We start from the raw sequence: 110,729 nt of genomic DNA, 5'->3' as shown, positions 1-110,729 counted from the left end.
CTGGGTTACCAGCAGCACGCGGGTCTTGTCGCCGGGGAGTATCTCGGCGCTGTTGATCGCGTTTTCCCAGGTGGTTCGGCTACGTGCCTCCTGCCAGCGCACCTCAAGCCCGTAATCGCGCGCCAATACATCAGCCATCAGCGCGGCCTCGCTCGGTGGTTCGCCGTAGTGCAGGCCGCCAGCGGTCATCAGCGGCAAGCCAGAGGCCTTGGCCAGGCGCGCCGCGTAGCGTAGCCGTTCCAGCGCCTGCAAGCTCGGTTGATCGCCACCCCAGCCTGGGTCGCCCTGTTCGCGGCCACCGCCAAGCACCACGATCACGTCCGCCTGCCTGGCCAGATCGGCCCATTGCGCCGGACTGAGTGCGGGCTCGGTTTCCAGCCAGCGCGCCGCCGTTTCCACGCTGATTGGCAGGCTGGTCAGCCACAAGCCACCCAGGCCCAACGCGAAGCAGCTCGCCGCCAGCCGGGGAAAGCGCCGACGCAGCCACCACGCGAGCAGCAGCAGAATCAGCAAAATGCCAGGCGGCAGCAGCAGTTGTTTGAGCATGTAACGGATAGGCATCGGGCGCACCTCCAAAGGTGCGCGAAGCCTAACGGGGATTGGCCGCCCGGAAAAGCTGCGAGCCGCACGCCTTGCATGCGTGCACGCCGCGGCCTGGTTGCCAGTCGGCCAGGGTGTTGCAGAGCGCGCAGCACAATTGCAGACGTCGCCGCAGCAGCGGTTTGCTTTTACCCGCTGGGAGATCGCCATGTTTGACCGGCGCCCGCCCAGCCTTGAAGCCGCGGCCGGGTCGCTGCTCAAGCAACGCCAGCTCCTGGGCAGCGGCATGCCAGCCGCGCAGCCAGTTCAGGTCTCGATCCAGGTAGGCGCGGATCAATTCGACTTCCGCGGGAGAGAGGTCGCGCAACTCCAGTTCGCGAGGGACATCGGCGGACAAACGATTCAGGCTGTCAGCCTCATCCAGCGCTTGCGCGAGACGCTGCAACAACCGCTCATAGAGCCCGCCTGTCCCGTCTTTCTGCCGCGAACCGCCCATGCAGCCACCTCGCAACGGAGCAGATGGATCCGCCCCGTAAATCAAGCTTAGCGCCAGCCCTTCAACCAGCGGCCCCTGGCGACAGACGGCGATTTCACAGGGCCCGCGCCGCTTCGTCGGCGCAACAGGGTTTCCCTCAATAAGGGGGGGTCATGTATGCTACGGCGTTTCCTCGACCGGCCGTGTGCAACAGCTTTAACACGGTTGATGTGAACCCTCATCCCCCAGCGCAAGTAGCCATGCACGAACAGTATCAGCCACGCGAAATCGAAGCCGCCGCGCAGTCCCACTGGGACGCGCAGAAATCCTTTGTTGTGAGCGAGCAGCCCGGCAAGGACACCTTCTATTGCCTGTCGATGTTCCCCTACCCGAGCGGCAAGTTGCACATGGGTCACGTGCGCAACTACACCATCGGTGACGTGATCGCCCGCTACCAGCGCATGCAGGGCAAGAACGTACTGCAGCCGATGGGCTGGGATGCGTTCGGCATGCCGGCGGAAAACGCCGCGATGAAGAACAAGGTCGCACCCGCGAAGTGGACCTACGAAAACATCGACTACATGAAGAACCAGCTGAAAAGCCTGGGCCTGGCGGTCGACTGGTCGCGCGAAGTCACCACGTGCAAGCCGGACTACTACCGCTGGGAACAATGGCTGTTCACTCGCCTGTTCCAGAAAGGCGTGATCTACCGCAAGAACGGCACCGTCAATTGGGACCCGGTCGATCAGACCGTGCTGGCCAACGAGCAGGTCATCGACGGCCGCGGCTGGCGCTCTGGCGCAGTGATCGAAAAGCGCGAAATCCCGATGTACTACTTCAAGATCACCGCCTACGCGGAAGAGCTCTTGAGCAGCCTGGACGATCTGGATGGCTGGCCGGAACAGGTCAAGACCATGCAGCGCAACTGGATCGGCAAATCCCGCGGCATGGAAGTCAGCTTCCCTTATGACGTCGCCAGCATCGGCGAGGCCGGTGCGCTGAAAGTTTTCACTACTCGCCCGGATACCCTGATGGGTGCGACCTACGTCGCGGTCGCCGCCGAACACCCGTTGGCCACGCTTGCCGCGCAAGGCAACGCCGAGCTGCAGGCGTTCATCGACGAATGCAAGAGCGGCAGCGTCGCCGAAGCCGACGTCGCCACCCAGGAAAAGAAAGGCCTGCCGACCTCGATGCTGGTCGAGCACCCGCTGACCGGTGAAAAGCTGCCGGTATGGGTCGCCAACTACGTGCTGATGCATTATGGCGACGGCGCGGTCATGGCCGTACCGGCCCACGACGAGCGCGATTTCGAGTTCGCCAACAAATACCAGCTGCCGATCAAGCCTGTCGTGCGCACCAGCGCCGGCGACGAAACCCCGGCGCCCTGGCAGGACGCTTACGGCGAGCATGGCCAACTGATCAACTCCGGCAAGTTCGACGGCCTGGATTTCGCAGGCGCGTTCGACGCCATCGAAGTCGCCCTGCTGGACAAAGGCCTGGGCAAGTCGCGCACCCAGTTCCGCCTGCGCGACTGGGGCATCAGCCGCCAGCGCTACTGGGGCTGCCCGATCCCCATCATCCACTGCGATACCTGCGGCGACGTACCGGTGCCGGAAGACCAACTACCGGTAGTACTGCCTGAGGACGTGGTGCCGGACGGCGCCGGCTCGCCTTTGGCGCGCATGCCGGAATTCTACGAATGCAGCTGCCCGACCTGCGGCGCGCCGGCCAAGCGCGAAACCGACACCATGGACACCTTCGTCGAGTCGTCCTGGTACTTCGCCCGCTACGCCTCGCCGCACTACTCCGGCGGCATGGTCGACCCGGCCGCGGCCAACCACTGGCTGTCGGTGGATCAGTACATTGGCGGTATCGAACACGCGATCCTGCACCTGCTGTATGCGCGCTTCTTCCACAAGTTGATGCGCGACGAGGGCCTGTTGTCCTCCGACGAGCCGTTCAAGAACCTGTTGACCCAGGGCATGGTGGTGGCCGACACCTATTACCGCGTGCTGGAAAACGGCGGCAAGGACTGGTTCAACCCGGCGGATGTGGAAATCGAGCGCGACAGCAAGGGCAAGGTGCTCGCTGCCACGCTGAAAAGCGACGGCCTGCCGGTGGAAATCGGCGGCACCGAGAAGATGTCCAAGTCGAAGAACAATGGCGTCGACCCGCAAGCGATGATCGATGCCTATGGCGCGGATACCTGCCGCCTGTTCATGATGTTCGCCTCACCGCCGGACATGAGCCTGGAATGGTCGGACTCCGGCGTCGAAGGCGGCAACCGCTTCCTGCGCCGCGTCTGGCGCCTGGCCCAGAGCCATGTCAGCCAGGGTTTGCCGAGCGCGCTGGACACCAGCAGCCTGAGCGACGAACAGAAAGCCGTACGCCGCGCCATCCACCTGGCGATCAAGCAGGCCAGCGTCGATATAGGCCAGCACCACAAGTTCAACACCGCCATCGCCCAGGTGATGACGCTGATGAACGTGCTGGAAAAGGCCGCGCAAGGCACCGATCAGGATCGCGCCCTGCTGCAGGAAGGCCTGGAAACCGTGGCCCTGCTGCTCGCGCCTATCACTCCGCATATCAGCCACCAACTGTGGCTGGAGCTGGGTCACGAGGGCGCGATCATCGACGCCCAATGGCCTCGTGTGGATGAAACCGCGCTGATACAGGACAGCCTGCAACTGGTGATCCAGGTCAACGGCAAGCTGCGCGGACAGATCGAAGTCGCCGCCAGCGCCAGCCGTGAAGAGATCGAGGCGGCGGCACGGGTCAACGAGAACGTGCTGCGCTTCACCGAAGGCCTGAGCATCCGCAAAGTGATTGTGGTGCCTGGCAAGCTGGTTAATATCGTCGCCAACTGATTAAGCTCGGCGCGCCGGCATAGCGGCGCGCCGCAAGACTCGCCAAGGGGATAACAAGATGATCAAACGGAATCTGCTGGTAATCGGCCTGGCTACGCTGCTCAGCGCCTGCGGCTTTCAGCTGCGCGGCACTGGCGAAACCCAGTTCGCCCTCAAGGAACTCGATGTCAGCGCGCGCAACGCCTACGGCGAAACGGTCAAGAGCGTGCGCCAGGCGCTGGAAAACAACGAGGTGCGGGTTTACACCGGCGCGCCGTACGGCCTGGTGCTGAGCAACGAGCGCGAAGATAGTCGCACGGCCAGCTACACCAGTTCGGGGCGCAGCGTCGAACAGGAATTGACCACCACCCTCGATTACGAAATTCGCGGCGCGAAGAACCTGCTGCTGCTCAGCGATCAGCTGGAAGTGCAGAGCGTTTCCGTGGTAGACGACAACAACCTGATCGGTACGGACCAGGAAACCGCCCAGGTGCGCCAGGAAATGCGCCGCGAGCTGATTCAGCAACTGATGCTGCGCCTCAGCCAGGTCACCCCCGAGCGCCTGGAGCAGCTGCAACAGACGGCAGAAGCCAAGGCACAGGCGGAAGCTGATGCCATCGAAGCAGCCCGTCAACGCGAAGAAGCGCAGCCGCAACAGTCGCCGCTGCAACTGTCCGTTCCCGCCCCGTAACCGCGCTGGGCCGTGCAAGCGGCCCAGTTCTGGCTCTCGATGAAGCTCAACGCCAACCAGCTCGGCAAACACCTGCAGGGCAGCCTTGCGCCCGTGTATGTGGTCAGCGGTGACGAAGCGCTACTCTGCCAGGAAGCCTGCGATGCGATTCGCGCGGCGACCCGCGCCCAGGGCTTCAGCGAACGCCAGGTATTCAATGCCGACACCAGTTTCGACTGGGGCAATCTGCTGCAGGCCGGCGCCAGCATGTCGCTGTTCGCCGACAAGCGCCTGCTTGAGCTGCGTCTGCCATCCGGCAAGCCCGGCGATAAAGGCACTGCGGCCTTGCTCGAATACGTCGCCCGACCTCCGGAAGACACCGTTCTGCTGATCAGCGTACCCAAGCTTGACGGCAGCGCGCAGAAGACCAAATGGGGCAAGGCCCTGGTCGACGGCGCGCAGACTCAGTTCATTCAGATCTGGCCGGTGGACGCCCATCAGTTGCCCCAATGGATCCGCCAGCGCATGGCCCAGGCCGGGCTCAGCGCCAGCCAGGAAGCGGTGGAGATGATCGCGGTGCGCGTCGAGGGCAACCTGCTCGCCGCGGCCCAGGAAATCGAAAAGCTCAAACTGCTGGCTGAAAACGGCAGCGTCGACGCCGATACAGTGCATGCGGCCGTTGCCGATAGCGCCCGCTTCGACGTGTTCGGCCTTATCGATGCCGCGCTTAACGGCGAGGCAGCACACAGCCAGCGCATCCTCGAAGGGCTGCGCGGTGAAGGCGTGGAACCGCCGGTAATCCTCTGGGCACTGGCCCGCGAGGTTCGCCAGCTCGCCAGCATCGCCCAGCAGTACGCGCAGGGTGTCCCGCTGGAAAAGGCTTTCAGCAGCGCTCGGCCGCCGATCTGGGACAAGCGCCGGCCTCTGGTCAGCAAGGCCTTGCAACGCTACCCCGCCGCGCGTTGGGCATTGCTGCTGCAAGACGCGCAACGCATCGATGCACAGATCAAAGGCCAAGCAGCGGGCGACCCCTGGATAGGTCTGAGTCTGCTGACCTTGAGCGTCTGTGGCCAACGCCTGGCCCTCTCCGGCGCATCCGATCTGTAGACCACGCTTGCCAACCAGGCAGCCGCTGGACTTTATCGATGCTGAAGACCATCATTCGCCCGCTCGCAAACCGCAAGCTGCGCATGAGGAAAACACCATGGCGAAAAGCCGCAAGCAAGGCCCCAACAAGGCCAAATCCCTGGTCGCCCAGCCGCTGTTCCGCTGCCGTCAGGAAAAGCCCAGCAAAGGCAAAGGCAGTTACCGCCGCGAAGCCTCCCAGCAAAACTGGGAGGCTTCGGTCGTTATGGCCGCCTAAAAACGTCGCGTAGCCCGCTTAAAGCCTCATCCGTGCTAAGGTGGCGGCCTGCAAAAATGCGTTGAGATCACCATGCCCAGCTTGCTTCTTCGTGGCCTGACCCACTTCGCCACGTCCTGTTTCTGCCTCCTCCTGACTGCCTGCGCCGAAGCGCCCGCGCAATCATTGACCACTCCCCCCGCAGCGCCTGCCCCAGCAGAAATCACGGCGCCACAACCCGCCATGATCGCCCCGGAGGTCAAGCTCAGCTTCGCCGACTGGCGCACCCTGTTGCGCAGCGACGCGATCGCCGCTGGCATTGATGCCGACCTGTTCGACCGCACTTTCGCCGACATCAGCCTGGACCCGAACGTGATCAAGGCGGACAACAGCCAGCCCGAATTCAGCCGCCCGGTGTGGGAATACATCGATGGCGCCGTTTCCGTTTCGCGCATCGCCCAGGGCCGCCTGCTCAAGGCGCAGCATCGGCCGACCCTGAAAGCCATTCGCAGCGCCTACGCCGTAGACCATGAAGTGCTGATCGCCATCTGGGGCATGGAAAGCAATTACGGCAGCAACATTGGCAGTCACAACGTCATCCGCTCCCTGGCCACCCTCGCCTACGACGGCCGCCGCCAGGTGTTCTGGCGCAGCCAGTTGCTGGCTGCACTGCAGATCCTGCAAGCCGGCGACGGCCCGGCACAGGGGCTGATCGGCTCATGGGCGGGCGCCATGGGGCAGACCCAGTTCATGCCGACCACCTTCAATCAGCATGCCGTCGATTTTGATGGCGACGGCCGCCGCGATCTGTGGAGTTCCACACCCGACGCCCTCGCATCTGCCGCTCATTATCTGCAAGCCTCGGGTTGGGAAAATGGCCAACCCTGGGGCTTTGAAGTGAACCTGCCGCAAGGTTTCGATTACGCCCTGGCCGATCCTGAAGTGCGTCGCAGCCTGGCGCAGTGGCGCAGTCTCGGGGTCAATCCGGTCCGAGCCATCGATGCCAGTGAGCAAAGCCTGGCCACGCTGTTTCTACCTGCTGGCCACCGCGGCCCGGCCTTCCTGCTGCTAAACAACTTCCGCAGCATCCTCAAGTACAACAACTCCACCGCCTATGCACTGGCCATCGGCCTGCTCAGCGATGCGCTGGACGGCAACCCAGGCGTACAGGCCGCGTGGCCACGCAACGACCGCCAGCTGGGTCGCAGCGAGCGCATCGAGCTGCAGGAACGGCTCTCCGCCAAAGGCTACGAGCCCGGCCCGGCCGACGGCATCATCGGCGCCAATACGCGCAAGGCGGTTCGCGCCTTCCAGCAAAGCCTGGGGCATCCGGCCGACGGCTATCCCAGCCATGAGCTGCTGAAGCAACTCAGGAACTGACGACGCAGGCGCATCAGGCAAGATGCGCCTGCCCTGGCAGTGCTTGACGGACTGAACGGTCAGGTTCTCTGTGGTAGACTGCGCGGCGGCCACAAGCCGCCTCGTCCACGGAGCCTAGATTGCCGATGTCCGATACCTCCCTGCCTAAAACCGTTGCCAGCGGCGAAAAATTCCGCACCACCCAGGGCATCACCGCGATCAAGGATGGGCAGAAGCGCCGCGCCTCGAGCGAACCCCAGGTGTTCGAACCCAAGCCAAAATGGCTGCGGGTCAAGGCGCCCGGCGGCAGCCGCTTCGAAGCGGTCAAGCGCAACGTCAGCGAACACCGCCTGAGCACCGTGTGCCAGGAATCCCACTGCCCGAACATGGGCGAATGCTGGTCCAACGGCACCGCCACCATCATGCTGATGGGCTCGGTGTGCACCCGTGCCTGCCGCTTCTGCGCCGTGGACACCGGCAACCCCAACGGCTGGCTGGACCTGGAAGAGCCGCAGAACACCGCCAAGTCGGTAGAGCTGATGGCGCTGCGCTATATCGTCCTGACCTCGGTTGACCGCGACGACCTGGACGACGGCGGCGCCGCACACTACGCCGCATGCGTGCGCGCCATTAAGGAAAATACACCGCAGGTGGTGGTGGAAGCCCTGACCCCGGACTTCGACGGCGACCTGCAGGCCATCGAGCGTGTGGTGGACTCCGGCCTTGAGGTGTTCGCGCAGAACGTCGAGACGGTCAAGCGCTTGACCCACGAGGTGCGCGACCCACGTGCCGGCTACGAGAAGACCCTGCGCGCGCTGGAGCACGCCAAGCGCCATCGTCCCGACGTGTTGACCAAGACCAGCCTGATGCTGGGCCTGGGCGAAACCGATGAGGAAGTGCTGCAGACCATGGATGACCTGCGCGCCATCGGCGTGGACATCCTCACCCTCGGTCAGTATCTGCAGCCCACTCGCAACCATCTGGCAGTCAAGCGCTGGGTCAGCCCGGACGAGTTCAATCGCTTCCGCGAGATCGGCCTGGAGAAGGGCTTTATGGAAGTCGCTGCCGGCCCGCTGGTACGTTCCAGCTATCGCGCCGACCGGGTGTTCGAGAAAAACAACCTGGGCCTGGCCGCTCCCGTACCGGTGCCGGGTCAACAGCTCGATAACAACCTGATTCCGACCCTCAATCTGAATTGATCGGGCCGTACGGCGCCTATTCCTGACCTACGCTGAGGTCAGGTCAGGCACTTTTGTTTCTGCCCGCCCGATCTAGCTTGGTAGGGTGCGCCATGCGCACCAACACCAGTTCCAACATCGGTCTCACCATAGGCCTCTGATGCGCGCAGCGCACACTACCGATCACAGTTGACCTAGCAGTTCGTAGGGTGCGCTGTGGGCACCAATACCTACATTGGTGCTGCCGCTGACGTGGTGCGCACGGCGCACCCTACCCACTGCGACCGCAGCAAGCAGTGTCATGCCCATGCCATGCCCGGGCATCGTGCCTAGCAGGCTATTGCGCCTGCCAGAGTTTGTTGCTGCGGATAGTCGAGATGCTTTACCAACTGTTCACGCAGGCGCGCGCTGACCTCGGAAATATCGATCTGACCGCCCACCTGATCGGCCAGTTGGGTCATTGCCATGCCGGCATAACCGCACGGGTTGATGCGCTTGAAGGGCTGCAGGTCCATGTCCACGTTCAGCGCCAGGCCATGGAAAGAACGGCCATTGCGAATACGTAACCCCAGCGAGGCAATTTTCGCCCCATCCACATACACCCCGGGGGCATCCGGCTTGGCATTGGCGCTGACGCCGTAGCTGGCAAGCAAGTCGATCAGGCTGCGCTCGATTCGGCTGACCAGCTCGCGCACGCCGATGCCGCTACGCCGAACATCCAGCAGCAAGTAGGCCACCAACTGGCCGGGACCGTGGTAGGTCACCTGGCCGCCGCGGTCGACCTGCACCACCGGAATGTCACCGGGAAACAACAGGTGTTCGGCTTTGCCGGCCTGGCCCTGGGTAAATACGGGGGAGTGTTCGAGCAGCCAGATCTCGTCAGCGGTCTGCGCATCACGCGTATCGGTAAAGCGCTGCATGGCGTGCCAGGTCGGCTCGTAGTCAACCTGGCCCAGCTCGCGAAAACCGAGCGGCAGGCCCATCAGAGCACCATGTGCACGATGCCCGTGGCGCGCAAGGCGCTGTTGATATCGCGCAACTGGTCTTCACCGGTTGCCTCGATGTGCAACTGCACGGTGGTGTACTTGCCATTGCGGCTCTGCCGCTCGGCCAGCGTGGTGAGATCGACCTTGGCATATTTGCTGAGGATTTCGATCACCGTGTCCCGGTAATTGACACCGCTATCACCGACCACCTTGATCGGGTAGTCGGCGCAGGGAAATTCGATCTTGTGCGAATTGACGTCGGTTTGACTCATGGCAAAACGGCCTCGTAAGCCGTGGCAACAACACGCCCCTGCAGGTCGGCAGAGGCGTGCCTGTCACGAAATCAGTTGAACAAGCCGAAGAAGAACAGGCGGATGCTGTCCCACACCCGGCGGAAGAAACTACCTTCCTCGACGGCTTCCAGGGCGATCAGGTCGGCACTGTGCACCACCTCATCCGCCAGCTTCACTTCAACTTTGCCGATCACATCACCTTGAGCGATCGGAGCTGTGAGCTGCGGGTTGAGAACCATCGTCGCTTGCAGCTTTTCCAGTTGGCCCTTCGGCAGGGTCAGGCTCAGGTCCTTGGCCAGACCGGCCTTGACCTGAGCTACGGTGCCTTTCCACACCTGCGCCTGAGCCAGTTCCTGGCCCTGCTGGTAGAAAGTGCGGGTTTCGAAGAAACGGAAGCCATAGGTCAACAGCTTCTGGGTCTCCGCAGCACGGGCCTGCTCGCTGACGGTACCGAATACAGAAGTGATCATCCGTGCGCCGTCACGTACCGCCGAGGCGACCAGGCAGTAACCCGCCTCTTCGGTATGGCCGGTCTTCAGGCCGTCAACGGTCTTGTCGCGCCACAGCAGCAGGTTGCGGTTGCCCTGCTTGATGTTGTTCCAGAGGAACTCCTTCTGCGCGTAGATCGCATAGTGTTCCTGGTCTTCGTTGATGATCGCACGAGCCAGGATGGCCATATCGTGAGCGCTGGAGTAGTGCTCGGGATGCGGCAAACCGGTGGAGTTCATGAAGTGGCTATTGCTCATGCCCAGACGCGCAGCGGTTTCGTTCATCATGTCGGCGAAGGCATCTTCGCTGCCGGCGATGTACTCGGCCAGGGCGATGCTGGCGTCGTTGCCGGACTGGATGATCACACCGTGCAGCAGGTCGTCCACGGTGGCCTGACTGTTCAGCGGCAGGAACATGGTCGAGCCGCCGGAGGCGGCGCCACCGGTGCGCCAGGCGTGCTCGCTGATCGGCACCAGGTCCTGCTCGCCGATCTTGCCCTTGCGAATTTCCAGGGTGGCGATGTACGCGGTCATCAGCTTGGTCAGGCTGGCCGGCGGCAGGCGCTGGTCACCGTTGTTCTCCACCAGCACCTTGCCGGTAGCGGCATCCAGCAAGACGTATGATTTGGCGGCCAACTGCGGTGCAGAAGGAATCGCTTGCTGATTGGCCAGGACGACCGGTGCGTTGAGCAGGAAAAGCGAAAGGAAAACGCGTTGCGCAAAACTGGTGATATTCATCCGTCTCTCTGAATGGTTGGGTGATCAACAGGCCCCGGAGGGCAAGTCAGGTGCCGAGCAGCGAACCCTACGCCGGCTACGGTTGGTGCTTAGTCATGTGGCACGCCGAGAAGTGCCGGTCAGTCGGCACTTACCACGGTCGATTGGCCGAGGTTGGCCACGCGCAGGCTGTCGCGCAACTGCTCAGCCTCGGTTCGGCTGCCCAGCGGTCCCAGGCGAACCCGGTGCAGGATTTGCTGGTCGCGTATCACTGAGCTGATGAACACCGGCGCAGTTACCGACTCGCTCAGCTTGGCCTTGAGCAGCTCCGCAGCGTCCGGATTGGCGAAGGCTCCCACTTGGAGATACAGGCCAGAGGCTCCGATTGAATCGTTTTTTTTTGCGTCGATCTGCACGGGCACCACCGCGGCGGCATGCTGCTTCGGGGGCGGTGAGTATTGCTCGAACGGCTGGGCCGCGGGTGCCGGCTCGGCTTTCACCTGCGCGACTTGCTGCGGGGCGGCCAGCACCATCGGCACCGGACGGCCCTGCTGTGCCCACCACTCGTGCGGGTCGATGCCTTCTACCTTGACCCGCGCCGTGCCGCTTTCGGCATAGCCGAGTTTCTTCGCTGCGGCGAAGGACAGGTCGATGATCCGGTTGGAATAGAACGGGCCACGGTCGTTGACCCGCAGGATCGCACTCTTGCCATTTTCAAGGTTGGTCACCTTGACGTAGCTCGGCAGCGGCAAGGTCTTGTGTGCCGCCGTCATGCCGTAGAGGTCATAGGTCTCGCCGTTGGCGGTCGCCTGGCCATGGAACTTGGTGCCATACCAGGACGCCGGACCGACCGCCTGGTAACGGCGAGCATCCGGGATCGGGTAATACTGCTTGCCAAACACGGTGTAGGGGCTGGCCTTGACCTTCCCGTAATGCGGCATCGGCACAGCGTCCGGAATACGCGAGACATCGACGTCCCACCAGGGCGCGCCGTCGCGGTGCGGCCGATTGAAATCGCCTGGCCCGGAAATCGCGCCGCCCGCCTGCACGGGTGCGACGGGCTGCGGCGCGCGCGTCGACGAGCAACTGGCAAGCACCAAGGCCAGGGCGCCACAGGCGGCGAGTTTGAACGGCAAACCAGGCATCAAAGAGTACCTCGCGCATCGACCAGCAGCTCGGCCAGTTGGTTGACGGCCATGGCGTACATCACGCTGCGGTTGTAGCGGGTGATGACAAAGAAGTTCGGTAAGCCTAGCCAATGTTCGCGGCCTTCGGCACCTTCGAGACGAAACGCCGTGACGGGCAGGTCTTCACGCAGCGGATCGTTGCTGACCCAGCCCAGGCTGCGCAGCTCACCGACATTCTTGACCGGGTCGAGCCCAACGGTGAGGCCCTGCTCGGCCTGTGCGCCGGTTACGTTGGCGGAGCTGACCACCGGCTCGCCGGGCTGCCAGCCATGACGCTTGAAGTAACTGGCGACACTGCCGATGGCATCCACCGGATTGGTCCAGATGTTGATGTGGCCGTCGCCGTCGAAATCCACGGCGTAGGCGCGAAAGCTGCTCGGCATGAACTGCGGCAAGCCCATGGCGCCGGCATAGGAGCCCTTCAGGGTAAGCGGATCGACCTGCTCTTCGCGGGCCAGCATCAGAAACTCGCGCAGCTCCTTGCGAAAGAATGGCGCGCGTGGCGGGTAATCGAACGCCAGGGTCGACAGGGCATCGACCACCCGGTAGCTGCCGGTATTGCCGCCATAGGAGGTTTCCACGCCGATGATCGCGACTATGACCTGCGGCGGCACACCGTATTCGGCTTCGGCGCGGGCCAATGCGGCCTCATGCTCCTGCCAGAACTTGACCCCACCGGCGACGCGCGCATCGGTGATGAAGATCGGCCGATAGTCCTTCCATTGCTTGACCTTCTCGGCGGGGCGGGAAATCGCGTCGAGGATGGCTTGCTTGCGTTCGGCCTGGGCGAAGACGTCGACCAGCTGTTCACTGGCAAAGCCGTAGTCGCGGGTCATTTCAGCGATAAATTCCGCTACCTGTGGAGCCTGGTCGTAATCGGCCGCGAGCGCCGGTTGGACCGCGGCGAAAACGCTGGCCAGACCTAGCCAAGATGCTTGTCGAGCGGCCCAGCCACGCAATACCTGCATTGAATTCATAACCCAATTAACCCTGTGTCATCCACTTCCGATGCGTGTGGATCGACATCAAAATGCCAAACCCTGCGAGCAGCGTGATCAGCGACGTACCGCCATAGCTGATGAACGGCAGTGGGACTCCCACCACCGGCAACAGCCCACTGACCATGCCGATATTGACGAAGACGTAGACGAAGAACGTCATGGTGAGCGCGCCGGCGAGAAGCTTACCGAACAGCGTCTGCGCTTGCACGGTAATCACCAAACCGCGTGCGATCAACAGCAGGTAAACCAGCAGTAACAAACAGACGCCCACCAGACCGAACTCTTCGGCCAGCACCGCGATGATAAAGTCCGTGTGGCTTTCCGGCAAAAAATCCAGGTGCGACTGGGTGCCGAGCAACCACCCTTTGCCGAACACGCCGCCCGAGCCAATGGCTGCTTTCGATTGGATGATATTCCAGCCGCTGCCGAGCGGATCGCTTTCCGGGTTGAGGAACGTCAGCACGCGCTGCTTCTGATACTGGTGCATGACGAAAAACCACATGCCGACCGCCACGGGCACCACCGCGGCGATCGCCCCGAGAATCCAGCGCCACTGCAGGCCGGCGATGAACAGCACGAAGGCACCGGAGGTGATGATCAGCAGCGAGGTACCCAGGTCAGGCTGCACCAGAATCAGCGCGAACGGCACTATGATCAGCGCCATGCTGACGCACACATGTTTGAAGCGCGGCGGCAGGCTGCGTTTGGACAGGTACCAGGCGATGGTCGCCGGCATGAGGATCTTCATAAATTCTGAAGGCTGGAAGCGAATCACCCCCGGAATGTTGATCCAGCGGGTGGCGCCCATCGCGTTGTGGCCCATGACGTCCACCACGATCAGCAAGGCGACGCCGCCCAGGTAACCCAGCGGCACCCAGCGCGCCATGAAGCGCGGGTCGAACTGGGCAATGACCAGCATGCCGACCATGCCGATGGCGAACGAGCTGGCTTGCTTGGTCAGCAAGTCGATGTTCTTGCCGCTGGCCGAATACAGGATGAACAGGCTACCGGCGGCCAACACCAACAACAGCACCAGCAGAATGCCATCGATATGCACCCGCTGCAGCAGCGTCGAGCGCCGCTTGAGCAAATCGTCGGTCGACAGGTTACGGTCGAAATTACTGTTCACCTAAGCTGACCTCTGTACTGACGGGCGGCGCGAACTCGGCCTTCAACTGGCCATTTTCATCGAGCAGCCAGGCATCCATGACCTGCTTGACCACCGGCGCGGCCACGCCCGAGCCGGATTCGCCGTTTTCCACCATCACCGCGACGGCGATCTGGGGGTTTTCCGCGGGCGCAAAGGCCACGAACAACGCATGGTCGCGATGGCGCTCCTGCACCTTGCTGCGGTCGTACTTTTCGCCCTGCTTGATCGCCACCACCTGCGCCGTGCCGCTTTTACCGGCAATCCGATACGCCGCGGTGTCGCCGACCTTGCGCGCGGTGCCGCGCGCACCGTGCATGACTTCTTCCATGCCGCGACGGGCATGATCCCAGAACGCCGGATCGCGCAACACGATGTCGGCCGGCGGGTCGCTGTCCACCGGCTTGCGGCCTTCGATGCTTTTCGCCAGGTGCGGGCGAATCCACTTGCCTTCGCTGGCCATCAGCGCAGTGGCCTGGGCCAGCTGCAGCGGGGTGGTTTGCATGTAGCCCTGTCCGATGCCAAGGATCACGGTTTCCCCCGGGTACCAGGCCTGGCGATAGCGCGCGCGCTTCCAGTCCCGCGATGGCATGAGCCCTGCGGTTTCCTCGAACATGTCCAGCGATACGCGTTGGCCAAGGCCGAACGCGGTCATGTACTGGTGCATGCGGTCGATGCCGAGCTTGTGCGCAAGGTCGTAGAAATAGGTGTCGTTGGAACGCGCAATCGCCAGCTCCAGGCTGACCCAGCCGTCCCCGCTGCGGTTCCAGTTGCGGTACTTGTGGCTGTGGTTGGCCAGTTGATAGAAGCCCGGGTCAAAGACCCGCGACGTGGGCGTGATCACCCCGGCATCCAACCCCGCCACGGCCATCATCGGTTTGATGGTCGAACCCGGCGGATACAGGCCACGCAGTATGCGGTTGTACAACGGTCGGTCGATGGAGTCGCGCAGCGCTGCGTAGGCCTCAAAGCCGATACCGGTCACGAACGGGTTGGGGTCGAAGCTCGGCTGACTGACCATCGCCAACACTTCGCCGGTGCTCGGCTGAATCGCTACCAGTGCGCCGCGACGGCCGCCCAGCGCTTCCTCGGCGGCCTTTTGCAGGCGCACGTCGAGGGTCAGCACGATGTCCTTGCCCGGCAGCGGGTCGGTGCGCTTGAGCACGCGCAACACCCGGCCGCGGGCATTGGTCTCCACTTCCTCGTAGCCCACTTCGCCGTGCAGCTGGTCTTCGTAGAAACGCTCGATGCCGGTCTTGCCGATATGGTGGGTACCGCTGTAGGCCACGGGGTCGAGCTTGGTCAGTTCCTTCTCGTTGATCCGCCCGACATAGCCCACCGAGTGGGCGAAATGCTCGCCGAGCGGGTAATGCCGCACCAGTTGCGCGACCACCTCGACACCGGGCAGACGGAACTGATTGATGGCGATGCGCGCAATTTGCTCTTCGCTGAGTTCGAACAGCACCGGCACCGGCTCGAATGGCCGCCGTCCCTGACGCACGCGCTTTTCGAACAGGGCACGGTCATCGGCGCTCAGTTCGAGCACCTCGACGATCACATCCAGCACCTCGCGCCACTCACCCGCGCGCTCGCGCGTCAGCGTCAGGCTAAAGCTTGGCCGGTTGTCGGCAATGATCACGCCGTTGCGGTCGAAGATCAGCCCGCGGTTGGGCGGAATCGGCTGAATATGGACGCGGTTGTTTTCCGAAAGCGTCGAGTGATATTCGTACTGCACCACCTGCAGGTAGTACATCCGCGCCACCAGCACGCCGGTCAGCAGCATGAACAGCAACGCGCCGAACACCACGCGCTTGCGAATCAAGCGGGCGTCCTTCTCGTGGTCTTTCAGGCGTATGGGCTGAGGCATCGGCTACTGCTGATTATCTGCTGATTATTTGTGGTACGGGTGACCGGACAACACCGTCCAGGCCCGGTACATCTGTTCGCCGATCACGATCCGCACCAGCGGGTGCGGCAAGGTCAATGGCGACAACGACCAGCGCTGTTCGCTGCGTGCTTGCACCTCCGGCGCCAGACCTTCCGGGCCGCCGACCATGAGGTTGACGGTACGCGCATCCAGGCGCCACTTTTCCAGCTCTGCGGCCAGCTGTTCGGTGCTCCAGGGCCGCCCCTGCACTTCCAGGGTGACGATGCGCTCGCCCGGCTGAACCTTTGCCAGCATGGCTTCGCCTTCCTGACGGATCATCCGCGTCACGTCGGCGTTCTTGCCGCGAGTCGTCAATGGGATTTCCACCAGTTCCAGCGCCAGCTCGGGCGGCATGCGCTTGGCATATTCCTGCCAGCCATCTTCCACCCAACGCGGCATCCGCGAGCCCACGGCGATCAGTCGGATACGCACCGCTGCAGCCCTTAAGCCTGCTCCGGGCCCGGTTCCGAACTGAACTGCGCGCGCGATTGCTCGGCGCCCTGCCACAGCCGCTCAAGGTCATAGAACTGGCGTGCGGTCGGCAGCATCACGTGCACAACGATGTCGCCGAGATCAAGCAGTGCCCACTCGCCGGTGTCCATGCCTTCGGTACCGATCGGGCGCACGCCCTGCTCCTTGACCTTCTCCAGCACGTTGTCGACCAGCGACTTGACGTGACGGCTGGAGGTGCCACTGGCGATCAGCATGAAGTCGGTGATGCTGGTCTTGCCGCGCACATCAATGGTGGTGATGTCCTGCGCCTTGATCTCTTCCAGGGCAGCGGTGGCCAATTTGACCAGGTCTTCGCTGAGCATTTTTGCGTTTGTCATAAGTAACTCGTTTGCCTCGTGTTCAGTTCGACGCACGGTACAGCCCGTGCGCATTGATATAGGCCAGGACCGCGTCGGGCACCAGAAAGCGCACCGACTTTCCGCGCGCCAGCAATGCGCGGATCTGGGTGGCAGAAACCGCCAGGGGCGTCTGCCAGATAAAGGAAATCTGCCCACCTGGCCCTTCCAGCGCCAAGGGGTCACTCACCGTACGTGCCGCTAGCAGGTTGCGCAGCGCCTCCGGCGCTTCGCTGTCCGCATCGGGACGCTGCAGCACCAGGATATGGCTATGGCGCAGCAACTCTTCCCAACGATGCCAGCTCGGCAACCCACAAAAGGCATCCCAACCCAGCAGCAGAAACAGCTGATCGTCATCGGCCAACTCGCCGCGCAGCGACTCCAGGGTGTCGATGCTGTAGGACGGCATGTCGCGCTGCAGTTCGCGGTCATCCAGGCGCAACAACGACACACCGGTGACCGCCTGCTCGACCATCGCCAGGCGATCGGCCGCGCTGACCTGCGGGGCGCTGCGATGGGGCGGGCGCGCGTTGGGAATCAGGCGCACTTCGTCGAGCAGCATGAATTCGGCGACTTCCAGGGCGCTGCGCAAATGACCGATGTGCACCGGGTCGAAGGTCCCGCCCAATATGCCGATGCGCTTAGCCATTCTGCCCGCGCAGTTGACCGTCGCCGATCACCACATATTTCTCGCAGGTCAGCCCTTCCAGGCCAACCGGCCCACGGGCGTGCAGCTTGTCGGTGGAAATGCCGATCTCGGCGCCCAGGCCATACTCGAAACCGTCGGCAAAGCAGGTCGGGGCGTTGAGCATCACCGAGCTGGAATCGACCTCGGCGAGAAAACGCCGGGCCTGCCCCTGGTGCTCGGTGACGATCGAGTCGGTGTGGTGGGAGCCGTAGTGGTTGATGTGTTCGATGGCCTGATCCAGCCCGTCGACTACCCGGATCGACAGAATCGCCGCCAGGTACTCGGTGTGCCAGTCCTCTTCACTCGCCGGCGCCGCGTCGATGATCGCGCGGGTACGCTCGCAACCGCGCAGCTCGACGCCTTTCTCGCGCAGCTGTGCGGCCATGGCGGGCAGAAACTCGGCGGCTATCGCCTGATCGACCAGCAGGGTCTCCATCGCGCCGCAGATGCCGTAGCGGTAGGTCTTGGCGTTGAAGGCGATGCTGCGCGCCTTGTCCAGGTCCGCATGGGCATCGACATAAACGTGGCAGATGCCGTCCAGGTGCTTGATCACCGGCACCCGCGCGTCGCGGCTGATGCGTTCGATCAGACCCTTGCCACCGCGCGGCACTATCACGTCGACGAAGTCCGGCATGCTGATCAAGGCGCCAACGGCCGCGCGGTCGGTGGTCTCCACCACCTGCACGACCGCAGCGGGCAAGCCGGCTTCAGCCAGGCCACGCTGGATACAGGCGGCAATCGCCTGGTTGGAATGAATGGCTTCGGAGCCGCCGCGCAGGATGGTAGCGTTGCCCGACTTCAGGCACAGACTGGCGGCATCAATGGTCACGTTCGGCCGCGACTCGTAGATGATGCCGATGACGCCCAGGGGCACGCGCATCTTGCCGACCTGAATACCCGACGGCCGAAAACTCATGTCGCGCATCGCGCCAACCGGATCGGGCAAGCCCGCAACCTGGCGCAATCCCTCGATCATGCCGTCGATCCGCGCGGGCGTCAGCGCCAGGCGATCAAGCAATGCCGGCTCCAGGCCATTGGCGCGGCCAGCGGCCAGATCCAGTTCGTTGGCCGCGCCCAGCTCGCTGCGGGCAGCATCCAGAGCAGCGGCAGCAGCCAGCAAGGCACGGTTCTTCTGCCCGCTGCTGGCGCGGGCGATCACGCGGGAAGCCTGGCGGGCGGCCTGTCCCAGGCGGGTCATATAGTCGAGCACGGACTCAGTCATGGCAGCGGGGTCTGGCGGCTGGAAAAAGTCGCTGAGTATACCGGTCGCGCGGCCTCACGCCCAGCAGTGCCCGGCGGATGGTAAACAGCCAGATGCATCACCAGCGTGCCGCGCCGTGAGCACCGCTTTAATCCGCCCTTTTTAAGCTGTGCTTAAGAATCTTGTTGCTATGATTCGCGCACTTTCCGGCACAACCTGTGAAGGCGCATGCACGACCCATCTTCCCCCGAGTTGCCCTGGCCGGGCGCCCGACCGCTCAACGACGCCTTTTTCGACCGCGACGCGCAACTGGTCGCCCGCGAGTTGCTGGCCAAGGTGCTGCGTCACCGCCAGGGCGACCTCTGGTTGAGCGCACGGATCATCGAGACCGAAGCCTACTACCGCGACGAGAAAGGCAGCCATGCCTCGCTGGGCTACACCGAAAAGCGCAAGGCCCTGTTTCTCGACGGCGGACACATCTACATGTACTACGCCCGCGGCGGGGACTCGCTCAACTTCAGCGCCCAGGGCCCCGGCAATTCCGTGCTGATCAAAGCGGCCTATCCCTGGCTGGACGCACAATCGGGAGCGGCCAGCCTGGCCCGCATGCACGCAAACAGCCCGGATGCACAAAGCCGCCCGCGCTCCCTGAAAAAACTCTGCGGCGGGCAGACGCTGTTGTGCAAAGCCCTTGGCCTGAAAGTGCCGGAGTGGGACGCCCGACGGTTCGACCCGCAACGTTTCTTTGTCGACGACGTAGGCGTCCAGCCCGAGCAGATCGTGCAAACCCGCCGCCTGGGCATCCCCCTGGGGCGCGATGAACACCTGCCGTATCGTTTTGTCGATGCCGCCTACAGCCGCCACTGCACGCGCAACCCACTGCGCCGTGGGCAGGTCGAAGGCTGCGACTTTCATCTGATAAACCCGCAAGGAGAGCTTCCATGAGCGAGTGGATCGCCAGTTTGACCACCTGGCTCACCGCCAATCCACAATGGCTCGGCATCTCGATTTTCGTGATCGCCTGCATCGAGTGCCTGGCCATTGCCGGGATCATCGTCCCCGGCACCGTTCTGCTGTTCGCCGTTGCCGTGCTGGCCGGCAGCGGCGCGCTGACGCTGTGGGAAACCCTGGCGCTGGCCTACTTCGGCGGGCTGCTGGGCGACGCCTTGTCCTACACCCTGGGGCGCTACTTTCACCAGGACATCCGCCGCCTGCCTGGCCTGCGCCACCACCCGGAGTGGCTGGCCGGCGCGGAGAGTTACTTTCAGCGCTACGGCGTCGCCAGCCTGCTGGTCGGACGCTACATCGGCCCGCTAAGGCCCATGTTGCCGATGGTGGCGGGCATGCTGAACATGCCGCTGGGGCGCTTTATCGTGGTCAGCATGATCGCGGCTGCCGGTTGGGCGATTGCTTACATGCTGCCAGGCTGGGCGACCGGCGCGGCGCTGCGCATGCCGCTGCCGGAAGGTTTCTGGCCTCAGGCGGCGATCCTGGCTGGCGCGATTGCCCTGCTGGTTGGGGTCAGCGTGAACAGCAGCATGCGCCAGCACCGCCACACCAGCCTGCTTGCCGCAGGGCTGAGTCTGGCGCTGCTGATTGGCCTGTTTATCGGCTGGCCTCGGCTGATCCCCCTCGACGAAGGTCTGCTCACGGTTCTGCAAGCCCAGCGCAGCGCCAGTTTCGACACCCTGATGGTACTGACCACGCGCCTCGGCGACTTTCGCACCCAGGTCGTGGTCGGAGTGCTCCTCACGCTCCTGCTGCTGGCCGTGAAACAGTGGCGCGCCGCCTTGTTCGCAGGCACTACATTGCTGGGTACTGCGCTCGCCAACGGCACGCTGAAGGCGTTGTTCGCCCGGAATCGACCCGAGGTCCTGTTAGAGCCGCTTGGCAGTTTCAGCTTTCCCAGCGGCCACAGCTCCGCGGCGTTCGCATTCTTTCTGGTGCTCGGGGTGTTGGCCGGACGCGGTCAGCCATCGCGCCTTCGTCTGACCTGGCTACTGGTGGCCTGCCTGCCTGCGGCGGCAATCGCGTTGTCGCGGGTCTACCTAGGCGTGCACTGGCCGAGCGACATCATCGCGGGCGCGCTGCTGGCCTGCACCCTGTGCGCACTGAGCCTGGCGCTGCTGGAGTGGCGAACACCACTCCAGCCGCTGTCGGCGAGGGTCTGGTGGTTACTGTTGCCCGCCTGCCTGGGCGTGCTTGGTGCGATTGCCACCTGGCAGCTTTCCGAAGGCATGCTGATGTACCGCACCCAGGGTTAGGCGTTCAGTTCGCCCTGTAGCTGATCGAGCAACTGCTGCAATACGCCGAGCCGCTCCTGGGGCGATTCGAGCGCCAGCAGTTGCACCTTCTGCTCTGGCTCCAGCGGCAGCAGGTATGCCAGCTGGTTGGCCAGGGCCGACTGGCCGCTGACCTCATCGTCCATGCCCAGCGCAGCTACCATCGGGTGCGCAGCCAGGGCATGGCGCAGGGCGACGAGGTCCTGATGCTCGGCATCGAGCGGCTGTTCGGCCGGCTCGTCCAGCCAGTGCACATCCGCCATCGTCAGACGATCCGGCAGCACCTGCGCATGCTGCACCCTGAAGCGCCGTCCGCCCTCGACGCGAATGCCGAGCAAACCATTGGGGCGCTGCTGAAAGTCGCAGATGCGCGCCTCACAGCCGATCGCGGCGAATCGCTCGGCTGCTTCGCCGGTTTCCTCGCCCTCGACGATGCACACCACGCCAAACCCTTCGCCCTGCTTCATGCACCGGCCAATCATGTCCAGGTAGCGCGCCTCGAATATCTGCAGATCCAGCGCGCAGCCGGGAAACAGTACGGTGTTGAGTGGGAACAGCGGCAGATTCATCAATCCATCCTCATGCCAGAAAAATAATCGCCAGCGGCAACAACACCGCTGTGACCATGCCCATCAGGCTCATCGCCAGTGCGGCAAACGCGCCGCACTCCTCGCTTTCCTGCATGGCCCGCGAGGTGCCGACGGCGTGCGCGGTCATGCCCAGCGCCATGCCCATCGCTGCGTGATGACGCACGCCGCACAGCTTCAAGAGAGATGGACCGATAATCGCGCCGATAACTCCGGTAATCATCACGAACACCGCCGCGAGGGCGGCGATGCCACCGATCTGGCTGGCCACCAGCATCGCGATCGGCGAGGTAACCGATTTCGGCGCCATGCTCATCAGCATGATGTGCTCGGCACCAAACCACCACGCCAGCGCAACGCCCAGCACCGTGGCCACGCTACCGGCGACCAGCAGCGTCAACACGGTGGGCCAGAACAACTGGCGAATCCGCCGCAGGTTGAGAAACAGCGGCACCGCCAGCGCCACCGTGGTCGGGCCGAGGAATAGCGTCAGGGCTTCGGCGCTGACCTTGTACTCGGCGAAGCTCAGGCCGCACAGCAGCAGCACCGCGATTACCAGCAGCATCGACACCAGCACCGGCTGCAGAAACACCCAGCGGGTTCTCTCGTAAGCGGCGATGGCCAGTTGGTAAGCGCCCAGGGTGACGCCCGCGCCGAACAGCGGATGGTGCGTAACGGCCTGCCAGGCGCCGTACCAGTCCGGACTCATACGTCCTCCCGACGGCGCTGCTGGCGCTCGATCAGTTTCTGCATCATCCAGCCGGCGAACATCACCGAGAGCATCAACGAGAGCACCAATGCGCCAACCACCGCCCAGAAATCCGCGGCTATCGCGCCGGCATACGCCATTACGCCCACGGCCGGCGGGACCAGCAGCAACGGCAGGTACTTGAGCAGGCTGCTCGAGGCCAGGTGCAGCGGCTCGCCGACCTCGCCGCGCAGCAGCAGAAAACAAAACAGCAGCAACATGCCGATGATCGGGCCCGGCAGCATCGGCAACAACAGGACATTCAGCGCGGTGCCGAGCAATTGGCACAGCACCAGCCAGGACAGGCCGCGTAACAGCATGGGGGAAGTCTCCGAATCGGGTGACGCAGGCGTAACGGCACGCCGAAGCGCGCATGGGGTGGGCCAAGCCGGCGGCCGGACCAATCGCCGTCATTATAGGCCGCCAACGCGCTGCGCTATAACCTGCCATTCAGCATCGCGCGAAGCGCTTGACCCGACGCACTCGCCCATGATGATCTAGCGCCAGAGCGGTTTTACCGACAAAAACAACAAAACCCGTCTCCTCAAGGAGTGACTATGCCCTTAGTACCCGCGACAGAACTCAACGATTATGTAGGCAAGGAACTTGGACGTTCCGACTGGTTGACCATCGACCAGGAACGTATCAACCAGTTTGCCGAATGCACCGGCGACCACCAGTTCATCCACGTCGATCCAGAAAAAGCCAAGCTGACCCCTTTCGGTACCACCATCGCCCACGGTTTTTTGTCGTTGTCGCTGGTGCCGATGCTGATGGAAGGCATCATGATCATGCCCAAGGGCATGAAGATGGCCGTCAACTACGGCCTCGACAGCGTGCGTTTCATCCAGCCGGTCAAGGTTGGCTCCAAGGTTCGCCTGGTCGTGACGCTGGTCTCCGCCATCGAGAAAAACCCAGGCCAGTGGCTCCTCAAAGCCCGCGCCGTGCTCGAAATCGAAGGCCAGGAAAAACCGGCCTACATCGCCGAGCCCCTGACGCTCTGCTTCGTATAACCGCCTGACCCGCAAACGGGGCGCTCGATCTCGCGATCGACGCCCCGTTTTGCATTGCTCTGCGTACCCATCGTCTCTGCGTACTGGCGCACCGCGCGGCAGCGCGTTTAGGACATACTCTGCCGACCTCCTTGCCTGGATCTCCGTCATGCGCTGCCTCGCCACCCTGGCACCCCTCAGTCTGGCCTTGCTCCTCGTCGCCTGCGGTGACGCCCCTTCGTTGCTACCCGCCGATGCCACGCTGCCGGATGGCGGCAAATACCGTGGTGAGATCGTCGATGGCCTACTCCAGGGCCAAGGCAGCCTCGATTACCCGGACGGCAGCGGTTACACCGGCGAGTTCAAGGATGGACGCATGCACGGTGTGGGCGAATGGCAGGACCGCCACGGCCGCTATGAAGGCGACTTCCAGAACGGCGAATTCCTTGGCCAGGGCACCCTGGAATACCGCAATGGCGGCCGCTATGAAGGCGGTTTCAAAAATGGCAAATTCGCGGGCGAAGGCGTGTTCACCCACGGCGAGCTGGTTTACCGCGGTCAGTTCAAGAACGACCTATTCCATGGCGCCGGCAAACTGGAGAGGGCCGATGGCAGCAGCCACCAGGGCCAGTTCAGCAAAGGCCAGCCACACGGCCAGGGCGTCAGCCGCGATGCTTATGGCGATCAGATGACCGGCGAATTCAGCAAGGGGCAGTTGAAGGGGCCGGGCAGCTACGTCGGGGCTGACGGCGACCTCTACTCGGGCGACTTTCGGGATGGCCAGTTTCACGGCAAGGGGCGTTACCAGAGCGCAGGCGGCGATGTCTGGAGCGGCACGTTCCGCGAAGGCAGGCTGAGTGGCGAAGGCCTTTTCAAGGGTGCTGACGGCGTTCAGTACAGCGGCCAGTTCGTCGGCTGGGTGTACCACGGCAAGGGCCACCTGAACCTGGCCGACGGCAGCGTCTATGTGGGCGAGTTCGCTGACGGCGAGTATGCCGGTCAGGGCGTGCTGACCCTGGCCGACGGCACCCGGCAGGCCGGCACCTGGCTCGCCGGCCAGCGCATACGCGATGCCGAGCAGCAGGCGCTGCCCGATCCGCTGGAGCACGGCCTGCTGGAACAGGGTCGCCTGCTCGATGACGCACTGGCCGCGATACCCGCCTCGACGCCCGCCATCGAACTCTATGCCCTGACCCTGGCCGGCGACGGCAAGCAGAGCGTGTTCATGCGCGAAGCCGATTACGTCGCCACGCTGCTCGACGAACGCTTCGCCGCCCACGGCAGCCTGACCCTGGTCAACCACCGCGATCACCTGGCGGACCGCCCTCTGGCAACGCGCGAGAGCCTGTCGCGCGCCGTCCAGGCATTGGCCGAGCGCAGCGGGCCGGAGGATCTGATCTTCATCTATCTGACCAGCCACGGGTCGAGCAGCCACGAACTCAATCTCGATCAGCCGCGCCTGCAGTTGAACGACCTACCCGCCAGCGAACTGGCAGCCCTGCTCAAACCGCTGCAGGCGCGGCGCAAAGTGCTGGTGATCTCGGCCTGTTATTCCGGCGGTTTCATCCCGCCTCTGAAAGACGACAACACCCTGATCATGACTGCCGCCCGCGCCGACCGCGTGTCGTTCGGCTGCTCGGAGGAAAACGACTTCACCTACTTTGGCCGCGCGCTGTTCGCGGAAGCCCTCAGCCAGACCGACGACCTGCAACGCGCATTTGAACTGGCCAAGCAAGCCGTGGCCAAACGAGAAGAGGCAGACGGATTTGAAGCCTCGGAGCCGCAACTCTGGGCTCCGCCAGCTGTGCTGAAGCAATGGGACAGGCTGCGCGCTCAACAGGCGGCGACGGCGCAGACCAACCCCGACAAACCGGCGGCCAGCCACTAAGCTGAACACATCAGCGGAGACCCCACACGTATGTATCTAACGCCCCAGCACATCCTTCTCGCAGGTGCCTCCGGTCTGACTGGCGAACACCTGCTGGATCGCCTGCTCAACGAGCCCACGGTTGCCCGCGTGCTCGCACCCAGTCGCCGACCGCTGGCGGAACACCCGCATCTGGAAAATCCGGTCGGCGAACTGCTGGGACTGCTGTCGCAATTGAGCGGCCAGGTCCACACCGCGTTCTGCTGCCTTGGCACCACGATCAAGCAGGCCGGCTCGCAGGAGGCCTTCCGGGCCGTCGACCACGACCTGGTGCTGGCATTCGCCGAACGCGCCCGCGCCCTCGGCGCACGTCACCTGCTGGTGATCAGTGCCCTGGGCGCCGACGCCACGTCCTCGGTGTTCTACAACCGGGTCAAGGGGGAAATGGAAAACGCCCTGAAAGCCATGGACTGGCCGCAACTGACCCTCGTCCGCCCCTCGCTGCTGCTCGGCCCGCGGAGCGAATTCCGCCTTGGTGAACGCCTTGCCGCGCCGCTGATGCGCTGGCTGCCGGGCAAATACCGCGGCATCGAAGCCACCGTGCTCGCCCGCGCACTGTGGCGCCTGGCGCTGGAGGAGGAAGATGGCGTGCGCGTCATCGAGTCCGATCAGTTGCGCCGCCTGGGCCGTTAAAGCCTCCTTTCCTTACGAGACCACCATGAGCACACCTCACAGCAGTCTGATCGAAGCCCTTGAAGCGGCTGACATGCTTGAAATAAACGACCTGCACGCCTGGCAGTTCACACTCGACAAGGAGCTGCTGGCCCAGGTCAGCTCCGGCTCGGCCAGCGCCAGCAGCCAGACCCAGGTACTGCTGAGCATCGAATGCATTGATGGGCGCGACCGGCGTCACTGGCAGTTCTCCTTTGCCACGGTGATGGCGGCGCAGTTCGATGCCGCCAGCGACAGCTGGAGTCTCAGCGAAGCTGGCGAAACCCATCGGCTCAAGTGCTTTGCTGCCATCAGCGCGGATAACAGCGACGACGAAGCCGACGCCGCCCATGACGTTATATGACCGCTATGTCCTGCCACGCCTGATTGATTTCGCCTGCGGCATGGGCGACGTGATGAAGGCCCGCGCCACCATCGTGCCCCGCGCCGAGGGCCGGGTGCTGGAAATCGGCATCGGCAGCGGGCTCAACCTGGCGTTCTACGATGCGGCCAAGGTCAGCGCCATCGTTGGCGTCGACCCCAGCGCCGAGATGCAGAAGCTGGCCAGGTCCCGCGCCGCCCAGATCAGCATTCCAGTGAAAATGATCGCCCTGGAGCTGAATCAGATTCAGGCCAGGGACGCCAGTTTCGACAGCATCGTCTGCACGTTCACCCTGTGTACCATTCCCGACGCCCTGGCCGCGCTCAGGGAAATGCGCCGCGTGCTGAAGCCGGAGGGGCGCCTGTGGTTCTGCGAGCATGGCCTGGCGCCGGACGCCGCAGTGGTGCGTTGGCAGAACCGTCTGACCCCGCTGTGGAAGCCAATGGCCGGTGGCTGCCACCTCAACCGTGACATTCCCCGGGTGCTCGAAGCGGGCGGCTTTGTCCTTGGCGAACTGGATAGCCGCTACCTGCCAGGCCCCAAACCCATGACCTTCGTCTATCGCGGCTGGGCACATTGATCGCGGGGCGTCAGTCCGCCCTCGAACGCGTGCACCGACCCCGACTCAACGTACAGGTGCGAATCTTGTCTACTGCTGCCGGATACAGCTCCACCGCGCCCATCAAGCCACGGTCGCCGGCCTGGTTGCCTACCGCCGTGCTGATGCTGCTGATGTTTTCGGCCGCGGCCATGGGCCAGCACACTGAGGTTCGCGTCGGCGTGTACGACAACGCGCCGAAAATCATGCTCGACGCGGACGGCAAGCTGTCGGGGATCTTCGGCGACCTGCTCGGTGAAATCGCTCGCCAGGAGAACTGGCGCCTGATCATCGTCCCCTGCGCCTGGCAGGACTGCCTGGAGCGCACCGCCCGCGGCGAAATCGACCTGCTGCCTGATGTTGCGCCCAACCCCGCCCGCGACCGCGTGCTGGATTTTCACAAGGTGCCGTCACTGGTCAGCTGGTCGCAGCTGTACCGGCGCAACGATGTCGCCCTGAACTCCGTGCTCGACCTGGAGGGCATGCGCATCGTGGTGCTGGCCGGCTCCATTCAGCAGGACTACATGAAAAGCCTGCTCGAAAGCTTCAGCCTGAAAGCGCAGCTGATCCCCATGCAGCGACTGGAGGAGGGTTTCGAGTGGGTCGCCAGCAATCAGGCCGATGCCGTGGTGACCAACCAGCGCTTTGGCGACTTTCATGCGCCGCGCTTCCAACTGCGCGCCACGCCGATCATGTTTCAACCGACCCAGCTGTTCTACGCGACCCGTGAAGGGCAGAACGCGGCGCTGTTGAGCACCATCGACCGCTACCTGCTGAAGTGGCAGGACGCGCCCTCCTCCTTCTACTACCGCACCCTGCACAACTGGGGCGGCGAACGCCCCCGGGTCTTCATTCCACAGGCCGCCTGGTGGGGCCTGGCAATCCTGTTGTGCCTGCTGCTGGCGTCCATCGGCGGCGCCCTGCTGCTACGCCGTCAGGTGGCCCGGCAGACCCGCCATCTGCTGGCCAGCGAGCAGCGCCTGAACACCATTCTCGACAGCGTCGAAGCCTACATCTACATCAAGGACCCGCAGCTCAATTATCAGTACGCCAACCGCAAGGTCTGCGAGCTGTTCGGTCGCCCACTCGAGAAGGTGGTCGGCTGCAGCGACAAGGATTTCTTCGACGACGCCACCGCCGCCAACCTGAATGACAACGACCTGCGCGTTCTCCGGCTTGGCGAGCGGGTGGAAACCGAAGAGATCAACCGCGCCCAGGAAGACGGCCAGGAGCACACCTTTCTCTCGGTGAAACTGCCGTTGCGCCACGCCGATGGCCGGATCTACGCGTTGTGCGGCATCTCCACAGACATCAGCGAACACAAGCGCAACCTCGAACAGATCCACCAGCTGGCCTTCTATGACCCGCTGACCGGCCTGCCGAACCGCCGTCTGCTGATCGATCGCCTGCAACACGCCCTGGCCCAGCGCACGCGCAGCCGCAAGGAGGGCGCGCTGCTGTTCATCGACCTGGACAACTTCAAGGACCTCAACGATACCCTTGGCCACGACATGGGCGACCGCCTGCTGCAGCAGGTGGCCCAGCGTCTGCGCCAACACGTGCGCGAACAAGACACCCTGGCGCGCCTGGGTGGCGATGAGTTCGTGCTGATGCTGGAAGACCTGAGCCTGAATCACGACACCGCCATTCAGCAGCTGGAAAGCGTCACCCGCAAGATCCTGCAGGCGCTCGCGGTGCCTTACGCCCTTGGCGAGCGTAGCTACAGCAGCACCGCCAGCATCGGCGTCGCGCTGTTCTCCGACGACCACAACACGGTGGATGAGCTGCTCAAGCGCGCCGACCTGGCCATGTACGAGGCCAAATCGAGCGGCCGCAACACGCTGCGCTTCTTCAACCCGGAAATGCAGGCGCAGGTCAGCGCCCGCGCGGACCTTGAAAACGACTTGCGCCAGAGCCTCAGCGAGCGGCATTTCACCCTGCACTACCAGCCGCAGGTCGACGAGCAGGGCCGCTTGTTCGGCGCCGAAGCCCTGGTGCGCTGGCAGCACCCGCGTCGCGGGCTAGTGCCCCCTGCGCAATTCATCCCGCTGGCGGAAAGCAACGGCCTAATCCTGCCTCTTGGGCGCTGGATCCTCTACACCGCCTGCCAGCAGTTGGTGGCCTGGGCGCACGTGGCGGAAATGCGCGAACTGCACCTGGCAATCAATGTCAGCGCCCGCCAGTTCCATCACCCCGACTTTGTGGGCGACGTACTGGCGGCCCTGGATGAAACCGGCGCCAACCCGCAGCGCCTGAAGCTGGAGCTGACTGAAAGCCAACTGATTGAGGACGTGGAGGCGATGATCGCCAAGATGACCCAGCTCAAGGCGCGCGGCGTGTGCTTCTCGCTGGACGATTTCGGCACCGGCTATTCGTCGCTCAGTTACCTCAAGCGTCTGCCGCTGGACTACCTGAAGATCGATCAGTCCTTCGTCCGCGATCTGCTGATCGCGCCCAGCGACGCCGCCATCGTGCGCACCATAGTCGCGCTGGGCAGCAACCTGAACCTGCAGGTGATCGCCGAGGGGGTGGAAACCCGCGAGCAGCACGAGGCGCTGCTGAGCCTGGGTTGCCGCAAATTTCAGGGCTATCTGTATGGCCGGCCGGCGCGGGTCGAACACCTGGAACAATGGCCCAGCCGCAAGGTATGAAGCGCCGGCGCTAGAGACTGCCGCTGATACCGAGTTGCACGCCCAGCGCGGTGGCCAGCGACAACGGCAGCAACAGCGTGTCCAGCAGTGCACTGGCAGGCAGATCGAGGCCCGCGTAGCGCGGGGCTTCGGCGCCGAAGCGATCCAGCGGGCAACAGCCGCCGTTCAGCGCGTACCAGTCAAGCCGAGTGCCGGCGTATACCACCGGCGCCCCTGGTTTTGCCGCGTCCAGGGTGCGCGCCGTGGCGCAGCCGCCGAGCTGCAGGGCCAGCAGCATCAGTAATAGCTTGCCCGGCCGGTCAGTCATCGGGGCTGATCTGATGGTGCTCGCCCCAGCGCGGCAGCATGTCCTGGGGAACGCCCAGGCAGTTGAGGATCCGCGCGACGACGAAGTCGATCAGGTCATCGATGGTCTGCGGCTGGTGATAGAAGCCCGGCGAGGCCGGCAGAATGGTCGCGCCGAGGTTCGAAAGCTTGAGCATGTTCTCCAGATGGATGCTGGAAAACGGCGCCTCGCGCGGTACCAGAATCAGCTGACGACGCTCCTTCAAGGCGACATCAGCAGCGCGTTCGATCAGGTTATTGCAGGCCCCGGTGGCAATTGCCGACAGCGTGCCGGTGCTGCAGGGCACCACCACCATCGCCGAGGGGGCGCCAGAGCCGGAGGCCACCGGGGCCATCCAGTCTTCCTTGCCATATACGCGAATCTGCCCCGGCGCGGCGCCGGTGTACTCGCTCAAGAACGCCTGCATCGCTTGCGGTTTAGCCGGCAGGCTGACATCGGTTTCGGTGGCCATCACCAGCTGCGCGGCCTTGGAAATCAGAAAGTGCACCTCACGCTCTTCCTGCACCAGGCAATCGAGCAGGCGTAGGCCGTACTGAGCTCCCGATGCTCCCGTCATAGCCAAGGTAATACGTTCAGGACCGGACATTTACCCCTCCAGGGCCGCAGCCAGCTTGCCATGCAAGCCACCAAAGCCGCCGTTGCTCATCACCACGATCTGGGTGCCCGGCGCGGCTTCGGCCTTGACCCCGGCAATGATCGCTTCCAGAGAGTCGCAAACCTGGGTCGGCACGGTCGACGTGGCCACGGTGCCGGCCAGGTCCCAGCCGAGATTCGGCGGTGCGTACCAGTACACCGAGTCAGCCTGCACTACGGATTCAGGCAGCCCATCGCGATGCGCGCCGAGCTTCATCGAGTTGGAGCGTGGTTCGACGATGGCGATCAATTTGGCGTCGCCGATGCGCTTGCGCAGGCCATCCAGGGTGGTAGCAATCGCCGTCGGGTGGTGGGCGAAGTCGTCGAAGATGGTCACGCCATTCACTTCGGCGACCTTTTCCATGCGCCGCTTAGCATTGATAAAGCTGCACAGTGCGGCGATACCCAGCTCCGGCACCACGCCGACATGCCGCGCCGCCGCCAGCACCGCCAGGGCGTTGGCCACGTTGTGCTGGCCAGTCAGTTGCCAATCCACGGTGCCGGCAACCTTGCCCTCGAAACTCACCTCGAAGCGCGAGCCGTCGGCGCTAAGCAGACGCGCCTGCCATTGGCCGCCCTCGCCGGTGGTCTGTACCGGGGTCCAGCAGCCCATCTCGATCACCCGCTTAAGCGCAGGCTCGGTGGTCGGATAAATGATCAGGCCGTCGCCCGGAATGGTGCGCACCAGATGGTGGAATTGCCGCTCGATGGCCGCCAGATCCGGGAAGATATCCGCGTGATCGAACTCCAGGTTATTCAGGATCGCGGTGCGCGGGCGGTAGTGGACGAACTTGCTGCGTTTGTCGAAGAAGGCGCTGTCGTACTCATCGGCCTCGACCACAAAGAACGGCGTACCACCGAGACGCGCGGAGATACCGAAGTTCTGCGGCACACCGCCAATCAGAAAGCCCGGGCTCATGCCGGCATGTTCCAGCACCCAGGCCAGCATGCTCGAACTGCTGGTCTTACCGTGGGTGCCGGCCACCGCCATGACCCAACGGCCCTGCAGCACATGGTCGGCCAGCCACTGCGGGCCACTGACATAGGGCAGGCCCTTGTTCAGCACATACTCCACCGCCGGATTGCCGCGCGATAGGGCATTGCCGACCACCACCAGATCCGGCGCCGGGTCGAGTTGGGCGGCGTCATAGCCCTGGGTCAGTTCGATGCCCTGAGCTTGCAGCTGGGTGCTCATGGGCGGGTAAACGTTGGCGTCGGAGCCGGTCACGCGGTGGCCGAGTTCCTTGGCCAGCACGGCCAGCGAGCCCATAAAAGTGCCGCAGATGCCGAGAATATGGATATGCATGATTTACCTTGAAGGCGTCCTGAAAAACCTGGGAATAGGCGCGATAAAAACTGGCCGCAGATTAGCACAGCGCCGCAGCCCCGCAGAGGTCTGGCGGCGCTGCGAGCGCAGGGCTAAAGAAACGGTTTACCAGGCATCGTTCAAGGCATTGAGCGCAGCTTGATCGCGTGTTTGCGGAGCTTGCGGTACAGGGTGTTGCGGCTGATGCCCAGTTGCTCGGCGCTGCGGCTCATCTGCCAATGCTGCGCCTCCAGAACGGCGAGCAGCGCCTGGCGTTCGGCATCGCCCAACTGATCGGCCTTGGCGGCGGGCATCAGGGCCGGTGAAAGGCGCGCATGCCTGATCTCGGCGGGCAGTTCGGTGTGGCTGACCACGCCGTTCTCGCACAGCGCGCAGAGGGTGCGCAGTACGTTGCGCAGCTGGCGCACATTGCCCGGCCAGGAATAAGCCAGCAGCGCCTCGCGGGCCTGATCATCCAGGCGCAAGGCCTGACCGCGAGCTTCTTCGGTCAGCAGAAAATCCAGCAGCGCCAGCTTGTCGCTGCGCTGACGCAGCGGCGGCAGCTCGATCACCAGGCCATTGAGGCGATAGAACAGGTCCTGGCGAAACTCGCCGCTGGCCACCCGCTGAGCGAGATCGCGATGGCTGGCGCTGATCACTCGCACGTCAATGGCCTGGGCTTCGCCGCCGATGGGCTCGATCTGCCGCTCTTCCAGCACCCGCAGCAGACGGGTCTGCAGCGCCAGCGGCATGTCGCCGATCTCGTCGAGAAACAACGTACCGCCGTCGGCCTGCTGCAGCTTGCCGCGCATACCGTCCTTGCGTGCACCGGTAAAGCTTCCGCCGCGATAACCGAACAGTTCGCTCTCGATCAGGCTCTCGGGAATCGCCGCGCAGTTCAGCGCGATAAAGGGTTTGCCACCGCGCGAACTGACCTGGTGCAGGGCCTTGGCAAAGGCCTCCTTGCCGGTGCCGGTCTCGCCGCCGATCAGCAGCGGCACGTCGCGTTCGTAAACCCGCAAGGCACGGCGAAAATCACTCTGCAAACCGGGGTCGGCCAGACACAGCCCAGGCGTGGTCGGTGTGGTGGGGCCCGAGGCCAGGGCGCGGCGTGGCGGCTGGCCGCGCAACATGGCGAACAGCGGCTGGCCCTTTTGCGTGTACAACGGCCAGCTGGCCGCCGGCTGCGGCGAGGCGCGACTGAGCAGGTCGTCCAGACTGCAGTCGAATACCTCGATCAAGGTGCGTCCGAGCAACTGCCGACGCGACAGCCCGAGCAGATTGATCGCACTCTGGTTCACCGCACATATGCGCCCGTCGCCGTCGAAGGCCAGCAGGCCTTCGCTGAACTGGCCAATGTATTCAGCCTGGGCGTGGAAGCGCAGCAGCCACTCGCCTTCATAGCTGCGCAGAAAATGGCAACCCTCGATGAGTTTGGCTGAAAGATTGACCAGGGCCATGGTGTGAAACTGGCTCTGCCGCGACACGTCATGCCGCGCCGAAGACACATCCAGCACCGCCAGCAGCTCGCCGTGGGGGTCGAACACCGGGCTGGCCGAACAGGTCAGGCCGATGTGGCGACTGCGGAAGTGTTCGTTCTGGTGGATGGTCAAGGCCTGGCGTTCGACCAGGCAGGTGCCGATGCCGTTGGTGCCTTCGCACGCCTCGCTCCAGTCGGCACCGAGCCACAGGCCGGCCTGCTCGAAGGTGCGCTTTTCCGCCTGCTCGGTGACGCAGTTGAGGATCACCCCGCGGGCATCGGTCAGCAGCACCGCATGGCCAGAGCCGGCCAGCTGACGGTGTAGGCTGTTCATCTCGTTGCTGGAAATCTCCAGCACCTGCTGCAGCTGCTCGCGACGTTCGAGCATGCGCGCGTGCTCCAGCACCGTGGGCGCGGCCCCCTGCGCCGGGTCCAGATGATATTGCTGCAGGCAACGTAACCAGGAACGCGCCACCGAGGGGTCGGCCGCAGGGCCCGTAGCCGGCGAGCGCCCCTGGGCCACGGTGAGCACCTGATTGGCATGACGACTGGCGTGATTCATGGGCACCTCGACGGTCGGCGGCAGCGCACGGGCAGCCTGTTGGCAAAACAGCATCTGCCAGGCCGACAGACTTTGCAACGGCAAGTGACCGATGAGTCATGGCCTGTATCGGCGACGGTACACACTGTCCCACCGCTGTCCCGCGTGAGTGACAGCGGGCCTTCACAGGCACCTCTGTTTGCCCCTTCAACCGCTCTAGCGTAAGGCTTTTCAGCTACTGGCCTAGCCCTTGCTGTGCTCTGTACCAGCGCCGCAGGGCGCGCTCCCCAATGCCTATAAAAATCAGGAGATCCTCAGCATGCGTTACGCCCATCCCGGTACCGAAGGCGCCATCGTTTCCTTCAAGGCGCGTTACGGCAACTACATCGGCGGCGAGTTCGTCGCGCCGGTCAGCGGCCAGTACTTCACCAATACCTCGCCGGTCAACGGTCTGCCGATTGCCGAATTTCCACGCTCCACAGCCGAGGATATCGACAAGGCTCTCGACGCCGCCCACGCCGCCGCCGATGCCTGGGGCAAGACCTCGGTGCAGGAGCGCTCGCTGATTCTGCTGAAGATCGCCGACCGCATTGAAGCCAACCTGGAAATGCTCGCCATCACCGAAACCTGGGACAACGGCAAGGCGGTGCGGGAAACCCTGAATGCCGATATCCCTCTGGCCGCCGACCACTTTCGCTACTTCGCCGGCTGCCTGCGCGCCCAGGAGGGTTCGGCTGCCGAGATCGACGGCAACACCGTGGCCTATCACATCCATGAGCCGCTCGGTGTGGTCGGGCAGATCATTCCGTGGAATTTCCCGCTGCTGATGGCCGCCTGGAAGCTGGCTCCGGCTCTGGCCGCCGGCAACTGCGTGGTATTGAAACCCGCCGAGCAGACGCCGCTGGGCATCAGCGTGCTGCTGGAACTGATTGGCGACCTGCTGCCGCCGGGCGTGCTCAACGTGGTCCAAGGCTATGGCAAGGAGGCGGGTCAGGCCCTGGCAACCAGCAAACGCATCGCCAAGATCGCCTTTACCGGCTCCACCCCGGTCGGCTCGCATATTCTCAAGTGCGCGGCTGAGAACATCATTCCGTCGACCGTGGAGCTGGGCGGCAAATCGCCGAACATCTTCTTCGAAGACATCATGCAGGCCGAGCCGAGCTTTATCGAAAAGGCCGCCGAAGGTCTGGTGCTGGCCTTCTTCAACCAGGGCGAGGTGTGCACCTGCCCGTCGCGAGCGCTGGTGCAGGAATCGATCTACCCGGCATTCATGAAGGAAGTGATGAAGAAGGTCGAGCAGATCAAACGCGGCGACCCGCTGGACACCGACACCATGGTCGGCGCCCAGGCCTCCGAGCAGCAGTTCGACAAGATTCTTTCCTATCTGGAAATTGCCAAGCAGGAAGGCGCCGAACTGCTGACCGGCGGCGCGGTGGAGAAACTTAGCGGCAGTCTGACCGGCGGTTATTACATCCAGCCGACCTTGCTCAAGGGTCACAACAAGATGCGCGTGTTCCAGGAAGAGATCTTCGGCCCGGTGGTCAGCGTCACCACCTTCAAGGATGAAGCCGAAGCCCTGGCGATCGCCAACGACACCGAGTTCGGCCTCGGCGCCGGCCTGTGGACCCGCGACATCAACCGCGCCTACCGCATGGGCCGGGCGATCAAGGCCGGCCGCGTATGGACCAACTGCTACCACCTATACCCGGCCCATGCAGCGTTTGGTGGCTACAAGAAGTCCGGCGTCGGTCGCGAAACCCACAAGGTGGCGCTCGAGCATTACCAGCAAACGAAGAACCTGCTGGTGAGCTATGACATCAACCCGCTGGGCTTTTTCTAATCGCGGCCTGGCGACCACTTGCATGTAACCCCCTGCCGGCACACGCCGGCAGGACCAGCCTCGCCTCGCTCACGCCCCAGGAAGCCAGCACGGCCAAACGCTTGTTCGGATTGCGCTTTGGAAAAGCATAAGGCAGCATCGGCTCGTCTACCGGCAGAGCCTAGGCATTGCCGCAGCACCTTATTTCAGTCAAGCCGAGGCCTCACATGCGCATCGTCCAAGCCACCCTGGAGCACCTGGACCAGTTGACCCCGCTGTTCGTCAAATACCGCGAACTGTTCGGCCAGCTGCCTTACCCCGAGTCTTCGCGCAAATTTCTGGCAACCCGGATCAGCCGCAAGGAATCCGTCATTTACCTGGCCATGGCCGACGATGACGACAAGATCCTCGGCTTCTGTCAGCTGTACTCCAGTTATTCCTCGCTGTCGCTCAAGCGCGTGTGGATTCTCAACGACATCTACGTCAGCGAAGACGCTCGCCGGCAACTGGTGGCTGACCGCCTGATCCAGACCTCCAAGCAGATGGCCAAGGAAACCAACGCAGTACGCCTGCGCGTGGCGTCGAGCGTCGACAACGTGGTGGCGCACAAGCTGTACGAGTCCATCGGCTTTGTCGAAGACACCGAGTTCAAGAACTTCCTGCTGCCCATCGACAGCAATTGATTCACTGAGACGACCTGCGACGCGCACCGGCGTCGCGTCCTCACCTGAGCGGCTGCGCAGCGGCCGCCTGATCCGGTTAACCCCATGTGGTCATTTCGCGCCTGGCGCCGCCAGCGCATCCTTGCGCAAAACCCGCTCGACCCCGCGCTCTGGGCCGAGGTGCAGCAACGACTGCCGATCATCGATGGGCTGAGCGACGCCGAGCTGCAGCGCCTCGGCGAGCGCGCGGTGCTGTTCCTCCACGCCAAGCACCTCACCGCCTTGCCCGGGGTGACCCTGAGCGACGAAGCGCGACTGATGCTCGCCGTGCAAGCCGAGCTGCCGCTCTTGAACCTGGCCGACCTCAACTGGTATCAGGGTTTTCACGAAATCGTGCTCTACCCGGATGATTTCGTCAGTCCGCAGCGCCACCGCGATGCCAGCGGCGTGGTGCACGAATGGGATGGCGAGCACAGCGGCGAAGCCTGGCAACAAGGCCCGGTGATCCTCGCCTGGCCCGGCGTGCAGGCCAGCGGCCAATGGGATGGCTACAACCTGGTGATCCACGAGCTCGCGCACAAGCTGGACATGCTCAATGGCGACGCCAACGGCCTGCCGCCGCTGCACCGCGACATGCGCATCGGCGACTGGGCCAGCGCCATGCAGAGCGCGTACGACCAGCTGAATGCCGAACTGGATGCCAACCCGGACGCCCCGGGCGCCATCGACCCCTATGCCGCGGAAGACCCTGCGGAATTCTTCGCCGTCACCAGCGAATACTTCTTCAGCGCCCCCGATCTGCTGGCCGAGGCATTTCCCCAGGTTTATGCCCAGCTCAAGCTGTTCTACCGGCAAGACCCGCTGGCTCGCCTGCAGGCGTTGCAGGAAGCCCACCCGGACTACCGCACCACGGCAGTGGCGATCCCAGACGCGACCAATGGCTAAGCAAGCCGACATGGCAACGGCAGGGGAATATGCCTATAATCGCGCCACTTTTTTGGCCCACCCTGGGAGTCACCCATGAGCTACAGCAAGATTCCGGCAGGCAAAGACCTGCCGAACGACATCTACGTTGCCATCGAGATCCCGGCCAACCACGCGCCGATCAAATATGAAATCGACCATGAAACCGACTGCCTGATGGTCGACCGCTTCATGGCCACGCCGATGTTCTACCCGGCCAACTACGGCTTCATCCCGCACACCCTGGCCGACGACGGTGACCCGCTCGACGTGCTGGTGGTAACGCCTTACCCGGTAGCGCCAGGCTCGGTGATCCGCGCCCGCCCGATCGGTGTACTGCACATGACCGACGAAGCCGGCGGCGACGCCAAGCTGATCGCCGTGCCGCACGACAAGCTCAGCCAGCTGTACGTGGACGTCAAGGAATACACCGACCTGCCAGGCCTGCTGCTCGAGCAGATCAAGCACTTCTTCGAGAACTACAAGGATCTCGAAAAGGGCAAGTGGGTCAAAGTCGAAGGCTGGGGCAACGCCGATGCGGCCCGCGCCGAAATCATGAAGGCGGTAGCGGCTTACCAAAAATAAGCCGAAACCACCCCCTAAAAACCGGCCACAAGCCGGTTTTTTTATGCCTGCCGTTTGGCCAAAAAAATGCCCGTATCAATCGAGACGGGCATTTTTACTCAGCCTTATTTGTTCACTCGGCCTTGGTAGCTAGGCCGCCGCCCCTTCTCAGGACGACAGGTACGACGAGCGCGTCAGCCCCAGACGCAGCGCGTCGAGGAACTGGGTGCGCTCGCGCGGGCTGATCTTGGCGCTGGCGACCTTGTCGCGGTAGTGGTTCATCAACTCCTCGGGCGACAGGTGCACGTAACGCAGCATGTCTTCAATGGTGTCGTGGGTTTCGATACCGGCGTGGTACACACTGCCGTCGGCGTTCTGGTAGATGTTCACCGAGTCGGTATCACCGAACAGGTTGTGCATGTCGCCGAGAATTTCCTGGTAGGCGCCAACCAGGAAGATCCCCAGCAGGTAATCCTCGCCTTCGCGCACTTCATGCACCGGTAGGCTGGTCTCGATGCTCTGCTCATCGACGTACTGACGGATCTTGCCGTCGGAGTCGCAGGTCAGGTCCTGCAGCACGGCGCGGCGCAGCGGTTCTTCGTCAAGGCGGTTGAGCGGTAGGATCGGCAGCACCTGACCGATGGCCCAGGTATCTGGCAGGCTCTGGAACACCGAGAAGTTGCAGATGTATTTGTCGGCGAGCTTGTCGTTGAGCTCGTCCAACACCTGGCGATGGGAGCGCTGACGGGCCTTGAGCGAGTCATGCAGGCGCCGGCAGACCGCGAAATAGCACTGCTCGGCCAGGGCCTTTTCGGTCAGGCTGAGCTTGCCGTCGGCGTACTGGCTGGCCACGTCGCTCATGTAGTGGGTGGCGCGCCAGTAGGTTTCGGTGACCATCTCGATGTCGGTCGGGCCGAGCAGTTCGACCAGGTAGCGCACGGTCTCCGGCAGGCTGGTGACATCCTCTACATGAGGGATTTCGTCGTTGTGCTTTTCCACGTCGGTGACCTGCACCACCAGCAGCGCGTGGTGCGCGGTGAGCGAGCGACCGCTTTCCGAGAAGATGTGCGGATGCGGCAGCTCCTGGGCGTCGCAAAACTCCTTGAGCATGCCCACCACCACGCCGGCGTAATCGTCCATGTCGTAGTTGATCGAACTGGCGTTGCGCGAATGAGTGCCGTCGTAATCGACCCCCAGACCGCCGCCGACGTCGATATGGTCGACCGGCAGATCCAGCCCACGCAGCTCGCCGTAATAGCGGATGGCTTCCTTGAAGCCCTGCTGGTAGTCACCCAGGTTGGCGATCTGCGAACCCATGTGGAAATGCAGCAGGCGGATGCCCTGGTCCAGGCCCGCGGCGCGGAAGCGCTCGACCACCGACAGCAGTTGCGCCGCCGACAGGCCGAACTTGGACTTCTCACCACCGGTGTCGGCCCACTTGCTCGAGGCGAGCGACGACAGGCGCACGCGCAGGCCGATCTGCGGGGCGACCTTGAGTTCGGCCGCCTCCTCGATCACCAGCTGCACCTCGGACTCCTTCTCGATGACGATGAACACGTTGTGCCCGAGTTTCTGCCCCATCAGCGCCAACTTGATGAATTCGCGGTCCTTGTAACCGTTGCAGACGATGGTGCCGCCCTTCGGCGCCAGCGCCAGCACGGCCATCAGCTCCGGCTTGGAGCCGGCTTCGAGGCCGATGGCAACGTTCTGCGTGGCGATGATATTTTCCACCACCGCTTCCTGCTGGTTGACCTTGATCGGGTACAGCGCGGTGTACTGACTCTGGTAGCCGAGGCGCGCGATGTTTGCATCGAACGCGCTGGTCAGCTGGCGCACGCGGTCCTGCAGGATGTCCGGGAAGCGCACTAGCAGCGGCAGGCTGAGGCCGCTGGAGCGCAGCTCGTCGACCTGTTCGTACAGGTCGATCGGCGTACTGTGCGGGCCATTGGGACGCACTTCGACGCGGCCTTTGTCATTGATCGCGAAATAGCCCGCGCCCCAATGGCGAATGCCATAGACGCTGCGACTGTCCGCCACTGTCCATTGGCTGCCGTCATCTTTACGTGTGCGTCGTGCAGACATCGAAGTCTCCCTTGCTGGCGATAGAAGCTCTGGTCGGGCCGGAGCGGATACAGATTAACGTCTGGAAATGACGATTGCCCGGCAGTGGACACCGGGGAAGTTTAGAAGGTGCGGGGTCAGCCGCCGGATTTCTTGGCCTTGAAGCCGCGCTTGAGCAATTCGTCCAGTAGCAGCTGGACATGGTCGCCCTGGATTTCGATCACTCCGTCCTTCAAGGCGCCTCCGCAACCGCAGCGTTTCTTCAACGCGCTGGCCAGCTCGCGGAGCGGCTCTTCGGCCAGGGGCACACCCTCGATGGTGGTAACCGTCTTGCCGCCGCGGCCCTTGCTTTCGCGGCGCACGCGGGCAATCCCGTCGCCCTGCGGAAGCTGGGTCTGCTTGCAGGTGCAGGCGTTCACCGGCTGACCGCAGTCAGGGCAATGCCGACCGCTTTCGGTGGAGTACACCAGGCCGCCAAGGCCGGCAAATGAGGAAGCTTTCTTGACCACCGGCTTGTCCTCGAAGGGGTCAGGATAGCGACTGGTCGACTGACGCCCCGAGGGGCAATCGACCGCGAAGCCCCACTCTGGCAGGGGCAGCGCACCCGCGCTGGGCGGCGCGGGCTTGAAGGCCGCGCAGTGTAACGGCAAAGCCTGCGCTTGCTAAGAGCAAAATTGCGCCATTAAGCCCAGCTTTTGCGACGCCCGCGACGCCATGCACTGCGCACCGAGTGCGGATGCGGGCTTAAAGCTTGCGAGCGCTTTCAGGTAAACTGCCGCATCTTTTACCCATAACGATCAGCCTGATGCCGACGACCTTCCACGAGATTCCCCGCGAACGCCCGCTAACGCCCTTGCTAGACCGTGCGGACACGCCGGATCTGCTGCGCCGGCTGGGCGAGGCCGAGCTGGAAACCCTGGCCGACGAATTGCGCCAGTACCTGCTGTACACGGTGGGGCAGACCGGCGGCCACTTCGGCGCGGGCCTGGGCGTGGTCGAACTGACCATCGCGCTGCACTACGTTTTCGATACGCCGGACGACCGTCTGGTATGGGATGTCGGCCACCAGGCCTATCCGCACAAGATCCTCACCGGCCGTCGCGAGCGCATGGGCAGCCTGCGCCAGAAGGACGGTATTGCCGCCTTTCCGCGGCGCGTCGAGAGCGAGTACGACACCTTTGGCGTCGGCCATTCCAGCACCAGCATCAGTGCGGCGCTGGGCATGGCCATCGCCGCGCGCCTGCAGGGCAGCAAGCGCAAGGCGGTCGCGGTGATCGGCGACGGCGCCCTGACCGCGGGCATGGCCTTCGAGGCGCTCAACCACGCCAGCGACGTCAACGCCAACATGCTGGTGATCCTCAACGACAATGACATGTCGATCTCGCAGAACGTCGGCGGCCTGTCCAACTACCTGGCCAAGATTCTCTCCAGCCGCACCTACGCGAGCATGCGCGAGGGCAGCAAGAAAATCCTCTCGCGCCTGCCCGGCGCCTGGGAAATCGCCCGCAAGACCGAAGAACACGCCAAGGGCATGCTGGTCCCCGGCACGCTGTTCGAGGAGCTGGGCTGGAATTACATCGGCCCCATCGACGGTCATGACCTGCCGATCCTGCTCGCCACCCTGCGCAACATGCGCGACCTCGATGGCCCGCAGTTCCTCCATGTGATCACCAAGAAGGGCAAGGGCTTCGCGCCCGCCGAGGTCGACCCGATCGGCTATCACGCCATCACCAAGCTCGAACCGGTCAAGGTGTCGCCAGCTGCGCCCTGCGTTCAGAAGCAGCCCAGCGGGCCGAAATACTCCAGCGTGTTCGGCCAGTGGCTGTGCGACATGGCCGCGGCCGACCCGCGCCTGGTCGGCATCACCCCGGCGATGAAGGAAGGCTCCGACCTGGTGGCGTTCAGCGAACGCTACCCGGAGCGTTATTTCGACGTGGCCATCGCCGAGCAGCACGCCGTGACCCTCGCCGCCGGCATGGCCTGCGATGGCGCGAAACCGGTGGTGGCGATCTACTCGACGTTCCTGCAGCGCGCTTACGACCAACTGATCCATGACGTTGCGGTGCAGCACCTCGACGTACTGTTCGCCATCGACCGCGCCGGCCTGGTCGGCGAAGACGGCCCGACTCACGCCGGCAGCTTCGATCTGTCCTACCTGCGCTGCATCCCCGGCATGCTGGTGATGACGCCGAGCAATGAAAACGAGCTGCGCCGCATGCTCACCACCGGCCACTTGTTCGACGGCCCGGCGGCGGTTCGCTATCCACGCGGCAGTGGTCCCAACGCGGCTATCGAGCCGGGCCTGGAGCCATTGGAAATCGGCAAGGGCGTCGTCCGCCGTCAAGGCAACCAAGCGGCGCTGCTGGTATTCGGCGTACAGCTGAGCGAGGCGTTCAAGGTCGGTGAAGCGCTCGACGCTACCGTGGTCGATATGCGCTTTGTCAAACCGCTCGACGAAGCGCTGGTGCGCCAGCTGGCCGACAGCCACGAGCTGCTGGTGACGATTGAAGAGAACAGCGTGATGGGCGGCGCCGGCAGCGCGGTCAGCGAATTCCTTGCCCGCGAAAACCTGCTCAAGCCGGTACTGCACCTGGGCTTGCCGGATTACTACGTCGAGCACGCCAAACCGGCACAGATGCTCGCCGAATGCGGGCTGGATGCTGCGGGTATAGAAGCGGCGGTCCGCCAGCGCATGGCCATGCTGCAAGCGTGATGAGCTGCCGGCCACAGGCGGACATGCGCTAACGCGGTTGGTCCGCCCTGCCAGCTGAATTGCTTTAGCCCTCGCGTGCGTTTAAGGTGCGCGCGTTTTACTTGTCCGAGGTCGCTGCCAAACCAGCAGCGTGAAAAGGGAAGCAGGTGCGCCGCTGTCGATCACGACCGTCGCAAAGCCTGCGCTGCCCCCGCAACGGTAACCGACAGCGCGCAAGCGCAGCCTTTCGCCAAGACCACTGGGTTCGCCTGGGAAGGTGGCAAGGTGTAGTCGGCAGCCCGGAGACCTGCCTCGGCGCGAAGTGACTGGTGTTGCGGAGGGCATCACCGTCAAGCGCTGGCTGTCGCCTCCTTGCCGTGCTTGCCCCTGCCCTCCTCAAAAGTTTTCCATCTTTTGAGGATCTATCGATGAAGTGCTCCCCGATTGCCCTGGCCGTGGCCTTGCTGCCACTGATTGCCCACGGCGATGATTCCAGTGCATCGCTGGATGCGCTCAAACTCCCCGCTCTGGTGGTGACTTCCGGTCGCCAGACCGAAGCCCGTCAGCAAGCGACCGCAGCGACCAGCGTATTCACCCGTGCCGATATCGAGCGACTGCAGGCGCGCAGTGTGACCGAGCTGCTTGCGCGCGTTCCCGGCGTTTCGATCGTGCAGAACGGCGGGCGTGGCAGCCTGACCAGCGTGTTCCTGAGGGGCGCCAACTCCAACCAGACGCTGGTGTTGATCGACGGAGTTCGTCTCAATGCGGCCGCCAGTGGCCTGGCCCGACTTGAGTTTCTGAGTACGGAGCAGATCGAGCGGGTGGAAGTGGTTCGCGGCCCGCGCTCCGCCCTCTATGGCGCCGATGCCATCGGCGGGGTGATTCAGATATTCACCCGGCGTGGCGAAGCCGGCCTGCAGCCGCGACTGCAGCTGGCGGCGGGAACCCAGCAACGCTTCGAACGCAACCTCGGCCTATCCGGCGGAAATGCCACCACCCGTTTCGACCTGGGCGCCAGCCTTGACGAGTCGGCAGGGTTCGACCGCTCCGAAGACTCGCGCGGGCGCGATGCGGACCACGACGGCATACGCCGCAAAGCCCTCAACCTGAACCTACAGCATCGGTTCAACGAGCGTCTGAGCGCTGGCCTGAATGCACTCCATCAAAGCGGCAATACCGAATATGACGATGTGTTCAGTTTTGAACCCGGCAACCCGAGCGAACGCTTCAGTCTTTCCAGCGTCACCGGTCATCTCGAAGCAGCGCTGCTGGACACTTGGACCAGCCGCCTGGAACTTGGCCATATCGAGGACAAAAGCGAAAACAGCGATGCGTTCAACGCCTCCAACAATTTCGCCTTCAACTCCTACCGCGACTCGCTCAACTGGCTGAATACCCTGCGCGTGAGCGACACGCAGCAACTGCTGCTGGGCGCCGACTGGTACGAAGATCGCCTGACCAGCAGCACGGCATTCAGCCAGACCGAACGCTGGAATAAGGCGGTTTTCGTTCAGCACCGCTATCAAGGTAACGGCTTCGCCAGCGAAATCGGATTACGCCACGACGACAACGAGCAGTTCGGCAGTGAGGAAACACTCAACGCGGCACTGACGGTGAATCTCGATCAGCGGACGGACCTGATCCTCAGCTACGGTGAAGGCTTTCACGCGCCCACCTTCAACGACCTGTATTTCCCGACAGACATGTTCTATGGCGGCAACTCGAAACTGACCCCGGAACGCTCGAAAACCGTCGAGGTACAACTGCGCGGCGAGCATCTGAATACGCAATGGAGCGTGTCGGCCTATCGCACCGAGGTAGAGGACCTGATAGCAGTTGTCAGCGATCCGGTGACCTTTTTCAGCCAGCCGCAGAACATTGGCGAGGCGCGCTTGCAAGGCCTTGAACTGAGCGTGCGCCGAGACATGTTCGGCTGGCAGACGGTCGTGGCCGCCGGCTGGGTCGACCCGCGCGACCGCGAGACCGGCCATACCCTGCCCCGCCGCGCCAAACGCAACCTGAGCGTCGACCTCGACCGCCAGTTCGGCGACTTCGGTGTGGGTCTTGGCTGGCAAGCGGTCTCTCGTCGTTACGACAACACCGGCAACACCCTTGAAGTGGCCGGTTACGGCCTGCTCGGCCTGCGCGGCAGTTGGCGGATGACCGAGGAGTTGCTCTGGCAGGTCAAGGTCGACAACCTGCTGGACAAGGCGTACGCCCAGGCCACCTATCCACGACCGAATGATGAGTTTTTCAGCAGCGTGACTCGTTTCGGTTTCCGCGAAGAAGGCCGTAGTGGCCTGCTCTCGCTGACCTGGACGCCGAAGCTCTAGCACTGCGACTGCTTGCCGGCGACCCGGCAGCGCCTCGGGCTATCAGGCTGCCCCTGTCACCGCGCCTTGGCCAGCAGCTCGCACAGCTGTTCCGTTGCCGCCAGCATCTGGAAGCTCGGCCGCTCCAGGCCTTTATTGGGGACCTGCCAGAGCTGGTCACGTGCCACTGCGGTTAACTGTGGCCAGCGCTGCCAGGCGTGGAGCTGTTCGGCCGTGCCGGCGATGATTACCTCGGGGTCGCGCTGCAGCACGCTTTCGATACTGACCTGCGGGGCCGGCAATTCGAGATCGGCGAAGACGTTTTCACCGCCACAGACTCGCAAGGCATCGCTGATGATCTGCTGGCCGCCAATGGTGTACAGCGGTTTGTCCCAGAGCTGATAGAACACCCGCACGGGTTGCTCGCGGCGATAACGTGCGCTGAGAGCCGCCAGGTGCGTGCTGAATTCCTCACGCAGGCGCCGGCCCTGCTCTGTCCGGCCGAGCCGTGCGCCTATTTCGTCGAACTGTTGGGCCAGGTGCGCCAGCTTGCGCGGTTCGGTGATCAACAACGGGATGCCGAAACGCTGCAATTGCTCGCGCTGCGCAGCGCTGATGCTGTCCGGCCAGAGCAGAATCAGGTCGGGCTGCAGCTGCAGCAGGCTCTCGATTTCCAGCTGGCCGTAGCGGCCCACCGAAGGAACGTGGGCCAGGGCCGGCGGCCGCTCGCCGCCGTCCAATACCCCGACCAACAGATCGGCGGCACCGAGTTCGAGAACGATCTCGCTCAAGGACGGCGCCAGGCTGACGACCCGTTCGACGGCCAGCGCCGGCCACGCCAGCAAGCCGAGTAGACAGGCGAACAGACGAATCATCAGCCGAGCTGACGGGGAATACGGTAGAGACAGAGCAGCACGACGCTGGACAGCGCCAGCAGCATCAGGGGGATGGCTTCCAATCCGCCGAGCACCGCGACGGCGGCGACCCAGGCCGGCAGGCCGGCGCCGAGAAAGGCCAGGCGCCGGCAGCGTGCCAGTTCCAGCCAGGCGGCGGGTTCCGCCTCGGTATCCAGAGCCTTCTCAGTCGCGACCAGAGCCCGCTTGTAGGCGCCGAACAGTGGCAGGCTGACGAACATCGAGGCCAGGCCGGCGATGAACAGCGGCATGGTCATCACCCCGGTTTGCTGGCCTGCGCCGAACAGCACATTGAGCAGCAACAGCGGCGCCAGGGTGTAGCCCAGCTGACGCCACCACGCCAGCGCCAGGCGGAGGCGCACCTGGCTGCGGGTCACAGGCTTTCCTCGACCTCGCCCTGGTGCAGGCTGCCGAGCATGTGCCCGAGCTTGCCGGCCTTGGTCGCGAGGTACTTCTGGTTGTGCGGGTTATGATCGATCTGCAGCGGCACCCGCGCCGAGACCCGGACACCCATGTCGCCCAGCGCTTTGACCTTACGCGGGTTATTGGTCATCAGCTTGAGCGAGCGGATGCCGAGGTGATCGAGCATCGGCTGGCAGATCGCATAATCGCGCTGGTCAGCCCCGAAGCCCAGACGCTCGTTGGCTTCCACGGTATCGGCGCCGCCGTCCTGCAGCTCGTAGGCGCGGATCTTGTTCAACAGACCAATACCGCGGCCTTCCTGACGCAGATACAGCAGCACGCCACGGCCTTCGCTGGCAATCGCCCGCAACGCCGCTTCTAGCTGGAACCCGCAATCGCAGCGCAGGCTGAACAGCGCGTCACCGGTCAGGCATTCGGAATGCAGGCGTCCAAGTACCGGGGCACCATCGCTGACATCGCCAAAGGTCAGGGCGACGTGCTCCTTGCCGGTGGCCTCTTCAAGAAAGCCATGCATGGTGAAGGTGCCGAACGGCGTAGGCAGTAGGGAGGCGGCGACGAACACGACAGACACCGGATGCTCCTAGGTAGGAAAACGGAGGAAATACGAGCGGCGCATTGTAACAGCAGGCTCTGGCGGCCGGTCAGCCTGAATTGTCGATGATAAGGATCGAATGGCTGCGCGCTTCAATGCGACTCTATTACTTGGATTCCAGCACCAGCATGTCCTGTTCGACGCGCCAGCCAACGCGACTGAGGAAGCTCATGCCGAGCAGGGCTTCGCCCGGCGAGTTGCCTTCCAGCACCACGGCCTCGACGCCGAGCAGTTCGATGGTGCCAACCTTGACGCTGTTGAGATCGACTCTCCAGCCGCGCGCGGTGCCGCTGGCGGTATTGACCGTGAGCGGGCGGCCGGTGACGCGGTAGTCGATGCCCAGCCGGCGAGCGTGCGAATCGTTCAGGGCAATTGAGGTGGCGCCGGTGTCCACCAGAAACTGCACGGGCTGGCTGTTGACCGAGCCGGCGACCCAATAATGCCCGCCAATGCCTTTGGCGATACTCAGCTGGCGCGTGACCGGCGCGGCGAAGCCCTCGCTGTATTCCCGAGCGAGCCCGTAGCTGCGCTCCACACCGTCAACCCGAAGCACCGCACCGCGGCTGTCCGCGCTGATCACCACGACCCCGCCAGGTCCGGTTTCGCCGACCTTCACCAGCTTGCGCTGGCCATCGACATTGAGCACCGCCGCACCGGGGAACAGCCCCACCACCAACACCTGCGACGCAGCGACGCCAAGTGTGGAAGCGCTCAAGGCCAGCGCCGCGCAGAATAACTTCAGCAAGTAAGCCAAACGTCTCGTTCCTCAATCGAAGGGATACGGTTGCTGCCAGCGTTTGAAGATCGGCTGAAAACGGTCCTGACTGACCAATTCCGCCATACGCTGATCATACAACCGGGCCAACGCGCGGCCCCGCGGGTTATCCGCGAACCCCAGATAAACCGGCAGGCTGGTCAGGTCGGTGACCCGATAGCGCGACTCGCCACCGGCATCGCGCAGCAGATCATCAATCTCGCTGCGGGCATCGATGTAGAAATCGGCGCGCTGGTGGTTGAGCATGTCCAGAATACTGTTACGCCGATGAACTTCCTGGTACTGCTTCAGGTTTGGCAAATAACGCTGATATTCGTAGCCGCGCATCCATACCAGGCGGAAGTCCTTCAAGGTCGCCAAAGTCGGGACCGGGCGCTCGCGCAAACTCAGGGCGCTGATCTGATCTGCATCGTAATGCCAGTGCGGATAGACCACGCCAGTGTCGACTTCATCGCGGTAGGAGCCCACCCAGGCATCGGCTTCACCCCGCTGGACCAGTCCGATGGAGCGCATATAGGGCACGCTCTGGATCGTCAGCTTGATGCCTGCCGGCTCGAACACCAGGCGCAGGATATCCCATGCCATGCCCTTGCCGTCGGCGCCGGTGTGGCCTTCCCACGCCTCGCTGGCCAGGCGTATTTCCTCCGGCAGAGGCTGCTCGGCGCGCGCGTTGATGGCACACAGCGCGGCAATCAGCACAACGAACCACCAACTTCTCATAGCGGACCCCAGCACGCTCAGAACCCGAGCGCCGTAGCAACACCGTGACTCCAGCCCCAGACGAGCCCTTGCATCGCCAGCCAGGCGAACACGCCGGCCAGCACGTCGTCGAGCATGATGCCAAACCCACCGTGCACGTGGCGGTCGATCCAGCTGATCGGCCAGGGCTTGATCACATCGAACAAGCGGAACACCAGAAAGCCTAGCAGCAACCAGCCCCATCCCTCGGGCACCAGCCACAGGGTGATCCACATGCCGACCATCTCATCCCAGACAATGCCCTCGTGATCGTGCACGCGCAGGTCAGCGGTGACCTTGCCGCACAGCCACACGCCGAACAGCATGGCGATCCCGAGTGTCAGCCAGTAGCCCCAGTCGGGCAGCATCTGCAGCAGTGGAATGAACGGCAGCGCCACCAGTGAACCCCAGGTACCCGGTGCTTTCGGCAAGGTACCCGAGCCGAAACCGAAGGCGATGAAATGCCAGGGATTGCGCCATACGGAAGGTGGCACGAACTCGGCAGGAACCTGGTTGGGATTATCAGTCACTAGAAAGTCCAAAATGTTGGTAGCCGCTGCGCGGCGGGCGAATCTCCAGGCCATCGGCATCCAACAGCTGCACACCGACGCCGGCGACAACGCGGCCAATGACACGAACGGGCCAGCCAGCAGCCTGCATATCGAGCAACCGAGCCACCGGCAGCGTGAACGCCAGCAGGTAATCGTCGCCACCGGCCAAAGCATAGTGCAGAGCGGCTTCCTGCCCGGCAAGAGCTATCAGCGCGGCGGAGAGTGGAACACGCGCCTGGTCGATCTGTAACGCTACCTGAGAAGCCGTGGCGATATGACCGCAATCGGCAAGCAGCCCATCGGAAATATCCAGCGCGGCCGTCGCATTGCCACGCAGCGCCTGACCAAGTGCAAGCTGTGGTTGCGGCGCCCAGTAGCGCGCCAGCAGGGGCTCGGCGATTGCCGCCGGTGCCTCGCGCTGCCCCAACACCAGCGGTAGAGCGCCCGCCGCATCGCCCAGATCACCGCCCACGCAAAGCAGATCACCCTCCTGAGCGCCGCCGCGAGTCAGGGCCATGCCGCTGGGTACACGGCCGAACACGCTCAACGTCAGGCTCAGGGGGCCGCGGGTGGTATCGCCGCCGATCAAGCGAATGGCGCACGCCTGTGCCATCCGATCAAGCCCGGAGGCGAAGGCCTGCAGCCAGGCGGCATCGGCATTCGGCAGGGTGATGGCCAGGGTGAAGCCAATCGGTGTGGCGCCCATCGCCGCCAGGTCGCTGACCGAAACGCCGAGGGCACGCTGGCCAAGCAGAAAGGGGTCGCAGGATTCGGGGAAGTGCACCCCGGCAACCAGGGTGTCGGTGGAAATCGCCAGCTGTTCGCCCGGCGACAAATCGAGCAAGGCACCGTCATCGCCAATGCCCAGCGCCACACCCTCGCCACCTTGCGCACAGGGCGCGGCGGCGAAGTAGTGGCGAATCAGCTCGAACTCGCCCAAGGGTCTTAACGCTTGTGGTCGCGAACTTCAACCGCGCGCAGCTGCGGCGCGAGCTTATCCAGCACGCCGTTGACGAATTTGTGTCCGTCGGTGGCGCCGAATACCTTGGCCAGTTCGATGCCTTCGTTGATCACCACGCGGTACGGCACATCGATGCGGTTTTTCAGTTCGAAGGTCGACAGGCGCAGGATTGCCAGCTCGACCGGATCGATCTCGGCGATCGGACGATCAAGCAACGGTTCGAAGGCGCCGTCGATCTCGGTTTTCTGCCGCGCCACGCCGTGCAGGATCTCGTGGAAATAGGCACCATCGACCGCGCTGAAATCGTTGTCGACGCGGAACTGCGCTTCGATTTCGTTCAGCTGCTGGCCGGCCATGTGCCAGGAATACAAGGCTTGCATGGCCAAAGTGCGCGCCTGACGACGAGCGAGGATCTTGCCGCTGGGCGCCTTGGGACCTTTCGGCGCCTGCGGCGTTTGCCCGTTGTTGTCGTTCTGGCTCACTTGGCCTCCAACTGCGCCAGCAGGCTGACCATTTCCAGGGCGGAGAGCGCAGCTTCGGCGCCTTTGTTGCCGGCCTTGGTGCCGGAACGCTCAATGGCTTGCTCGATGGAGTCCACGGTCAGTACGCCGAAGGCTACCGGCACGCCGAATTCCATGGACACCTGGGCCAGGCCCTTGGTGCACTCGCCGGCGACGTATTCGAAGTGTGGAGTACCGCCACGGATCACCGCGCCGAGGGCGATGATTGCGCTGAACTCGCTACGCTGCGCGACCTTCTGCGCCACCAACGGAATTTCGAAGGCACCCGGCGCGCGGATGATGGTGATGTCATCTTCGCTCACGCCATGGCGCACCAGTGCGTCAACGGCGCCACTCACCAGGCTTTCGACGACGAAGCTGTTGAAACGGCCGACGACCAGGGCGAAACGGCCCTTGGGGGCGATGAAAGTACCTTCGATGGTCTTCAGGGTCATAGCGAGTTCTCATAGTGCTTAAAGAGCCAGGGCGCGCCACTGCGCACCCCGAAATTGACGATCAGGCCTGATGCGGCGCTGCGTACTGCCAGGGCAGCGCCCCTTCGGCCGTTATTCGGCGGGCAGGTATTCTACAACCTCCAGGTCGAAGCCGGATATCGCATTGAACTTCATCGGCGAACTCATCAGGCGCATCTTGCGCACGCCGAGGTCACGGAGGATCTGCGAACCGGCACCGACGGTGCTGTAGGTCGTCGGGCTAACCACTTTCGCCTCGTTGCCCAGTTGCCGCTCCAGGTGCGCCAGCAGGTCGGGGCCGGTCAGCGGATTGCCGAGCAGCAGCACCACGCCGCTACCATCCTTGGCCACCTGGGTCATGGCGGCACGCAGGCTCCAGCGGCCCGGCTGGTTGACCATAAACAGGTCGCGCAGTGGGTCCATGTTGTGCACCCGCACCAGCGTCGGCTCTTCGGCACAGATGGTGCCGAGGGTCAGTGCCATGTGCACGTCGTTTTCCACCGAGTCGCGGTAGGTCACCAGGTTGAACTGGCCCAGTTCGCTGTCGAGCACCTGCTCGCTGACGCGCTCGACGGTACGCTCGTGGATCAAGCGGTAATGAATTAGATCGGCGATGGTGCCGATCTTGATGTCGTGGGCCTTGGCGAATTCTTCCAGCTCGGGGCGACGGGCCATGGTGCCGTCGTCGTTCATGATTTCGCAGATCACCCCGCTCGGCTCGAAACCGCCCATGCGCGCCAGGTCGCAGGCCGCTTCGGTATGGCCGGCGCGCGCCAGCACGCCGCCCGGCTGAGCCATCAGCGGGAAGATATGACCGGGGCTGACGATGTCATCAGCTTTGGCGCTTTTCGACGCAGCGGCCTGCACAGTACGCGCACGGTCGGCCGCGGAGATACCGGTGGTGACGCCTTCTGCGGCCTCGATGGAAACGGTGAACTTGGTGCCGAAGCCGGAGCCATTGCGCGGCGCCATCAGCGGCAGCTTGAGGGTTTCACAGCGCTCGCGGGTCATCGGCATGCAGATCAGGCCGCGGGCGAAGCGCGCCATGAAGTTGATATGTTCGGCTTGGACGCACTCGGAGGCGATGATCAGATCGCCTTCGTTTTCGCGGTCTTCATCATCCATCAGGATGACCATCTTGCCCTGGCGGATGTCTTCGATCAGTTCTTCGATGCTGTTGAGCGCCATGCTGCTGTTTCCTTAATTCTTCAGGTAGCCGTGTTCGGCCAGAAAGCTTTCAGTCATGCCGGAGGCGTAGGACTCGGCGGCCTTGTCGCCGAGCAGCAGGCGCTCCAGGTAACGCGCCAGTAGATCGACCTCGAGGTTGACCTGATGGCCGGGGCGGTAGTCGATCATGATGGTCTCGGCCAGGGTGTGCGGCACTATGGTCAGCTCGAATTCAGAGCCATTCACCGAATTGACGGTGAGGCTGGTGCCATCGACAGTGATCGAACCCTTGTGCGCGATGTACTTGGCCAGCTCGCGCGGCGCGCGGATCTTGAATTGCACGGCACGGGCATTGTCGGCACGGGCGATGACTTCACCGACACCGTCGACGTGGCCGCTGACCAGATGGCCGCCGAGCCGGCTGGTCGGGGTCAGGGCCTTTTCCAGGTTGACCTTGCTACCGGCCTTCATGCTGATAAAGGCGGTATGCGCCAGGGTTTCGCGGCTGACGTCAGCCCAGAAACCGTCGCCCGGCAACTCCACGGCAGTCAGGCACACGCCATTGACCGCGATGCTGTCGCCCAGTTTGACGTCGCCCAGGTCGAGCTTGCCGGTTTCGACATACACCCGCACATCGCCGCCCTTGGGACTCAAGGCCCGGATACTGCCAATCGCTTCGATGATTCCGGTAAACATCAGACCTCCCCTAATGGCGACACGCCGCCCGAGCGGACATAGCCGCTGACGGAAAGAAAAGCACAAGACATCACTACGCACTCCTGTTTGGGAACAAACAGGGCGTTTCGGATCGATAGGGATTTCGCAGGCGCAGCTACGCCACGCCCCTGGAGGGAATCCCGCTCTCTCTTTATCCGGACTTTAACCGTCGGCCCCGGAATCACACCGGGTCTGCTGACCTTGCCTGGTTTGCTTTCGCAACCAGCCCAAGCGCTCGCGGGCTAGACAAAGAACCTGATTTTAGATCTCGCGAGCTAGAGCCATACAAGGCGAAATTGGGCGAGGGCGCGGAGTTTACAAGCTGTAACTGAGCAGCCCGAGCACAATTTCAACGCCGTATGGCCGACGCGTAGCAGATCTAAAACAGGTTCTCGACGTCATTACCGCCGGTGGGGAATTACACCCCGCCCTGAGAACGTTACGGCTGCTTCCGCAGCCGCCAAGCGTTTTACCATAATTGCCGCGCGCCTGCATGCGCGAAAACGACGGTCAGCGCCGCCAGAATCAGTCGCCGCGCTGCGGTACCGCAATGATTCGCCAATCGTCGCCGACGGCGCGCATTTCGACGATCTTCAACTCGGGCGCCTCGGCCATGCGCGCCAGCGGCAAGTCGAGCAACGGCCGTGCGCTGGAGCCCAGCAGCTTCGGCGCCACGAACAGCTGGTATTCGTCGATCAAGCCCAAACGCGCGAAGGCGCCTGCCAGCCGCGGCCCGGCTTCGAGCAATACTTCGTTGGCGCCACGGGCCGCCAGCTCGGCCAGCAGCTTGCGCAGGTCGACATGGCCATTGCTACCCGGCACGGCCAGCAGCTCGTGGCCGTCGTCCAGATAGCGATCACGCGCCACCGCAGCCGCGCAGGTCGCCACCATGGCAGCGCCGGCCTGGAAGAACGCGGCGCTCAGCGGCACTCGCAGGCGACCATCGACCAGCACGCGCAAGGGCGGTCGGGTGATTGCCAGCGCGGTCAGTTCCGCGCCTAGCCCCAGTTCTTCAGGACGCACAGTCAGTCGTGCGTTGTCAGCCAGCACCGTGTCGGCGCCGGTCAACACTACGCTGGCACGGGCGCGCAATCGCTGCACCGCCGAACGCGCAGCCGGCCCGGTAATCCACTGGCTTTCGCCGCTGGCCATGGCGGTACGGCCATCCAGACTCATCGCCAGCTTGGCACGGACGAACGGCAGGCCGCTCTCCATGCGCTTGATGAATCCCGCATTCAACGCCCGCGCTTCGGCTTCCAGCACGCCGCTCTGCACGGCGATGCCGGCATGCATGAGGCGCAACAGTCCGCGTCCTGATACTTCAGGGTTGGGGTCCTGCATGGCCGCCACCACCCGGCTCACACCCGCGGCAACCAGCGCATCGGCGCAGGGCGGCGTACGGCCATGATGACTGCAGGGCTCAAGGGTGACGTAAGCGGTGCCGCCGTGCGCCTTGGCGCCGGCCTGGCGTAATGCGTGCACCTCGGCGTGCGGCTCGCCGGCTCGCGCATGCCAGCCTTCGCCGACGATCACCCCGGCGTTGACGATCACACAGCCGACACGGGGGTTGGGGTGGGTGGAATACAGGCCCTTGCGCGCCAGCTCGAGCGCGCGGGCCATAAAGGCGTGATCGGAATTCATCATCAGCCTTTGGTGGGTTCGCGGGACAGACGGTCGATTTCCTCGCGGAACTCGTTGAGGTCCTGGAAGCGTTTGTACACCGAAGCGAACCGAATGTAGGCAACCTCATCAAGTTTTTGCAGCTCACTCATCACCAGCTCGCCCAGCACCAGCGACTTGATTTCCCGCTCGCCAGTGGCGCGCAGCTTGTGTTTGATATGGGCGATGGCCGCTTCTAGCCGCTCGATGCTGACCGGGCGCTTTTCCAGCGCGCGCTGCATGCCGGCACGCAGCTTGTCCTCGTCGAAGGGTTGCCGGCTGCCGTCCTGCTTGATCAGACGCGGCATCACCAGCTCGGCGGTTTCGAACGTAGTGAAGCGCTCTTCGCAGGCAACGCATTCGCGGCGGCGACGCACCTGTTCGCCCTCGGCGACCAACCGCGAGTCGATCACCTTGGTGTCATTGGCACCGCAGAAGGGACAGTGCATAAATAAAGCCAGCCTTAGACGTAAAAGCGCCATGGTAGCGCATCCCGTAGGCAAGACAAGCCACCGGCTTTGCGGTATACAGGCGCGGTCCCCACCTGCTTGGTTGACTGCCCTGATGAATGCTCAAACGCCGTTGCGCCCGTTGCTTTTGCTCAGCTTGACCGGCCTGTTGGCGGCATGCGCCAGTGATGCTCCGCCACCCGCCCCAGCACCGCCGACGCCGCCCGCTGCTCCGACAGCACTACCGCCGACACCCGCCCATCAGCGCGAACTCACCGGCAGCCTGCTGAACGTGCCGACTGCGGCCGACGTCGAACTGGCAATGCTCGCCGTCGACGACAAGGGCCGACCGCAGACGCTGCTCGGCAATATCCAGTTGCGCGGTACCGGCGCAGCCGTGCCGTTCCGCCTGCCGTTCAACCCGGAGACCTTCAACAGGCACACCCGGATCGAGCTGCACGGTCGCGCCCATCAGGCCGGTCGCCTGATTCTGCGCTTGCAGCCGCAGACGATTCGCCAGGCGCAGAGCCAGGACCTCGGCGAGTTGCCCATGGTCCCCGCGCCGTGACAGCCCCCGCCGCGCTGCAGGGCGCGCTGAACGAGTTGCTTGGCGACGCCCAGCTCAGTGCAACCGCCCTGCCCGGCAGCGATATCCAGTTGTGGCTGATCGACGCGCAGAACATGGACCGCGCCTTCAGCCCGGAAGAAACCCGCCGCATCCTCGAAGAGCCGCCCTACTGGAGCTTCTGCTGGGCCAGCGGCCTGGTGCTGGCCCGTTGGCTGGCCGAAAACCCCGAATGGGTGCGCGGCAAACGAGTGCTGGATTTCGGTGCTGGCTCCGGCGTGGTGGCAATTGCCGCGGCGAAAGCGGGTGCGCGCGAAGTGGTGGCCTGCGACCTCGACCCGCTGGCACTCGCAGCCTGCCGAGCCAACGCGGCGCTGAACGAGGTCGAGCTGAGCTACTCCGCGGATTTTTTTGCCGAGGCCGACCGTTTCGATCTGATCATCGTCGCCGACGTACTCTACGACCGCGCCAACCTGCCGCTGCTCGACCAGTTCCTCAGCCGCGGGCGCCAGGCTCTGGTGGCCGACTCGCGAGTGCGCGATTTCAATCATCCGCTGTACATCCGCCTCGGCCAGATGGAGGCCAGCACCTGGCCGGACCTGGCCGAACCTGCAGAGTTTCGCCACGTCAGCCTCTATCATGCCGAGCGCCTGAACGGCTGACTTGTAACCGGCGCCCAGCGCCCACACTTATAGTCCACATCATTTCGCCCACGAGACCGACCATGAGCGACTCACCCTACATCTTTGATATCGCCGGCACTGCCAGCTTCGAACAACTGGTGATCGAGAATTCCTTTCATAAGCCTGTGCTGGTGGATTTCTGGGCCGAATGGTGCGCACCGTGCAAAGCGCTGATGCCGCTGCTGGCACAGATTACCGAGGGGTATCAGGGCGAACTGTTGCTGGCCAAGGTCGACTGCGACGTTGAGCAGGACATAGTCGCGCGCTTCGGCATTCGCAGCCTGCCAACCGTGGTGTTGTTCAAGAATGGCCAGCCGGTGGACGGGTTTACCGGTGCGCAACCGGAGTCGGCAATCCGCGAAATGCTCAAACCCCACGTCGCCGAGCCTGCGCCTGCCACGGCCGACCCGATGGAAGCGGCCCAGGCGCTGTTCGGTGAAGGCCGTTTCGCCGATGCCGAAGCACTGCTCAAGGTGTTGCTGACGGAAAACAACGAACAGGCTGCGGCGCTGATTCTGTATGCGCGCTGCCTGGCCGAGCGCAGTGCGCTGGACGAAGCGCAAGCAGTACTCGATGCCGTCAAGGGCGATGAACACAAGCAGGCGTTGGCCGGTGCCCGTGCGCAGCTGACCTTCCTGCGCCAGGCGGCCGACCTGCCGGAGGTGGCCAGCCTGAAAACTCGCCTGGCGCAAAATGGTGAGGACGACGAAGCCAGCTACCAGTTGGCGATTCAGCACCTGGCCCGTCAGCACTACGAGCCGGCACTGGATGCGCTGCTCAAGCTGTTTGTCCGCAACCGCAACTACGCCGACGGCCTGCCGCACAAAACCCTGTTGCAGGTATTCGACCTGCTGGGCAATGACCACCCGCTGGTAACGGCATATCGCCGCAAGCTGTATCAGGCGATCTACTGACCCGACCCACCTGCGGCGACTAACCGACCCAGCGATAAATGGGCGCATCCGCGCCCGCTTCCACCCGCACCTGCGCGCAATGACGCAGGCGCACCAACAGCCGCTTGCCCGCCACCTCACCACCCGCCAAGCCGGCCAGTTGCTCCAGCAGCTGCGGCCCCTCAAGCTGGCCGGCCTGGCGCAGCAGCTCCAGGGTGGTTTGCCATAACCCATCGTTGCCTGGAGACGCCGGCATCGGGCGTGGCTCGGCGCACGGCTCGACTGCAAGGTGCTGAGCCAGATGCGCCCAGTCCTGCGCGTCCAACTCGATCGTCAGATCAACCGACCACTCGCCGACTCGCCCATGAATTCGCACCATAATCCCACCTCGTATCAGCTGCAGGCATGCTCCCACGCCGAAGGCGGTCCGCCAAGCGATGCTGGATCTGCGCAGATAAAGTTGTTATAACGTAACGATAAATTTTAGTAAATCGGAGACGTTTATGCGCCGCCTACTGCTTGCTCTGCCATTTGCCATGCTGCCATTGAGCGCCCTCTATGCCAGCGATCACGACCATGAGCACAGTCATGCTCACGAGGAACATGCCAGCCTGGATGCCCACGAACATGGTGTCGCGCTGCTCAACGTGGTGCTCGATGGCCAAGCCCTAGAGCTGCAGCTGGAAAGCCCGGCAATGAACCTGGTGGGTTTCGAGCATGCCGCCGAGAGCGAAGCCGATAAAGCCAAGGCCGCGGCTGCACGCAGCCAGCTGCAAGATCCGCTGGCCCTGTTTGCATTGAGTGCGGGCGATTGCAGCGTGAGCGAAGCGGAACTGGAAAGCCCGCTGTTTGAACACGACGAACATGAAAGCCATCACGACCACGACAAAGACAGCGAGCACAGCGAAATCCACGCGCACTACCGGCTCGACTGCAAAAAGCCCGGCGAGCTGAAACAATTGAACCTTAGCGAACTGTTCGAGCGCTTCCCCGCCACCGAGAAAATTCAGGTACAACTGATCGGCCCGAACGGCCAGCAAGGCGTGGAACTGACGCACGCACAGCCGACCCTGAGTTTCTGATTTGCCGATGTAACCTAGGGTGGATGACGCGTTACCCATCCACTGGTTTTGTGGTGGATGAAAAGAGCATCAGCTACGCGTCCCGATCCACCCTAGGCGCCAAACGAGTTCCTCCATGAGTTCAGCCCTGATCCAACTGTCCAATCTCGGTTTTGCCTGGCCCGGCCAGACCGAACTGCTGGACATCGACGCGTTCACCCTGCAGCGCGGCGAAAGCCTGTTTCTCAAAGGCCCGAGCGGCAGCGGCAAGACCACCCTGCTCGGCCTGCTCGGCGGCGTGCAGAAGCCCAACCGCGGCAGCATTCAGCTGCTCGGCCAGGACTTGAGCCAGTTATCCGCTGGCGCCCGCGACCGTTTTCGTGTCGATCACACTGGCTATATCTTCCAGCAGTTCAACCTGCTGCCGTTTCTCTCGGTACGCGAGAACGTCGAGCTGCCCTGCCATTTCTCCAAACTACGCGCCGACCGTGCAATTCAGCGGCATGGCAGTGTCGGCAACGCCGCAGCCGCCCTGCTCGCCCACCTTGGTTTGCAGCAAGCCAGCCTGCTGGAACGGCGTGCCGGTGAGCTGTCGATCGGCCAACAGCAACGGGTGGCCGCCGCCCGCGCGCTGATCGGCCAGCCGGAGCTGGTGATCGCCGACGAGCCCACCTCCGCCCTGGATGCCGATGCCCGCGAAGCCTTTCTCGAACTGCTGTTCGCCGAATGCCGAGAGGCGGGTTCCAGCCTGCTGTTTGTCAGCCACGACCAAAGCCTGGCGCGGCTGTTCGACCGCAGCCTGTCGTTGGCGGAACTCAACCGCGCCACCCGCCTGGCGGAGATTTAACGATGTATCTACTGCGCCTCGCCCTGGCCAGCCTGGGCAACCGCCGTTTTACCGCCTGGCTGACGGTGTTCGCCATCGCGCTTTCTGTGTGTTTGTTGCTCGCGGTCGAGCGGGTGCGTACCGAAGCACGCGCCAGCTTTGCCAATACCATCAGCGGCACCGACCTGATCGTCGGTGCGCGCTCGGGCAGCGTGAACCTGCTGCTGTATTCGGTGTTCCGCATCGGCAACGCCACCAACAATATTCGCTGGGACAGTTTCGAGCAGTTTGCCCAGCACCGTCAGGTCAAATGGGCGATTCCGATTTCCCTCGGCGACTCGCACCGCGGCTACCGGGTAATGGGCACCAGCCCGGCGTACTTCGAACACTATCGCTATGCCCGCAGCCACGCCCTGAAGATCGAGCAGGGCCGCGCCTTCGCGGACGATCCCTTCGAGGTGGTATTGGGCGCGGAAGTAGCGCAGGCGCTGAAGTACAGCATCGGCGAGAAACTGGTGCTGGCCCATGGCGTGGCGACCATCAGCCTGGTCAAGCACGACGATAAACCCTTTACCGTGGTCGGCATTCTGCAACGCACCGGCACACCGGTGGATCGCACCCTGCATATTTCCCTGGGCGGGATGGAAGCGCTGCATATCGACTGGCAGAACGGCATGCCGGCCCGCGGCGCCGGGGTAGTCAGCGCCGAGCAAGCCAGAAATATGGATTTGCAGCCCAAGCAGATCACTGCGTTCCTATTGGGTTTGAACAGCAAGATCGCCACCTTCAGCCTGCAGCGCGAGATCAACGAATTTCGCGGCGAGCCGTTGCTGGCAATTCTCCCCGGCGTCGCCCTGCAGGAACTCTGGAGCCTGATGGGCACGGCGGAAAAAGCACTGTTCGTGGTCTCGCTGTTCGTCGTGCTGACCGGGCTGATCGGCATGCTCACGGCGATCCTCACCAGCCTCAACGAACGCCGCCGGGAGATGGCGATTCTCCGTTCGGTGGGCGCCCGGCCTTGGCATATCGCCAGTCTGCTGATATTGGAAGCCTTTGCCCTGGCACTGGCTGGGGTACTGCTCGGCCTATTATTGCTGTACGCCGGAATCGCTACGGCGCAAAGCTATGTGCAGGCTAACTACGGGCTTTATCTGCCGCTTAACTCGCCAACGACCTATGAGTGGACGCTGCTCGGCGCTATTCTGGCGGCCGCCCTGCTGATGGGCTGCGTGCCGGCCTGGCGGGCCTACCGGCAATCGCTGGCTGATGGTCTGTCGATTCGCTTGTAACTCGTCGGGGTGCCAAACCGGTTCGAGATCAACGCTTCCGTTTATTTGCGTACGAGGTAATGCCATGTTCCGTCCCCTGCTTGCCGCTGTGCTTGTTGCCCTGAGCGCGCCGTTGTCGGCCGCCGAGGCGCGCGAGCTGGCGTGGTCGGATATGGTGCCCGCCGACGCGCCGCCGCAGATCGTCGAGCCAGCCCCCATGCACGACCTCTCCCAGTTGGCTGATGCGCTGGCGGAATCAGGTCCGGCTGCGGCGCAGCAATCGCCGGCGGCCCCTGTGGTCGAAGCATTGGACGGCCAAGCGGTCAAGCTGCCGGGGTATATCGTGCCGCTGGACGTGACTGACGAGGGCCGAGTGACCGAATTTCTGCTGGTGCCCTACTTCGGCGCCTGCATCCACGTGCCGCCACCGCCGTCCAACCAGATCGTGCATGTCACCAGCGAGCTGGGCGTGCTGCTCGACGCTTTGTATCAACCGTTCTGGGTCGAAGGCCCGCTCAAGGTGGAGCAGACCAGCAGCGAACTGGCCGAAGCCGGCTATCAGATGCAGGCCGAGAAGATCTACGCCTACGAGCTGCCGGAAAGCTGATTCACACGTTGAGCCTGTAGGGTGCGCCAGGCCTGCACCTTGCTGCGCTCCAACGCCGGAGCTGGGCCAGGCTCAACCGTAGGGTGCGCCATGCGCACCAGCTTCCTCTTAGGTCTGAGTTGGTGCGCACGGCGCACCCCACGCTGGTCGCGGCGATCAGCTGCGGCTGGCGACGCGCTTTTCCCGCTCGAAGCTCAACTCACTTTCCACCCAGTTGCGCCACGCCCGCACCTTTCTGCGCTCGGCGTCAGCGCGCTCGGGCCAGGCTCAGCCCGTAGGGTGCGCCATGCGCACCAGCTTCCCCTTAGGTCTGAGTTGGTGCGCACGGCGCACCCTACGCTGGTCGCGGCGATCAGCTGCGGCTGGCGACGCGCTTTTCCCGCTCGAAGCTCAGTTCGCTTTCCGCCCAGTTGCGCCACGCCCGCACCTTGCTGCGCTCGGCGCCGGCGCGCTCGGCATTTGCCAGGGCGTCCAGGCCAGCCTGCCAGCGCGCCTGTTCCAACTCCAGCTGGGCCAGGCTCAGCCAGTGTTTGGCACTGCCGGAGCGCGCGGCGAGTTTGCGGTAGATCTGCGCCGCCTCGCCACGTTCGCGCGCCTGCCACCAGAGCAGCCCCAAACGCTCCTCACGCGCGGCCGTGCGGGGCAACAGCCCCTGCTCAAGCATGCCGGCGAGCAACTTGGCACCCTGCCAGGGCTGATCCGCTGCACCCGCCAGCAGCACCAGGTTATCCAGCTCATCCTCGCTGAAGCGCAGACCCTTCTGATACGCCGCGCGCAGCGTCGCCAAAGCTTTGTCATGACTGCCGCCCAATTGCTGCAGCGCCGCCAATTGTCGCCAGCCCTGCACCTGATTCGGCTGGCGCGCCAGCAACTGTCGCTGCCAACGCTCGGCGTCCGCGTACTTTTTCAGGTCGGCGTTCACCGCCACCAGAAACTGCAACCAGCTATCGGCAGCCTGCGGATTGGCGCGGACGTAGCGCTCGGCCAGCGGCAAGGCCTTGGCCGGCTGACCGAGGCGCTGGTAGGCCTGCACCAGCATCTGCAGCACGTCTTCGCTGGCGCTTGCCTGCCCCGGCGCCAACAGCTCCACCACCCGGGCGTAGCGCTGCTCGGTCAGGTTCAGGCGAGCCAGATTCAGCGCTTCGGCGGCATGCAGTTCGGCGTCCAGCTTGCCGCTCTTGATCACGCGGTCGAGCAACTCGATGGCGTTGCCGTTTTGCCCTTCAGCCCAGGCCAGGTAACCGCGGCTGCGCCACAACAGCACCTCTTCCAGGCTGCCGGGCTTACCGCTGGCGGCGTCCAGTGCACGGTGAGCGGCTGCGTAATCGCCCTTCTGTTGCGCGTTCTGCGCAGCATCCAGTGCGCGGAACACCGCCGGCTCGACCTGCTGTTCGGCAGCGTAGGCCGTCGCTGCGCCACACAACGCCAGCAGCAGTAATAGACGGTACATTTCAGCGCCCTCCTTCTAAGCGAAAGTACAGGGTTTTGACTGCTTCACGGGCGACCGCCAAACCGTCTTCGGTACGCGGGGCAAAGCGCCACCGCACCGCTGCACGGCGGGCTTCGCGATTGAATACATTCTGCGGATTCGCCTCAATCACCCGGACGTTTTCCACCGCGCCCGCCCGGTTGATGGTGAAAGCGAGTTTGACGTGCCCCTCGATGCCACGTGCCAAGGCGTTGGCCGGGTAAGTCGGGCTTACATCATTGAGCGGTATCACTTCGCTCTCCGGTCCGCCCGGCTGCCCGGCGGATTCGCTCGTGGCCGCTGGCACGCTGGGCGCGGCGGCGCCCGCGGCGAGGCCGGTCAGGCTTGGCGTTGGCGCACTGTTGACGGCGATCCCGCTGTTCAGGCTTGGCACAGGCAGATCCAGAGCTGGCAGATTCGCCGAGGGTGCGGCGGTCATCGGCGTGACCGGTGTTGGCGGCTGCGGGGTTTGCGGCTGGGGCGGCTGCGGTGCCTGCTGACGGGTACGGGTCGAGGCGTCGCTCGACTCGCCATCCAGACGCACGAAGTTGGCGACCGTGACCGGTTCCTCCGAGGGCTTGCTGCTGGGCGGTGCGACCATCGACAGCATCAGGCCGAACAACGCCACGGCCATCAGGCAGGCGGCGAGAAAGGACAGCGGCACGCGCATCAAAGCGACCCTGCAGTCGCGGCCAGGGCGACATCCTGCACGCCGGCCAGACGCGCCTGGTCCATGACCTGCACCACCAGACCGGTACGCGCATCCTGGTCAGCCTGCACCACCACGGCGCCATCCGGCTGATCGACGCGCATGCGCTCGACATGGGCACGCACGCTGCGCACGTCGACGACTTTCTTGTCCATCCACACCTGCCCGTCGGCAGTAATGGCGATCAGGATGTTGCCCTTGTCCTGCGGACTGGCGGTTTGCGCCTGGGGGCGCTGCACTTCGACGCCGGCTTCCTTGATAAAGGAGCTGGTGACGATAAAGAAGATCAGCATGATAAAGACCACGTCGAGCATCGGCGTCAGGTCGATGCCGGTGTCTTCGTCTTGCTGGTGGTGACGGCGCATTCGCATGTTGTTATCTCAGTCGTGACGCAGCTGATCGGCCAGCCGCTCAAGGGCCAGGCGCGCATCGCGTTCGAGGCGCGCCAGGCTGAACAATCCACTTATCGCCAGCACCATGCCGGCCATGGTCGGCAGGGTTGCCTGCCAGACGCCGGCGGCCATGCCGCGCGGGTTGCCGGTGCCGCTGATGGCGAGTACGTCGAACACCGCGACCATGCCGCTCACGGTGCCGAGCAGGCCGAGCAAGGGGTACATGGCGACCAGGGTCTTGCTCATGCGCAGCGGCCCGGCCAGTTGTTGCCTGGCCTGGGCGAGCCACGCGCTGCGCACGGCGCGATGCCAGGTGCCGCTATCGTCGCGGGGCAATTGCTGCCAGGCCTGGCGATGGGCCGCTACCCACCCCGGGAACACCCGGCGCATGTACCAGAAGCGCTCGAACACCAGGGTCCAGAACAGCACGCAAAGCACGGCCAGTGCCCACATCGCCACGCCGCCGGCCCCCATGAAGTCGAGCAGACCATGGGCGCCATCCACCAGCCGCAGCCACAGGGCCAGCCCATCAGTCACGGCGCGGCGCTCCGGACAGGTGCAAGGCGATCAGCCCGGCACTTTGCTGCTCGAGCAGCTGAATCAGGCCTTTGCTGCGGCTGGCCAGCAGGGTATGCAGAAACAGCAGGGGAATCGCCACGACCAGTCCTTGCACGGTGGTCACCAGCGCCTGGGAAATGCCATCGGCCATCATCCGCGAGTCGCCTCCACCGCCTTGGGTGATGGCCTGGAACGTAACGATCATGCCCGTCACCGTTCCCAGCAGGCCGAGCAGCGGTGCTACCGCGCACAGGAGCTTGAGCAGACCCTGGCCCTGTTCCAGGGGCGGCGTTTCCTGCAGGATCGCCTCGTCGAGTTTCAGCTCAAGGGTTTCCAGGTCGGAGAGCTGCGGCTTAGGCCCGAGCACACCAATCACCCGGCCCAGCGGGTTGTCGTCACGCGGTACGCTGAGGTCACGCATCTGCTGGCTGACACGCCCGGCGATCCGGCCGAGGAACAGCAGTCGCCATGCGGCCAGCAGCAGCCCGAACAGCCCCAGGGCAACGATTACCCAGCCCACCAGGCCACCCTGTTGCAGGCGATCCCAGAGTTCCGGTTGACGCTGCAACTGCGCTAGCAAGGTGCCGCGGCTCGGGTCGATCGGCAGACTGGCGAGCGCAGCGTCGGCCTGCAGATAATCTTCGATCTGGGCTGAGCCGGAAGGCTGTCGTTTTGGCGCAAGAAGCTCTCCGGCATCGGCGTCGTAGCGCAGAAACGCATCCTCGCCATAAGCGGAGAAGGTACCAACGCGCAGCACCGGTTGCTCGCTGCGGGTGCCGTCAGCGGCGACGACGGGAAGTTGCAACCGCTCGACCCGGCCGCTGGCGGCCAGGTCCTCAAGAAGCAGCATCCAGTACCCATCGAGATCGGCGGCCGAGGGCAAGGCGCGGCTTTCAGCCAGTGCTTCGAGCTGCTCGATACGCTGCGGATACTGTGCGTTGAGCAGGCTGTCCTGCCATTGACCGGCGACGTCGCCAGCACTCTGACGGACCACGCCGAATAACTCGCCAAGATGGCCCGAGCGTTGGGCGAGCAGCTTTTCCTGCTCGGCCAACTCGGCTTCCTGACGGTCGAACTCGGCTTTCAGGCGTTCGGCTTCGGCGGTCTGGGCGTTAAGTGCGGCACGCGCGCTGGCCAACAGTTGTGCGCGCTCGCCGCGCTCGGCAATGAAGGCCTGCTCACGGCTCTGCATGGCGCTGACTTCAGCCGCGCGCTCGCTGCGAATGCGTTGCAGCAGTTGATCCGGGCTCAAGGGTTCGGCGGCACCCGCAAGCGCAGGCAACAAGCCCAGGGCAATAGCAAAAAGACCACGGTTCATTGCTGCGACTCCTGGGCGAGGGTTTTCACTGGCAGGTCGAGCAATGCCGGGGCCTGCTCCTGACGGGCGATGCCGATCGCTTGGCGCAATGGACGTCGGGCGTCGCCTTCCAGTACTTGCCAGCTGCGGCTCTTGGGATCCCACCAACCGCTCTCGTGGCCGTCGAGGGTCTGGTAATAAAGCATCACGCGGCCAAGGCGAAGAAACTCGACGCTGCGCGAACCGTCCTCACCCAGCAGCTCTCCACGCCAGGCTTCAAGGGTGCGCCCATAGTCGCTTTCGATCTGATAGGCCTCGAGGATGCGGCGGTATTTCTCCGCCAGGCTGACGTCCGCCCGTGGCAGCAGCTCCTGCAGCTGAGCCAGACGGTCGCTGCGCTCGTCCGGCAGAAACGGCAGGTCGGCAGCAATAAACTCGCCCAGCACTTCCACCATGCGGCGCATCTGTGGCGTTACCGCTTCCTGGGTGCGCTCGATGCCTTCCAACTGCTGTTGATACCCGGCCAGTTCCTCACGCTGTGCGGCGACCAACTGTTTCAATTGCTCGTTATAACCTTGCAGGGCTTCAGTCTGCTGCAAGGCATTGCGGTACTCGGTGAGCATCTCGCGACTGGCGTCGTCGAGCTGTTCGATACGCGCCTGGGAGGCCTTGGCCTCGACGGCCAAGCGCTGGCTCTCATCCAATGCGGCATCCAGGGGCGCGGCCAGCAAAGGCGTACTGCTGAGCAACAGCGCAGCGCCCAGCAAACGGAAAGGTGACGAATTCATGCGAGGACTGATCCTTGAACGACAGATTACCGGAAAATGAAACATTATAACCTTTCCAGGGGATGATCTACCCTGAATAAATCGAGAACGCGGCTAACAGCGTAGGCTGCCAGTGAACCGACCTCTTTAGCAAAGAGAACTATTATCATCTGCAATCGTATTGAAGGCAATGGACGCATGGCCTTGGCGACTCAGTCCCATGATTCGTTCCTATGCGATATGCATCAGACGCAGCCAGGCGCTGCCGCGCTCGTTTAGCGCAGCAGTGAATCCGTTAGGATTTAGAAGGCTGGAGTGAGCCAGCCGGAGCGTTAAATCTGCGAGTTGAGCTGGCCTGAGGGGCAGCTCAACTCGGTTCAGTCCGCCAATCCAAGCAGGCGTTTCAGGCCGACGGCGATTGGCGTTTGCACCGGCACCTGGTAACGATCCAGCAGTCGCCCGTTAGCCGCCTGGGAGTGGCGGATATCGCCATCGCGTGCTGGCCGGTAATCCACGACAGGCAAGCCCCCGCATAAGGCGCCAATCTCGGCGAGCAGCTGGTTCAGACTGATGGACCGATTCCAGCCCACGTTCACTGCGTCGATCGCGACCTGAGGCGCCTGCAGCGCTTGCAGGAGAATTCTCACCAAATCATCGATATAGAAGAAATCGCGAGTCTGTTCACCGTCACCAAACACCGTGATCGGCAGCCCTTGCTGGGCCCGCTGGGTAAAGATGCTGATCACTCCGGAATAGGGCGATGAAGGATCTTGCCGCGGGCCGAAAATATTGAAGAAGCGAAAAATCGCCGGTTCCAGACCATGCTGCCGACGGTAAAAGTCCAAGTACTGTTCGCCGGCGAGTTTGTCTGCAGCGTAGGGTGTGAGCGGTGCCTTAGGAGTGTTCTCATCAACTGCCTGGCCCTGGCCGTTGCTGCCATAAACCGCGGCGCTGGACGCATACAGCACACGTTTGATGCCATGCGCGCGCATGGCTTCGCACACATTGAGGGTACCGACGAAATTGCTCTGATGAGTGGCGACCGGGTCATCCACCGACGCCTGTACCGACGCCACCGCAGCAAAATGCGCGACAGCGCTGCAGCCGGCCATGGCCTGTGCAACCACAGCTGCATCGGCAACGTCGCCCTGGATAAAGCGAAGACGGGGATTGTCCAGCGCCAGGTTGGCCTGTTTGCCCATCGACAGGTTGTCCAGCACGCAGACGCCATGGCCTTGAGCCAACAACGCATCGACCAGATGCGAGCCAATGAAGCCGGCGCCGCCCGTTACAAGAATTTCAGCCATGACGGTAATAACGATCCAAAAGGCTCGGCAAACCTGAGCGCCATGCGCGTGGTTTGATACCGAAGGTGTGCAGGATTTTCTTGCAGGCGAGTACCGCGTGCTGCGGCTCATCCAGAACGTCTGGCCGAATGGCATGCGCCTGAGCGGTTATTTCTTCAACCAGGTTGCTGCGGAAACTGCGCGATTCGCTCAGTACGGCCTGGCCGAGCGCCAGGGCCGTGGTCGCCTCATGACCACCGTAATGGTAGGTGCCCCATAGCGGAGTCTGGCAATCGAGCTGCTTTAAGACCGCGAGAATGACGCGGGCCGCATCATCGACAGGCGTTGGATTGCCGCGCCGGTCGTCCGCCAGCAGCAAAGTCTCTTCGCACTCAGCCCGCTGCAGAAAGCGACCGAGCAGACCTTCGGGGCTGTCATCCAGCAACCAGCCAAAGCGAATCAGCACATGCCTTGGGCAAGTCGTGCGCACGCATTGCTCCAACCGCAACAATGCCTGCCCACGCACGCCCAGCGGTGCAGGCTCCTCTTTCTCGCTGTACGCCATGACACGCGAGCCATCGAATACCCGATAACTCGAAGGCTGCAGAAGGCGAATATCATGATGCTGGCAAAGCTCAGCGAGGCGCTCGACCGTACGCTCCTGCTCTTCAATGCGGCTCGGGTCGATCGCTTCGGCCTGAAACCAGTCGAAGTAGTAGGCCAGATTGATCAAGGCGTCGGGGCGGGTGTCATCAAGCAACTGGGTCAGGCTGGCGGGGTCCCAGCCTGACTCGGGTGGTCTCGGTGCGACAAAGCTGATGTCCTCTTCGGCACCGAGGCGGATCAACGCCTGACCCAGAGCATTTCCGCCGCCCAGCAGCATCAACCGCATTCGCATGATAAAGCGCCGACTCAGTTGATCAGAACGGGATATCGTCGTCGAAGCTGTCGTAATCCGGGGCAGGCTGAGCCGCTTGCTGCGGAGCCTGACGTGGCGCCTGCTGCTGGGGCTCGCGTTGCGGGGCCGGGCGTTGCTGGCGCGGTGCGGAATCACCGCCGGCATTGTCTGGACGGCCGCCCAGCAGCTGCATGGTGCCCTGCATGTCGACGATGATTTCAGTGGTGTAACGCTTGATGCCGTCTTTTTCCCACTCGCGGGTTTGCAGCTTGCCTTCGATATAAACCTGCGAGCCCTTGCGCAGGTATTCACCCGCGATTTCGGCGACTTTGCCGAACAGCGAGACACGGTGCCACTCGGTTTTCTCGACCTTCTGGCCAGTCTGCTTGTCGGTCCACTGCTCGCTGGTGGCGAGGCTCAGGTTGGTCACCGCGTTGCCGCTAGGCAGGTAGCGGGTTTCCGGGTCCTGTCCGCAGGTACCGACCAGAATGACTTTGTTAACCCCACGGGCCATATCGTTCTCCTAGGCTTTCAGCACGCCACGGGCGCCGACTCGATGAGGCGCTCCAGGGACGTGCGGTCCAATTGTTGAGTGTCCACTTTGATATAGATGGCGGCTTCATCAACCACCACCACGGCATCCGCCACTCCGGGCACAGCCTGTAAACGCTTGGCCAAACCCACTTCTTGCAACGCCACCGCTGAAAGCGGCAGGCGCAGGCTGGTGACATAAGGCGGTTCGCGCATAGTAACAGCAAAGCCCAGCCAGAGAAGACTGATGGCGGCGCTCCCCTGAAAGACCCCGGCTAGGCCAAAATGCTGATACAGCCAGCCGCCGAAAATACCGCCCAGTGCCGCGCCGAGAAACTGGCTGGTGGAATAGACGCCCATCGCCGTGCCCTTGCCACCCGCAGGGGCAACCTTGCTGATCAGCGACGGCAGCGAGGCTTCCAGCAGGTTGAAAGCGGTGAAAAACACCACGGTCCCCAGCACCAGTGCGCGCAGGTCGCTGCCGAACAGCCAGAAGTACAGTTCGCAGAGCAACAACACGCTTACGGAGCCGAGCAGCACATGCTTCATCCGGCGCTTTTTCTCGCCGTAGATGATGAACGGCACCATCGCGAAGAAGCCCACCAGCAATGCTGCCAAATAGACCCACCAGTGCTCTTCTTTCGGCAAGCCGCCCCGCTCCACCAATGCCAACGGCAGGGCGATAAAGCTCGCCATCAGGATCGCGTGCAACGCGAAAATACCGAAATCCAGGCGCAACAGATCCCGATGCTTCAGCGTGGGTAACAACGCCTGGCGCGCCACGCCCGATTCGCGGTGCTGCAGCGGAGCGTTCGAACTGGGCACCAATCCCGCAACGATAACAATGCCCAGCAACGCCATTGCCGCGGTGGCCATAAATAACCCCGACAGACCGAACGCCCTGGTCAGCAGAGGGCCAACAACCATGGCCACGGCAAACGACAAACCGATGCTCATGCCGATCATGGCCATCGCCTTGGTGCGGTGCTGCTCGCGGGTGAGGTCCGAGAGCAGCGCCATCACCGCCGCGGAAATCGCCCCGGCGCCCTGCAGTACACGGCCAGCGATCACACCCCAGATCGAGTCGGCGTTTGCCGCGAGCAAGCTACCCGCCGCGAAGATCAGCAAACCCGCATAAATAACCGGCCGTCGGCCGATGCGGTCGGACAGCATGCCAAAGGGAATTTGCAGCAGCGCCTGGGTCAAACCGTAGGCACCAATCGCCAGGCCTATCAGCGCAGGCGTGCTTCCCGTCAGATCCATGCCATAGGTTGCCAACACCGGCAGCACCATGAACATACCGAGCATGCGGAAGGCGAACACCAGCGCCAGCCCACCGGCCGCGCGGGTTTCACTGCCATTCATGCGCTCGCTGTGCGGATCGTGCATGGAAAACGCCCTGTGCAAATAGGCGGCGATTCTAGCAGCCCCTCTCGCGATGGCACAGCAGTGACGCTTTGCCGCGCCGCCGCGCGGGGCCGTATACTCACTGGTTTTCCGCCCGCCATGCGAGGCCGTCGTTTGTGGACAAGATTCTGATCCGTGGGGCACGTACCCATAACCTGAAAAATATCGACCTCACCCTGCCGCGCGACAAATTGATCGTGATCACCGGCTTGTCCGGCTCGGGCAAATCGTCGCTGGCCTTCGATACGCTGTATGCCGAAGGTCAACGCCGTTACGTGGAATCGCTGTCGGCTTACGCCCGGCAGTTCCTCTCGATGATGGAAAAGCCCGACGTCGACACCATCGAAGGGCTGTCGCCAGCCATATCCATCGAGCAGAAATCCACCTCGCACAACCCCCGTTCCACCGTGGGCACCATCACCGAAATCTACGACTACCTGCGCCTGCTTTACGCACGCGCCGGTATTCCGCGCTGCCCGGATCACGACCTGCCGCTGGAGGCGCAGACCGTCAGCCAGATGGTTGACCAGGTGCTGGCCCTGCCCGAGGGCAGCAAGCTGATGCTGCTCGCACCGATCATCCGCGAGCGCAAAGGCGAACACCTGATGGTGTTCGATGAACTGCGCGCCCAGGGCTTCGTCCGCGTGAGGGTCAACGGCAAGCTGTATGAGCTGGACGAACTGCCGAAACTGGACAAGCAGAAGAAGCACAGCATCGATGCTGTGGTTGACCGCTTCAAGGCGCGCGGCGATCTGCAGCAGCGTCTGGCCGAATCCTTCGAAACCGCCCTGAAGCTGGCCGACGGCCTGGCGCTGATTGCTCCGATGGATGATGAAGCCGGCGAGGAAATCATCTTCTCCGCCCGCTTCGCCTGCCCTGTATGCGGTCACTCGATCAGCGAGCTGGAGCCCAAGCTGTTTTCCTTCAACAACCCTGCCGGCGCCTGCCCGACCTGCGATGGCCTGGGGGTGAAGCAGTTCTTCGACACCAAGCGCCTGGTCAACGGTGAACTGACCCTGGCCGAGGGCGCGATCCGCGGCTGGGACAGGCGCAATGTTTACTACTTCCAGATGCTCGGCTCGCTGGCTGCGCATTACGGCTTCAGTCTGGAGAAACCGTTCGACGACCTCAGCGCCGAACACCAGAAGTGCATCCTGTTTGGCAGCGGTTCCCAGAACGTCGACTTCAAATACCTGAATGACCGAGGCGATATCGTCAAGCGTTCGCACCCCTTCGAAGGCATCGTGCCTAACCTGGAGCGACGCTACCGCGAGACCGAGTCCACCAGCGTGCGCGAGGAGCTGGCCAAGTTCCTCAGCACCCAGGCCTGCCAGGACTGCCGCGGCACCCGCCTGCGCCGCGAGGCCCGCCACGTGTGGGTCGGTGAGAGAACGCTGCCAGCGGTGACCGGCATGCCGATTGGCGACGCCACCGAGTATTTCGCCAGCCTGGCGTTAACCGGCCGCCGCGGCGAGATCGCCGAGAAGATCCTCAAGGAGATCCGCGAGCGTCTGCAGTTTCTGGTCAACGTCGGCCTCGACTACCTCACACTGGATCGCAGCGCCGACACGCTCTCGGGCGGTGAAGCCCAGCGTATTCGCCTGGCCAGCCAGATCGGTGCGGGCCTGGTCGGGGTAATGTATATCCTCGACGAACCGAGCATCGGCCTGCACCAGCGCGACAACGAGCGCCTGCTTGGCACGCTGCGCCATCTGCGCGACATCGGCAATACGGTGATCGTGGTCGAGCACGATGAAGACGCCATCCGCATGGCCGACTACGTGGTGGATATCGGCCCGGGCGCAGGTGTGCACGGCGGGCAGATTGTTGCCCAGGGCACGGCAGCCGAAGTCATGGCCCATCCCGACTCGCTGACCGGCAAATACCTCTCCGGTCGGGTGAAGATCGCGGTCCCGGCCAAGCGTACGCCGCGCAACAAGAAACTTGCCCTGAAGATTAAAGGCGCCCGCGGCAACAACCTGCGCAATGTCGACCTGGATATCCCGATCGGCCTGCTTACTTGCGTTACCGGCGTGTCCGGCTCGGGCAAGTCGACGCTGATCAACAACACCCTGTTCCCGCTCAGCGCCACCGCGCTGAACGGCGCGACCACCCTGGAAGCTGCCGCCCACGACAGCATCGACGGCTTGCAACACCTGGACAAGGTGGTGGATATCGACCAGAGCCCGATCGGCCGTACACCGCGCTCCAACCCGGCAACCTACACCGGTTTGTTCACACCGATCCGCGAACTGTTCGCCGGCGTACCGGAATCGCGCTCACGCGGCTACGGGCCGGGTCGCTTCAGCTTCAACGTCAAGGGCGGGCGCTGCGAAGCGTGCCAGGGCGACGGACTGATCAAGGTAGAGATGCACTTTCTGCCGGACATCTACGTGCCCTGCGATGTGTGCAAGAGCAAGCGCTACAACCGCGAAACCCTGGAAGTGAAGTACAAGGGCAAGAACATCACCGAAGTGCTGGACATGACCATTGAGGAAGCACGGCTGTTCTTCGATGCCGTGCCTGCCCTGGCGCGCAAACTGCAAACGCTAATGGATGTCGGCCTGTCCTATATCAAGCTGGGCCAGAGCGCGACCACCCTGTCCGGCGGCGAAGCGCAACGAGTGAAGCTCTCCCGCGAGCTTAGCAAGCGCGACACTGGCAAGACCCTGTATATCCTCGATGAGCCGACCACCGGCCTGCACTTCGCCGATATCCAGCAACTGCTCGATGTGCTGCACCGCCTGCGTGATCACGGCAACACCGTAGTGGTGATCGAGCACAACCTGGACGTGATCAAGACCGCCGATTGGCTGATCGACCTCGGCCCGGAAGGCGGCTCAAAAGGCGGCCAGATCATCGCGGTCGGTACGCCGGAAGAAGTCGCCGAAATGCCGCAATCGCACACCGGTTACTTCCTCAAGCCGCTGCTGGAGCGCGACCGAGCTTAGGCAGTCAATGCACCAACAAGGGCTACCGCCCAATAAAAAGCCCCGATGAATCGGGGCTTTTTATTGGGCGACCCTTAAAACTGGGTCTGCAGGTAGTTTTCCAGCCCCATCCTGTCGATCAAATCTAATTGGACCTCCAGCCAGTAGGCGTGGTCCTCCTCAGTGTCCTTCAGCTGGGCCAGCAAAATATCGCGACTTGGGTAGTCCTGATGCCGCTCGCACAAAGCGATGCCTTCACTCAACGCCGCACGCACCTTGTACTCCAGCGTGAGGTCAAGCTTGAGCATTTCCGGCACGCTTTGGCCAAATGTGAAAGCGTCAGGGGTCATGTCCGGCAATCCTTCGAGAAACAGGATGCGTTGCAAAAGCGCATCGGCATGCTGCGTCTCTTCCTCCATTTCATGGTTGATGCGCACAAACAGCTTGTTGAATCCCCAGTCGGCATACAAACGTGAATGCACGAAATATTGATCACGCGCGGCCAGTTCGCCCTTGAGCAAGGTCTTGAGGCAATCAATCACGTCCACATGGCCTTTCATTACAGTCCTCCCGCCGGTTTTCAGCATTGTCGCGCAGACCGAGCTCGACCAACAGCCCGCGCAGAAAAAACAAAGCCGCCCTTCGGGGCGGCCTTGGTTAATCCGGATTAGCGGCGCTGCAAGCCCAATCCCCTCGCAATGCCTTCACCGTATGCGGGGTCGGCCTTGTAGAAGTACTCAAGCTGGCGCTCCTGCACATCTCGCGTAACCGACTGCATGGCGCCGACGATATTGTCGATCAGCAGTGCCTGCTGGTCGGCATTCATCAGGCGGAACAACGCGCCAGCCTGGCTGTAATAATCGTCATCGACGCGGTGGTCGAAACGGTCCGCATCACCACTTAAGGCCAGCGCCGGCTCGGCATAGTGCGGCGCCTGCTTGGGCGCGTCAGCGTAGCTGTTCGGCTCGTAATTCGGCGCCGCACCGCCATTGCTGCCAAACGCCATGGCGCCATCGCGCTGGTAGGTCTGCGCAGGAACTCTTGGTGCATTCACCGGCAATTGCTGGTGATTGGTACCGACCCGATAGCGGTGCGCATCGGCATAGGCAAACACACGACCCTGCAGCATCCGATCAGGTGACAAGCCAACCCCGGGCACCATATTGCTAGGGCCGAATGCCGACTGCTCGACCTCGGCGAAGTAGTTCAGCGGGTTACGGTTGAGCTCCAGTTCGCCCACTTCGATCAGCGGATATTCCTTCTGCGACCAGGTCTTGGTCACGTCGAACGGATTCTCATGATGCGCTGCCGCCTGGGCCTCGGTCATGACCTGGATGCATACGCTCCACTTCGGGTAATCACCGCGCTCAATGGCTTCGAAAAGGTCGCGCTGCGCATAATCGGGATCTGTACCAGCAAGACGAGCGGCCTCGATTGGCGCCAGATTCTTGATGCCTTGCTTGGTCTTGTAGTGCCACTTGACCCAATGACGAACCCCGCTCGCATTGATCAGGCTATAGGTGTGGCTGCCAAAACCATGCATGAAACGGTAGCCATCCGGGATGCCTCGATCGGAGAACAGAATGGTGATCTGGTGTAACGCCTCCGGGGAGTGGGACCAGAAATCCCAGACCATCTGTGGGCTTTTCAGGTTGCTCTGCGGCAGGCGCTTTTGGGTGTGGATGAAGTCGGGAAACTTCATCGGGTCGCGAATGAAAAACACCGGCGTATTGTTGCCGACAATGTCCCAGTTACCTTCCTCGGTGTAGAATTTCAGGGCAAAACCTCGCGGATCACGCTCGGTATCCGCGGAGCCACGCTCCCCACCCACAGTGGAAAAGCGCAGGAAGATAGGCGTTTGCTTGCCGACAGACTCAAACAGCTTGGCGCTGGTGTAGGAGGTAATGTCGCGAGTCACGGTAAAAGTGCCATAGGCACCTGAACCTTTCGCATGAACCCGACGCTCTGGAATGTTTTCGCGATTGAAGTGCGCGAGCTTTTCGATCAGGTGGAAGTCATCAAGCAACAACGGTCCGCGAGGACCCGCCGAGCGGGAATTCTGGTTATCGGCAACTGGCGCGCCACTCGCCGTTGTCAGGACTTTATTCTGACTCATCCTTATCTCCATCCTCAGTATTGAAGGGTGCCGTTTAGCGGCTGAGGAGGAGTATTGATGACAATCTAAAAACAAACAAATTTATAGACTATTTGAAGGCAATAGTTTTTCACTAAAAACAGGCATAAAAAAACCGGGCCAGAGCCCGGTTTTTTCTACAACCTACGACTTACTCTGCGACTTCTACAGCTTCGCCACCGACCGGACGGTCGACCAGCTCAACGTATGCCATCGGAGCGTTGTCGCCAGTGCGGAAACCGCACTTGAGAATACGCAGGTAACCGCCCTGGCGGGTGGCGTAACGCTTGCCCAGGTCGTTGAACAACTTACCAACGATGGCTTTCGAACGAGTACGGTCGAAGGCCAGACGACGGTTAGCAACGCTGTCTTCCTTGGCCAGAGTGATCAGCGGCTCAGCAACGCGACGCAGTTCTTTGGCTTTCGGCAGAGTAGTTTTGATCAGCTCATGCTCAAACAGCGATACCGCCATGTTCTGGAACATGGCCTTGCGGTGTGCGCTGGTGCGGCTGAGGTGACGGCCACTTTTACGATGACGCATGGTTCAATTCCTTACCAAACTCTCGTTTGGTGATGATGACGATCAGGCAGTCGCCTTGTCGTCTTTCTTCAGACTTGCCGGCGGCCAGTTGTCGAGGCGCATACCGAGGGAAAGACCGCGAGAAGCCAGAACATCCTTGATTTCGGTCAGGGACTTCTTGCCCAGGTTCGGCGTCTTCAACAGTTCTACTTCGGTACGCTGAATCAGGTCGCCGATGTAGTAGATGTTTTCTGCCTTGAGGCAGTTAGCCGAACGAACGGTCAGTTCCAGGTCATCCACAGGGCGCAACAGGATCGGATCGATCTCGTCTTCCTGCTCGATCACCACTGGCTCACTGTCACCTTTGAGGTCGACGAACGCAGCCAACTGCTGTTGCAGAATGGTTGCGGCACGGCGAATGGCCTCTTCCGGGTCCAGGGTACCGTTGGTTTCCAGGTCGATAACCAGCTTATCCAGGTTAGTGCGCTGCTCGACACGGGCGTTTTCCACCACGTAAGAGACGCGACGCACCGGGCTGAACGAGGAGTCGAGCTGCAAGCGGCCAATGCTGCGGCTTTCGTCTTCATCGCTCTGACGGGAGTCAGCCGGCTCATAGCCGCGACCACGAGCCACGGTGAGCTTCATGTTCAGCGCGCCATTGGAAGCCAGGTTAGCAATCACGTGGTCGCCATTGACGATTTCAACATCATGATCCAGCTGAATGTCGGCAGCGGTAACTACACCAGAGCCTTTTTTCACCAGGTTCAGCGTCACTTCATCGCGACCGTGCAGTTTGATAGCCAGACCTTTCAGGTTGAGCAGGATTTCAATGACGTCTTCCTGAACACCTTCGATGGCGCTGTACTCATGGAGTACACCGTCAATCTCGGCCTCGACTACTGCACAGCCAGGCATGGAGGACAACAGGATGCGGCGCAGCGCGTTGCCCAGGGTATGGCCAAAGCCACGCTCGAGAGGCTCGAGAGTGATCTTGGCACGGGTCGAACTGACCACCTGCACATCAATATGGCGGGGGGTCAGGAACTCATTTACCGAAATCTGCATGGATGCACCTATTTTCTAGCCCTTACTTGGAGTAGAGCTCGACAATCAGGCTTTCGTTGATGTCAGCGGAGAGATCACTGCGAGCCGGGACGCTTTTGAACACGCCAGACTTCTTCTCAGTGTCTACATCTACCCATTCAACGCGGCCACGCTGGGCACACAGCTCAAGAGCTTGAACAATGCGCAGCTGATTCTTCGATTTCTCGCGGACTGCAACGACATCACCAGCTTTAACCTGGTAAGACGGAACGTTTACAGTTTTACCGTTTACGCTGATCGCTTTATGCGAAACCAGCTGACGGGATTCAGCGCGGGTAGCACCGTAACCCATGCGATAAACCACGTTATCCAGACGGCATTCGAGCAACTGCAGCAGGTTCTCACCAGTAGCGCCTTTCTTGCCGGCTGCTTCTTTGTAATAACCGCTGAACTGACGCTCGAGCACACCGTAGATACGACGAACTTTTTGCTTTTCACGCAGCTGGGTGCCGTAGTCGGACTGACGGCCACGGCGCTGACCGTGAATACCTGGGGCTGCTTCGATGTTGCACTTCGATTCCAGAGCGCGTACGCCACTTTTCAGGAAAAGATCTGTGCCTTCACGACGAGACAGTTTGCATTTGGGACCAATGTAACGAGCCATTTCTCACTGTCTCCTGATTACACGCGACGCTTCTTCGAAGGACGGCATCCGTTGTGCGGGATGGGCGTCACATCGGTGATGCTGGCGATCTTGTAACCGCAGCCGTTCAAAGCACGGACGGCGGACTCACGACCCGGACCGGGACCTTTGACGTTGACGTCGAGGTTCTTCAGACCGTACTCCAGCGCAGCTTGACCAGCACGCTCAGCAGCCACCTGGGCAGCGAACGGGGTGCTTTTACGCGAGCCGCGGAAACCCGAACCACCAGAGGTAGCCCAGGACAGAGCGTTGCCCTGACGGTCAGTAATGGTCACGATTGTGTTGTTGAAAGAAGCGTGGATGTGGGCGATCCCATCAACCACCGTCTTCTTGACTTTCTTACGAGTACGAGCAGCAGGTTTTGCCATGACTAGATTCCTGTCGATGCGCGAATGCGATTACTTGCGGATCGGCTTACGCGGGCCCTTACGGGTACGCGCGTTGGTCTTGGTACGCTGACCGCGAACCGGCAGACCACGACGATGACGCAGGCCGCGATAGCAACCCAGGTCCATCAAGCGCTTGATTTTCATGTTCACTTCACGACGCAGGTCGCCTTCGGTATTCACCTTGGCTACTTCGCCACGCAGCTGCTCGATCTGCTCGTCAGAGAGATCTTTGATCTTCGCCGCCGGATTAACCCCGGTAGCAGCACAGATTTTCTGTGCAGTGGTGCGACCAACACCGAAGATGTAGGTCAACGAGATAACAGTGTGCTTGTTATCCGGAATGTTAACGCCTGCAATACGGGCCATTCAGTGGAACTCCAATTGACAGCTACCTACGCCCCGGAAGCCAAGAAATAGGGCGCGAGATATTAACGCTGTAATAACAAATAATCAACCCGGCAGCGCACTAGCTGCCGGGCTTATAACGCTCACTCACACTCAGCCTTGGCGCTGCTTGTGACGCGGTTCCGCGCTGCAAATCACGCGAACAACACCTTCGCGACGAATAATTTTGCAGTTACGGCACAGCTTTTTCACCGATGCACGAACTTTCATCACCAACTCCTCGAACCTTATGGACACTTCAGCGGAGCATGCCGCTGCCGTAGCCCTTCAGGTTGGCTTTCTTCATCAGGGATTCGTACTGGTGCGAAACGAGGTGCGACTGTACTTGCGACATAAAGTCCATCACAACCACTACCACGATCAGCAACGAAGTCCCGCCGAGATAGAACGGTACGTTGGCAGCCACCACCAGAAACTGGGGCAACAAGCATACGGCCGTCATGTACAGAGCACCGAACATGGTCAAGCGGGTCAGTACGCCATCGATATAGCGTGCCGATTGCTCGCCCGGACGGATACCCGGAATAAAGGCACCGGACTTTTTCAGGTTTTCCGCTACGTCTTTCGGATTGAACATCAAAGCCGTATAGAAGAAGCAGAAGAAAATGATCCCTGCACTAAACAGCAAAATGTTCAACGGCTGACCAGGAGCGATAGCCTGCGAAATATCCTGCAGCCAGCCCAAACCTTCAGACTGACCGAACCAGGAACCCAGCGAAGCCGGGAACAACAGAAGGCTACTGGCGAAAATAGCCGGGATAACCCCGGCCATGTTCACTTTCAACGGCAAGTGACTGGTCTGCGCAGCGAAAACCTTGCGGCCCTGCTGACGCTTGGCGTAATGCACCGCTATGCGGCGCTGACCACGCTCAATGAACACCACGAAACCGATGATCGCTACTGCCAACAAGCCGATGGCAATCAAGGCAAAGATGTTGATATCGCCCTGCCGAGCAGACTCAAAAGACTGCCCAATTGCCGACGGCAGACCGGCCACGATGCCTGCAAAAATCAGCATCGAGATACCGTTGCCGACACCACGCTCGGTGATCTGCTCGCCCAGCCACATCATGAACATCGCACCCGCCACAAAGGTGGTGACTGCTACGAAGTGGAAGCCGAAATCGATCGAGAACGCTACGCCCTGACTCGCCAAGCCAACGGACATGCCGATGGCTTGAACAAATGCCAGAACGAGGGTGCCGTAGCGGGTGTATTGGCTGATCTTGCGACGACCAGCCTCACCTTCCTTCTTCAACTGCTCCAGCTGCGGGCTGACTGCGGTCATGAGCTGCATGATGATCGATGCCGAAATGTACGGCATGATCCCCAATGCAAAAATGCTCATGCGCTCCAGCGCGCCACCGGAAAACATGTTGAACAAGCTAAGAATGGTCCCCTCATTCTGTCGAAACAGGTCCGCCAACCGGTCCGGGTTTATGCCTGGAACTGGGATGTGTGCGCCAATTCGATAGACGATGATCGCCATGAAGAGAAAGCGCAGACGAGCCCAGAGCTCGGATAACCCGCCATTGCTGAGCGCTGAGAGAGCACCTTGCTTAGCCATTTATTCCTCGAACTTACCGCCAGCTGCTTCGATAGCCGCACGCGCACCTTTGGTGACGGCGATACCTTTAAGGGTGACCGCTTGAGTAACCTCACCGGACAGCATGACTTTCACACGCTGTACGTTTTGGTTAATCAGGTTGGCATCCTTCAGCGACTGCAGAGTAACAATGCCGCCTTCGATTTTGTTCAGCTCGGACGTACGCACTTGCGCGCGATCCATAGCCTTCAAGGAAACGAAGCCGAATTTAGGCAGACGACGGTGCAGAGGCTGCTGGCCGCCCTCAAAACCAGGGGCAATGGTGCCACCGGAGCGGGAGGTTTGACCCTTGTGGCCGCGGCCACCAGTCTTACCCAAACCGCTACCGATACCACGGCCCGGACGGTGCTTCTCGCGACGGGAACCCGGCGCAGGACTCAGATCATTCAGGTACATGGATTAACCCTCGACTCGCAGCATGTAGTAAGCCTTGTTGATCATCCCGCGATTCTCGGGAGTATCCAGTACTTCTACGGTGTGACCGATGCGACGCAGACCCAAACCCTTAACGCAGAGCTTATGGTTGGGGATACGGCCGGTCATGCTTTTGATCAGCGTGACTTTTACGGTATTAGCCATGATTAGAGAATCTCCTCGACGCTCTTGCCACGCTTAGCCGCAACCGAATCCGGAGACTGCATAGCCTTCAGACCTTTGAAAGTGGCATGCACCACGTTCACAGGGTTGGTCGAGCCGTAGCACTTGGCCAGAACGTTCTGCACGCCAGCGACTTCCAGAACGGCACGCATCGCGCCGCCGGCGATGATGCCGGTACCTTCAGAAGCAGGCTGCATGTACACCTTGGAAGCGCCATGGGCGGACTTCATGGCGTACTGCAGGGTGGTACCGTTCAGGTCTACCTGGATCATGTTGCGACGGGCGGCTTCCATTGCTTTCTGGATAGCAGCCGGCACTTCACGGGATTTGCCACGGCCGAAACCGACGCGACCCTTACCATCACCCACCACGGTCAACGCGGTGAAAGTGAAGATACGGCCACCCTTAACGGTCTTGGCAACGCGGTTAACCTGCACCAGCTTCTCGATATAGCCTTCGTCGCGCTTTTGGTCGTTATTTGCCATAACTTAGAACTCCAGCCCGCCTTCACGAGCAGCATCAGCCAGCGCCTTGACGCGGCCGTGGTACTTGAAGCCAGAACGGTCGAATGCAACCTGAGTCACACCAGCGGCTTTCGCACGCTCGGCAACCAGCTCACCAACTTTCTTGGCCGCGTCGACATTGCCAGTGGCGCCGTCACGCAGTGCTTTGTCCAAGGTAGAGGCGCTGGCCAGAACCTTGTTGCCGTCGGCCGAGATGACCTGGGCATAGATGTGCTGCGAAGAGCGATACACGCAGAGACGCACGGCTTCTAGCTCGTGCATTTTCAGGCGTGCTTTGCGAGCGCGACGCAGTCGAGTAACTTTTTTGTCGGTCATTTGCTATGCCCTACTTCTTCTTGGCTTCTTTACGGCGGACGACTTCGTCAGCGTAACGAACACCTTTGCCCTTATAAGGTTCAGGACGACGGAAATCACGAATCTCCGCAGCGACCTGACCAACCAGTTGCTTATCGACACCCTTGATCAGGATCTCGGTCTGGTTCGGGGTTTCAGCAACCACACCTTCCGGCAACTCATAGTCGATCGGATGGGAGAAGCCGAGAGCGAGGTTCAGCACCTGACCTTTGGCTTGCGCCTTGTAACCAACACCGACCAGCTGCAGCTTACGCTCGAAGCCAGCGCTAACACCGATCACCATATTGTTGACCAGGGCGCGAGTGGTACCGGCCATTGCGCGAGTCTGCTGATCGCCATTGCGAGCAGCGAAACGCAGCTCACCGGCTTCATGCAGGACTTCAACGGACGAGTGAACGTTCAGTTCGAGAGTACCCTTGGCACCCTTCACCGAAAGCTGCTGACCGGCGAGTTTGACCTCTACACCAGCGGGCAGCATAACGGGGTTCTTAGCAACGCGAGACATGCTTATCCCCCCTTAGAACACTGTGCAAAGCACTTCGCCGCCGACACCGGCAGCGCGCGCAGCGCGGTCCGTCATCACACCCTTGTTGGTGGAGACGATGGATACACCGAGACCGCCACGAACTTTCGGCAGATCATCGACGGATTTGTATTGGCGAAGGCCGGGACGGCTTACGCGCTTCACTTCTTCGATAACCGGACGGCCTTCGAAGTACTTCAGCTCGATGGACAGCTGCGGCTTTGCTTCGCCGCTGATCTGATAACCCGCAATATAACCTTCGTCTTTCAAAACTTTGGCTACAGCCACCTTCAACGTGGAAGACGGCATGCTTACGACGGACTTTTCAGCCATCTGGGCATTACGGATACGAGTTAGCATGTCCGCTAACGGGTCCTGCATACTCATGGGCTAGACGCTCCTGATACAAAAAGAATTAGCCTTGCGGCTAAGAGTCGCTGAATGAACGGGCAAAACAAAACCCAGGCTCAGGCGAGCCGAACATTCTAGAGACTGCTCAAAAATGAATCAAGCCCCAAAGGGGCTTGATTCACATAAAGACAAAGCCGGCGCAAGGCCGGCTCTGTTTTACCAGCTGGCTTTCACCAGGCCTGGCACATCACCACGCATTGCGGCTTCACGAAGCTTGATACGCGACAGACCGAACTTGCGATAAACGCCGTGCGGGCGGCCGGTAATCCGACAACGGTTACGCAGGCGCGAAGCGCTGGCGTCACGCGGCTGCTTTTGCAAAGCAACTTGAGCCTCCCAACGCGCTTCCGGACTGGTGTTCGGATTGGCGATGGTAGCTTTCAGCTCGGCACGCTTCTTAGCGTACTTGGCTACCGTCTGCTGACGCTTCAGCTCGCGGTTTTTCATGCTTGTCTTGGCCATGTTCCAACTCCAATCAGTTGCGGAACGGGAATTTGAAAGCACGCAGCAAGGCGCGACCTTCGTCATCCGTACGGGCAGTGGTGGTCAGGGTAATGTCCAGACCACGCAGGGCATCGATCTTGTCGTAATCGATTTCAGGGAAAATGATCTGCTCTTTCACGCCCATGCTGTAGTTGCCGCGACCATCAAAGGACTTGGCATTCAGGCCGCGGAAGTCGCGAACTCGAGGCAGGGAGATCGACAGCAGACGATCCAGGAACTCGTACATACGCTCACGACGCAAGGTGACCTTGACGCCAATCGGCCAGCCCTCACGAACCTTGAAGCCTGCAATCGACTTACGGGCATGAGTCACTACGACTTTCTGACCGGTAATCTTTTCCAGGTCGGCAACAGCATGCTCGATGACTTTCTTGTCACCGATCGCTTCGCCCAGGCCCATGTTCAGGGTGATCTTGGTAATGCGCGGAACTTCCATCACGTTCGCGAGCTTAAGTTCTTCCTTAAGCTTCGGCGCGATTTCTTTCCGGTAAATCTCTTTTAGTCGTGCCATGGTCTTCTACCTAGCAGTGTTCAAGCATCAACCGCTTTTTGGGTCGACTTGAAGACACGAATTTTTTTACCTTCTTCAATTTTGAAACCAACACGGTCAGCCTTGTTGGTTTCGCCATTGAAGATGGCCACGTTAGAAGCGTGCAGAGGCGCTTCTTTCTCGACGATACCACCCTGAACGCCCGACATCGGGTTCGGCTTGGTATGGCGCTTCACCAGGTTGATCCCACCAACGACCAAACGGTCGTCAGCGAGAACCTTGAGCACCTTGCCACGCTTACCTTTGTCTTTGCCGGCGATCACGATGATCTCGTCGTCACGACGAATCTTTTGCATGTCGGATCTCCTTAGAGCACTTCAGGTGCGAGCGAGACGATCTTCATGAACTTCTCAGAACGAAGCTCGCGAGTCACTGGCCCAAAAATACGGGTGCCGATAGGCTCCTGCTTGTTGTTCAGCAGAACAGCAGCATTGCCATCGAAGCGAATGATCGAGCCATCAGGGCGACGAACGCCGTGACGCGTGCGGACCACTACAGCAGTCATCACTTGGCCTTTCTTCACTTTACCGCGCGGAATTGCTTCCTTGACGGTCACCTTGATGATGTCGCCGATGCCAGCGTAGCGGCGATGCGAGCCACCCAGCACCTTGATGCACATAACGCGACGAGCACCGCTGTTGTCAGCGACGTCGAGCATGGATTGAGTCTGAATCATATATTTCTCCGACCCTTAGTCCTTAGACTTCCACTGCGCGTTCGAGAACTTCAACCAGCGCCCAAGACTTGGTCTTGGCTACGGGACGGGTTTCACGGATGGAAACCTTGTCACCGATGTGGCACTGATTGCTTTCGTCGTGTGCGTGCAGCTTGGTCGAGCGCTTGACATATTTGCCGTAGATCGGGTGCTTAACGCGGCGCTCGATCAATACGGTGATGGTCTTGTCCATCTTGTCGCTGACGACACGGCCGGTCAGCGTACGGACTGTTTTTTCGGCTTCAGCCATGATCACTTACCTGCCTGCTGGTTGAGCACAGTTTTCACACGAGCGATGTCGCGCTTAACTTGCGAGAGCAGGTGAGACTGCCCCAACTGGCCAGTTGCCTTCTGCATACGCAGATTGAACTGGTCGCGCAGCAGGCCGAGCAGTTGCTCGTTCAGCTGCTGTGCTGATTTTTCACGAAGTTCATTCGCCTTCATCACATCACCGTCCGCTTAACAAAAGTGGTGGCGAGCGGCAGCTTTGCAGCAGCCAGGGCAAAAGCCTCACGCGCCAACTCTTCGGAAACGCCTTCGATCTCGTACAGGACCTTGCCTGGCTGGATCTGGGCTACCCAATATTCAACGCCACCCTTACCTTTACCCATCCGCACTTCGAGAGGCTTCTTGGTTACCGGCTTGTCAGGGAAGACGCGAATCCAGATTTTCCCGCCACGCTTAACGTGACGAGTCAGAGCACGACGAGCGGACTCGATCTGGCGGGCGGTGAGACGACCGCGGGCAACAGACTTCAGCGCGAATTCGCCGAAGCTGACTTTGCTACCGCGCTGAGCCAGACCACGGTTGTGGCCGGTCATCTGCTTGCGGAACTTCGTACGCTTTGGTTGCAACATTTGGCGTACCCCTTACTTAGCAGCTTTTTTACGAGGCGCAGGTGCTTGCGGCTTCAGTTCTTCATGGCGACCACCAATTACTTCGCCTTTGAAGATCCAAACCTTGACACCGATCACACCATAAGTGGTGTGCGCTTCGTACGTGGCATAGTCGATATCGGCACGCAGGGTGTGCAACGGCACACGACCTTCGCGATACCATTCGGTACGTGCAATTTCAGCACCACCGAGACGACCGCTCACTTGGATTTTGATGCCCTTGGCACCAATACGCATGGCGTTCTGTACAGCGCGCTTCATAGCGCGACGGAACATCACACGACGCTCCAGCTGCTGAGCTACGCTCTGCGCAACCAGCATACCGTCGAGCTCCGGCTTGCGGATCTCTTCGATATTGATGTGCACAGGCACACCCATTTGCTTGGTCAGGTCCTGACGCAGCTTCTCAACATCTTCACCTTTCTTGCCGATAACGATACCGGGACGAGCAGTGTGGATGGTGATACGTGCGGTTTGAGCCGGACGAGCAATGTCGATACGGCTTACGGACGCGCTTTTTAATTTGTCTTGGAGATACTCGCGCACCTTCAGATCAGCGAACAAATAGTCCGCATAAGTCCGACCGCTGGCGTACCAGACGGAGGTGTGCTCCTTGACGATTCCCAGGCGAATGCCAATGGGATGTACTTTCTGACCCATCTGATCGACTCCGTTACTTGTCCGCAACCTTGACAGTGATATGGCAAGACCGCTTGACGATGCGATCAGCGCGGCCTTTGGCACGCGGCATGATGCGCTTCAGCGAACGCCCTTCGTTGACGAAAACGGTGCTGACCTTCAAGTCATCAACGTCTGCGCCTTCGTTGTGCTCGGCGTTGGCTACAGCCGACTCCAGCACTTTCTTGATGATTTCGGCGGCTTTCTTACTGCTGAAAGCCAGCAGATTGAGCGCTTCACCCACCTTCTTCCCGCGAATCTGGTCGGCGACCAAGCGGGCTTTCTGGGCGGAGATTCGAGCGCCCGACAACTTAGCGGCTACTTCCATTTCCTAACCCCTTAACGCTTGGCTTTCTTGTCTGCCACGTGCCCGCGATAAGTGCGGGTACCAGCAAACTCGCCGAGTTTGTGGCCGACCATGTCTTCGTTCACGAGAACTGGGACATGTTGACGACCGTTGTGTACTGCAATGGTCAGACCGACCATCTGTGGCAGGATCATCGAACGACGCGACCAGGTTTTCACCGGCTTGCGATCATTCTTTTCCACCGCCACTTCGATCTTCTTCAGTAGGTGAAGATCAATAAAAGGACCTTTTTTCAGAGAACGTGGCACTGTCGTATCCCTCTATTTACTTGCGACGACGGACGATCATTTTGTCGGTGCGTTTGTTACCACGAGTCTTCGCGCCCTTCGTCGGGAAGCCCCATGGAGACACCGGATGACGACCACCAGAGGTACGACCTTCACCACCACCGTGTGGGTGGTCAACCGGGTTCATGGCAACACCACGAACGGTTGGGCGAACGCCACGCCAGCGCTTGGCACCCGCTTTACCCAGCGAACGCAGGCTGTGCTCGGAGTTCGAGACCTCACCCAGGGTCGCACGGCATTCAGCCAGTACTTTACGCATTTCACCGGAACGCAGACGCAGGGTCACATAGACACCTTCACGAGCGATCAGCTGAGCCGAAGCACCAGCGGAGCGCGCGATCTGAGCACCTTTGCCCGGCTTCAGCTCGATACCGTGAACAGTGCTACCAACTGGGATGTTGCGCAGCTGCAGACTGTTGCCCGGCTTGATTGGAGCCATGATGCCAGCTACAAGCTGATCGCCAGCACTCACGCCCTTAGGGGCGATGATGTAGCGACGCTCGCCGTCTGCGTACATCAACAAAGCGATGTGCGCGGTACGGTTCGGATCGTATTCGATACGCTCAACAGTGGCAGGGATGCCATCTTTGTCGTTGCGACGGAAATCGACCAGACGATAGTGCTGCTTGTGACCACCACCAATGTGACGGGTAGTGATGCGACCGTTGTTGTTACGACCGCCAGTCTTCGACTTCTTCTCAAGCAGTGGAGCGTAAGGAGCGCCTTTATGCAGCTCCTGATTGACCACCTTGACCACAAAACGGCGGCCAGGGGAAGTCGGCTTGCATTTAACGATTGCCATGATGCACCCCTCCCTTACTCAGCACTGCTGGCGAAATCGAGATCCTGGCCCGGCTGAAGGGAGATGATCGCCTTCTTCCAGTCGTTACGCTTGCCCAGACCACGAGCGGTGCGCTTGCTCTTACCGAGAACATTCACGGTATTAACAGCAGCAACGTTCACGTTGAACAGGCTTTCGACGGCCTTCTTGATTTCCAGCTTGGTTGCATCGGTTGCAACCTTAAAAACGAACTGGCTTTTCTTGTCCGCCAGAACCGTGGCCTTCTCGGAGACGTGCGGGCCAAGCAGCACTTTAAATACGCGTTCCTGGTTCATCCCAGCAGCTCCTCGAATTTCTTCACGGCAGAAACGGTGACCAGCACCTTCTCGTACGCGATCAGACTGACCGGATCGGAACCCTGCACGTCGCGAACATCGACATGTGGCAGGTTGCGAGCAGCCAGGTACAGATTCTCATCAATAGCATCGGACACGATCAACACATCGGTCAGACCCATGCCATTGAGCTTGCCCAACAGGTCTTTGGTCTTCGGAGCATCGACGGTGAAATCTTCAACTACGACCAAACGATCAGTACGAACCAGCTCGGCAAGAATCGAACGCAGTGCAGCGCGATACATTTTCTTGTTCAGCTTTTGATCGTGATTCTGCGGACGGGCCGCAAAGGTCACACCACCGCCACGCCAGATCGGACCACGAGTGGTACCCGCACGAGCACGACCGGTACCCTTCTGGCGCCATGGGCGCTTACCGCCACCGGACACATCAGAGCGGGTCTTCTGCTGCTTGCTGCCCTGACGGCCGCCGGCCATGTAGGCCACAACTGCTTGGTGAACCAGGGTCTCGTTGTAATCGCCACCGAAAGTCGCTTCGGAAACTTCGATCGCTTGAGCGCCATTTACATTTAATTGCATGTCAGCTTCCCCTTAACCGCGAGCCTTGGCTGCTGGACGCACAACCAGATTGCCGCCAGTAGCACCAGGAACGGCACCCTTGACCAACAGCAGGTTGCGTTCAGCATCGACGCGCACCACTTCCAGGGACTGCACAGTCACGCGCTCAGCGCCCATATGACCGGACATTTTCTTGCCCTTGAAGACGCGACCCGGAGTCTGGCACTGGCCAATGGAACCCGGAACACGGTGGGACACGGAGTTACCGTGAGTGTTGTCTTGGCCGCGGAAATTCCAACGCTTGATGGTACCGGCAAAGCCTTTACCCTTGGACTGACCGGTAACATCCACCAGTTGGCCAGCTTGGAAAATTTCAGCGTTGATCAGATCGCCAGCCTGGTAGTCGCCTTCTTCAAGACGGAACTCCATAACAGTACGACCTGCCGCGACGTTCGCCTTGGCGAAGTGACCGGCCTGAGCCTTGCTGACACGAGAAGCGCGACGCTCACCGACAGTGACTTGCACTGCGCGATAGCCATCGGACTCTTCGGTTTTGAACTGAGTGACGCGATTCGGCTCGATCTCAATGACCGTAACCGGAATGGAGACACCTTCTTCGGTAAAAATGCGGGTCATACCGCATTTACGACCGACTACACCAATAGTCATGTTGTAACCTCATGAGTGTACGGGGCTCTCACCCGCTATGGCCGCCCATTTCAGAGCGTTACACGACTAAAACCCCAAGGTTTTAGCCGAGGCTGATCTGCACTTCCACGCCAGCCGCAAGGTCAAGCTTCATAAGTGCATCAACGGTTTTATCCGTTGGCTGGACAATATCCAGAACACGCTTATGAGTGCGGATCTCGTACTGATCACGCGCGTCTTTATTGACGTGCGGAGAGGTCAGTACGGTGAACCGCTCTTTGCGGGTAGGCAGAGGAATCGGACCACGCACCTGAGCACCAGTACGTTTCGCGGTTTCCACGATTTCCTGGGTTGATTGATCGATCAGGCGATGGTCAAAAGCCTTCAACCGAATACGAATTTGTTGATTTTGCATTTTGACCTCAGATTCCAAGCTGCTATTCCCAACGAACGCAATACGCCCGTTAAAAGGAGGCGTGATTCTATAGACGGCCCTTATAGGTGTCAACCCAATAAAAAAGCCCCCGCAAGCGGGGGCTTTTTCGAATCAATCGATTACTCGATGATCTTGGCAACCACGCCGGCACCAACGGTACGGCCGCCTTCGCGAATCGCGAAACGCAGACCATCTTCCATGGCGATCGACTTGATCAGGGTAACAACCATCTTGATGTTGTCGCCCGGCATTACCATTTCAACGCCTTCCGGCAGTTCGCAGTTACCGGTTACGTCGGTAGTGCGGAAGTAGAACTGTGGACGGTAGCCTTTGAAGAACGGAGTGTGACGCCCGCCTTCTTCTTTGCTCAGCACGTACACTTCTGCTTCGAACTTGGTGTGCGGCTTAACGCTGCCTGGCTTGGCCAGAACCTGACCACGCTCAACGTCGTCACGCTTGGTGCCGCGCAGCAGGATACCGCAGTTCTCGCCAGCACGACCTTCGTCGAGCAGCTTGCGGAACATTTCAACACCAGTACAGATGGTCTTGACGGTGTCGCGCAGACCAACGATCTCGACTTCTTCCTGGATCTTGATGACGCCACGCTCGATACGACCAGTTACCACAGTACCGCGACCGGAGATCGAGAACACGTCTTCAACAGGCATCAGGAACGGCTTGTCAACAACACGGATTGGATCCGGGATGTAGGTGTCCAGAGTCTCAACCAGCTTGCGCACGGCAGAGGTACCCATTTCGTTGTCGTCCTGGCCGTTCAGAGCCATCAGCGCCGAACCGATCACGATTGGAGTGTCGTCACCCGGGAAGTCATAGGCAGACAGCAGGTCACGCACCTCCATCTCAACCAGTTCCAGCAGCTCAGCGTCATCCACCATGTCAGCCTTGTTCAGGAAGACCACGATGTAAGGAACACCTACCTGGCGGGACAGCAGGATGTGCTCGCGAGTCTGCGGCATCGGGCCGTCAGCAGCGGAGCAAACCAGGATCGCGCCATCCATCTGCGCAGCACCAGTGATCATGTTCTTCACATAGTCAGCGTGGCCCGGGCAGTCTACGTGTGCGTAGTGACGGATGTTGGAATCGTACTCAACGTGGGAAGTATTGATCGTGATACCACGAGCTTTTTCTTCCGGCGCGCTGTCGATCTGAGCGAAGTCACGAATGGCGCCACCGAAAGCCTCGGCACACACCTTGGTCAACGCTGCAGTCAGAGTGGTTTTACCGTGGTCAACGTGACCGATAGTGCCTACGTTGACGTGCGGTTTGTTACGTTCAAACTTTTCTTTAGCCACGACAATTAACTCCTTGCCTAAAGGGCTGAATCAGCCTTGTTTTTTGGTTACAGATTCGACGATGTGCGACGGAGCTGTATTGTATTTTTTGAATTCCATAGAGTAGCTAGCGCGACCCTGAGACATGGAACGGACGTCGGTCGCATAACCGAACATCTCACCCAGCGGAACTTCGGCGCGAATTACTTTGCCGGAGATCGTGTCTTCCATACCCAAGATCATGCCGCGACGGCGGTTAAGGTCGCCCATCACGTCACCCATATAGTCTTCAGGCGTAACAACCTCTACCGCCATGATCGGCTCGAGCAACTCACCACCGCCCTTCTGGGCCAGTTGCTTGGTTGCCATGGAAGCAGCCACCTTGAACGCCATCTCGTTGGAGTCGACGTCATGGTAGGAACCATCGAACACGGTAGCCTTCAGGCCGATCAGCGGATAACCGGCAACAACGCCGTTCTTCATCTGCTCTTCGATACCCTTCTGGATCGCCGGGATGTATTCCTTAGGAACAACACCGCCAACCACTTCGTTCACGAATTGCAGACCTTCCTGACCTTCATCAGCAGGAGCAAAACGGATCCAGCAATGGCCGAACTGGCCACGACCACCGGACTGACGAACGAACTTGCCTTCGATTTCACAGTTCTTCGTGATGCGCTCACGATAGGAAACCTGAGGCTTACCAATGTTGGCCTCGACGTTGAACTCACGGCGCATCCGGTCAACCAGGATGTCCAGGTGCAACTCGCCCATACCGGAGATGATGGTCTGGCCAGTTTCTTCGTCGGTCTTGACGCGGAAAGATGGATCCTCCTGAGCAAGCTTGCCCAGAGCGATACCCATTTTTTCTTGGTCGTCCTTGGTCTTAGGCTCTACGGCAACCGAAATAACCGGCTCCGGGAAGTCCATGCGAACCAAGATGATTGGCTTGTCAGCGTTGCACAGAGTCTCGCCAGTGGTGACGTCCTTCATGCCGATCAAGGCCGCGATGTCACCAGCGCGTACTTCCTTGATCTCTTCGCGGGCGTTTGCGTGCATTTGCACCATACGACCCACGCGCTCTTTTTTGCCTTTAACCGAGTTGATCACACCGTCGCCGGAGGCCAACACGCCCGAGTAAACACGGACGAAAGTCAGAGTTCCTACGAATGGGTCGGTAGCGATCTTGAACGCCAGCGCAGCAAACGGCTCGTCATCACTTGCATGACGCTCCATTTCCTCTTCCTCGTTATCAGGGTTGGAACCCTTGATAGCTGGAATGTCGGTAGGCGCAGGCAGGAAGTCGATAACGGCGTCGAGAACCAGGGGAACGCCCTTGTTCTTGAAGGACGAACCGCAAACAGCCAGAACGATTTCACCAGCGATAGTACGCTGACGCAGAGCGCCCTTGATTTCCTCGATGGTGAGTTCTTCGCCTTCGAGGTACTTGTTCATCAACTCTTCATTGGCTTCGGCCGCAGCCTCGACCATGTTGCCGCGCCACTTCTCGGCCTCTTCCAGCAACTCTTCCGGAATGTCCTTGCGAACAGGAACCATGCCCTTGTCAGCATCGTTCCAGTAGACAGCCTGCATGTTGATCAGATCGATCTGACCCTGGAAGTTGTCTTCGGAACCGATAGCCAGCTGGATCGGCACCGGAGTGTGACCCAGACGCTGCTTGATCTGACCGATCACGCGCAGGAAGTTAGCGCCAGCACGGTCCATCTTGTTGACGTAAACAAGACGGGGAACGCCGTACTTGTTGGCCTGACGCCATACGGTTTCCGACTGAGGCTCAACGCCTGAGGTACCACAGAACACAACGACAGCGCCGTCGAGTACGCGCAGCGAACGCTCAACTTCGATGGTGAAGTCAACGTGGCCGGGGGTATCGATGACGTTGAAACGGTGCTCATCCTTGTACTGCTTCTCGGAACCTTTCCAGAAAGCGGTAATGGCAGCAGACGTAATGGTGATACCACGCTCCTGCTCCTGCACCATCCAGTCTGTGGTCGCGGCGCCGTCATGCACCTCGCCCATCTTGTGGCTTTTGCCAGTGTAAAAAAGCACACGCTCGGTGGTCGTGGTTTTACCCGCGTCCACGTGAGCGACGATACCGATGTTACGGTAGCGGTTAATCGGTGTAGTACGAGCCATAAAGCCCTCGCAAATTTAGAAGCGCGAAAATTAGAAGCGGTAGTGCGAGAAAGCCTTGTTGGCTTCTGCCATGCGGTGCACGTCTTCACGCTTCTTAACTGCAGCGCCTTTGCCTTCCGCGGCATCCAACAACTCGCCAGCTAAGCGCAGAGCCATGGACTTCTCGCCACGCTTACGGGCGAAATCTACCAGCCAGCGCATGGCAAGAGCGTTACGACGGGACGGACGAACTTCGACCGGAACCTGGTAAGTAGCACCGCCTACACGGCGCGACTTCACTTCGACCAGCGGAGCGATGGCGTCGAGAGCTTTCTCGAAGATTTCCAGGGGATCGCTGTTCTTACGCTCTTTAACCTTATCCAGGGCGCCATAAACGATACGCTCGGCAACGGCTTTCTTGCCGCTCTCCATTACGTGGTTCATGAACTTGGCCAGGATTTGGCTACCGTATTTTGGATCGTCAAGCACTTCGCGCTTGGCTGCTACACGACGTCTTGGCATTTGATAAGCCCTCAAACGGTCTTCAGGTTAGCCCGGGACTGCATCGCGAGGATGGCGCCCGACCTTACTCTTATCGACTCAGAAAAATAGAAAACTGCAATTTAAGCGCAAGCACCGATTACTTCGGACGCTTGGTACCGTACTTCGAACGACCCTGGTTACGACCCTTGACGCCGGAAGTATCCAAAGAACCGCGAACGGTGTGATAACGAACACCTGGCAAGTCCTTTACGCGACCGCCACGAATCAGCACCACGCTGTGCTCTTGCAGGTTGTGGCCTTCACCACCGATGTACGAGGAAACCTCGAAACCGTTGGTCAGACGCACACGGCATACTTTACGCAGTGCCGAGTTAGGTTTTTTCGGCGTAGTGGTATACACGCGAGTGCACACACCACGGCGCTGCGGGCAGTTCTGCAGCGCAGGTACGTCGGATTTCTCGACGATACGCTTACGCGGCTGACGTACCAGCTGGTTGATAGTTGCCATCTACTAGCTCCACTGTTGTCTTTCGACGCTATTTATCTTCAACAAAAGCAAAATGGCAGAGCACATGCCCTGCCAAATTTAGGGGTGCATGAGTCTAAAGAGACTCTGCCCCCCAGTCAAGGCAAAGCCCCGCTGCCGAAACAGCGGGGCTTTGCACTCAATTACTGCTGTTCAACGCTTCGGTCAGAGCGGCTTCCACTTCGCTGGCGCTGACACGTACCGGCTTGTCAGCCTCACGGCGACGCTTGCGCTCGCTGTGATAAGCCAGACCGGTACCAGCCGGGATCAAACGACCCACAACTACGTTCTCCTTCAGGCCGCGCAGGAAGTCACGCTTGCCAGTAACCGCCGCCTCGGTAAGAACGCGGGTGGTTTCCTGGAACGATGCCGCCGAAATGAACGACTCGGTGGACAACGACGCCTTGGTGATACCCAGCAGCACGCGGGTGTACTTGGCCAGGAACTTGTCTTCTGCTGCCAGACGCTCGTTCTCGCCGAGTACCGCGGTCAGTTCCATCTGGTCGCCCTTGATGAAGCTGGAATCGCCCGACTCTGCCACTTCAACCTTGCGCAACATCTGACGCAGGATGGTTTCGATGTGCTTGTCGTTGATCTTCACACCCTGCAGGCGGTACACGTCCTGAATCTCGTTGACGATGTACTTGGCTAGCGCGCTGACACCCAGCAGACGCAGGATGTCGTGCGGATCGCTCGGGCCGTCGGAGATGACCTCACCCTTGTTGACCTGCTCACCTTCGAACACGTTCAGGTGACGCCACTTCGGAATCAGCTCTTCGTACGGATCGCTGCCATCAGTAGGAGTGATGACCAGACGACGCTTGCCCTTGGTCTCCTTACCGAAGGAAATGGTGCCGCTTATTTCCGCCAGGATCGAGGCTTCTTTCGGACGACGCGCTTCGAACAGGTCGGCAACGCGCGGCAGACCACCGGTAATGTCGCGGGTCTTGGAAGTCTCTTGCGGGATACGGGCGATAACATCACCCACGCCCACCTGAGCACCGTTCGCCACACCTACCAGGGCGTTTGCCGGCAGGAAGTACTGAGCCGGTACGTCGGTACCTGGCAGCAGCAAATCCTTGCCATCTTCGCCAACCATCTTCACCGCAGGACGGATGTCCTTGCCGGCAGCCGGACGGTCCTTCGGATCGAGGACTTCGATGTTGGTCAGGCCGGTCAGTTCGTCGGTCTGACGCTTGATGGTGATGCCTTCTTCCATACCCACGTAGGTCACGGTACCTTTCATTTCGGTAACGATCGGGTGGGTGTGCGGGTCCCACTTGGCAACGATGGCGCCAGCGTCGACTTTGTCGCCTTCCTTCACCGAGATCACGGCGCCGTACGGCAGCTTGTAGCGTTCACGCTCACGACCGAACTCGTCGGCAATCGCCAACTCGCCGGAACGCGATACCGCGACCAGATTGCCGTCCAGGCGCTCGACGTGCTTGAGGTTGTGCAGACGAACCGCACCACCGTTCTTCACTTGCACGCTGTCGGCAGCCGAGGTCCGGCTAGCGGCACCACCGATGTGGAACGTACGCATGGTCAGCTGAGTACCCGGCTCACCGATCGACTGGGCAGCGATAACGCCGACCGCTTCACCGATGTTGATCTGGTGACCACGAGCCAGGTCGCGACCGTAGCACTTGGCACAGATGCCGTAGCGGGTTTCACAGCTGATTGGCGAACGTACGATCACTTCGTCGACGCTGTTCAGCTCGATGAACTCAACCCACTGTTCGTCAACCAGCGTGCCAGCCGGCACGATGACTTCGTCGGTACCCGGCTTGAACACGTCACGGGCGATCACTCGACCCAGTACGCGCTCACCCAAAGGCTCGACCACGTCGCCGCCTTCGATGTGCGGCGTCATCAGCAGACCTTGCTCGGTACCGCAATCGATGGCGGTCACAACCAGATCCTGCGCCACGTCTACCAGACGGCGAGTCAGGTAACCGGAGTTCGCGGTTTTCAACGCGGTATCCGCAAGACCCTTACGAGCACCGTGCGTGGAGATGAAGTACTGCAGAACCGACAGACCTTCGCGGAAGTTCGCGGTGATCGGCGTTTCGATGATCGAGCCGTCCGGCTTAGCCATCAGACCACGCATACCAGCGAGCTGACGGATCTGCGCAGCAGAACCCCGCGCACCGGAGTCGGCCATCATGTACATGGAGTTGAACGACTCCTGCTCGACGGTCTTGCCCTCGCGATCGACGACGGACTCCTTCGACAGGTTGGCCATCATCGCCTTCGACACTTCGTCGTTGGCCTTGGACCAGAGGTCGATCACCTTGTTGTACTTCTCGCCCTGGGTTACCAGGCCGGAGGCGTACTGCGATTCGATCTCTTTAACTTCCTCGGTGGCGGCGTCAATGATGCGCGCCTTCTCATCCGGGATGACGAAGTCGTTCACGCCGATCGACACACCGGAGATGGTCGAATAGGCGAAACCGGTGTACATCAGCTGGTCAGCGAAGATCACGGTGTCCTTCAGGCCAACGGTACGGTAGCACTGGTTGATCAGCTTGGAGATCGCCTTCTTCTTCATCGGCTGGTTGACCACGTCGTAGGACAGGCCATCCGGCACGATCTGGAACAGCAGCGCACGGCCGACGGTAGTGTCGACGATACGGGTGTTCTTGGTGATGGTGCCATCGCGGTCACGAATGACCTCATTGATGCGCACCTTGACCTTGGCATGCAGCGAGGCTTCACCACCGCGGAATACCCGGTCAACTTCCTGCAGGTCGGCAAATACGCGGCCTTCGCCTTTGGCGTTGATCGCTTCGCGGGTCATGTAATACAGACCCAGTACCACGTCCTGCGAAGGGACGATGATTGGCTCACCGTTGGCAGGCGACAGGATGTTGTTGGTCGACATCATCAGTGCGCGCGCTTCCAGCTGGGCTTCCAGCGTCAGCGGTACGTGCACGGCCATCTGGTCACCGTCGAAGTCGGCGTTGTACGCGGCGCAGACCAGCGGGTGCAGCTGAATCGCTTTACCTTCGATCAGAACCGGTTCAAACGCCTGGATGCCCAGACGGTGAAGGGTTGGTGCACGGTTGAGCAGCACTGGGTGTTCGCGAATCACTTCGGCGAGAACGTCCCACACCTCTGGCAGCTCGCGTTCGACCATCTTCTTGGCGGCCTTGATGGTAGTCGCGAGACCACGCATTTCCAGCTTGCCGAAAATGAACGGCTTGAACAGCTCGAGAGCCATCTTCTTCGGCAGACCGCACTGGTGCAGACGCAGAGTCGGGCCCACGGTAATAACGGAACGACCGGAGTAGTCCACGCGCTTACCGAGCAGGTTCTGACGGAAACGACCTTGCTTACCCTTTATCATGTCAGCCAAGGATTTCAGCGGACGCTTGTTCGAGCCAGTGATGGCGCGACCGCGACGGCCGTTGTCGAGCAGGGCGTCGACCGCTTCCTGCAGCATGCGCTTTTCGTTGCGCACGATGATGTCCGGTGCGGACAGATCGAGCAGGCGCTTAAGGCGGTTGTTACGGTTGATCACGCGGCGATACAGATCGTTCAGATCCGAAGTCGCGAAGCGGCCACCGTCGAGCGGAACCAGCGGACGCAGATCTGGCGGCAGAACCGGCAGAACGGTCAACACCATCCACTCAGGCAGGTTGCCGGAGCCGAGGAAGGCCTCCATCAGCTTCAGACGCTTGGACAGCTTCTTGATCTTGGTTTCCGAGTTGGTTTGCGGAATCTCTTCGCGCAGACGGCCAATCTCGTGCTCCAGGTCGATCGCGTGCAGCAGTTCGCGAACGGCCTCGGCACCCATGCGGGCATCGAAGTCATCACCGAACTCTTCGAGGGCTTCGAAGTATTGCTCGTCGTTCAGCAACTGGCCTTTTTCAAGGGTGGTCATGCCCGGGTCGATAACGACATAGCTCTCGAAGTAGAGAACGCGTTCGATATCACGCAGGGTCATGTCCATCAGCAAACCGATACGGCTTGGCAGCGACTTGAGGAACCAGATGTGGGCAACCGGCGAAGCCAGTTCGATGTGCGCCATGCGCTCACGACGAACCTTGGCCAGTGCAACTTCAACGCCACACTTCTCGCAGATCACGCCGCGATGCTTCAAGCGCTTGTACTTCCCGCACAGGCACTCGTAATCCTTTACCGGGCCAAAGATCTTGGCGCAGAACAGGCCGTCACGCTCAGGTTTGAACGTACGGTAGTTGATGGTTTCCGGCTTTTTAACTTCACCGAACGACCACGAACGGATCATCTCAGGCGAAGCAAGGCCGATGCGAATGGCATCGAACTCTTCGACTTGACCCTGGTTTTTCAGCAAATTCAGTAGGTCTTTCAAGGCCTTTCCTCCTGGCGGAGCAGAGAGCGGGCCATACAGCCCCGCTCTCGATTCGCGTCACGTGTTATTCGGTTTCCAGATCGATGTCGATACCCAGCGAACGGATCTCTTTGATCAGTACGTTGAAGGACTCGGGCATGCCCGGCTCCATACGGTGATCACCGTCCACGATGTTTTTGTACATCTTGGTACGGCCGTTCACGTCGTCCGACTTCACGGTCAGCATTTCCTGCAGGGTGTAGGCGGCGCCGTAAGCTTCCAGAGCCCAGACCTCCATCTCACCGAAGCGCTGACCACCGAACTGCGCCTTACCACCCAGCGGCTGCTGGGTAACCAGGCTGTAGGAACCCGTGGAACGCGCGTGCATCTTGTCGTCCACCAGGTGGTTCAGTTTCAGCATGTACATGTAGCCAACGGTAGTCGGACGCTCGAACTGGTTGCCCGTCCGGCCGTCGATCAGGCGCATCTGGCCGCTTTCCGGCAGATCTGCCAGCTTCAGCATGGCCTTGATTTCACTTTCCTTGGCACCGTCGAACACTGGAGTGGCCATCGGCACACCGCCACGCAGGTTCTTCGCCAGGTTGAGGATTTCCTGATCGCTCAGCTCCTCCAGACTTTCCTGACGACCGCCGATCTCGTTGTAGATCTGCTGCATGAACTTGCGCAGCTCAGCAACCTTGCGCTGCTCTTCGAGCATGCGATTGATCTTCTCGCCCAGACCTTTGGCTGCAAGGCCCAGGTGGGTTTCGAGGATCTGTCCGACGTTCATACGCGACGGTACGCCCAGCGGATTGAGGACGATGTCGACCGGCGTACCGTTGACGTCGTGCGGCATGTCTTCGACCGGCATAATCACCGAGACCACACCCTTGTTACCGTGACGACCAGCCATCTTGTCGCCCGGCTGGATGCGACGGCGGATGGCCAGGTAAACCTTGACTATCTTCAGCACGCCTGGCGCCAGGTCATCGCCCTGCTGCAGTTTGCGCTTCTTGTCTTCGAACTTGTCGTCGAGCATCTGGCGGCGGTCGGAGATGTAGGCCTGAGCCTTTTCCAACTGCTCGTTCAGGGCATCGTCAGCCATGCGCAGCTTGAACCACTGGCCACGCTCGAGGCCGTCGAGGAACTCGTCGGTGATTTCTGCACCCTTCTTCAGGCCTGCACCACCTTCGGCTTTCTTGCCTACCAAAGCGGAACGCAGACGCTCGAAGGTCGCACCTTCAACGATGCGGAACTCTTCGTTCAGATCCTTGCGGATCTCGTCGAGCTGGCTCTTCTCGATCGACAGAGCACGTGCATCACGCTCGACGCCGTCACGGGTGAAGACCTGTACGTCGATGACAGTGCCCTTGGTGCCAGTTGGCACGCGCAGGGAGGTGTCCTTAACGTCGGACGCCTTCTCACCGAAGATCGCACGCAACAGCTTCTCTTCCGGAGTCAGCTGGGTTTCGCCTTTCGGCGTGACCTTGCCAACCAGAATGTCGCCTGCGCCCACTTCAGCACCGACATACACGATGCCTGCTTCGTCCAGCTTGTTCAGCGCGGACTCACCCACGTTCGGGATGTCGGAGGTGATTTCTTCCGAGCCGAGCTTGGTGTCACGGGCCACACAGGTCAGTTCCTGAATGTGGATCGTGGTGAAGCGATCTTCCTGAACCACACGCTCCGACAGGAGGATGGAGTCTTCGAAATTGTAACCGTTCCACGGCATGAACGCGACGCGCATGTTCTGACCCAGAGCCAGCTCACCCATGTCGGTGGACGGGCCGTCGGCCAGGATGTCGCTGCGCTCGACCTGATCACCCTTGCTCACCAGCGGACGCTGGTTGATGCAGGTGTTCTGGTTGGAGCGGGTGTACTTGGTCAGGTTGTAGATGTCGACACCGGCTTCACCGGTTTCGACTTCATCATCATTCACGCGAACCACGATACGGCTGGCATCGACCGAGTCGATCACACCACCACGGCGAGCCACGACGCAAACGCCGGAATCGCGCGCCACGTTGCGCTCCATGCCGGTGCCGACCAGCGGCTTGTCAGCACGCAGAGTCGGTACAGCCTGACGCTGCATGTTCGAACCCATCAACGCACGGTTGGCGTCGTCGTGCTCGAGGAACGGAATCAACGAAGCGGCAACCGAAACGACCTGCTTGGGCGATACGTCCATCAGGGTGACGTCTTCAGGTGCTTTAACGGTGAACTCGTTGAGGTGACGTACGGCCACCAACTCGTCGACCAACTGACCTTTGTCGTTCATGGTCGCCGAAGCCTGGGCGATCACGTGATCGGCCTCTTCGATGGCGGACAGGAAGACGATTTCGTCGGTAACCAGTGTGTCCTTTACTACACGGTACGGGCTCTCGAGGAAGCCGTACTGGTTGGTGCGAGCATAGGCTGCCAGGGAGTTGATCAGACCGATGTTCGGACCTTCCGGGGTCTCGATCGGGCACACACGGCCGTAATGGGTCGGGTGTACGTCACGGACTTCGAAGCCGGCGCGCTCACGGGTCAGGCCGCCCGGGCCAAGAGCCGAAACACGGCGCTTGTGGGTGATCTCGGAGAGCGGGTTGTTCTGGTCCATGAACTGCGAGAGCTGGCTGGAACCGAAGAACTCTTTCACCGCCGCCGCAACCGGCTTGGCGTTGATCAGGTCCTGTGGCATCAGGCCTTCGCTTTCAGCCATCGACAGACGCTCTTTGACCGCACGCTCAACACGTACCAGGCCAACACGGAACTGGTTCTCGGCCATTTCGCCGACGCAGCGGACGCGACGGTTACCCAGGTGGTCGATGTCGTCGACGATGCCTTTGCCGTTACGGATGTCGACCAGGGTCTTGAGAACCTCGACGATATCTTCCTTACTCAGCACGCCCGAACCTTCGATCTCGGTGCGACCGATACGACGGTTGAACTTCATCCGGCCTACGGCAGACAGGTCGTAACGCTCGGCGCTGAAGAACAGGTTGTTGAACAGGGTCTCGGCAGCATCCTTGGTTGGCGGCTCGCCAGGACGCATCATGCGGTAGATCTCGACCAGCGCTTCCAACTGATTGGTGGTGCTGTCGATCTTCAGCGTATCGGAGATGAACGGACCGCAATCGATGTCGTTGGTGTACAGCGTCTCGATGCGCACGACCTGAGCCTTGACCACCTTGGCCAGGATCTCCGGGTTCAGCTCGGTGTTGCACTCGGCGATGATTTCGCCGGTGGCCGGGTGCACGATGGCTTTAGCTGTAGTGCGACCGATCAGGTAGTCGATTGGCACTTCCAGCTCTTTGATGCCGGACTTGTCCAACTGGTTGATATGGCGCGCAGTGATGCGGCGGCCCTGCTCAACGATGACCTTGCCTTTTTCGTCCTTGATGTCGAGGACGGCGATTTCACCGCGCAGACGCTGCGGAACCAGCTCCAAGTTGAGGGATTCGCCCTTAACGTGGAAAACGTTGGTCGCATAGAACGCGTCCAGCACTTCTTCAGTGCTATAGCCCAGCGCGCGCAGCAGCACGGAAGCCGGCAGCTTGCGACGACGGTCGATACGCACGAACACGGCATCCTTCGGGTCGAACTCGAAGTCCAACCAGGAGCCGCGGTACGGAATGATCCGCGCGGAGTACAGCAACTTACCGGAGCTGTGGGTCTTGCCGCGGTCGTGGTCGAAGAACACGCCTGGGGAGCGGTGCAGCTGGGAAACGATAACGCGCTCGGTACCGTTGATCACGAAGGTACCGTTCTCGGTCATCAGGGGGATTTCCCCCATGTAAACTTCTTGCTCTTTAATGTCCTTGATCGCTTTGTTCGACGATTCTTTGTCGAAAATGATCAGGCGCACTTTTACTCGCAGCGGCACGGCGAATGTAACGCCCCGCAATACGCATTCTTTGACATCGAAAGCCGGCTCGCCCAGGCGATAACCGACATACTCCAGCGCAGCATTGCCGGAGTAGCTGATGATCGGGAAAACAGACTTGAAGGCCGCATGCAGGCCGATGTCGCGGAACTGGTCCTTGGTCGCCCCTGCCTGCAGGAATTCGCGATACGAATCCAGCTGGATGGCCAGGAGATAAGGCACATCCATGACATCCGGCAACTTGCTAAAGTCCTTGCGGATACGTTTTTTCTCAGTGTATGAGTAAGCCATCAGCGTTCCCCAGCTTGGTCACCTGCTTATTTGGCCCCTCCGACGGGAGTTGCCAGAAACTCTTGCAAACCCTAGGTTTGCGCCGCCACGGCGGGCGGGTATTCACGTTCAGCGATGGGGGCTACGAATAGCCGATCTAGAACGGAAAAAGGCCGGTGGCAAAAGCCACCAGCCATCAGCCTTACGCGAGTCGCTCCGGCTGTAGACGCAAGGTCGTCGCTTACTTGAGCTCGACTTTGGCGCCAGCTTCTTCCAGGGCCTTGACTGCAGCTGCAGCTTCGTCCTTCGAAACGCCTTCCTTGACAACGCCAGGAGCGCCGTCAACCACTGCCTTGGCTTCTTTCAAGCCCAGACCGGTCAGCTCGCGAACAGCCTTGATCACGTTTACTTTCTTCTCGCCGGCTTCAACCAGAATAACGTTGAACTCGGTTTGCTCTTCAGCAACAGCAGCTACAGCAGCAGCCGGGCCAGCAGCGGCAGCTGCCGATACGCCGAACTTCTCTTCCATTGCCTTGATCAGTTCAACAACTTCCAGAACGGTTTTCTGGCCGATTGCTTCGATGATGTCTTCGTTAGACAGAGCCATGACTCTAATTCCTGTATTTAGTGGACAGCCTTCGCGGCCATCAAATTAAACAAATGTGCGAGAGAGAACTGCGCCTTAGGCGGCAGCGGATTCTTTCTGGTCGCGAACAGCTGCCAAAGTACGAACGAACTTACTGGTAGCGCCTTGAATCACGCTCATCAGCTGAGAAATTGCTTCGTTGTAAGTTGGCAAGGTTGCCAGTACGTCGATCTGGTTGGCTGCGAGGAACTGACCCTCGAACGCAGCTGCCTTGATTTCGAACTTGTCCTGACCCTTGGCGAACTCTTTGAAGATACGGGCAGCAGCACCCGGATGTTCATTGGAGAAGGCGATAAGGGTCGGGCCTTTGAACACGTCGCTGAGCACGTCATATTGAGTGCCTTCAACGGCGCGGCGCAGCAGGGTGTTACGCACGACTTTCACGTACACACCTGAAGCACGGGCCTCTTTACGGAGTCCGGTCATAGCAGCTACGGTCACGCCACGGGCATCAGCCACGACAGCAGACAGGGCAGCTTTGGCAGCCTCGTTGACTTCAGCGACGATGGCTTTCTTGTCTTCGAGTTTAATTGCCACGGGTTTACTCCTGGATATTACCGTTTCGTCCAACCGGGGCTGGACGGCGTTTTGGTGTCTGATTCGGTAAGAATCGGGAGCACCATCTGCGTAGGTGAGGAGATTGCTCTCCGGGTTTAAGGCTTGCGCCACCTACGGTCTTGGATAGCCCCCGCCAGGCAGGGACCCCAATTTTTCAGGCTGACCGAATCACTTCGATCAGCCGCTTATTACGCGTCGAGCGATGCTTGGTCGATGATCAGACCTGGACCCATGGTGGTGCTCAGGGTCACGCGCTTGACGTAAATGCCTTTGGATGTCGAAGGCTTCAGGCGCTTCAGATCGGAGATCAGCGCTTCCACGTTCTGCTTCAGCTTGTCGGCTTCGAAGCCAACCTTGCCAACGGAAGTGTGGATGATGCCGTTCTTGTCAGTACGGAAACGCACCTGACCGGCCTTGGCGTTCTTCACGGCAGTAGCCACGTCAGGGGTAACGGTACCGACCTTCGGGTTCGGCATCAGGCCGCGAGGACCGAGAACCTGACCCAGCTGACCAACAACGCGCATGGCATCCGGAGATGCGATAACCACGTCATAGTTCAGATCGCCGCCTTTCATTTCGGCAGCTAGATCGTCCATACCAACGCGGTCAGCACCGGCAGCCAAGGCAGCTTCAGCGCCAGGGCCCTGGGTGAATACTGCAACGCGAACGCTCTTGCCGGTGCCGTTCGGCAGCACGGTAGCGCCACGCACGACTTGATCCGACTTACGTGGGTCGACGCCAAGGTTGATGGCGATATCAATGGATTCGGCAAACTTTACTGCCGAGATCTCCGCCAGCAGAACGGCAGCATCAGTGAAGTTGTAAGCCTTACCGGGCTCAACCTTTGCTGCGATTGCCTTCTGGCGCTTAGTCAACTTAGCCATTACACACCCTCCACGTTGAGGCCCATGCTGCGAGCGGAGCCGGCGATAGTGCGCACGGCAGCGTCCAGATCAGCTGCAGTCAGATCAGCGTTTTTAGTTTTCGCGATCTCTTCGAGCTGGGCGCGAGTCACGGTACCTACCTTGACGGTGTTCGGGCGGGCCGAACCGCTGGTCAAGCCGGCGGCCTTCTTCAGCAGGACCGAGGCAGGGGTGCTTTTGGTTTCAAAGGTAAAGCTACGGTCGCTATAAACAGTGATGATCACTGGAGTCGGCAGACCAGGTTCCATGCCCTGGGTCTTAGCGTTGAACGCCTTGCAGAATTCCATGATGTTCACGCCGTGCTGACCCAAAGCAGGGCCGACGGGAGGACTTGGGTTGGCCTGTGCAGCCTTAACTTGCAGCTTGATATAAGCCGTTATCTTCTTAGCCATGAGCTACTCCAATTACGGGTGCTAGCGCCTTTCGGCTCCCCGGTTATTACCTATTTATCCCAGTGACGACAAAACCCCGCAGCCTAGGGCTGCGGGGTAAGGGATGCTTGTGTCAGTTATGCCTTCTCGACCTGACTAAACTCCAGCTCGACCGGCGTCGAGCGACCAAAGATGGTCACCGCCACCTGGATGCGGCTCTTCTCGTAATTCACTTCTTCAACCACACCGCTGAAATCTGCGAACGGACCGTCGGTCACGCGCACCATTTCACCCGGCTCAAACAACGTCTTCGGCTTGGGCTTGTCACCACTATCAGCCACGCGCCGCAGAATCGCATCCGCTTCCTTGTCGGTAATAGGCGCAGGCTTGTCGGCTGTACCACCGATAAAGCCCATGACACGAGGGGTATCCTTGACCAAGTGCCAAGTCCCTTCGTTCATGTCCATCTGCACCAGGACATAACCAGGAAAGAATTTTCGCTCGCTTTTGCGCTTCTGACCATTCCGCATCTCTACCACTTCTTCGGTAGGAACCAGAATTTCGCCAAAACCGTCTTCCATACCAGCGAGCTTTACCCGCTCGATTAACGAGCGCATAACATGCTTCTCGTAACCCGAGTAAGCATGCACAACGTACCAACGCTTAGCCACGGGACACCTTTAGCCTACAATCAACGAAACCAGCCAACCCAGCAGGGAATCGAGCCCCCACAGCAACAACGCCATAACCAAAACAACAGCCACCACAATCAACGTGGTCTGCGTAGTCTCCTGGCGGGTCGGCCAAACGACTTTACGAATCTCGACGCGCGCTTCTTTTGCCAGCACGAAGAAGGACTGCCCCTTCGAGGTTTGCAACGCGACAAAGCCTGCAACAATGGCAATTACCAGCAAGGCCAAGACACGGTACAGGATCGGCTCGGCAGAGAAGTACTGATTACCAACCACACCCACGATCACAAGGGCAGCAACAACCAGCCACTTGAGCAGATCGAAGCGAGATTCTTTGGCTTCAGTCTTGACATTCATGTACGAGGATCCTGTGAGAAGACACGCCAAATTCGTTAGAAAATGGCAGGTCAGGAGGGAATCGAACCCCCAACCTGCGGTTTTGGAGACCGCCGCTCTGCCAATTGAGCTACTGACCTAGAACAAAAATCAGGCCGACCATTATGCCGACCTGACAGGGACAGATCAATCGATTACTCGATGATCTTGGCAACCACGCCGGCACCAACGGTACGGCCGCCTTCGCGAATCGCGAAACGCAGACCATCTTCCATGGCGATCGACTTGATCAGGGTAACAACCATCTTGATGTTGTCGCCCGGCATTACCATTTCAACGCCTTCCGGCAGTTCGCAGTTACCGGTTACGTCGGTAGTGCGGAAGTAGAACTGTGGACGGTAGCCTTTGAAGAACGGAGTGTGACGACCGCCTTCTTCTTTGCTCAGCACGTACACTTCTGCTTCGAACTTGGTGTGCGGCTTAACGCTGCCTGGCTTGGCCAGAACCTGACCACGCTCAACGTCGTCACGCTTGGTGCCGCGCAGCAGGATACCGCAGTTCTCGCCAGCACGACCTTCGTCGAGCAGCTTGCGGAACATCTCAACACCCGTACAGATGGTCTTGACGGTGTCGCGCAGACCAACGATCTCGACTTCTTCCTGGATCTTGATGACGCCACGCTCGATACGACCAGTTACCACAGTACCGCGACCGGAGATCGAGAACACGTCTTCAACAGGCATCAGGAACGGCTTGTCAACAACACGGATTGGATCCGGGATGTAGGTGTCCAGAGTCTCAACCAGCTTGCGCACGGCAGAGGTACCCATCTCGTTGTCGTCCTGGCCGTTCAGAGCCATCAGCGCCGAACCGATTACGATCGGGGTGTCGTCGCCCGGGAAGTCATAGGCGGACAGCAGGTCGCGCACTTCCATCTCAACCAGTTCCAGCAGCTCAGCGTCATCCACCATGTCAGCCTTGTTCAGGAAGACCACGATGTAAGGAACGCCTACCTGACGGGACAGCAGGATGTGTTCGCGAGTCTGCGGCATCGGGCCGTCAGCAGCGGAGCAAACCAGGATCGCGCCATCCATCTGCGCAGCACCAGTGATCATGTTCTTCACATAGTCAGCGTGGCCCGGGCAGTCTACGTGTGCGTAGTGACGGATGTTGGAATCGTACTCAACGTGGGAAGTATTGATCGTGATACCACGAGCTTTTTCTTCCGGCGCGCTGTCGATCTGAGCGAAGTCACGAATGGCGCCACCGAAAGCCTCGGCACACACCTTGGTCAACGCTGCAGTCAGAGTGGTTTTACCGTGATCAACGTGACCGATAGTGCCTACGTTGACGTGCGGCTTATTACGTTCAAACTTTTCTTTAGCCATTTTGACCGTCTCCCAGCGAGGAATTTAGCAAGTCGTATCACCATTAAAACAAAGGCAGATACTCACATATCTGCCTTTATTAAATGGAGCTCATGAGCGGACTCGAACCGCTGACCTCACCCTTACCAAGGGTGTGCTCTACCAGCTGAGCTACATGAGCGTTACACATTGCGCAACCAGCAATACTGGAGCGGGTAGCGGGAATCGAACCCGCATCATCAGCTTGGAAGGCTGAGGTTCTACCACTGAACTATACCCGCGGAGCTTGCAGCTCACGCTAAATCTGGTGGAGGGAGAAGGATTCGAACCTTCGAAGTCGATGACGTCAGATTTACAGTCTGATCCCTTTGGCCACTCGGGAATCCCTCCAAAAGGAGGCGGCATTCTCTTTGCATGCCACCCTACTGTCAAGCATTTTCTCATTAAAAACCTGAGGTTAGCTGTACTGACAGCTGCTTCGCAGATACAACAATGAAACCTGCCTGCGGAGCGGGCGCCATTCTATGCGTTCTAACGAGGCGTTGCAATGCCTTCGCATGGCATTAATTGATGCTCTAAGCCATCGAAGTCCGAGGCGAGCTGCCCCAACAGATAATCGTCCGCGAGACGCCGGCTTTCAGGCGCAATCCGTATCCAATAACTCCGCTGAGCGCGCGGCAACTCACGCATTGCAGGCTCGTAACCTGCGGTTCGCAAACGCTGCATGACACTTTCAGCCGAATCATTTCGTGGAAATATGCCCAGGGAAATACCATTGGCCAAATCGCCTTGAGTGATGATGTAGCTATCGATCTTTCGAGCCTGCAACTCCTTCAGCTGCCGCAAGGAGGCTTGCCTCGAAGCCAGAGGAGCAAGGTAGACCCAATAATCGACTCCTCCCGCCGCATCTACCGACTGTACGCGCGATTGGATATCGAGACTCAATAAGCGCTGTTCAATCTGCGAGGCGTCAGCCTCACGCTCGAAACTCCCCAGGAAAAGGCATACCGCCTCCTGAGCCTCAGCCGAAGGAGCAGGACGACGCTCCTGCACTTCGGACTCGCTCAACAAACGGATATCACTCTTACCGCCCTGAATCGTCATGGGGGTGATTTCTTTAGCGCGCAGCGGAGCTTGTTGCTGGTGCCAAACATAGTAAAAGAGATTAAGCACCACAAATAATAAAAACAGCCAACGCATTGATAAACCTCAACTCAACGGACAAGCAATTGCTAGGCCGGCAAACACTAGATCCGGCACCACACATGCTTCAGGAAGCATTTCTGCAACCAATGGAGCATCTCCGCCGGTTAAAAAAATCCTGAAAGACACCCCAAGATAATCGCGAGCCAACTCCAGCTGGGCACTGACAAAACCCTGCAGCATCAAAGCACATCCGCGCTCCACTGCTTCACCGGTTGACCGGCCTGGCGCCATCGTATCAAGAGCGCGCTCAGCAACTAGGGTGTCATAACGGATACGTCGAGTATGGGCACAAAGCTGGCTTCGCATTAACGGCATTCCAGGGCAAATGTAGCCGCCCAGATGCAAGCCCTGTACATCGACGAAATCGGCAGTAACCGCAGTCCCTAGATCCAGCACCAGACAAGCGCCCCGAGCCCGATTATACGCCCCTACCACAGCAAGCCACCGATCTAGCCCTAATCGCTCGTACTGTTCGTACCCATTGCTTACTCCTCCCAGCTCAACCGCAGGGCGCGCACTGACACAACTCAAAGCAAAAGATGCATTCAGCGCCGCTACCAAAGACGCTGTTTCTTCATCTGTTCTTACACTGACGAGACGACAAGCCCGAAGAGCAAAATCTCCACCCTGAAGCACTTGCATAAGCTGTTCATCAGAGCCGACGACACCACCATAGGAGGCGATTCCATCAGAACCCAACACACGCCATTTTATGAAACTGTTCCCACAGTCCAGCTCAAGAATCATTTCGCAACCTCAAGCTGAGTTCGCCACCGCTAAAGCTGCGCTCCTCGCCATCTACCAACATACGAATAGCGCCAGTGGCCTCGACTCCCACAACCACACCATCAATTAGCTGGGAACCTGCCGCCAGAACAACTCTTTTCCCCTGCCACAAATGGCAGCTTTGCCACTCATCTTTAAGCGAAGCAAAGCCATGACTTTCATGTTGTTTTAAATATGCGGCCATTTGCAGATTCAAAGCGCTAACTAGCTTGTTGCGATCAACATATTTTTTCAGCTCAGCACGCATGGAGGTCCATGGCTGATCAATCGCACTATTTGCAGCCAGCATATTTACGTTGACCCCAATACCAACGACTACGTGGCATTCATCTGCAGGGTCGCCTGATAACTCTAAAAGGATCCCAGCCACCTTCCGCCCATTCACCAGCACATCATTCGGCCACTTAAGGCCCGCGGCACTGACACCAAACTCCTTTAAGGATCGCAATAGCGCTAAGCCGACAACCAAACTGAGCCCTTCAATCTGTTTAACACCGCCGGAAACCCGCAAAGCTAGGCTGTAATATAAGTTCTCACCAAACGGGCTGACCCAGTTACGCCCTCTGCGCCCTCGTCCAGACATTTGCCGCTCAGCGAGAATTACAAAAGGCACTGGACGCCCCTCAGTGACGCGCCTCATCGCCTCTGCATTTGTGGAGTCGACCGACTGTAGAACGCTGATAGGGAAAGGCTGAAAGGTTTCGTCTGTGTTTAGCGCTTCTTCGTTAAGCAGCTTTAGCGGGCCCTCCAGGCGATAACCCCTGCCGCGAACTTTCTGGACCGAAACAGCTAGCTCCGCCTCAATCATCTGCAGCTGCTTCCAAATAGCCGCCCTACTGACGCCCAAAGCCAGGCCAAGCGCCTCACCCGAATGAAAGCGACCATCTTGCAAAAGTCTTAATAGAGGCAGCATACTTTTCCTACCGAGCGACAAGGCACGCATGATAACGACGCACATGCAAACTGCCTACAAAGGCGCGCTAAGTATTTAGAACCCCAAATACAAACCCCCCATCTGCGTAAGCAGATGGGGGGTTTGGTGTTAGAAGCTTGACGATGACCTACTCTCACATGGGGAAACCCCACACTACCATCGGCGATGCATCGTTTCACTACTGAGTTCGGTATGGGATCAGGTGGTTCCAATGCTCTATGGTCGTCAAGCAATTCGGGTGGTGCGTCGTGCTGCTCGTGTTGAGCGGTACGCTGCGCCGAATTGGGTATGTGATGTCTTGGTTTGTAGTCTTGCAGATTTTCGGCTGTTGCGGTCTTCGTATACTAGACACACAAACATCAAATTGTTTGGGTGTTATATGGTCAAGCCTCACGGGCAATTAGTATGGGTTAGCTCAACGCCTCACAGCGCTTACACACCCCACCTATCAACGTCGTAGTCTTCGACGGCCCTTTAGGGAACTCAAGGTTCCAGTGAGATCTCATCTCGAGGCAAGTTTCCCGCTTAGATGCTTTCAGCGGTTATCTTTTCCGAACATAGCTACCCGGCAATGCCACTGGCGTGACAACCGGAACACCAGAGGTTCGTCCACTCCGGTCCTCTCGTACTAGGAGCAGCCCCTCTCAAATCTCAAACGTCCACGGCAGATAGGGACCGAACTGTCTCACGACGTTCTAAACCCAGCTCGCGTACCACTTTAAATGGCGAACAGCCATACCCTTGGGACCGGCTTCAGCCCCAGGATGTGATGAGCCGACATCGAGGTGCCAAACACCGCCGTCGATATGAACTCTTGGGCGGTATCAGCCTGTTATCCCCGGAGTACCTTTTATCCGTT

The 110,729-nt window shown here is 60.9% G+C and carries 120 protein-coding genes, 4 tRNA genes, 2 rRNA genes and 1 riboswitch (2 of these 127 cut by a window edge); of the genes, 28 read left to right on the top strand and 98 right to left on the bottom strand.

The genetic code is table 11. The annotated features are described in order from the left end of the window. Positions 1-561: the 5' portion of a YdcF family protein gene (locus ACX0MV_RS18635; protein ID WP_458983992.1), read on the bottom strand. Its footprint begins 204 nt before the window's first position; only the first 561 of its 765 coding nucleotides appear in the window; its start codon is at positions 559-561; the stop codon falls past the left edge of the window. A 28-nt stretch (positions 562-589) separates the two neighbouring features. Then, positions 590-1,036 carry a mutator mutT family protein gene (locus ACX0MV_RS18630; protein WP_458983991.1) on the bottom strand — a complete coding sequence of 149 codons (447 nt, stop codon included), beginning with the start codon at positions 1,034-1,036 and terminating at the stop codon, positions 590-592. 239 nt (positions 1,037-1,275) lie between these two features. Between ACX0MV_RS18630 and leuS the strand changes: the two genes are divergently transcribed. The 6 genes from leuS (at position 1,276) to lipA (ending at position 8,431) form a co-directional block, all read left to right on the top strand. Continuing rightward, the gene (gene leuS / locus ACX0MV_RS18625; protein WP_458983990.1) at positions 1,276-3,882 is read left to right on the top strand and encodes a leucine--tRNA ligase; all 2,607 of its coding nucleotides are present in this window, start codon (positions 1,276-1,278) and stop codon (positions 3,880-3,882) included. A 58-nt stretch (positions 3,883-3,940) separates the two neighbouring features. Beyond that, entirely contained in the window at positions 3,941-4,552 is a 612-nt protein-coding gene (locus ACX0MV_RS18620) for an LPS-assembly lipoprotein LptE (protein ID WP_458983989.1), read from the top strand. Positions 4,553-4,591: 39 nt separating this feature from the next. Beyond that, entirely contained in the window at positions 4,592-5,638 is a 1,047-nt protein-coding gene (gene holA, locus ACX0MV_RS18615) for a DNA polymerase III subunit delta (RefSeq protein WP_458984223.1), read from the top strand. A 97-nt stretch (positions 5,639-5,735) separates the two neighbouring features. Then, a complete protein-coding gene (arfA, locus tag ACX0MV_RS18610) occupies positions 5,736-5,894 on the top strand; it encodes an alternative ribosome rescue factor ArfA (RefSeq protein WP_458983988.1) in 159 nt (52 codons plus the stop codon). Positions 5,895-5,966: 72 nt separating this feature from the next. Next, positions 5,967-7,253 (top strand): lytic murein transglycosylase, encoded by a 1,287-nt coding sequence (locus ACX0MV_RS18605; RefSeq protein ID WP_458983987.1) that lies wholly within the window; start codon positions 5,967-5,969, stop codon positions 7,251-7,253. Between the two features lie 125 nt (positions 7,254-7,378). Next, complete coding sequence (gene lipA, locus ACX0MV_RS18600) at positions 7,379-8,431, top strand: lipoyl synthase (protein WP_458983986.1); 1,053 nt, start codon at positions 7,379-7,381, stop codon at positions 8,429-8,431. A gap of 308 nt (positions 8,432-8,739) precedes the next feature. Here lipA and lipB read toward each other — a convergent pair whose 3' ends face one another. The 11 genes from lipB to ACX0MV_RS18545 form a co-directional block, all read right to left on the bottom strand. Continuing rightward, a complete protein-coding gene (gene lipB, locus ACX0MV_RS18595) occupies positions 8,740-9,393 on the bottom strand; it encodes a lipoyl(octanoyl) transferase LipB (RefSeq protein WP_458983985.1) in 654 nt (217 codons plus the stop codon). Beyond that, on the bottom strand, positions 9,393-9,668 hold the full coding sequence (locus ACX0MV_RS18590; RefSeq protein WP_458983984.1) for a DUF493 domain-containing protein: 276 nt from the start codon (positions 9,666-9,668) through the stop codon (positions 9,393-9,395). The genes lipB and ACX0MV_RS18590 overlap by 1 nt, the downstream gene beginning before the upstream one ends. Positions 9,669-9,739: 71 nt before the next feature. Further along, positions 9,740-10,915 carry a D-alanyl-D-alanine carboxypeptidase family protein gene (locus ACX0MV_RS18585; RefSeq protein ID WP_458983983.1) on the bottom strand — a complete coding sequence of 392 codons (1,176 nt, stop codon included), beginning with the start codon at positions 10,913-10,915 and terminating at the stop codon, positions 9,740-9,742. Between the two features lie 119 nt (positions 10,916-11,034). Continuing rightward, positions 11,035-12,039, bottom strand: a complete 1,005-nt coding sequence (locus ACX0MV_RS18580) for a septal ring lytic transglycosylase RlpA family protein (RefSeq protein ID WP_458983982.1) — start codon at positions 12,037-12,039, stop codon at positions 11,035-11,037. Further along, positions 12,039-13,049 (bottom strand): lytic murein transglycosylase B, encoded by a 1,011-nt coding sequence (gene mltB / locus ACX0MV_RS18575; RefSeq protein WP_458984222.1) that lies wholly within the window; start codon positions 13,047-13,049, stop codon positions 12,039-12,041. The genes ACX0MV_RS18580 and mltB overlap by 1 nt, the downstream gene beginning before the upstream one ends. Before the next feature lie 16 nt (positions 13,050-13,065). Beyond that, positions 13,066-14,211: a rod shape-determining protein RodA gene (rodA, locus tag ACX0MV_RS18570; protein ID WP_458983981.1), complete on the bottom strand. Its 1,146-nt coding sequence runs from the start codon at positions 14,209-14,211 to the stop codon at positions 13,066-13,068. Beyond that, positions 14,201-16,096 (bottom strand): penicillin-binding protein 2, encoded by a 1,896-nt coding sequence (gene mrdA, locus ACX0MV_RS18565; protein ID WP_458983980.1) that lies wholly within the window; start codon positions 16,094-16,096, stop codon positions 14,201-14,203. The genes rodA and mrdA overlap by 11 nt, the downstream gene beginning before the upstream one ends. Positions 16,097-16,120: 24 nt before the next feature. After that, entirely contained in the window at positions 16,121-16,588 is a 468-nt protein-coding gene (gene rlmH / locus ACX0MV_RS18560; protein ID WP_458983979.1) for a 23S rRNA (pseudouridine(1915)-N(3))-methyltransferase RlmH, read from the bottom strand. Between the two features lie 11 nt (positions 16,589-16,599). After that, on the bottom strand, positions 16,600-16,971 hold the full coding sequence (gene rsfS, locus ACX0MV_RS18555) for a ribosome silencing factor (protein WP_458984221.1): 372 nt from the start codon (positions 16,969-16,971) through the stop codon (positions 16,600-16,602). Between the two features lie 37 nt (positions 16,972-17,008). Beyond that, complete coding sequence (nadD, locus tag ACX0MV_RS18550; protein WP_458983978.1) at positions 17,009-17,653, bottom strand: nicotinate-nucleotide adenylyltransferase; 645 nt, start codon at positions 17,651-17,653, stop codon at positions 17,009-17,011. Then, positions 17,646-18,914 (bottom strand): glutamate-5-semialdehyde dehydrogenase, encoded by a 1,269-nt coding sequence (locus ACX0MV_RS18545; RefSeq protein ID WP_458983977.1) that lies wholly within the window; start codon positions 18,912-18,914, stop codon positions 17,646-17,648. The genes nadD and ACX0MV_RS18545 overlap by 8 nt, the downstream gene beginning before the upstream one ends. Positions 18,915-19,121: 207 nt before the next feature. Between ACX0MV_RS18545 and ACX0MV_RS18540 the strand changes: the two genes are divergently transcribed. Both ACX0MV_RS18540 and ACX0MV_RS18535 read left to right on the top strand, forming a co-directional pair. After that, on the top strand, positions 19,122-19,838 hold the full coding sequence (locus ACX0MV_RS18540; RefSeq protein WP_458983976.1) for a DNA-3-methyladenine glycosylase: 717 nt from the start codon (positions 19,122-19,124) through the stop codon (positions 19,836-19,838). Further along, complete coding sequence (locus tag ACX0MV_RS18535; protein WP_458983975.1) at positions 19,835-21,157, top strand: bifunctional DedA family/phosphatase PAP2 family protein; 1,323 nt, start codon at positions 19,835-19,837, stop codon at positions 21,155-21,157. Before ACX0MV_RS18540 ends, ACX0MV_RS18535 begins: the two co-directional genes overlap by 4 nt. Here ACX0MV_RS18535 and ACX0MV_RS18530 read toward each other — a convergent pair. The 3 genes from ACX0MV_RS18530 to ACX0MV_RS18520 are packed head-to-tail and all read right to left on the bottom strand — an operon-like array spanning position 21,154 to position 22,830. Further along, the gene (locus ACX0MV_RS18530) at positions 21,154-21,744 is read right to left on the bottom strand and encodes an LON peptidase substrate-binding domain-containing protein (RefSeq protein ID WP_458983974.1); all 591 of its coding nucleotides are present in this window, start codon (positions 21,742-21,744) and stop codon (positions 21,154-21,156) included. The two genes, ACX0MV_RS18535 and ACX0MV_RS18530, sit on opposite strands and share 4 nt — an antisense overlap. Positions 21,745-21,754: 10 nt before the next feature. After that, positions 21,755-22,471: an LrgB family protein gene (locus ACX0MV_RS18525; protein WP_458983973.1), complete on the bottom strand. Its 717-nt coding sequence runs from the start codon at positions 22,469-22,471 to the stop codon at positions 21,755-21,757. Continuing rightward, the gene (locus tag ACX0MV_RS18520; protein ID WP_458983972.1) at positions 22,468-22,830 is read right to left on the bottom strand and encodes a CidA/LrgA family protein; all 363 of its coding nucleotides are present in this window, start codon (positions 22,828-22,830) and stop codon (positions 22,468-22,470) included. Before ACX0MV_RS18520 ends, ACX0MV_RS18525 begins: the two co-directional genes overlap by 4 nt. A gap of 237 nt (positions 22,831-23,067) precedes the next feature. Here ACX0MV_RS18520 and ACX0MV_RS18515 point away from each other — a divergent pair, with 237 nt between their 5' ends. The 6 genes from ACX0MV_RS18515 to ACX0MV_RS18490 all read left to right on the top strand — a co-directional run bounded on the left by ACX0MV_RS18515 (position 23,068) and on the right by ACX0MV_RS18490 (position 29,711). After that, positions 23,068-23,523 (top strand): MaoC family dehydratase, encoded by a 456-nt coding sequence (locus ACX0MV_RS18515; RefSeq protein ID WP_458983971.1) that lies wholly within the window; start codon positions 23,068-23,070, stop codon positions 23,521-23,523. A gap of 148 nt (positions 23,524-23,671) precedes the next feature. Further along, positions 23,672-25,390 carry a C13 family peptidase gene (locus tag ACX0MV_RS18510; RefSeq protein WP_458983970.1) on the top strand — a complete coding sequence of 573 codons (1,719 nt, stop codon included), beginning with the start codon at positions 23,672-23,674 and terminating at the stop codon, positions 25,388-25,390. Positions 25,391-25,420: 30 nt separating this feature from the next. Continuing rightward, the gene (locus ACX0MV_RS18505; RefSeq protein ID WP_458983969.1) at positions 25,421-26,062 is read left to right on the top strand and encodes an oxidoreductase; all 642 of its coding nucleotides are present in this window, start codon (positions 25,421-25,423) and stop codon (positions 26,060-26,062) included. Positions 26,063-26,087: 25 nt separating this feature from the next. Further along, positions 26,088-26,444, top strand: a complete 357-nt coding sequence (locus ACX0MV_RS18500) for a DUF5629 family protein (RefSeq protein ID WP_458983968.1) — start codon at positions 26,088-26,090, stop codon at positions 26,442-26,444. Next, a complete protein-coding gene (locus tag ACX0MV_RS18495) occupies positions 26,431-27,042 on the top strand; it encodes a class I SAM-dependent methyltransferase (protein WP_458983967.1) in 612 nt (203 codons plus the stop codon). Before ACX0MV_RS18500 ends, ACX0MV_RS18495 begins: the two co-directional genes overlap by 14 nt. A 65-nt stretch (positions 27,043-27,107) precedes the next feature. After that, complete coding sequence (locus ACX0MV_RS18490; RefSeq protein ID WP_458983966.1) at positions 27,108-29,711, top strand: EAL domain-containing protein; 2,604 nt, start codon at positions 27,108-27,110, stop codon at positions 29,709-29,711. Between the two features lie 10 nt (positions 29,712-29,721). Here the strand turns inward: ACX0MV_RS18490 and ACX0MV_RS18485 are convergent, their stop codons facing one another. The 4 genes from ACX0MV_RS18485 to ACX0MV_RS18470 form a co-directional block, all read right to left on the bottom strand. Then, complete coding sequence (locus ACX0MV_RS18485) at positions 29,722-30,018, bottom strand: YceK/YidQ family lipoprotein (RefSeq protein ID WP_458983965.1); 297 nt, start codon at positions 30,016-30,018, stop codon at positions 29,722-29,724. After that, complete coding sequence (gene ubiX, locus ACX0MV_RS18480) at positions 30,011-30,643, bottom strand: flavin prenyltransferase UbiX (protein ID WP_458983964.1); 633 nt, start codon at positions 30,641-30,643, stop codon at positions 30,011-30,013. Before ubiX ends, ACX0MV_RS18485 begins: the two co-directional genes overlap by 8 nt. Continuing rightward, positions 30,644-31,996, bottom strand: a complete 1,353-nt coding sequence (mpl, locus tag ACX0MV_RS18475; RefSeq protein ID WP_458983963.1) for a UDP-N-acetylmuramate:L-alanyl-gamma-D-glutamyl-meso-diaminopimelate ligase — start codon at positions 31,994-31,996, stop codon at positions 30,644-30,646. A gap of 140 nt (positions 31,997-32,136) precedes the next feature. After that, a complete protein-coding gene (locus ACX0MV_RS18470; RefSeq protein ID WP_458983962.1) occupies positions 32,137-34,038 on the bottom strand; it encodes a sigma-54-dependent Fis family transcriptional regulator in 1,902 nt (633 codons plus the stop codon). Between the two features lie 298 nt (positions 34,039-34,336). On the opposite strand from ACX0MV_RS18470, the gene exaC reads away from it, so the two are divergent. The 4 genes from exaC (at position 34,337) to ppa (ending at position 38,046) form a co-directional block, all read left to right on the top strand. Continuing rightward, entirely contained in the window at positions 34,337-35,857 is a 1,521-nt protein-coding gene (exaC, locus tag ACX0MV_RS18465; protein ID WP_458983961.1) for an acetaldehyde dehydrogenase ExaC, read from the top strand. A 206-nt stretch (positions 35,858-36,063) separates the two neighbouring features. Further along, the gene (locus ACX0MV_RS18460) at positions 36,064-36,519 is read left to right on the top strand and encodes a GNAT family N-acetyltransferase (protein ID WP_458983960.1); all 456 of its coding nucleotides are present in this window, start codon (positions 36,064-36,066) and stop codon (positions 36,517-36,519) included. 84 nt (positions 36,520-36,603) lie between these two features. Further along, the gene (locus tag ACX0MV_RS18455; protein WP_458983959.1) at positions 36,604-37,443 is read left to right on the top strand and encodes a M90 family metallopeptidase; all 840 of its coding nucleotides are present in this window, start codon (positions 36,604-36,606) and stop codon (positions 37,441-37,443) included. A gap of 75 nt (positions 37,444-37,518) precedes the next feature. Then, a complete protein-coding gene (gene ppa, locus ACX0MV_RS18450; protein ID WP_458983958.1) occupies positions 37,519-38,046 on the top strand; it encodes an inorganic diphosphatase in 528 nt (175 codons plus the stop codon). A 147-nt stretch (positions 38,047-38,193) separates the two neighbouring features. On the opposite strand, the gene speA is transcribed toward ppa, so the two are convergent. Together speA and ACX0MV_RS18440 are read right to left on the bottom strand one after the other, a co-directional pair. Continuing rightward, positions 38,194-40,107, bottom strand: a complete 1,914-nt coding sequence (speA, locus tag ACX0MV_RS18445) for an arginine decarboxylase (RefSeq protein WP_458983957.1) — start codon at positions 40,105-40,107, stop codon at positions 38,194-38,196. 116 nt (positions 40,108-40,223) lie between these two features. Next, on the bottom strand, positions 40,224-40,595 hold the full coding sequence (locus ACX0MV_RS18440) for a translation initiation factor Sui1 (protein WP_458984220.1): 372 nt from the start codon (positions 40,593-40,595) through the stop codon (positions 40,224-40,226). Between the two features lie 296 nt (positions 40,596-40,891). Here ACX0MV_RS18440 and dxs point away from each other — a divergent pair, with 296 nt between their 5' ends. Continuing rightward, positions 40,892-42,799: a 1-deoxy-D-xylulose-5-phosphate synthase gene (gene dxs, locus ACX0MV_RS18435; protein ID WP_458983956.1), complete on the top strand. Its 1,908-nt coding sequence runs from the start codon at positions 40,892-40,894 to the stop codon at positions 42,797-42,799. 91 nt (positions 42,800-42,890) lie between these two features. Further along, positions 42,891-43,107, top strand: a riboswitch (cobalamin riboswitch). 99 nt (positions 43,108-43,206) lie between these two features. Next, the gene (locus ACX0MV_RS18430) at positions 43,207-45,111 is read left to right on the top strand and encodes a TonB-dependent receptor domain-containing protein (RefSeq protein WP_458983955.1); all 1,905 of its coding nucleotides are present in this window, start codon (positions 43,207-43,209) and stop codon (positions 45,109-45,111) included. Positions 45,112-45,167: 56 nt separating this feature from the next. Here the strand turns inward: ACX0MV_RS18430 and ACX0MV_RS18425 are convergent, their stop codons facing one another. The 13 genes from ACX0MV_RS18425 to nrdR form a co-directional block, all read right to left on the bottom strand. Next, positions 45,168-45,965 carry a cobalamin-binding protein gene (locus tag ACX0MV_RS18425; RefSeq protein ID WP_458983954.1) on the bottom strand — a complete coding sequence of 266 codons (798 nt, stop codon included), beginning with the start codon at positions 45,963-45,965 and terminating at the stop codon, positions 45,168-45,170. Beyond that, positions 45,965-46,381 carry an MFS transporter gene (locus tag ACX0MV_RS18420; protein ID WP_458983953.1) on the bottom strand — a complete coding sequence of 139 codons (417 nt, stop codon included), beginning with the start codon at positions 46,379-46,381 and terminating at the stop codon, positions 45,965-45,967. The genes ACX0MV_RS18425 and ACX0MV_RS18420 overlap by 1 nt, the downstream gene beginning before the upstream one ends. Then, positions 46,378-46,998 carry a GTP cyclohydrolase II gene (ribA, locus tag ACX0MV_RS18415; RefSeq protein ID WP_458983952.1) on the bottom strand — a complete coding sequence of 207 codons (621 nt, stop codon included), beginning with the start codon at positions 46,996-46,998 and terminating at the stop codon, positions 46,378-46,380. The genes ACX0MV_RS18420 and ribA overlap by 4 nt, the downstream gene beginning before the upstream one ends. Positions 46,999-47,125: 127 nt before the next feature. After that, entirely contained in the window at positions 47,126-47,764 is a 639-nt protein-coding gene (locus tag ACX0MV_RS18410; protein WP_458984219.1) for a retropepsin-like aspartic protease family protein, read from the bottom strand. A gap of 21 nt (positions 47,765-47,785) precedes the next feature. Continuing rightward, positions 47,786-48,514 carry a substrate-binding periplasmic protein gene (locus ACX0MV_RS18405; RefSeq protein ID WP_458983951.1) on the bottom strand — a complete coding sequence of 243 codons (729 nt, stop codon included), beginning with the start codon at positions 48,512-48,514 and terminating at the stop codon, positions 47,786-47,788. Between the two features lie 17 nt (positions 48,515-48,531). Continuing rightward, entirely contained in the window at positions 48,532-49,062 is a 531-nt protein-coding gene (locus ACX0MV_RS18400) for a phosphatidylglycerophosphatase A family protein (RefSeq protein WP_458983950.1), read from the bottom strand. After that, a complete protein-coding gene (thiL, locus tag ACX0MV_RS18395; protein ID WP_458983949.1) occupies positions 49,055-50,023 on the bottom strand; it encodes a thiamine-phosphate kinase in 969 nt (322 codons plus the stop codon). Before thiL ends, ACX0MV_RS18400 begins: the two co-directional genes overlap by 8 nt. Positions 50,024-50,028: 5 nt before the next feature. Continuing rightward, a complete protein-coding gene (gene nusB / locus ACX0MV_RS18390) occupies positions 50,029-50,526 on the bottom strand; it encodes a transcription antitermination factor NusB (RefSeq protein ID WP_458983948.1) in 498 nt (165 codons plus the stop codon). Then, positions 50,523-50,999 carry a 6,7-dimethyl-8-ribityllumazine synthase gene (ribH, locus tag ACX0MV_RS18385; protein ID WP_298140534.1) on the bottom strand — a complete coding sequence of 159 codons (477 nt, stop codon included), beginning with the start codon at positions 50,997-50,999 and terminating at the stop codon, positions 50,523-50,525. Before ribH ends, nusB begins: the two co-directional genes overlap by 4 nt. A 111-nt stretch (positions 51,000-51,110) precedes the next feature. Then, positions 51,111-52,205 (bottom strand): bifunctional 3,4-dihydroxy-2-butanone-4-phosphate synthase/GTP cyclohydrolase II, encoded by a 1,095-nt coding sequence (gene ribBA, locus ACX0MV_RS18380; protein WP_458983947.1) that lies wholly within the window; start codon positions 52,203-52,205, stop codon positions 51,111-51,113. Between the two features lie 12 nt (positions 52,206-52,217). Then, positions 52,218-52,880 carry a riboflavin synthase gene (locus tag ACX0MV_RS18375; protein ID WP_458983946.1) on the bottom strand — a complete coding sequence of 221 codons (663 nt, stop codon included), beginning with the start codon at positions 52,878-52,880 and terminating at the stop codon, positions 52,218-52,220. Positions 52,881-53,426: 546 nt separating this feature from the next. Further along, positions 53,427-54,545 (bottom strand): bifunctional diaminohydroxyphosphoribosylaminopyrimidine deaminase/5-amino-6-(5-phosphoribosylamino)uracil reductase RibD, encoded by a 1,119-nt coding sequence (ribD, locus tag ACX0MV_RS18370; protein ID WP_458983945.1) that lies wholly within the window; start codon positions 54,543-54,545, stop codon positions 53,427-53,429. Then, positions 54,545-55,009 (bottom strand): transcriptional regulator NrdR, encoded by a 465-nt coding sequence (gene nrdR / locus ACX0MV_RS18365; protein ID WP_458983944.1) that lies wholly within the window; start codon positions 55,007-55,009, stop codon positions 54,545-54,547. Before nrdR ends, ribD begins: the two co-directional genes overlap by 1 nt. Positions 55,010-55,124: 115 nt before the next feature. Here nrdR and ACX0MV_RS18360 point away from each other — a divergent pair, with 115 nt between their 5' ends. The 3 genes from ACX0MV_RS18360 (at position 55,125) to trxA (ending at position 57,171) form a co-directional block, all read left to right on the top strand. Next, positions 55,125-55,577 carry a YbaY family lipoprotein gene (locus tag ACX0MV_RS18360; RefSeq protein WP_458983943.1) on the top strand — a complete coding sequence of 151 codons (453 nt, stop codon included), beginning with the start codon at positions 55,125-55,127 and terminating at the stop codon, positions 55,575-55,577. Continuing rightward, positions 55,574-56,236 (top strand): class I SAM-dependent methyltransferase, encoded by a 663-nt coding sequence (locus tag ACX0MV_RS18355; protein WP_458983942.1) that lies wholly within the window; start codon positions 55,574-55,576, stop codon positions 56,234-56,236. Before ACX0MV_RS18360 ends, ACX0MV_RS18355 begins: the two co-directional genes overlap by 4 nt. A gap of 62 nt (positions 56,237-56,298) precedes the next feature. After that, a complete protein-coding gene (trxA, locus tag ACX0MV_RS18350; RefSeq protein ID WP_458983941.1) occupies positions 56,299-57,171 on the top strand; it encodes a thioredoxin in 873 nt (290 codons plus the stop codon). A gap of 19 nt (positions 57,172-57,190) precedes the next feature. Here trxA and ACX0MV_RS18345 read toward each other — a convergent pair whose 3' ends face one another. Then, entirely contained in the window at positions 57,191-57,529 is a 339-nt protein-coding gene (locus ACX0MV_RS18345) for a hypothetical protein (RefSeq protein WP_458983940.1), read from the bottom strand. 124 nt (positions 57,530-57,653) lie between these two features. On the opposite strand from ACX0MV_RS18345, the gene ACX0MV_RS18340 reads away from it, so the two are divergent. From ACX0MV_RS18340 to ACX0MV_RS18325, 4 genes are all read left to right on the top strand, one after another. Continuing rightward, positions 57,654-58,232, top strand: a complete 579-nt coding sequence (locus ACX0MV_RS18340) for a DUF2796 domain-containing protein (RefSeq protein WP_458983939.1) — start codon at positions 57,654-57,656, stop codon at positions 58,230-58,232. Positions 58,233-58,347: 115 nt separating this feature from the next. After that, positions 58,348-59,058, top strand: coding sequence for an ABC transporter ATP-binding protein (locus ACX0MV_RS18335; RefSeq protein ID WP_458983938.1), 711 nt, complete (start codon positions 58,348-58,350; stop codon positions 59,056-59,058). Between the two features lie 2 nt (positions 59,059-59,060). Then, entirely contained in the window at positions 59,061-60,326 is a 1,266-nt protein-coding gene (locus ACX0MV_RS18330; protein WP_458983937.1) for an ABC transporter permease, read from the top strand. 64 nt (positions 60,327-60,390) lie between these two features. Then, positions 60,391-60,912 carry a DUF3299 domain-containing protein gene (locus ACX0MV_RS18325; RefSeq protein ID WP_458983936.1) on the top strand — a complete coding sequence of 174 codons (522 nt, stop codon included), beginning with the start codon at positions 60,391-60,393 and terminating at the stop codon, positions 60,910-60,912. A gap of 352 nt (positions 60,913-61,264) precedes the next feature. Here ACX0MV_RS18325 and ACX0MV_RS18320 read toward each other — a convergent pair whose 3' ends face one another. From ACX0MV_RS18320 to ACX0MV_RS18275, 10 genes are all read right to left on the bottom strand, one after another. Beyond that, a complete protein-coding gene (locus ACX0MV_RS18320) occupies positions 61,265-62,362 on the bottom strand; it encodes a tetratricopeptide repeat protein (protein ID WP_458983935.1) in 1,098 nt (365 codons plus the stop codon). Position 62,363: 1 nt separating this feature from the next. Then, entirely contained in the window at positions 62,364-63,050 is a 687-nt protein-coding gene (locus ACX0MV_RS18315) for an energy transducer TonB (protein ID WP_458983934.1), read from the bottom strand. Then, complete coding sequence (locus ACX0MV_RS18310; protein WP_458983933.1) at positions 63,050-63,460, bottom strand: ExbD/TolR family protein; 411 nt, start codon at positions 63,458-63,460, stop codon at positions 63,050-63,052. The genes ACX0MV_RS18315 and ACX0MV_RS18310 overlap by 1 nt, the downstream gene beginning before the upstream one ends. 9 nt (positions 63,461-63,469) lie before the next feature. Further along, positions 63,470-64,018 carry a MotA/TolQ/ExbB proton channel family protein gene (locus tag ACX0MV_RS18305; protein WP_458983932.1) on the bottom strand — a complete coding sequence of 183 codons (549 nt, stop codon included), beginning with the start codon at positions 64,016-64,018 and terminating at the stop codon, positions 63,470-63,472. Next, positions 64,011-65,357, bottom strand: a complete 1,347-nt coding sequence (locus tag ACX0MV_RS18300; RefSeq protein ID WP_458983931.1) for a MotA/TolQ/ExbB proton channel family protein — start codon at positions 65,355-65,357, stop codon at positions 64,011-64,013. The genes ACX0MV_RS18305 and ACX0MV_RS18300 overlap by 8 nt, the downstream gene beginning before the upstream one ends. Then, on the bottom strand, positions 65,354-66,124 hold the full coding sequence (locus tag ACX0MV_RS18295; protein ID WP_458983930.1) for a DUF3450 domain-containing protein: 771 nt from the start codon (positions 66,122-66,124) through the stop codon (positions 65,354-65,356). Before ACX0MV_RS18295 ends, ACX0MV_RS18300 begins: the two co-directional genes overlap by 4 nt. Before the next feature lie 356 nt (positions 66,125-66,480). Beyond that, on the bottom strand, positions 66,481-67,410 hold the full coding sequence (locus ACX0MV_RS18290; RefSeq protein WP_458983929.1) for an NAD-dependent epimerase/dehydratase family protein: 930 nt from the start codon (positions 67,408-67,410) through the stop codon (positions 66,481-66,483). After that, on the bottom strand, positions 67,403-68,287 hold the full coding sequence (locus ACX0MV_RS18285) for a sugar nucleotide-binding protein (RefSeq protein WP_458983928.1): 885 nt from the start codon (positions 68,285-68,287) through the stop codon (positions 67,403-67,405). Before ACX0MV_RS18285 ends, ACX0MV_RS18290 begins: the two co-directional genes overlap by 8 nt. 22 nt (positions 68,288-68,309) lie before the next feature. Next, complete coding sequence (locus ACX0MV_RS18280; RefSeq protein WP_458983927.1) at positions 68,310-68,801, bottom strand: single-stranded DNA-binding protein; 492 nt, start codon at positions 68,799-68,801, stop codon at positions 68,310-68,312. A 17-nt stretch (positions 68,802-68,818) separates the two neighbouring features. Then, positions 68,819-70,207 carry an MFS transporter gene (locus ACX0MV_RS18275; RefSeq protein ID WP_458983926.1) on the bottom strand — a complete coding sequence of 463 codons (1,389 nt, stop codon included), beginning with the start codon at positions 70,205-70,207 and terminating at the stop codon, positions 68,819-68,821. Positions 70,208-70,341: 134 nt separating this feature from the next. On the opposite strand from ACX0MV_RS18275, the gene uvrA reads away from it, so the two are divergent. After that, complete coding sequence (uvrA, locus tag ACX0MV_RS18270; protein ID WP_458983925.1) at positions 70,342-73,176, top strand: excinuclease ABC subunit UvrA; 2,835 nt, start codon at positions 70,342-70,344, stop codon at positions 73,174-73,176. 74 nt (positions 73,177-73,250) lie between these two features. Here the strand turns inward: uvrA and bfr are convergent, their stop codons facing one another. From bfr to ACX0MV_RS18010, 52 genes are all read right to left on the bottom strand, one after another. Then, on the bottom strand, positions 73,251-73,715 hold the full coding sequence (gene bfr, locus ACX0MV_RS18265; protein WP_458984218.1) for a bacterioferritin: 465 nt from the start codon (positions 73,713-73,715) through the stop codon (positions 73,251-73,253). A gap of 107 nt (positions 73,716-73,822) precedes the next feature. Further along, a complete protein-coding gene (locus ACX0MV_RS18260) occupies positions 73,823-75,271 on the bottom strand; it encodes a catalase (RefSeq protein ID WP_458983924.1) in 1,449 nt (482 codons plus the stop codon). 169 nt (positions 75,272-75,440) lie between these two features. After that, positions 75,441-75,830, bottom strand: a complete 390-nt coding sequence (gene rplQ, locus ACX0MV_RS18255; protein ID WP_458983923.1) for a 50S ribosomal protein L17 — start codon at positions 75,828-75,830, stop codon at positions 75,441-75,443. 42 nt (positions 75,831-75,872) lie between these two features. After that, entirely contained in the window at positions 75,873-76,874 is a 1,002-nt protein-coding gene (locus tag ACX0MV_RS18250; RefSeq protein WP_458983922.1) for a DNA-directed RNA polymerase subunit alpha, read from the bottom strand. A gap of 22 nt (positions 76,875-76,896) precedes the next feature. Further along, a complete protein-coding gene (gene rpsD, locus ACX0MV_RS18245) occupies positions 76,897-77,517 on the bottom strand; it encodes a 30S ribosomal protein S4 (RefSeq protein WP_341438071.1) in 621 nt (206 codons plus the stop codon). A gap of 17 nt (positions 77,518-77,534) precedes the next feature. Next, on the bottom strand, positions 77,535-77,924 hold the full coding sequence (rpsK, locus tag ACX0MV_RS18240; RefSeq protein WP_013789773.1) for a 30S ribosomal protein S11: 390 nt from the start codon (positions 77,922-77,924) through the stop codon (positions 77,535-77,537). A gap of 30 nt (positions 77,925-77,954) precedes the next feature. After that, positions 77,955-78,311: a 30S ribosomal protein S13 gene (rpsM, locus tag ACX0MV_RS18235; protein WP_010487012.1), complete on the bottom strand. Its 357-nt coding sequence runs from the start codon at positions 78,309-78,311 to the stop codon at positions 77,955-77,957. Positions 78,312-78,443: 132 nt separating this feature from the next. Continuing rightward, positions 78,444-78,560, bottom strand: a complete 117-nt coding sequence (gene rpmJ / locus ACX0MV_RS18230) for a 50S ribosomal protein L36 (protein WP_002555468.1) — start codon at positions 78,558-78,560, stop codon at positions 78,444-78,446. Between the two features lie 28 nt (positions 78,561-78,588). After that, entirely contained in the window at positions 78,589-79,917 is a 1,329-nt protein-coding gene (secY, locus tag ACX0MV_RS18225; protein ID WP_458983921.1) for a preprotein translocase subunit SecY, read from the bottom strand. Then, entirely contained in the window at positions 79,918-80,352 is a 435-nt protein-coding gene (rplO, locus tag ACX0MV_RS18220) for a 50S ribosomal protein L15 (protein ID WP_090243121.1), read from the bottom strand. It lies immediately after the preceding gene. Positions 80,353-80,355: 3 nt separating this feature from the next. Then, positions 80,356-80,535 (bottom strand): 50S ribosomal protein L30, encoded by a 180-nt coding sequence (gene rpmD / locus ACX0MV_RS18215; protein ID WP_079204534.1) that lies wholly within the window; start codon positions 80,533-80,535, stop codon positions 80,356-80,358. A 2-nt stretch (positions 80,536-80,537) separates the two neighbouring features. Then, positions 80,538-81,038, bottom strand: a complete 501-nt coding sequence (rpsE, locus tag ACX0MV_RS18210; protein WP_013789768.1) for a 30S ribosomal protein S5 — start codon at positions 81,036-81,038, stop codon at positions 80,538-80,540. Between the two features lie 3 nt (positions 81,039-81,041). Then, positions 81,042-81,392 carry a 50S ribosomal protein L18 gene (gene rplR / locus ACX0MV_RS18205; RefSeq protein ID WP_458983920.1) on the bottom strand — a complete coding sequence of 117 codons (351 nt, stop codon included), beginning with the start codon at positions 81,390-81,392 and terminating at the stop codon, positions 81,042-81,044. 10 nt (positions 81,393-81,402) lie between these two features. After that, positions 81,403-81,936 carry a 50S ribosomal protein L6 gene (gene rplF, locus ACX0MV_RS18200; protein WP_458983919.1) on the bottom strand — a complete coding sequence of 178 codons (534 nt, stop codon included), beginning with the start codon at positions 81,934-81,936 and terminating at the stop codon, positions 81,403-81,405. A gap of 12 nt (positions 81,937-81,948) precedes the next feature. Further along, positions 81,949-82,341 carry a 30S ribosomal protein S8 gene (gene rpsH, locus ACX0MV_RS18195; protein ID WP_013789766.1) on the bottom strand — a complete coding sequence of 131 codons (393 nt, stop codon included), beginning with the start codon at positions 82,339-82,341 and terminating at the stop codon, positions 81,949-81,951. Between the two features lie 180 nt (positions 82,342-82,521). Then, complete coding sequence (gene rpsN, locus ACX0MV_RS18190; RefSeq protein ID WP_305623299.1) at positions 82,522-82,827, bottom strand: 30S ribosomal protein S14; 306 nt, start codon at positions 82,825-82,827, stop codon at positions 82,522-82,524. A gap of 13 nt (positions 82,828-82,840) precedes the next feature. Further along, positions 82,841-83,380: a 50S ribosomal protein L5 gene (rplE, locus tag ACX0MV_RS18185; protein ID WP_298118341.1), complete on the bottom strand. Its 540-nt coding sequence runs from the start codon at positions 83,378-83,380 to the stop codon at positions 82,841-82,843. Between the two features lie 20 nt (positions 83,381-83,400). After that, positions 83,401-83,715, bottom strand: coding sequence for a 50S ribosomal protein L24 (gene rplX, locus ACX0MV_RS18180; protein ID WP_458983918.1), 315 nt, complete (start codon positions 83,713-83,715; stop codon positions 83,401-83,403). Between the two features lie 11 nt (positions 83,716-83,726). Beyond that, positions 83,727-84,095: a 50S ribosomal protein L14 gene (rplN, locus tag ACX0MV_RS18175; RefSeq protein WP_003289207.1), complete on the bottom strand. Its 369-nt coding sequence runs from the start codon at positions 84,093-84,095 to the stop codon at positions 83,727-83,729. Positions 84,096-84,117: 22 nt separating this feature from the next. After that, complete coding sequence (gene rpsQ / locus ACX0MV_RS18170) at positions 84,118-84,384, bottom strand: 30S ribosomal protein S17 (RefSeq protein WP_025167719.1); 267 nt, start codon at positions 84,382-84,384, stop codon at positions 84,118-84,120. A 2-nt stretch (positions 84,385-84,386) separates the two neighbouring features. Continuing rightward, positions 84,387-84,578, bottom strand: a complete 192-nt coding sequence (rpmC, locus tag ACX0MV_RS18165) for a 50S ribosomal protein L29 (protein ID WP_002555481.1) — start codon at positions 84,576-84,578, stop codon at positions 84,387-84,389. Next, positions 84,578-84,991, bottom strand: coding sequence for a 50S ribosomal protein L16 (gene rplP, locus ACX0MV_RS18160; protein WP_003243901.1), 414 nt, complete (start codon positions 84,989-84,991; stop codon positions 84,578-84,580). Before rplP ends, rpmC begins: the two co-directional genes overlap by 1 nt. Before the next feature lie 12 nt (positions 84,992-85,003). After that, positions 85,004-85,690 (bottom strand): 30S ribosomal protein S3, encoded by a 687-nt coding sequence (gene rpsC / locus ACX0MV_RS18155; RefSeq protein ID WP_305624932.1) that lies wholly within the window; start codon positions 85,688-85,690, stop codon positions 85,004-85,006. Positions 85,691-85,703: 13 nt separating this feature from the next. Then, entirely contained in the window at positions 85,704-86,036 is a 333-nt protein-coding gene (gene rplV / locus ACX0MV_RS18150; RefSeq protein ID WP_003210077.1) for a 50S ribosomal protein L22, read from the bottom strand. 11 nt (positions 86,037-86,047) lie between these two features. After that, entirely contained in the window at positions 86,048-86,323 is a 276-nt protein-coding gene (gene rpsS / locus ACX0MV_RS18145) for a 30S ribosomal protein S19 (RefSeq protein ID WP_010486981.1), read from the bottom strand. A 16-nt stretch (positions 86,324-86,339) separates the two neighbouring features. Next, positions 86,340-87,164 (bottom strand): 50S ribosomal protein L2, encoded by an 825-nt coding sequence (rplB, locus tag ACX0MV_RS18140; protein ID WP_458983917.1) that lies wholly within the window; start codon positions 87,162-87,164, stop codon positions 86,340-86,342. A gap of 14 nt (positions 87,165-87,178) precedes the next feature. Continuing rightward, a complete protein-coding gene (gene rplW / locus ACX0MV_RS18135; protein ID WP_458983916.1) occupies positions 87,179-87,478 on the bottom strand; it encodes a 50S ribosomal protein L23 in 300 nt (99 codons plus the stop codon). After that, positions 87,475-88,077 carry a 50S ribosomal protein L4 gene (gene rplD, locus ACX0MV_RS18130; protein WP_458983915.1) on the bottom strand — a complete coding sequence of 201 codons (603 nt, stop codon included), beginning with the start codon at positions 88,075-88,077 and terminating at the stop codon, positions 87,475-87,477. Before rplD ends, rplW begins: the two co-directional genes overlap by 4 nt. 12 nt (positions 88,078-88,089) lie before the next feature. Continuing rightward, positions 88,090-88,725 carry a 50S ribosomal protein L3 gene (gene rplC, locus ACX0MV_RS18125; RefSeq protein WP_411187027.1) on the bottom strand — a complete coding sequence of 212 codons (636 nt, stop codon included), beginning with the start codon at positions 88,723-88,725 and terminating at the stop codon, positions 88,090-88,092. A gap of 82 nt (positions 88,726-88,807) precedes the next feature. Next, the gene (gene rpsJ, locus ACX0MV_RS18120; protein WP_013789756.1) at positions 88,808-89,119 is read right to left on the bottom strand and encodes a 30S ribosomal protein S10; all 312 of its coding nucleotides are present in this window, start codon (positions 89,117-89,119) and stop codon (positions 88,808-88,810) included. Positions 89,120-89,259: 140 nt separating this feature from the next. Next, on the bottom strand, positions 89,260-90,453 hold the full coding sequence (gene tuf / locus ACX0MV_RS18115) for an elongation factor Tu (RefSeq protein ID WP_458983905.1): 1,194 nt from the start codon (positions 90,451-90,453) through the stop codon (positions 89,260-89,262). 30 nt (positions 90,454-90,483) lie between these two features. After that, entirely contained in the window at positions 90,484-92,589 is a 2,106-nt protein-coding gene (fusA, locus tag ACX0MV_RS18110) for an elongation factor G (RefSeq protein ID WP_458983914.1), read from the bottom strand. Between the two features lie 30 nt (positions 92,590-92,619). Continuing rightward, positions 92,620-93,090 carry a 30S ribosomal protein S7 gene (rpsG, locus tag ACX0MV_RS18105; RefSeq protein ID WP_010490886.1) on the bottom strand — a complete coding sequence of 157 codons (471 nt, stop codon included), beginning with the start codon at positions 93,088-93,090 and terminating at the stop codon, positions 92,620-92,622. A gap of 118 nt (positions 93,091-93,208) precedes the next feature. Then, entirely contained in the window at positions 93,209-93,580 is a 372-nt protein-coding gene (gene rpsL, locus ACX0MV_RS18100) for a 30S ribosomal protein S12 (protein ID WP_003186084.1), read from the bottom strand. Between the two features lie 157 nt (positions 93,581-93,737). Then, entirely contained in the window at positions 93,738-97,934 is a 4,197-nt protein-coding gene (rpoC, locus tag ACX0MV_RS18095) for a DNA-directed RNA polymerase subunit beta' (RefSeq protein ID WP_458983913.1), read from the bottom strand. A 64-nt stretch (positions 97,935-97,998) separates the two neighbouring features. Next, the gene (gene rpoB, locus ACX0MV_RS18090) at positions 97,999-102,072 is read right to left on the bottom strand and encodes a DNA-directed RNA polymerase subunit beta (protein ID WP_458983912.1); all 4,074 of its coding nucleotides are present in this window, start codon (positions 102,070-102,072) and stop codon (positions 97,999-98,001) included. Positions 102,073-102,292: 220 nt separating this feature from the next. Then, entirely contained in the window at positions 102,293-102,658 is a 366-nt protein-coding gene (rplL, locus tag ACX0MV_RS18085) for a 50S ribosomal protein L7/L12 (protein ID WP_458983911.1), read from the bottom strand. 75 nt (positions 102,659-102,733) lie between these two features. After that, a complete protein-coding gene (gene rplJ, locus ACX0MV_RS18080) occupies positions 102,734-103,234 on the bottom strand; it encodes a 50S ribosomal protein L10 (protein ID WP_458983910.1) in 501 nt (166 codons plus the stop codon). A gap of 209 nt (positions 103,235-103,443) precedes the next feature. Further along, positions 103,444-104,139, bottom strand: a complete 696-nt coding sequence (gene rplA / locus ACX0MV_RS18075; protein WP_458983909.1) for a 50S ribosomal protein L1 — start codon at positions 104,137-104,139, stop codon at positions 103,444-103,446. Beyond that, entirely contained in the window at positions 104,139-104,570 is a 432-nt protein-coding gene (gene rplK / locus ACX0MV_RS18070; RefSeq protein ID WP_458983908.1) for a 50S ribosomal protein L11, read from the bottom strand. The genes rplA and rplK overlap by 1 nt, the downstream gene beginning before the upstream one ends. 116 nt (positions 104,571-104,686) lie before the next feature. Then, positions 104,687-105,220: a transcription termination/antitermination protein NusG gene (gene nusG / locus ACX0MV_RS18065; protein WP_458983907.1), complete on the bottom strand. Its 534-nt coding sequence runs from the start codon at positions 105,218-105,220 to the stop codon at positions 104,687-104,689. 9 nt (positions 105,221-105,229) lie between these two features. Then, complete coding sequence (gene secE / locus ACX0MV_RS18060) at positions 105,230-105,598, bottom strand: preprotein translocase subunit SecE (protein WP_458983906.1); 369 nt, start codon at positions 105,596-105,598, stop codon at positions 105,230-105,232. A 43-nt stretch (positions 105,599-105,641) separates the two neighbouring features. Continuing rightward, a tRNA-Trp gene (locus ACX0MV_RS18055) sits at positions 105,642-105,717 on the bottom strand. A gap of 54 nt (positions 105,718-105,771) precedes the next feature. Next, positions 105,772-106,965 carry an elongation factor Tu gene (gene tuf, locus ACX0MV_RS18050; protein ID WP_458983905.1) on the bottom strand — a complete coding sequence of 398 codons (1,194 nt, stop codon included), beginning with the start codon at positions 106,963-106,965 and terminating at the stop codon, positions 105,772-105,774. Between the two features lie 84 nt (positions 106,966-107,049). After that, a tRNA-Thr gene (locus tag ACX0MV_RS18045) sits at positions 107,050-107,125 on the bottom strand. Positions 107,126-107,151: 26 nt separating this feature from the next. After that, positions 107,152-107,225, bottom strand: a tRNA-Gly gene (locus ACX0MV_RS18040). 24 nt (positions 107,226-107,249) lie between these two features. Beyond that, positions 107,250-107,334 (bottom strand) — tRNA-Tyr (locus tag ACX0MV_RS18035). A 141-nt stretch (positions 107,335-107,475) separates the two neighbouring features. Continuing rightward, positions 107,476-108,144 (bottom strand): SPOR domain-containing protein, encoded by a 669-nt coding sequence (locus ACX0MV_RS18030; RefSeq protein ID WP_458983904.1) that lies wholly within the window; start codon positions 108,142-108,144, stop codon positions 107,476-107,478. Positions 108,145-108,153: 9 nt separating this feature from the next. After that, a complete protein-coding gene (locus ACX0MV_RS18025; protein ID WP_458983903.1) occupies positions 108,154-108,897 on the bottom strand; it encodes a pantothenate kinase in 744 nt (247 codons plus the stop codon). Next, on the bottom strand, positions 108,887-109,849 hold the full coding sequence (gene birA / locus ACX0MV_RS18020) for a bifunctional biotin--[acetyl-CoA-carboxylase] ligase/biotin operon repressor BirA (RefSeq protein ID WP_458983902.1): 963 nt from the start codon (positions 109,847-109,849) through the stop codon (positions 108,887-108,889). Before birA ends, ACX0MV_RS18025 begins: the two co-directional genes overlap by 11 nt. Positions 109,850-109,984: 135 nt before the next feature. Next, a 5S ribosomal RNA gene (gene rrf, locus ACX0MV_RS18015) occupies positions 109,985-110,100 on the bottom strand. A gap of 149 nt (positions 110,101-110,249) precedes the next feature. Continuing rightward, positions 110,250-110,729, bottom strand: a 23S ribosomal RNA gene (locus tag ACX0MV_RS18010); it runs 2,410 nt beyond the window's last position.

Source organism: Pseudomonas cistanchae, assembly GCF_054483635.1.
Note: the sequence above shows the minus strand (reverse complement) of the source record. Positions and strands in the feature narration are given on the sequence as shown.

What these genes read in the sequence shown, in the direction of transcription:
- speA (WP_458983957.1), bottom strand. Translation starts at nt 40,107, where the DNA reads ATGTCTGCACGACGCACACGTAAAGATGACGGCAGCCAATGGACAGTG.
- ACX0MV_RS18605 (WP_458983987.1), top strand. Translation starts at nt 5,967, where the DNA reads ATGCCCAGCTTGCTTCTTCGTGGCCTGACCCACTTCGCCACGTCCTGT.
- ACX0MV_RS18425 (WP_458983954.1), bottom strand. Translation starts at nt 45,965, where the DNA reads ATGATTCGTCTGTTCGCCTGTCTACTCGGCTTGCTGGCGTGGCCGGCG.
- ACX0MV_RS18405 (WP_458983951.1), bottom strand. Translation starts at nt 48,514, where the DNA reads ATGAGAAGTTGGTGGTTCGTTGTGCTGATTGCCGCGCTGTGTGCCATC.
- rplC (WP_411187027.1), bottom strand. Translation starts at nt 88,725, where the DNA reads ATGACTATTGGTGTAGTCGGTCGTAAATGCGGTATGACCCGCATTTTT.
- secY (WP_458983921.1), bottom strand. Translation starts at nt 79,917, where the DNA reads ATGGCTAAGCAAGGTGCTCTCTCAGCGCTCAGCAATGGCGGGTTATCC.
- bfr (WP_458984218.1), bottom strand. Translation starts at nt 73,715, where the DNA reads ATGAAAGGCCATGTGGACGTGATTGATTGCCTCAAGACCTTGCTCAAG.
- ACX0MV_RS18505 (WP_458983969.1), top strand. Translation starts at nt 25,421, where the DNA reads ATGTATCTAACGCCCCAGCACATCCTTCTCGCAGGTGCCTCCGGTCTG.
- rpmD (WP_079204534.1), bottom strand. Translation starts at nt 80,535, where the DNA reads ATGGCTAATACCGTAAAAGTCACGCTGATCAAAAGCATGACCGGCCGT.
- ACX0MV_RS18585 (WP_458983983.1), bottom strand. Translation starts at nt 10,915, where the DNA reads ATGAATATCACCAGTTTTGCGCAACGCGTTTTCCTTTCGCTTTTCCTG.
- ACX0MV_RS18375 (WP_458983946.1), bottom strand. Translation starts at nt 52,880, where the DNA reads ATGTTTACCGGAATCATCGAAGCGATTGGCAGTATCCGGGCCTTGAGT.
- arfA (WP_458983988.1), top strand. Translation starts at nt 5,736, where the DNA reads ATGGCGAAAAGCCGCAAGCAAGGCCCCAACAAGGCCAAATCCCTGGTC.
- ACX0MV_RS18630 (WP_458983991.1), bottom strand. Translation starts at nt 1,036, where the DNA reads ATGGGCGGTTCGCGGCAGAAAGACGGGACAGGCGGGCTCTATGAGCGG.
- rplX (WP_458983918.1), bottom strand. Translation starts at nt 83,715, where the DNA reads ATGCAAAAGATTCGTCGTGACGACGAGATCATCGTGATCGCCGGCAAA.
- ACX0MV_RS18515 (WP_458983971.1), top strand. Translation starts at nt 23,068, where the DNA reads ATGCCCTTAGTACCCGCGACAGAACTCAACGATTATGTAGGCAAGGAA.
- rpsC (WP_305624932.1), bottom strand. Translation starts at nt 85,690, where the DNA reads ATGGGTCAGAAAGTACATCCCATTGGCATTCGCCTGGGAATCGTCAAG.
- rplR (WP_458983920.1), bottom strand. Translation starts at nt 81,392, where the DNA reads ATGACCGACAAAAAAGTTACTCGACTGCGTCGCGCTCGCAAAGCACGC.
- ACX0MV_RS18325 (WP_458983936.1), top strand. Translation starts at nt 60,391, where the DNA reads ATGTTCCGTCCCCTGCTTGCCGCTGTGCTTGTTGCCCTGAGCGCGCCG.
- rplA (WP_458983909.1), bottom strand. Translation starts at nt 104,139, where the DNA reads ATGGCTAAGTTGACTAAGCGCCAGAAGGCAATCGCAGCAAAGGTTGAG.
- ACX0MV_RS18280 (WP_458983927.1), bottom strand. Translation starts at nt 68,801, where the DNA reads ATGGCCCGTGGGGTTAACAAAGTCATTCTGGTCGGTACCTGCGGACAG.
- ACX0MV_RS18260 (WP_458983924.1), bottom strand. Translation starts at nt 75,271, where the DNA reads ATGAGTCAGAATAAAGTCCTGACAACGGCGAGTGGCGCGCCAGTTGCC.
- mrdA (WP_458983980.1), bottom strand. Translation starts at nt 16,096, where the DNA reads ATGCCTCAGCCCATACGCCTGAAAGACCACGAGAAGGACGCCCGCTTG.
- ACX0MV_RS18485 (WP_458983965.1), bottom strand. Translation starts at nt 30,018, where the DNA reads ATGACTGACCGGCCGGGCAAGCTATTACTGATGCTGCTGGCCCTGCAG.
- ACX0MV_RS18335 (WP_458983938.1), top strand. Translation starts at nt 58,348, where the DNA reads ATGAGTTCAGCCCTGATCCAACTGTCCAATCTCGGTTTTGCCTGGCCC.
- ACX0MV_RS18495 (WP_458983967.1), top strand. Translation starts at nt 26,431, where the DNA reads ATGACGTTATATGACCGCTATGTCCTGCCACGCCTGATTGATTTCGCC.
- rpsN (WP_305623299.1), bottom strand. Translation starts at nt 82,827, where the DNA reads ATGGCCAAGACAAGCATGAAAAACCGCGAGCTGAAGCGTCAGCAGACG.
- rpsL (WP_003186084.1), bottom strand. Translation starts at nt 93,580, where the DNA reads ATGGCAACTATCAACCAGCTGGTACGTCAGCCGCGTAAGCGTATCGTC.
- ACX0MV_RS18535 (WP_458983975.1), top strand. Translation starts at nt 19,835, where the DNA reads ATGAGCGAGTGGATCGCCAGTTTGACCACCTGGCTCACCGCCAATCCA.
- ACX0MV_RS18330 (WP_458983937.1), top strand. Translation starts at nt 59,061, where the DNA reads ATGTATCTACTGCGCCTCGCCCTGGCCAGCCTGGGCAACCGCCGTTTT.
- ACX0MV_RS18340 (WP_458983939.1), top strand. Translation starts at nt 57,654, where the DNA reads ATGCGCCGCCTACTGCTTGCTCTGCCATTTGCCATGCTGCCATTGAGC.
- trxA (WP_458983941.1), top strand. Translation starts at nt 56,299, where the DNA reads ATGAGCGACTCACCCTACATCTTTGATATCGCCGGCACTGCCAGCTTC.
- ACX0MV_RS18510 (WP_458983970.1), top strand. Translation starts at nt 23,672, where the DNA reads ATGCGCTGCCTCGCCACCCTGGCACCCCTCAGTCTGGCCTTGCTCCTC.
- ACX0MV_RS18590 (WP_458983984.1), bottom strand. Translation starts at nt 9,668, where the DNA reads ATGAGTCAAACCGACGTCAATTCGCACAAGATCGAATTTCCCTGCGCC.
- ACX0MV_RS18545 (WP_458983977.1), bottom strand. Translation starts at nt 18,914, where the DNA reads ATGACTGAGTCCGTGCTCGACTATATGACCCGCCTGGGACAGGCCGCC.
- ACX0MV_RS18530 (WP_458983974.1), bottom strand. Translation starts at nt 21,744, where the DNA reads ATGAATCTGCCGCTGTTCCCACTCAACACCGTACTGTTTCCCGGCTGC.
- lipB (WP_458983985.1), bottom strand. Translation starts at nt 9,393, where the DNA reads ATGGGCCTGCCGCTCGGTTTTCGCGAGCTGGGCCAGGTTGACTACGAG.
- ACX0MV_RS18455 (WP_458983959.1), top strand. Translation starts at nt 36,604, where the DNA reads ATGTGGTCATTTCGCGCCTGGCGCCGCCAGCGCATCCTTGCGCAAAAC.
- rpsJ (WP_013789756.1), bottom strand. Translation starts at nt 89,119, where the DNA reads ATGCAAAATCAACAAATTCGTATTCGGTTGAAGGCTTTTGACCATCGC.
- ACX0MV_RS18300 (WP_458983931.1), bottom strand. Translation starts at nt 65,357, where the DNA reads ATGAACCGTGGTCTTTTTGCTATTGCCCTGGGCTTGTTGCCTGCGCTT.
- ACX0MV_RS18345 (WP_458983940.1), bottom strand. Translation starts at nt 57,529, where the DNA reads ATGGTGCGAATTCATGGGCGAGTCGGCGAGTGGTCGGTTGATCTGACG.
- tuf (WP_458983905.1), bottom strand. Translation starts at nt 106,965, where the DNA reads ATGGCTAAAGAAAAGTTTGAACGTAATAAGCCGCACGTCAACGTAGGC.
- fusA (WP_458983914.1), bottom strand. Translation starts at nt 92,589, where the DNA reads ATGGCTCGTACTACACCGATTAACCGCTACCGTAACATCGGTATCGTC.
- ACX0MV_RS18360 (WP_458983943.1), top strand. Translation starts at nt 55,125, where the DNA reads ATGAATGCTCAAACGCCGTTGCGCCCGTTGCTTTTGCTCAGCTTGACC.
- ppa (WP_458983958.1), top strand. Translation starts at nt 37,519, where the DNA reads ATGAGCTACAGCAAGATTCCGGCAGGCAAAGACCTGCCGAACGACATC.
- ACX0MV_RS18320 (WP_458983935.1), bottom strand. Translation starts at nt 62,362, where the DNA reads ATGTACCGTCTATTACTGCTGCTGGCGTTGTGTGGCGCAGCGACGGCC.
- rpsE (WP_013789768.1), bottom strand. Translation starts at nt 81,038, where the DNA reads ATGGCAAATAACGACCAAAAGCGCGACGAAGGCTATATCGAGAAGCTG.
- ACX0MV_RS18295 (WP_458983930.1), bottom strand. Translation starts at nt 66,124, where the DNA reads ATGAATTCGTCACCTTTCCGTTTGCTGGGCGCTGCGCTGTTGCTCAGC.
- rpsH (WP_013789766.1), bottom strand. Translation starts at nt 82,341, where the DNA reads ATGAGTATGCAGGACCCGTTAGCGGACATGCTAACTCGTATCCGTAAT.
- rpoB (WP_458983912.1), bottom strand. Translation starts at nt 102,072, where the DNA reads ATGGCTTACTCATACACTGAGAAAAAACGTATCCGCAAGGACTTTAGC.
- rpsK (WP_013789773.1), bottom strand. Translation starts at nt 77,924, where the DNA reads ATGGCAAAACCTGCTGCTCGTACTCGTAAGAAAGTCAAGAAGACGGTG.
- ribH (WP_298140534.1), bottom strand. Translation starts at nt 50,999, where the DNA reads ATGACCCTGAAGACCATCGAAGGTACTTTCATCGCCCCCAAGGGCCGT.
- rplO (WP_090243121.1), bottom strand. Translation starts at nt 80,352, where the DNA reads ATGTACCTGAATGATCTGAGTCCTGCGCCGGGTTCCCGTCGCGAGAAG.
- ACX0MV_RS18025 (WP_458983903.1), bottom strand. Translation starts at nt 108,897, where the DNA reads ATGATTCTTGAGCTGGACTGTGGGAACAGTTTCATAAAATGGCGTGTG.
- rpsG (WP_010490886.1), bottom strand. Translation starts at nt 93,090, where the DNA reads ATGCCAAGACGTCGTGTAGCAGCCAAGCGCGAAGTGCTTGACGATCCA.
- nadD (WP_458983978.1), bottom strand. Translation starts at nt 17,653, where the DNA reads ATGGCTAAGCGCATCGGCATATTGGGCGGGACCTTCGACCCGGTGCAC.
- ACX0MV_RS18430 (WP_458983955.1), top strand. Translation starts at nt 43,207, where the DNA reads ATGAAGTGCTCCCCGATTGCCCTGGCCGTGGCCTTGCTGCCACTGATT.
- rsfS (WP_458984221.1), bottom strand. Translation starts at nt 16,971, where the DNA reads ATGCTCAGCGAAGACCTGGTCAAATTGGCCACCGCTGCCCTGGAAGAG.
- rplD (WP_458983915.1), bottom strand. Translation starts at nt 88,077, where the DNA reads ATGCAATTAAATGTAAATGGCGCTCAAGCGATCGAAGTTTCCGAAGCG.
- ubiX (WP_458983964.1), bottom strand. Translation starts at nt 30,643, where the DNA reads ATGTCCGGTCCTGAACGTATTACCTTGGCTATGACGGGAGCATCGGGA.
- holA (WP_458984223.1), top strand. Translation starts at nt 4,592, where the DNA reads ATGAAGCTCAACGCCAACCAGCTCGGCAAACACCTGCAGGGCAGCCTT.
- nrdR (WP_458983944.1), bottom strand. Translation starts at nt 55,009, where the DNA reads ATGCACTGTCCCTTCTGCGGTGCCAATGACACCAAGGTGATCGACTCG.
- ACX0MV_RS18285 (WP_458983928.1), bottom strand. Translation starts at nt 68,287, where the DNA reads ATGCGAATGCGGTTGATGCTGCTGGGCGGCGGAAATGCTCTGGGTCAG.
- rplB (WP_458983917.1), bottom strand. Translation starts at nt 87,164, where the DNA reads ATGGCAATCGTTAAATGCAAGCCGACTTCCCCTGGCCGCCGTTTTGTG.
- rplV (WP_003210077.1), bottom strand. Translation starts at nt 86,036, where the DNA reads ATGGAAGTAGCCGCTAAGTTGTCGGGCGCTCGAATCTCCGCCCAGAAA.
- rpsQ (WP_025167719.1), bottom strand. Translation starts at nt 84,384, where the DNA reads ATGGCTGAAGCCGAAAAAACAGTCCGTACGCTGACCGGCCGTGTCGTC.
- rpmJ (WP_002555468.1), bottom strand. Translation starts at nt 78,560, where the DNA reads ATGAAAGTTCGTGCATCGGTGAAAAAGCTGTGCCGTAACTGCAAAATT.
- dxs (WP_458983956.1), top strand. Translation starts at nt 40,892, where the DNA reads ATGCCGACGACCTTCCACGAGATTCCCCGCGAACGCCCGCTAACGCCC.
- ACX0MV_RS18030 (WP_458983904.1), bottom strand. Translation starts at nt 108,144, where the DNA reads ATGCGTTGGCTGTTTTTATTATTTGTGGTGCTTAATCTCTTTTACTAT.
- rpsD (WP_341438071.1), bottom strand. Translation starts at nt 77,517, where the DNA reads ATGGCTCGTTACATTGGTCCCAAATGCAAACTGTCTCGTCGTGAAGGC.
- ACX0MV_RS18275 (WP_458983926.1), bottom strand. Translation starts at nt 70,207, where the DNA reads ATGCACGATCCGCACAGCGAGCGCATGAATGGCAGTGAAACCCGCGCG.
- mpl (WP_458983963.1), bottom strand. Translation starts at nt 31,996, where the DNA reads ATGCATATCCATATTCTCGGCATCTGCGGCACTTTTATGGGCTCGCTG.
- ACX0MV_RS18500 (WP_458983968.1), top strand. Translation starts at nt 26,088, where the DNA reads ATGAGCACACCTCACAGCAGTCTGATCGAAGCCCTTGAAGCGGCTGAC.
- rplN (WP_003289207.1), bottom strand. Translation starts at nt 84,095, where the DNA reads ATGATTCAGACTCAATCCATGCTCGACGTCGCTGACAACAGCGGTGCT.
- rpsM (WP_010487012.1), bottom strand. Translation starts at nt 78,311, where the DNA reads ATGGCCCGTATTGCAGGCGTTAACATTCCGGATAACAAGCACACTGTT.
- rplW (WP_458983916.1), bottom strand. Translation starts at nt 87,478, where the DNA reads ATGAACCAGGAACGCGTATTTAAAGTGCTGCTTGGCCCGCACGTCTCC.
- secE (WP_458983906.1), bottom strand. Translation starts at nt 105,598, where the DNA reads ATGAATGTCAAGACTGAAGCCAAAGAATCTCGCTTCGATCTGCTCAAG.
- rplF (WP_458983919.1), bottom strand. Translation starts at nt 81,936, where the DNA reads ATGTCTCGCGTTGCTAAGAACCCCGTTATGCTGCCCGCTGGTGTAGAG.
- ACX0MV_RS18540 (WP_458983976.1), top strand. Translation starts at nt 19,122, where the DNA reads ATGCACGACCCATCTTCCCCCGAGTTGCCCTGGCCGGGCGCCCGACCG.
- rplE (WP_298118341.1), bottom strand. Translation starts at nt 83,380, where the DNA reads ATGGCACGACTAAAAGAGATTTACCGGAAAGAAATCGCGCCGAAGCTT.
- rplK (WP_458983908.1), bottom strand. Translation starts at nt 104,570, where the DNA reads ATGGCTAAGAAGATAACGGCTTATATCAAGCTGCAAGTTAAGGCTGCA.
- rplQ (WP_458983923.1), bottom strand. Translation starts at nt 75,830, where the DNA reads ATGCGTCATCGTAAAAGTGGCCGTCACCTCAGCCGCACCAGCGCACAC.
- ACX0MV_RS18315 (WP_458983934.1), bottom strand. Translation starts at nt 63,050, where the DNA reads ATGCGCGTGCCGCTGTCCTTTCTCGCCGCCTGCCTGATGGCCGTGGCG.
- mltB (WP_458984222.1), bottom strand. Translation starts at nt 13,049, where the DNA reads ATGCAGGTATTGCGTGGCTGGGCCGCTCGACAAGCATCTTGGCTAGGT.
- ACX0MV_RS18525 (WP_458983973.1), bottom strand. Translation starts at nt 22,471, where the DNA reads ATGAGTCCGGACTGGTACGGCGCCTGGCAGGCCGTTACGCACCATCCG.
- birA (WP_458983902.1), bottom strand. Translation starts at nt 109,849, where the DNA reads ATGCTGCCTCTATTAAGACTTTTGCAAGATGGTCGCTTTCATTCGGGT.
- lipA (WP_458983986.1), top strand. Translation starts at nt 7,379, where the DNA reads ATGTCCGATACCTCCCTGCCTAAAACCGTTGCCAGCGGCGAAAAATTC.
- rpmC (WP_002555481.1), bottom strand. Translation starts at nt 84,578, where the DNA reads ATGAAGGCGAATGAACTTCGTGAAAAATCAGCACAGCAGCTGAACGAG.
- ACX0MV_RS18250 (WP_458983922.1), bottom strand. Translation starts at nt 76,874, where the DNA reads ATGCAGATTTCGGTAAATGAGTTCCTGACCCCCCGCCATATTGATGTG.
- ribBA (WP_458983947.1), bottom strand. Translation starts at nt 52,205, where the DNA reads ATGGCGCTCAACAGCATCGAAGAACTGATCGAAGACATCCGCCAGGGC.
- ACX0MV_RS18310 (WP_458983933.1), bottom strand. Translation starts at nt 63,460, where the DNA reads ATGCGAATGCGCCGTCACCACCAGCAAGACGAAGACACCGGCATCGAC.
- rplP (WP_003243901.1), bottom strand. Translation starts at nt 84,991, where the DNA reads ATGTTGCAACCAAAGCGTACGAAGTTCCGCAAGCAGATGACCGGCCAC.
- ACX0MV_RS18460 (WP_458983960.1), top strand. Translation starts at nt 36,064, where the DNA reads ATGCGCATCGTCCAAGCCACCCTGGAGCACCTGGACCAGTTGACCCCG.
- leuS (WP_458983990.1), top strand. Translation starts at nt 1,276, where the DNA reads ATGCACGAACAGTATCAGCCACGCGAAATCGAAGCCGCCGCGCAGTCC.
- exaC (WP_458983961.1), top strand. Translation starts at nt 34,337, where the DNA reads ATGCGTTACGCCCATCCCGGTACCGAAGGCGCCATCGTTTCCTTCAAG.
- ACX0MV_RS18290 (WP_458983929.1), bottom strand. Translation starts at nt 67,410, where the DNA reads ATGGCTGAAATTCTTGTAACGGGCGGCGCCGGCTTCATTGGCTCGCAT.
- ACX0MV_RS18470 (WP_458983962.1), bottom strand. Translation starts at nt 34,038, where the DNA reads ATGAATCACGCCAGTCGTCATGCCAATCAGGTGCTCACCGTGGCCCAG.
- ACX0MV_RS18520 (WP_458983972.1), bottom strand. Translation starts at nt 22,830, where the DNA reads ATGCTGTTACGCGGCCTGTCCTGGCTGGTGCTGTGCCAATTGCTCGGC.
- ACX0MV_RS18580 (WP_458983982.1), bottom strand. Translation starts at nt 12,039, where the DNA reads ATGCCTGGTTTGCCGTTCAAACTCGCCGCCTGTGGCGCCCTGGCCTTG.
- ACX0MV_RS18620 (WP_458983989.1), top strand. Translation starts at nt 3,941, where the DNA reads ATGATCAAACGGAATCTGCTGGTAATCGGCCTGGCTACGCTGCTCAGC.
- rplL (WP_458983911.1), bottom strand. Translation starts at nt 102,658, where the DNA reads ATGGCTCTGTCTAACGAAGACATCATCGAAGCAATCGGCCAGAAAACC.
- ribD (WP_458983945.1), bottom strand. Translation starts at nt 54,545, where the DNA reads ATGATGAATTCCGATCACGCCTTTATGGCCCGCGCGCTCGAGCTGGCG.